Below are 115,343 nucleotides of genomic sequence, written 5' to 3'. Positions count from 1 at the left end.
CCGACAGCAGAGCAGCGGCCTGGTTCATCTCATCCATGGAAGCCAGCTGTTCTTCCAAAGCGGTCGCCACCTGCTGTGTGCCTGCAGAAGCAGTATCCGTAATTTGAGATATCACATATACCGAGGAGGCGGCCTGCTCGGTGCTGGCTGACATCTGCCGGGATGCTGCCGTCACCTCCTGAATCTGCCGGGCAACCGCATCAATCGAGCAGCGGATCTGTTCGAAGGCTGCACCTGCCGCGTTCACCGCGAGAATGCCTTCATCAACCTCCTTCGTACCTGCATTCATCAGGCTGACTGTCCTCGTAGTCTCCTGCCGGATGGCCTGGACGAGCTCTGCAATCTGCCCGGCAGATTCCTTCGACTGCTCCGCAAGCTGGCGCACCTCATGCGCAACCACGGCAAATCCCTTGCCCTGCTCCCCCACTCTTGCCGCTTCAATGGATGCATTAAGGGCAAGCAGGTTGGTTTGGGCGGCGATTTTCGATATAGCTTCAACGATTAGACCAATCTCCAGTGAACGGCCGTCCAGCCGCTGCACAGCTTCAGCCAGCCCTGTTACGGTATCGTTAATCGCCTGCATCTGCCGAATTGACATGACTACTGTACGGTTTCCGTCCTCTGCATACTCGGTTGCGAAGGCAGCTGCCTGGGACACTCGTTCTGCATTCTCAGCAATATGCCTTGCTCCCTGGGAAAGCTCTTCAAATGCCGATACACTCTCCGCTATACGTTCTGTTTGCTGGAGTGCGCCCTCGGCCACAGCATCCATAATTCTCATAATCTGATCCGCAGCATCGCGTGTCTGCTCCGTGCCCGCATTCAGCTCTTGAGAAGAAGCGGCAACCAGCTCCGTACCCATCCACACTTCTCTAATCAATCCTCGTAAATTTCGTGCCATTGTGTTAAAAGAACCTGCCAGCTCGCCGATCTCATCACGGTTCTTCACCTGAATGGCGTCCCCCGTCAAATCGCCGGCCGATATTTGAGCTGCCGCTGCAGCCATAGATGCCAAGGGTCCAGCTATCATCCGGGCGATGGCCCAGGATATCACTCCGCCTGACACAATTCCCAGCAGAGTGACCAGGTTAACGATATCCTGTCCCTTACCGGAAGCTTCAACAGAAGCATCCGCTGCTTTCTCCCCCTCTTGCTCATTCAGCTCAATCAGCTGCTCCAGCTTCCCCAGTGCTCCACTGTATGGCTCCTGCATCGCTTTTACCGCGGCACCTGCTGCTTCCAGCTCCCCCTGCTTGCCCGCTTCAAGCAAGGAAGGGAAGATAGCAGCAACCTGCTGCCGGTAGCTGTCAAACTCCATATACAGCGCCTTTTGTTCCCCTTCGCCCGCTATTGTATAGAAAGCTTCATCCAGTGCCTGCATATCTTCAATCGCTTGTTGAATTGCAGTTTCCAGTTCCTCTATTTCGGCTCCATCTGAGGCCAGAGCCACTTCCAGCCCAAGCTGCTGAATCAGCATTAAATCCACTCTTGTATCCGCAAGAATTTTCATGGCCGGCAGGTAAACCGATTCAATTGTTTCCGCCTGCTGCTGCATATTTTTCATACTTGTATTAGAGGCAGCCCCAACTGTGCCAATCAGCATCAGCATGATGAAAAAGCCTATTCGTAATTTCGTTCCCACCGAAAACTTAATTGCTTGCTTCTTACCCTTCATCACTGTAACCACACCTTATGTATTGGATTATTGTGTTACGCGGTCCGTCCCGCCGCTCTGCTCGATACCCCTACTATAAGCTGTAATTATGAAGCCTTCCTAAGTAACGACTGAATGTTGGCTGAAAGACAGGCAAGAGCCTGTCTGCTCCCGCCTGCTAATAACTGGTACGGATTCCCAGCGGTGTGTTAAAATACATTATGTCCCCATAATCGTTGAGCTTGAAGAAACAGTATCTTTATAGAAAAGGCATCTGTCCAACCGCATTATGATGCGTTGGTATCTACATTTGGAAGAGGGATAATATGGAGCAAACTGCGTATGAAGCGTTACTGAAGACGCCCCGCATGTTCAGCTTTACCCAGATAAAGAACGCGCTTGCCAATGCCAGCCGGGAATGCCTGTACCGGGTCGCGGATGACCGTATCTATAAGGCCATACCAGCCGGTCAGGGTATTTATGTGGTAGAGATTAGCGAAGCGGGACCTGAAGCTCTCAAGCTTCGTATCCTTCAGGAGACAGCAGTCACGCCCCAACCGGAAGTTATGCCAGAAATCATCCGCTATGTTACCGAGTGGTTTGATCTGGATACCGATCTTGCGCCCTTCTATGCCATGGCGGGCCAGGATACGCTGCTGAAGCAGACAATCGATACCTACAGCGGTCTGCGCCTGGCAGGAATACCTGACCTTTTTGAAGCACTATGCTGGGGAATTATCGGGCAGCAGATTAATCTCTCCTATGCGCATACTCTTAAACGGCGTATCGTAGAACGGTATGGCCGGTCTGCTGCCGCTGAGGGTGAGCAATACTGGGTATTTCCCGCCCCGGAAACAATTGCCGCTTTGAGCGTTCCTGGTCTGAAGGGGCTTGGGATGTCGGAGAGAAAATCCGAATACCTGATCGATACCGCCCGTATGCTTGCACAGGGCAAGCTCACGAGAGAGCTGCTACAGGATACCGGCGATCTCAAGAAGGCGGAGGCCATACTGGTAAGCATTCGCGGAATCGGTCCGTGGACAGCCAACTATGTGCTGATGCGCTGTCTGAAGATGCCAACAGCCTTCCCGGCAGATGATGTCGGTCTTCACAATGCCATCAAGCTGCTGACCGGAATGGACCGCAAGCCGACCCGGCAGGAGGTTCTGAAGCTTGCCGAGCCGTGGAAGGGCTGGGAATCCTACGCAACCTTCTACCTGTGGCGCACCCTATACTAGACAAACCGCTGAGGTCGACCGCAGGCATATTCTTACACCTTTCCCATGCAAATAACCGTCCGGACAGCTTCGTCCGGACGGTTATTTGCAAGCTCCTAGTATAGACCATACGCAATAAACCGGATACGTTCACAGTTTAGGGACCCGAACGTTTCGGATACGTCATATGACAACCCTGCCTCTTCATACGTTTATAGAAAAAAGGTGAGGCTATGCTGAATAAATATAACCAAAACGTTATCGTTATCTATACCATAAAAGCGTCCTCGATCCGTAACTTCCTCATTGTCGACTTGGCTGCCGGAACGGGGATCTACCTGGCTGTCAAAATGCTGTCCTCCAATGTATGGATTGCCTCGATCGGAAGCATGCTGGGTACGGAAGGAATTAAGAGACTGGTTAAGCTCGTAACCAAGCAGCTGTAACAAGAACAGAGCGGATTACGATATGTCTGCTGCAGCTTTCAACGCCAAACAAGCCGGCCCCCTTGGGTCGGCTTCTTCGTTACGCCTCTGTACAGATTGACTAAATATGGCGGGTAAGAACGTCAACAATCTGCTCCCGTTTCAGCCGCTGAGGCTCCATCATGGCATGAAGTGCGATGCCGTCAACCAATCCATATAGACTTGCTAAGATCTTTATAATACAGTTGTATCAAAAAGGAAGAGGTGTCTGGTTTGAGCTTCATTGCCTGGATTATCGTGGCTTGTGAGATCGCCTTCTGGGTCGTCATTATGTCGGGCTTGCTCGCCCGTTACGTATTCAAGCTTCATAAGATTGGCCTGTTCCTGCTTTACTTGACGCCTGTCATCGATCTGATTCTGCTCATGATTACAGGGATGGATTTGTACCGGGGAGCTGTTGCTACTACAGCTCATGCCGTGGCCGCTGTTTATATTGGGGTGTCCATTGCATATGGCAAAAGCATGATACACTGGGCTGACGTCCAGTTCAAGCATCACGTTCTGAAAGAAGGCCCCCTCCCCGCCAAGAGGTATGGAATGGACTATGCGCGCCATTACTTGAAGGGCTGGATCCGGCATGTTCTCGCTTATCTGATCGGCGCCGGACTGCTCGCCTTGCTGATCTTCACCATTCAGGCTCCCGAACGGACAGAGGCACTTGTGAACGTATGGCGTATTTGGACGGTCGTGCTCGGCATTGATCTCATTATTACCATTACATACTTTGTTTGGCCTCGGCAGGCCAAGGCCTAACGAATAAACGCAGCCGAGCTGGCTGCGTTTATCTCGATTTCACCGGTTCTAGTCAAAGGCCAAGCTTCTCAAAGCCCTTCAGTTCTTCCTCATAATACTTCTCCTCCGTACCAGCCGGACCGGTTAGGTCCAGATCACGGAAATGTCCCAGGCTTAAGCTCATCAGCCACAGCCGTCTTATGCCGACAAACGCGGGTACGGCCGCGACGTCGCACGCATTTAATGTCCGCAGCGACCGGTAGCCATCAAGAAAAGCCTGCCACCTCCGCTCTACCTGCTCGTTGCCGTCATACTGAAGCTCCAGCGTGAACCGGAAAACAGCCAGCTCATAAGCCCTCCAGCCATATCCGCACAGGTCAAAATCAAAATATGTCACTTCATCCTGGTCGATATGAGCATTCGAACCATGCAGATCACCGTGGCATATTCCCCAGTCCAAGCCGCTGAATTCCTCCACGCTGTTTCTCAGCGTGCTTGCGATTCTCTCCATCCTGCTCAGATCTGACGGCCGGTCCTGCATATGCTTACGAATCAGCTTAAGAGGCTCTTGAATCAGATAATTCACGTCAAGCTCCGGCCGCCGGTTACAAGGGTGAAAGTCTGTCGTCCGGTTGTGTAAGTCTGCGGCTTCTCTGCCAAATCTGCGGCACATTTCCTCGGTCTCCATATCCACCGCTGCGCCTTTCGCCCACGTGAACAATACACCAAAGCGGGGCCCTTCAGGCGCTTCCAGCTCATGAATGTAGTCCTTGTTTGCGGCTTCAACGGGCAGCGAAACATGAATCCCTGTCTTGTGCAAATGATTTAACAATTCGATCTCGAATGCTACCGTGTCATATTCACTGCGCCAGCCGCTCCTGTACACCCGAAATATGTAAGGCTCCTGCCCGGTTTCAATCAGATAGGTGTCGTTCATGCCTCTTAGAAGATAGTGACAGCGAGTTACAGTCCCGATCTTATAGTTAGATTGTATAAATTCTTGGATTGCCTGTGTGCCAAAGGTGGAGTAATGAACGTTCAGCTTCATCTATAGTATCCTGCTTCCTGCGCAATGCCTGATGATCCTGTTACATGCCGGCTGCCGCTATAAATTATTTCCAGCTCTTAATTCTATGGTACTCGTCCATTGTGATTGGAAGGACCGTACCGTGCTTGAAGCGGTAAGGGAAGGTAAAGCTGGCATCCGAGCGGATAAAACGGCCCGAATCAATGTCCTCCGCTATAAACGGAACATAACCCTGCCCTTCACCGACCACACCGAAGAAGTCCAGCATGAGGCACCATCTGCCATCGCTCAGCTTAAAGGCCGTAGGGGCCTCATACGCAGGGTGGCCGAGCTTGGCCATTTCCTCATCAAAGGCTTCTATTCTTGCATACTCGCCGGTGAGTGTTTTTCCCTTCTGCAGAATAATACCCTCGGGATTTTTCTCACTCTTCAGGAAACGGTAGAACGTGCCGTTCTCCTCGTAAATAGCAGAGTCAATAATCCCGCTGTCATCCTTCCTGCACAGCATCTGCGGGGTCGTAAAGCTCTTGAAATCCTTGGTCCGTGTGTAGTAGATCGCCTTATTCCCATAGTTATTAGAGGCATGGGACGAAGACCAGTGAATTACGTAATCTTCGTTCTTCTTGTCATAGATGACATCCGGCGCCCACAGACAGCCGAAATCCTCATCTCCGAGCTGTATCAGCCGCTGCTCCGACCAATTCACCAAGTCATCCGACTCCCACATAGACAGGCATTTGCTTCCCTCCCTGCCGATGTTCGCCCAGTCTCCCTTGTATTTGGTGTTGAAGCAGTTGGCAAGACTGAGATCCGTGGCGATGATGTAGAACTTGCCCTCCTTCGTCCGCACAATCGTGTGATCCCGTACGCCCTTCTCGCCTTTCTCGCTCCAAAGAACCGGCTGGCCTCCATTAACCTGCTCCCAGTTAAATCCGTCCGTGCTCAGCGCAAAATACACCTGCTCGCCATCCGGCGTCGTCTTCTCTTTAAAATGCACAAATAAATACGCTTGCATATACCTCGCTCCTTATTAGCCCGATAAATCCTGGCTCATTTGGTAACGCTGTAATAATGATACTGCCTATAAGGGTTCAGCACAATCTTTGCTTCTCTAGCCTAAGTAGAGATTACTGCGGAGCGGTATGAAACCAGCAGCCGCATGAGCCGCGATGCATAAAAAAACCGACACAGCCCTTACCGAGCCGTATCGGTCTTACTTACTTTTACTTTGCAAAGCTATGATGGCCAATCGTTATAATGACATCCATGCTGGACCAGAAGGAACCTTTGGAAAACTTAGGATTAAAGAAGTATACCGCATTCTTGACGTTATTCTTTCCGTTCAAAGCATCCTTGGCTGCCCGCAGGGCCGTTGCATGAGGCTTACTCTTATCGAGCAATCCGTTATGGGCTGGCGGGAACTGGCGGCCGGAATAAATCACATCACGTATGGTACCCGGGAATCTTGAATCCTTCACCCGGTTCAAAATCACGTTCGCTATAGCCAGCTGGCCTTCATAGCTCTCATAACCTGCTTCCACCATCGTGATCTTCGCCAGCAGTGTAAGCTCAGCTTCGGTATACGGATCGGCCGGATTGCCGATGAATGAGGGAACTAATATCTTAAGCTTGGCACCTGGCTTAATGGTTGACTTGCTATCAAGCCCATTGCGCTTCAGCAGCTCAGCCTTGCTAATACCCGCTTCCTTACTAATCTCGGTAAGGCCGTATTTATCGGCCACCACGGCTCGGTCCACCTGCTTCAACTCAATCAGATCGCCCTCTGATTTCACTGTCATTTCGGCGTGCAGGAGCTCTGCAAGATGGATAAGCGGCATGTAGAGCCTTCCGTCCTTGAACATTGGAAACGCATCCATCACGTAACGTGCTCCATTGAAATATACGACTGGAACTCCGTTGCCAAGAACTGCCTTATCATTGAATGCCGTATGTATGATGATCTCTTCTTGTTCCTTATCCCAGCTCGAGGTCGCACCGAGCTTCTGGGCTATTTGTGCCGCTGGTACATATAATCTGCCTTGGGACACGAAGGCGGGATCGTCCAGTTTAACCGTATTCCCGTTCACCTTAATTGTTACATCATCCGCTGCGGCAGCGGTTTCCGTCGCCAGAAGGAAGAAAGGTCCCATGCAAGCGAGCATTAACCCTAATATTATGCCGGTAATGAACCTGCGGCCCGGCTTGCTTACTCTGTTCATAAATTACCTCCCAGTTCAGCAAGTGGATCTAAATAACTAACTTTTTCTTACCGGGCCATTATAACATAGTAAATTTGACCTGTTAGATTAACATTTTCACAGAATTATTAGAGACATGCCGTTATTTCGTCTAGTTAACCATATAAAAACAGCCGGTTTCGACTGTTTTTATAAGGAAGTATGAATTATAAGAAACATTTAATGTTCACGAAATACTTTTGGCCGGCAGCGCGATCTGTCCCTTGATCTATGATAAAGTTCGTACCCGCCGTAATCTGCTGCCGATTGCTCTGTAAACGGCAATGACTAGAATTATTATAACAACAATTCCGAACAGTAAAGGTAATACATCTCCAATCATCTTGTACACCGTGTCTTGTCTCTCAGGCAGAGGCAGCGGAAGTTCAGTGGAGAGAATAGAACCATGCTCGCTTTCCCAATCGCTTATGCCGGCAACCAGGCTGCCCTGCGAATCAAATACCGCACTCATCCCGGCATGGGTGACACGCAGAACCGACATCCGATTTTCGATTGCCCGAAAAGCGCTCATTTCCGTATGATACGGTGTAATTCCTTTCCAGTCGCTTGAGGGGAGAACTAGAATATCCGGATTCTCTAATCCTGCTTCCCGTACTCGATCCGGGAAATCCGCATCGAAACAAATGGCCGCCGCAATTCTCCCTGCAGCAGTGTCCACAACCGGTACTTTCTCCAGGCCTTTATTGAAATAGCGCTCTTCTCCGGGCACCAGCGAAAATTTGGAATATCGTGATTTAATCGTGCCATCTGCATCAATGATAACTAAATGGTTATCCATCTTCGATCCAGCTTGTTCATTGACCCTCACATATCCTGCGACCAGAACTGCTTCATAGGTCTCGGAGAGGGACTGCAAACGCTGCAAAAAACCATCTTCCTCGTGTTCCATTACAATAGCAGCACCCTCCGACCAGCCGATCAATCGGCTCCCTGACTCGAGCTCTTGCTTTGTCCTATTGATCATACCTTCATTGAGCCGCTGAATCTGTTCAGTGAATGAAGCATCGCCACTGCGCTGATCATGAAGTCCTGTTGTTTCCCACTTCTCAAACAATGTCTCTATCGTCTCGTCCCATAAGATACGATCCGGGGTAATTCCTGCCACCTTAATCGTTAAAGATTGATCCCGCTCAGAATTTATCACGGCACCTAATCCAACAAGCACGATTATCAAGGTTAGAGCACTTATAATGATCCGCTTATTTTGCCTAGCATCGGTACCAGACTTGAATACATATGCCAGTAAAGAGGCGGCCAAATATTGAATAAACACAATCCCCCAAATGCCAAACATGGAAGCTAACGCAGCAACGGGTCCTATTTCCAGTTGACTGTAGGCGGAAGAATTGAATGTCCCGAATACGTTCCCGTAGCTTGTGAAATATTCAAATGACGTCAGCAGCATTGGGAGAAACAAGACGGATGTAACCTTCCCCGTTCGGGCAACCACCCATTTGTTAACAACAAGCAGCGCGATCAGCATAATCGTAGAAGTCACTACTGTAATGGAAACGGCCCCCCACCCACCAGGAATAACATCCTGGTAGGCTATGATTATTACACAACTAAGGCATACCGTTGCAAGGGGGAAGGCTAGTTTCACCTTCTCATTATATATGTAGATCAACAGCAGTGCAGGGGCAACCCATGCCGTTACCGCATAGAGCCCCGATGTAATAGGTACCACATAGAATAAACAAGCAAGAGCTAATAACCAGAGATTAGGTCTGAACCGCACATGACCCACTTCCTTTCGTTCGATTGCATTAACTGTAGCAGAGAGTCTCACGTAAATATTGACGTTTATTGCTCTCTTCTACAGCAATCGCTATTCAACTGAAAGGTAGATTTCCACTTTTGCATCATCAGCATATGGGCTAACAAATGTGGGCTCGTATTTCTCAAGCAACAATTCACTGGTCAATATTGCATTGGAAGCGGGAATCCTGTATTGGTATAGAAAATGGTAGGTCGAGAGAATATCGTCTTTTTGTTCGGAAAACAGTTTGCCTATATGAACAAATTTGATCATATTGAGTCCGTCTACCACAAAAGGCTTCATACCTGACGGGACGTTTACCAGCTCCTCTACCTCAACTGCTACCATTTCCTTAAAATGGGCTGTTTCACCAACAAAGGTAATATCATAGCAGAGACGATATAGATGATCCGATTTTCGATTAGGAATCTGCTCCGCCTGTTGAAGGAATACGTGGACAAAGGGATCAATTGTTTTTATGTTCTCATCACAAGACGGCCTTTCGATCCCTATCAACTTCAGCCCCTCGATCTTTTCAAAGAAGTCTGAAACGATCACATTGCCATGCTTTGCTCTGATTTCCAGCCAGATGGACTCGATGTCGAGCTTCGAAACAGTATCCTCCGCCAAACGGTCTTCGCCCGTATAGCATGAACGATATTTGGCTGGAGAAGTATGATATAACTTTTTGAAGTTGCGGCTAAAAACCTCTTGCGAGCCAAAACCATACTTAATCGCAATGTCTAGTACGCTATGCTGAGTCTTTCGCAAATCATCAGCAGCTCGGATCAGCTTCCTCTTACGTATATAATCGTAAACCGATATGCCGACCACGGCCTTAAACAATCGATAAAAGTGGAACTTAGAAACATACGTTAATTCAATCAACCTATCAATATGGATTGAGCTTTCTAATTGGTCCTCCACTTCATCGGCGAATCGTTGGATAGCTTTCAGATAATCCATCACCAAGCCTGCTCCTTGCTTCCAAACGCACAAAGCAATGCACGTGCTTCGCTTGTTGATTTGGCGTTCATCAAGCTGTTTCTGAGTTCGCTTGCCCCACGAAACCCACGGACATAGATTTTGAAAAAGCGGGTAAGAGCGCTAAACGAGCGTGGTACCACTGCTGCGTATTCATCATGGAGATCCAAATGCAACCGCAGCAAATCAAGTAATTCCGCACTGCTGTGTTCCTTCGGCACTTTTTCAAAAGCAAATGGATTTTGAAAAATACCACGCCCGATCATAACACCGTCTACACCGTACTGCTCAGCAAGCTGCAAGCCGGTCTGACGGTCAGGAATATCCCCGTTAATGGTCAGAAGCGTATCGGGCGCCACCTCATCACGTAGATTTTTGATCTCCGGGATCAGTTCCCAATGTGCTTTTACCTTGCTCATTTCCTCTCGTGTTCGCAGATGGATGGACAAATTTACGATGTCTTGCTTTAAAATATGGGTTAACCACTCACGCCATTCGTTTACTTCGCTAAAACCGAGCCTTGTTTTTACGCTGACAGGCAGTCCCCCGGCTTTGGCGGCCTGGATGATATCCGCTGCGGTATCAGGACGGCAGATCAGTCCGCTGCCCTTCCCATTCTCTGCTACATTCGCCACGGGACAACCCATATTAATATCGATGCCTTTGAACCCTTCTTTCGCCATACCGATGCTCATTTCCCGGAAAAATTCCGGCTTATCTCCCCAGATATGTGCGACAATAGGCTGTTCATCTGGGGTAAAAGTCAAGCGCCCACGCACACTTTTGTTCCCCTCCGGATGACAATAACTCTCCGTATTCGCAAACTCCGTAAAAAACACATCCGGTCTGCCTGCCTCGCTTACGACATGGCGAAAAACAACATCCGTCACATCTTCCATGGGTGCCAGTACAAAAAAAGGGCGCGGCAAATCACGCCAAAAGTTTTCTATCATCATTTAAAACTCCTCTATACCTGCCAGAACAATCGTTGTCCCGGGAATAAGTAAAATACGCTCTGTAAGTGTAATATCCGTTTAAGCAGTAATATTGTGAAAGCAACCATACCGAAGTAAAAATACAAAAAACCCTTGATATTCAAGGGTTTGCGGGTTCTAAGTTATGGTGGAGCCTAGGGGGATCGAACCCCTGACCTCATCGCTGCCAGCGATGCGCTCTCCCAGCTGAGCTAAGGCCCCGAATTTCCCTCAATAGAAGGAAAATATACTGCCGTCATCTCTTCTGGACTGCAATAGCAGGCTATTCAACGTGACGACAAGATAGATAATAGCACGTTTGTTATAAACGTGTCAACTGTTATTTTCACCGCCTGGGAAGGTATGCTTGGACAGCAAATTGTTGAGCTCTTTCATGAACATATTGATATCTTTGAATTGGCGGTATACGCTTGCAAACCGCACATACGCCACTTCATCCACCGGGTACAGCTGCTCCATAACAATCTCGCCGATATCGCGGCTTTCGACTTCTGCTTGAGCTGTCGTGCGGAGCTCCTTCTCAACTTCGGACACAATAACCTCAAGCTGTTCAATGGATACAGGGCGCTTCTCGCATGCACGGATCAGCCCGCGAAGAATCTTGTCACGGCTGAATTCCTCCCGGCTCCCGTCCTTCTTAATAATGATCAATGGTGTTTCCTCAACCATCTCAAAGGTGGTAAAGCGTCTGCTGCACTGTTCACATTCTCGTCTTCTTCGTATTGACTTATTCTCGTTAGCCGGTCTTGAATCAAGAACCTTCGTGCCGGCGTAATCACAGTAGGGGCATTTCATGGTTTACAGAGCCTCCATCTTGGTATCCGGTAAGGTTTTACGGGCGCATGGTAACAATTGCCCTTAAATTTAGTGTAATGAGATTCGGAAATACGCACATAATACAGTTACCAACCGCAAGGAGGTGAAACGCAATGGCATCTAACCGTAACAGCAACCAGTTGGTAGTACCGCAAGCTACAGCTGCTCTGGACCAAATGAAATTTGAGGTCGCTCAAGAGCTGGGTATTTCGATCCCGCAAGACGGTTACTACGGTAACATGGCTACACGTGATGCAGGTTCCCTCGGGGGTTACATCACACGTAAGCTGGTCCAAATCGCCGAGCAATCGCTGGCTGGTCAATTTAAATAATTCAGGCTTAATACAGGAAAGCTTCGGCGCATGCCGTCCCGCACGGACGGCTGCGCTGAGGCTTTTTCTAAGAGCATCTAAAGTACAGGATAAAGCTCCTTGTACTTATTATAATAATAAATAACCTTCTGTACATAGTGTCTTGTCTCGCCGAATGGAATCTGGCTGCTTGACTCATGAGTGCCGTCCCAAACTCCTTCACGCAGCCAGCTCCGGACATTGCCCGGTCCTGCGTTATAAGCGGCAACAACTGCTACAGAATTATTCTCAAATTGTTCATGCAGAGAGCGCAGGTACCAGGTGCCAAGCTCAATTCCAATGTCTGCCCTATCGCGCAGCTCCTCCATAGAAACTTCAGTAAACTCAGCCTTCTCCACAATCCACTTAGCGGTATCGGGCATAATCTGCATAATGCCAAGTGCGCCCTTCTTCGATTCCTTGCCAGTCTTATAATTGGATTCTGCTCGTATAATGGCTGCTACCAAGTAAGGATCAACGCCATAATTTTGGGCACTTGCCGTTATGTCGCTCTTATAATAAATAGGATACAGTACCCTGCCCATCCAGCTGGAATTGACGAACAGCAGAACCAGCAGGCCGATAAAGAGCAGCAGCATGACACGTTTTTTCAGGAGCCATCTCATCGCAGCCCCCATTCTGTCCAAAGCGCATTAACCTGCTGCTCCGTTTGGTCCAGTGTTCCGCTGTTGTCAATAACCCAGTCTGCCAGTTCCTTCTTTTGGCCGATGTCCATTTGTGCATCAATACGCTGTCTGGCCTGCTCCTCCGCCAAATCAGGGTTCCTCTGCAGCAGACGCTTCAGCTGCAGCTCTCTCGGAATATACACCACGAGAATACCGTCATAAAGATGCTGCTGGCCTGTCTCATACAGCAAGGGTATATCAGCTGCGATTAAACGTCCCGGATTATCCTGCTCCGCTGCGTCTATAATGGTCCACATACGTTTGCGGATAGCCGGATGCAGGATCCCCTCTAGCTGACGAAGCTTGTCCTTATCCGCAAAAACGATTTCACCTAACTTGGCTCGGTTCAACGAGCCGTCCGGATTTATGACAGCTTGTCCAAACACAGCGGTCACCTCTGAGAGCGCAGGCTCACCAGGGAGAACAACTTCCCTGGCGACCTGGTCCGCATCGACAAGCATAGCGCCACGCTGCTTCAGCATGGCCGCAACCGTGCTTTTGCCGCAGGCGATTCCGCCAGTCAACCCGATCTTCATTGCCTTCACCTCATAACAGTCTAGTAATACCCAGTACAATCAAAATCAATCCCGGCATGACCGCCAGTGTACGAATTCTGTCCCAATGTGCAAATCGGAAGCCGACATGCAGTCCCATCAGCAGGAACAGTCCGCTGGAAAAAGCGATCAAAACGGAAGTAAACAAAGGCGAGAAGCCAAGCATCGCGGCTCCCAGTCCCGCGCCGAACGCATCCAGTGACAAGGCTGCACCGAGCAGGACGGCTTCATACGACGATATCGTACCTGAGCGGTCCATGTCAGCCGCCTGGGGGGAGCGCAGGATTTGAATAACCAGTCCCCAGCGCTTGATTTCGATCTTAATCAGCGTGACCGCCGAAACAGGCTCCCCTTGTTCGGTCTTCGTCCTGTCGTTCCAATGGGCCTCCGCCCGACTTGCTCCAACGTCAGCCTGCCCTTTTGAGCACGGGTCGTCAGAAGCTTCATCGGATAGCGCAAGATGCTGGCGCCAAAACTGAAACAGCGCCCAGCTCCCAATAGCAATCAAGATGCCTGCCCCTATATAGTTGGCAAAAGCGGGTGACAGCAGTCCCGTCAACCAGCCGCCTGCCAGCATGGAGACCCAGATGACAAGCCCCGAGCAGATCACAATAATGACAACCGAGAAAACGGGTATCCGTATCTGCCTAAGCCCGTAAGTAATCCCGACCCCAAAGCCGTCCAGGCTGACAGCCAGCGCCAGCAGCAGCAGCGATAGCAAATGCAACAGCAACTGATGTACCTCCCCGGGACCGGCGCTTCATGCTCATCCGTCGCTTCAGAAGCACCGGGCACTCCGAACCGGATAAGCTGCGCGCCTAAGCCCACATGTTTGGTAACATCATATGCGGGGAGAGCATGGTGGTGAATCGTCACCATGCGGACTTAGATAACCGGTTTTACAGATTCCCAAAATGCTTCCTAACCGGGTTGGCCGTCTGCTTACCCTTCCGGCCTTCCTCGCGGACAGCCGGCAGGACACCGCTTGAAGCCTTTCGGGCTGCCGTACTGCGTGATTTCCCCAGCGGCTGACACTGGATACAGACATGTGTCCCCCGTCCGCCAACCACACTCTTGCTGATAACTGACCCGCATCGCCGGCATGGCTCTTGTTCACGACCGTATACCTGCAGGCTATACTGGAAGAGGCCCATCTCACCCTGTCCGTTCACATAGGATTTAATCGATGATCCGCCTGCCTCAACAGCCCGTCCGAGCGTTTCCACAATAGCCGTATGCAGACGAATCCACTCATCCTTCTTGAGGGTATCGGCTGTCCGCTCCGGATGAATCCCGGCTGCAAACAAGGCTTCATCGACATAGATATTGCCAAGCCCAACGATATATTGCTGATTAAGCAGCAGCGGCTTGATCTTCGTTGTGCGGCGGCCAAGCGCGCTGCGTAGCGACTCAGGCGTGAACACCCCGTCCAGCGGTTCTATACCCAGTTTATTCAGCGGAGGATACTGGAATTCCTCACCTGGCAAAAAGATATGCATCGTGCCAAACTGCCGCACATCCTTATATCTCAGCTCTGTTCCATCCGTAAAATGAAAAATGACATGCGTATGCTTTTCCACCGGCTCATCGGACTTGTATAGACCATACCGCCCCTCCATCCGCAGATGGGAGACAAGCACAAGCTCATCCAGCACTATGCGTAAAAACTTCCCCCGGCGTTCCACCGTCTCGATTCTGCGTCCAGCCAGCATGTCTGCAAACTGCTCCGGCTCCGCCGGTCGCTGTATAATTCGGGGCAGCGTAACTGTCACCCGTTCAATGGTTCGTCCAGCAACTAATTCTATAAGGGTCCTTCGGACCGTTTCAACCTCCGGCAATTCCGGCATTCTAATCACCTCATGACTATTATACCGGAAACCCGCTTCTCCCGCTTCCTTCAGCCGAAAGAGACATTATTTTGCCTCATACCAATTGACGCCATAGTTCACATCCGCCTTCAGCGGGACATCGAGCTCAAGGGCCGACTCCATTACTTCCGGAACCAGCGTCTTCATCAGCTCCAGCTCATCCTCCGGTACCTCGAAGACAAGTTCGTCATGCACCTGCAGCAGCATCCGGCTCTTCAGCCCGCGTTCTCTCAGCGTCTGGTCCATCTTCACCATCGCCAGCTTAATAATGTCCGCGGCAGTCCCCTGGATTGGCGTGTTCATGGCCGTACGCTCTGCAAAGGAGCGCAGATTAAAGTTCGAGGCCTTAATCTCCGGCAGATAGCGGCGGCGTTCCAGCAAGGTGGTGACATAACCGTCCTGGCGTGCCTTCATCACAATATCATCCATATACTGGCGAACGCCCTTGAAGGCGGCAAAATATTGCTCAATGAAGGCAGCCGCTTCCTTGCGGGTGATGTTCAAGTTCTGGGACAAGCCAAAATCACTGATTCCATAGACGATCCCAAAGTTTACCGCCTTGGCCTGCCGGCGCATATTGCCGTCCACGGCGTCGGCCGACACGCCGAATACGTCCATCGCTGTCTTGGTATGGATATCCATATCGGTGAGGAAGGCCTCCTTCAGCCCTTCGTCACCCGAAATATGGGCTAGCACACGGAGTTCAATCTGCGAGTAGTCGGCCGCAAGAATATACCAGCCCGGCTCAGACGGTACGAAAGCCTTGCGGATTTTGCGGCCTTCCTCCAGCCGGATCGGAATATTCTGCAGGTTGGGAAACTGGCTGCTGAGACGTCCCGTTGCGGCAATGGTCTGGCGGTAGTAGGTATGCACCTTGCCGGTCTCCTTGCGGATTTCCTTCAGCAGCCCTTCCACGTAGGTGGATTGGAGCTTCGCCAGCTGCCGGTAATCGAGAATAAGCCGTACTATCTCATGGTATGGTTCCAGCTTCTCCAGTACATCGGCATCGGTCGAATAGCCGGTCTTTGTCTTCTTCATGACCGGCAGTCCGAGCTTGTCGAACAGCACCTCACCCAGCTGCTTAGGAGAATTTATATTGAATTTGTCGCCGGCATGCTCATAGATCGCTTCCATTAAGCGTGTGATTTGGGTGCTCAGCTCACTTCCCAGAGCCTCCAGTTCACCTGCGTTGACGGTAATCCCCTGCTTTTCCATCCCGCACAGCACATCCGACAGCGGCTGCTCAAGCTCGTGGTAAAGGCGGTTCATGCCGTTCTTCTCCAGTTCCTCTTCCTGATGCCTGGCGATCCGGCGCACTGAATCAGCCTTGCGCGACAGATGCAGGGCAAGCTGTTCCAGCGGCGGAACTTTGAATTTTGCTCCCTTGCCGTATACCTCTTCATCCGCCGGAACGGCAGGAAGGCCGTACCGTAGCGCAAGTGCATTCAGGGATTGGCCGCTGTCCGTCGGATCAAGCAGGTAAGCCGCGAGCAGTACGTCAAAAGCGGCACCGGCCAGTGTAATGCCCTTCCATGACAAGGCAAGTGCCGCCTTGTGCAGGTCATAGCCTCTCTTCTTCACTTCTGCATCGGCTAGCCATCCCTGCAGCTTCGCGGCTGCTTCGGAAACCATTACATCATAGGGAACGACATAGACCTTCCCTTCGGCCGCTAGAGCAATCCCCAGAACCTCGGCATGATGCGGATTTTCTCCCGCTGCCTCCACATAGATACTCTCAATCGACGCAAGCTCCTCATTCTTCAGCTGACTCATATCACCCTCTGATAGCAGGACAATATCCAGTTCTGCTGACTGCACCGCAGCCCCGCTTTCCCCGGATTCACCATCCACACCGCCTGTCAAATCAAGCCGCTCCAGCAGAGACTTGAATTCGAGCTTGCGGAATGCCCCGGACAATACAGCTTTATCGTAGCCCTTGTAAGCCATCTCGTCTTCACTGCTCTCAAGCGGCACCTCACGGAAAATCGTGGCCAGCTTTTTGCTCATAACCGCATCTTCCTTATGTGTCTCAACCTTCTCCTTCATCTTGCCCTTCAGCTTGTCCGTATTGGCCAGCACTTCTTCCACTGAGCCGAACTCATGCAGCATCTTCAGGGCTGTCTTCTCACCAACTCCGGGAATGCCGGGAATATTATCGGAAGCATCACCCATAAGGCCCTTCAGATCCACAATCTGGGCAGGTGTCAGGCCATATTTCTCGCCTATGGCTTCCGGCGTGAACCGGTCCACCTCGCTGATTCCTTTGCGAGTAATTGCGATCGTAACATGCTCAGAGGCAAGCTGGAGCATATCCTTATCGCCTGTCACGACCAGTGTTTCGCGCCCCGACTCATCCGCCATGCGGGTAAGGGTTCCAATAATATCGTCCGCCTCATAGCCCGAAAGCTCAAATTGAGCGATGCCAAAGGCATTAAGAAGATCCTTCAGAACAGGAAACTGCTCGGACAGCTCGGGAGGAGTCTTGGCCCGTCCTCCCTTATATTCTTCGTAGCCTTCGTGGCGGAACGTGATTTTCCCCGCATCGAAAGCAACCAGGATATGGGTTGGCTTTTCTTCCTCAATCAATCTTAAGAGCATCGTCGTAAATCCATAAACGGCATTTGTATGTAAACCCGCGGAATTGGTAAGCGGCGGCATCGCATAAAAAGCCCTGTTAGCAATGCTGTTTCCGTCGATAAGCATCCATTTTTCCATCCTGGCACCTCACCTTAATCTTCTCCTTTTATCATAACATACAACGCGGATGGGCTGCGAACCGTCAGCTGTACTTCTATTCGGCTATTTCAGCTTTCTTGCAGCAGCCAAACAGGGCTGCTGCCGGCTGGACACATCATGTCCTCATACCGGCAGCAGCCCTGTTATATCTATATTAAACGGGTTCATTCAAGCGGTAGCAGGGTCTTCAGCAAACGACCGGGGGCGGCCGAGCAGATACCCCTGAGCATAGCCCACTCCCATTGCCTTGACCTTGTCGAGCTCTTCCTGCTGTTCAATCCCTTCCGCTACAACGGAGATTCCCATTCTGCCCGAAAATTCTACAAACGTACTCATTATTTGCTCCTTCATCTCATCCTGATGGATATTCTGGACGAGCGAGCGGTCAATCTTGATATAATCTGGACGCAGTTCAACAATGGATTGCAAAGAGGAATATCCGGCACCTACATCATCGATGGCAATCTGATACCCTTGATTGCGATAATGCGAGAGCACTCTCTTGGCCGTTCCAAAATCCTCAATTGATGTCCGTTCCGTAATTTCGAACACGACATTGGAAGGCGAAAGACCTTTGCTGCTAAGCAGCTGCAGTGTCTGACCGGCTGTAAACCTGGGATCATCCATAATATGGGCCGTCAGGTTGATGAATATCTTCTGCTTCCCGGGAGCCATGAATCCTTGAATCGCCTTCTCTCTAGCCAAGGTATCGAGGCAGTACACCGCACCCTCTTCTCCAGCAAATTTAAACAGCGGCAGCGGTCCGTCAAACCAGCTTTTGTCAACCAGCCTTGTGAGGGCCTCGTAGCCGAAGCAGCTTCCATCCTGAACCGAGATGATGGGCTGATAAACCGGGTAAAGGCCATCCTGCCCGAGAATGTTCTTCAATGCCAGCTTTCGCAGACTCTGTTCAATAGCCATGGGATGCTGACCGTGGACCAGTGCACGTTTCATCCCGTTATGGCGAAGCTGAATATCTTCCTCTGTGTTCCAGGAAGCGCGATATGCTGAAATACCGGCGTGAAGCACGGCTGAATCACTATAGGATAGCGAGCTTGCACACTCTGCCTTCCAGCCTTCAGCCCATTCCGAGCGGATCGTGCGGGACAGCTCCAACAGCCACTCCCAGAATCCTTCCTCAGGATGGCCCGGTCTCTGGAGCAGGACAAACAGATCATCCCCGATCCATCTGACAGCCTGGATGACAACATCCTGCCGGGGGATATTTTTTAGCGCCCCATCCGCAAATTGCCTCCAACCGGGGATCGACTTTATGCTGTATACCGGCTCCTGGAATTCTTCCCCTGTCTTTAACCCCAAATAAATAACCCCGACCATACCATCATTATGCTGTTCCGATTGCTGGCTTTCAGTCGCTTTGCGAAATGGTTTATACATGCCCGTTCAACTCCATGCTGCTATCGCTGATTTTTTCCATTACGTATACACTGCCTTTGGTGCGCTTGGCCTGCTTCTTCAGGCGTGCCGACAGCTCCGAGAACATTTCGGGCGTAACCGGCTGATAGCCGTCCCACTGCATAACAGACAGCGATAAGGTAACCCCTTCGCAATCCACAGTATTCCCGCTCCGGTCTACAACGCACGATACTTCCATACCGCCATAGAACGACTGTACCCCTCCGTCAAACCGCCAGATCAAATGACTGCAAAGTGCTTCAGGGTCCTCCGCTTCCGTAACTACGATATAGTCATCCCCGCCGATATGTCCGATGAAGTCGCCGGGTGAACCCAGCAGAGCCACGACCTGCTGCAGAGAATCCGCTGTATAGCGGATCAGCTCGTCCCCTTTGCGGAATCCGAAACAGTCATTAAACCACTTGAAGTAATCCAAATCCGCATAGATGACAGAGAAGGGCTTGCCCGCATCTATGCGGTGCATGATCTCCTGTTGAATGCGCTGCCCGCCGGGCAATCCGGTTAGCGGATTCGCAGTCATAGCTGCCTCTGTGCGAAGCTTGGTAATGTACTCCAGAATGGAACGAATCGTAGCCGCGCCAGCCATCTCTCCGTCTCTTGTAATTGTCACCACATCATACAGCTTGGTAAAATGTCTGCTCATGGCCAGTGTAGACACCTGTTCAACCGGTGTGCTGTATTCCACTATCAGCGGGTCGGCATCCATAACCTTCTCCACGGACCGGTTCCAGTAAAGGGGCAGTCCGAACTGGCCTGCCAGCAGCTGATGCAGCTTTTCTTTCATAATAAGCCCAACCGGGCGCTTGCCATCTACCACAACAGCACCAAGCACAGTGGGATCGTTCTCAAATAAACGGGCTGCATCCGCCACTCTCGTGTGGAGAGGGAAAACAGGGATAATTGTTGCCAGCTCGCCTATTTGGGAAGCATAATGCTCAACCCCAGTCCCCTTTTGTCCCGGCATTTCACGGCGTGGTGAAGCGTTGGGTTCCGAATGTCCGCTTAACGAGCCTGCTTCACTCCACGCTTCCTTCACCGCATTGTATATGAGAGTTTCTGCAGAACGACCGGTGTGGGTAGGGACGATTTTGCTCATGCCAATATACATATCATTCACAACGTCTCCAGCCTCACAGCCTATCCGGTCGCGAAGCTCCTGAACCGTACTATGAAGCAAAGCTTCCAGCCGTTCTCCACCAAGCTTACGGTTCAAAAAAAAGAAGTACTCCCTGTTCATCCGACAGTGCCAGAAAATACGCCTCTCTTCCTGTGCCCAGGCTCCAAGAGAATGCAGAACGGTCTCCGTTGCATCCTGAAGCTGTACATATAAGACACCTACTCCACCCTCATGCCATCTCTCTGTAATCCGTCGAACCATTTCCCGGTCAAGCAACCCAAATCCGATTTCGCCCACTGTCGATCTCCTCGCGGATATTGTCAACATACGACTTTAATATACGAATATTTTACCAGTCAAGTGTGAAATTCGAATCATTGAAGTGTTAAGTTTATGTAAAAGTTATGAGAAATAAGACCTATAAACTGCCAACGTATGGATAGGAAAAGCCGCTGGCCCATCGGCCAGCGGCTCTTATATCGATCTCTTCTTGTAAGCTGATGATGCTGCTACACGTTCAGATCCGGACGTTTACCGGTAACAAGGTAGACAACATTTTCCCCGATGTTAGTCGCATAATCGCCGATTCGCTCGATGTAACGGCCTACAAAGCTCAGAAGCATTGCCTGGCTGGCAGTCTTCGGATTCTCCACCATCAGCGAGAAGAGTTCTCTGAGAATCTGGCTGTACAGTGCATCCACCGTATCGTCATCCTTAGCCATCTTGTAAGCTAAATCCACATTCTCGTTAATGAACGACTGGATCGATTCATATGTCATCACCTGTACAATTTCGGCCATCCGCGGGAGGTCAATGAGTGGCTTTATTAAATCCTCGCCTTCCAGACGGAGTACAACCTTAGCAATATCAACGGCTAGATCCGCCATACGCTCGAGATCGTTGGAGATTTTGAAGGCAACCAGAATGCGGCGAAGATCCTTGGCTACCGGCTGCTGCGTAGCGATCAGCATGGTGCCCATCTCTGTAATCCGCTCTTCCATCTGGTTTATTTCCGCATCGTCACGAACGATCGATTTGGCCAATACCACATCCACTTCCTGCAAAGCGCGCATTGAACCGGCAATTGCCTGTTCTACCTGCGTACCCATCTGAATGAGAAGCTTTTGCATCGCATCTAGCTGTTGATCAAATTCAGTTCTTCTTGTCATGAGTGCTTTGCCCCCTTCACTTCCGCTGTTAGCCGAATCGGCCGCTGATGTAATCTTCGGTGCGCTGATCCGTCGGATTGGAGAAGAGCTTCTCGGTATCCGCATATTCAATCACTTCACCGTTAAGGAAGAACACCGTCTGATTGGAGACACGAGCAGCCTGATGCATATTATGCGTCACCATCACAATTGTATAACGGTCTTTCAGCTCTTGTGCAAGTTCTTCAATTTTAAGGGTTGAAATCGGGTCAAGAGCGGATGTAGCTTCATCCATCAAGAGCACATCCGGGTTAACGGCAAGAGCGCGTGCAATACAGAGACGCTGCTGCTGGCCGCCTGATATACTAAGCGCCGAACGCTTCAGATGGTCCTTGACCTCGTCCCACAGCGCGGCAGAACGCAGGCTCTTCTCTACAATTTCATCAAGCTCATGCTTCTTGGTAATGCCATGCAGCCTTGGACCGTAGGCCACATTATCATAGATGGATTTAGGGAACGGATTAGGCTGCTGGAATACCATGCCTACCTTCTTGCGCAGGGTTTCCACGTCGACATCCGAACCGTAAATATCCGTGTCTCCAACTCTGATGGAGCCTTCAATCCTAGTGCCCGGTATCATATCGTTCATCCGGTTCAGCGTCCTGAGCAGTGTTGACTTACCACAGCCTGATGGCCCGATAAACGCTGTAATGGCTTTCTCGGGAATACTCATCGATACCTTCTTCAAGGCATGAAATTCTCCGTAATATAAATCTAAGTTCTTAATGTCGATTAGTACCTGCATCCGCGTTTCTCCTCCGGCTTCAATTCATCTTGACCGCTCCCGCAATAGGGTAGCGTCCATTCAGCGCATTGAGTATATCAGGCGATTATCTGCTCAAAGACAGGATTAAGCTAAGTTTTTGTAAAAGATAGCCCCTCTTACCCGAACCGACCCGATATGTAATCACTTGTCTGCTGATTCGCCGGGTTAGTAAACATCTTGTCGGTCTTATCGAACTCCACAAGCTCGCCCATCAAAAAGAAAGCGGTGCGGTCGGAGACCCTTGCTGCCTGATGCATATTATGCGTCACAATTATAATACAGTACTCCTGCTTTAGCTCAGCGATCAGTTCTTCGATCTTCGCTGTCGAGACCGGATCCAGGGCTGATGCCGGCTCGTCCATCAGAATGATGTCCGGCTTAACCGCAATCGACCGGGCGATACATAGACGCTGCTGTTGGCCGCCAGAGAGAGCAAGCGCCGACTTATGCAGCCGGTCCTTGGTTTCCTCCCATAACGCTGCCTTGCGCAGCGATTGCTCGACAAGCTCGTCCAGCTTCCTCTTATCCCGTATCCCGTGATAACGGGGGCCAAAGGCAATATTCTCGTAGATCGATTTATGAAACGGATTCGGCCGCTGCCATACCATGCCAATCTTTTGTCTCAGCAGCACCACATCAGTCTTGGGATTCAGAATGTTCTGGTCCCCAATCCATACCTCACCCGTAATTTTCGCGCCAGGTATCAGATCGTTCATCCGGTTCAGGCTTCGGAGGAACGTCGATTTGCCGCATCCCGAAGGACCGATCAGAGCAGTCACCTGCCGGGCGGCGAAATCCAGGGAAATATCCTTTACTGCCTGCTTTTCCCCATAAAAGACACTTAGATTTTTGGATTTAAGCCCAATGTCCTGCATGTTGTTCCTCCCACTACCTGGATGATGTGAATTTACGGTAAACCAATCGGCCAAGCCATCTTGCAATCAGGTTGAAAGCCAGCACCGTCATAACAAGAACAGCTGAGGCTCCGGCGGCAATATCTCTGGCATCGGGAGCAATTCCTTCCGAATTGATTTTCCAGATGTGAACGGCGAGTGTCTCGGCAGGCCGGAACGGATTCAGCGGTGATGTCGGGTCTAGCGGATTCCAGTTGCCAAAATCGAGACGCGGCGAGCTCATGCCTGCCGTGAACAACAGCGCAGCCGCTTCACCAAACACACGGCCTGAAGCCAGAATGGTACCCGTAAGGATTACCGGAACGGCCATTGGCAGCATGACAGAAGTAATCGTCTTCCACTTGGAAATACCGAGGGCAAGACTTGCTTCCTTCTGCTCCCGCGGTACACTTCTGAGGCCCTGTTCCGTGATTCTCACCATGAGCGGCAAATTGAACACGGTCAAGGCCAGTGCGCCTGAAAAAAGCGAAAAGCCGAAACCAAATACATTAACAAACACGAGCAGGCCGAACAAGCCTACTACAATCGATGGAAAGGACGAAAGAACCTCTACCGTCAGGCGGATGAAGTCCGTCAAACGGCCTGGTTTAGCATATTCGCTCATATAAATACCTGCCCCAAGACCAAGAGGAATTGTAATCATCATGGTCAATACCAACAGGAACAAGGAGTTGAACAGCTGCGGCCCGATACCGCCGCCCTCCCGGAATGTCTGCGGCGGAGAAGTCAGGAAGTCGTAGCTGATATGGCCGAAGCCTCTCACAATAATATAGGCTAAGAACCCTGCCAGCAGAAGGATAATGAAGCCGGCCACGGCCATGATGATTCCTGTTGCAATTTTGTCGACTGTTCTTGCCTTCATACCTTCGATCTCCTTTCCAGCCACCGGACAATAAATACGAACACGAAGGTCATGGTCAGCAAAATAAGCGCCAGTGTCCACAGCGCGTTGTTATGCGCGGTTCCCATAATGGTATTCCCCATACTTAGCGTGATCGCACTTGTCAGCGTGGAAGCCGATTCAAACAAGGATGTAGGTATGTGAGGCGCGTTACCTATGACCATCTGTACGGCGAGCGCTTCCCCAAACGCCCTCGCGATGCCCAGTACTATTCCTGTCAACAGGGCTGGAAGGGTGGTGGGAAGTACAATTCTGTATATGGTCTGCCAGCGGGTTGAGCCTAGCGCATAGGAGCCTTCCTTTAGCCCTGCCGGAAGAGCTGCAAGCGCATCAGTTGCAATAGTGGTAATTGTCGGCAGAATCATGATGGAGAGCACCACGCCGCCAGCCGCCAAGCCAAGGCCTTGTCCTGGGAAGATATCCCGGAAGAACGGGACAATAACACTGAGTCCGACGAATCCGTATACGACGGAAGGAATGCCTGCGAGCAGTTCAATAACCGGCTGCAGTACCTTCCTGCCGAATTTGGGCATAAGCTCAACGATGAATACTGCCGCACAAAAACCAAGCGGCGCAGCGATTAGTGCCGCAAGAATGGACGTACTGAACGAGCCAACTATGAAAGGAAGTGCGCCAAATAATGGCGGCTCACCCTCAGGGGCCCATTTGACACCCGTAAACAGATCGATGGGATTTACACCATCTTTAAAAAATGTACTCAGACCTTTGGATGCCACGAAGTAAACCATAGAGAAGATCGTTAATACCAGGAGCCCAACGCAGATCAGCGTATATACACGGCCTACCCACTCTTCCGTCAGATGTTTACTTCTTTTCTCTCTTTCGACTGACCGAGCCATATACCTCTCCTTTAGACGCCCAACAAGAGGCGGATAGAGTCCGCCTCTTGTTGATCGTAAATGATCGAGCTTTTATTTTTGAGTTACGTTACCATCGATGTCACGAACGATCTGCATTTTGCTTACTGGGATGTAGCCGAGCTCCACAACGACACCGTTTTGAACCTCGTCGCTTACCATGTAGTCAAGGAATGCCTGGAGAGCTGCATCAGGCTCGCCCTTCGTGTACATATGCTCGTAAGCCCATACCGGATAAGTACCGTTAGCAACGTTCTCTTCTGTAGCTTCCACACCCTCATACTTCACTGTTTTTACAGTGTCATCAAGGTAGGACAGAGCAAGGTAACCGATAGCGCCCGGTGTTTCGCCAACCAGCTTCTTAACTGTACCCGAGGAATCTTCCTGAATCATACCCTGCAGGTCTTCTGCCTTTGTGCCAAGAGCATACTTCTCGAATGTTGCGCGAGTACCGGAGCTTGCCGGACGGTTTACGATAACGATCTTCTGATCAGCGCCGCCAACCTCGCTCCAGTTCGTGATTTTGCCAGTGAAGATATCAACCAGCTGCTGCTTTGTCAGGTTGTCAACCGTTATTTCTGGGTTAACAACTGCTGCCATTGCCACAACCGCTACCTGATGATCCTTTAGCTCTGCTGCTTTATCAGCATCCAGCTTCTCTTCTGCGAATACGTCGGAGTTACCAATGTTAGCTTGTCCTTCGGAAACCTGTGCAAGGCCCGTACCGCTGCCTCCGCCTTGAACTTGAATCGTTACACCGCTGTTCTTCTCCATGAACATTTGAGCAGCTTGGTCAACCAGCGGCTGAAGCGCGGAAGAACCAGTTGCCAGGTATGAACCGCTCAGTTCAGTTCCCGCGTCTGTTCCTTCATTACCAGTGCCAGTGTTTGTACCTGCTCCCTCGTTCGTGCCAGCTGCACCTTTATTCGTGCTATTATTTCCTCCTGCAGTGCCGCTGTTATTGTTGCCTCCGCATGCAGCAAGTGTGAATACCAATACAATAGACATAACGAACATCAAAGACTTCTTCATTTTTAAATGTTTCCCCTTCCTTATCCCTATTTGTGTTTGTTTACAATGTTTATTGTAGAAGCTTGTCATTTGCGGACTATTAACGTAATGTTAACTGAATGCAAAATAAATATACAATATTTATATATGAGCGGGTATAATATAGATGAACTCAATACATAATGAAACATTCGTTAAGGAGAAGATAAATGTCTTTACTCAAGCTAAAAATACTGCGGCTGATTGGCCGCTATAAGCAGGTGACAGCTGTAGCGAATGCACTCGGAATGAAACAGCCCACTGTCAGCTTTCACATGAAGAAAATGGAGAATGAGTGGGGAGTCAAGCTGTTCCAGGTAAGGAACGGCCGAGTGCTGCTTACGGATGCAGGCAGGCTTCTTCTCCCTTATGCTAAACAAATCGATACACTTTATACAGAAGCACTGGAACGGATGGAGGAAATAAGGAACGGATGCCGGAATTACCGAATTGGCTGCTCAAGCATTATGGCAGCTGCTCTGGGGGTTACGGATAAGTTAACGCTCTGGATGGAGGAGTCAGGAAGTACGGTTTCGGTTACGACAGGAAATGAACATACTCTACAGGAATATCTTACTGAGGGGCTAATTGATGTGCTCTTTACAGGCAGGATTGGAAAAGATCCGGGAGGCAGTGAGGTCATGGAAATCATACAATCACCGGTCTGTCTGTTAGCATCAGCATCCCATCCGCTGGCTGCAGCCCAGAATGCTGTCGAAGGAAGTAAATTAAGCGGTTATGAGTTTGTTTTGCATACCTCTCTGACCGAGCAGCTGCTTACCTGGGCAGCCGCCAATCATCTGACTATTAACTCGCCTGCTTTCTCGGATTCTGTCGATTTCATTGTTAATACCGTAACGGGGGGGCGTTTTTTAACCCTGCTGCCTGAAGCTGTGCTAGGAGAATGGAACAGGGGCCGATTAATCCGCCTCGATCTGAATGAAGTCGATCTGCCTGTATGGCACCAATACGCCATATGGCCGGATCAGCATGTGAATACGGAGTCCATAAGGACGCTGCTCACCTATCTTATGGACCCCGGACATTAGATACGCGTGTTACAGCCGATCCGTCTCGATCTGATTCGCAAGGCGGCTGATCCCCTCCTGTGCATCAGATGTCTGCGCGCAGGCGAGACGTGTAAGCTCCAGCATCTGCTTTACACTTCTACTGCTGTCCTCTGCCGCCGCAAGCAGCTGGTCGAATACGGCAACGGTGCGAACCACCGAATTCTCGGCTGTCAGAGATTCTTCTCTGGTCACTCTCACCAGGTCAGCTGCCTGAACAACAGCTTCAAAGATGGCATCGATCATACCCGATATCCGTTCAGCAGAGCTCTTCGTCTGAGCAGCCAGCTTACCGACTTCATCAGCCACTACCGCAAAACCTCTTCCGTGCTCACCGGCCCTGGCCGCCTCGATCGCAGCATTAATCGCCAGGAGCCCGCACTGCTCGGCCAGCTCACGTATGAAATGCGAAACCTCCCCAACGGATCTGGCGCGCAGCTGCAGCTCGCCTATTTGTTCTTCCTGGCGGAGTGTCCGTTCAGATAGCCCCTGGAAAGCCTGGGAAACTCCGTTCAGTTCCTTCTGGCCGGTAACGGTCATAACTGTCATTCTCTCCGATAAGGCATCAACAGCTGTGCTCGCTTCATTAACCTGCAGAACGGCGGACTCAATCTCCTCTATCAGCTTGCCCGTCCGGTGAATGGTCTGCACCTGCTGGGTAACTGCCTGCTTCTGAAGCGTATTCGAGAGACCCAGCAAATCCGCCATGGTCAAAACGCCCGCATACCTGCTATCCTTCACAATAACTACGCAGTCATACAATCTGTCCTCTGTGCGGCCAAGTGCCTGCTTAAGAAGCTGCTGAGGCGGCAGATCGGCATCCACGACGAAAGGCTGATGGTCCATGAGCACAGCAATAGGCTTCTCGTAATACAGTGCCGCTCCAAAGCGCTGACTCAGCTGCCGAAAAAACTTGTCCCGCATCACAAGTCCCGCTGGTCGCTTTTGTTCATCACAAACGACAACGCACTCTGCGTCTTTATGCCTCCCAAATATTCTTGCCACTTCCTCACAAGTATGTTCCTGGGTCGCAATTGCAGTATTCCGTATAAAATCCGCTGCTGTGCTGGTCAGCCTTTCCTGACCCTTATCATGGAATGAGACATTCGTATCCGAATGAACTGAAGCCGGTGCGCCCGTTTCTTTTACTAATACCTCCATACTACAACCTCTCCTATCTAGCTGGATCGTCAGACGTGTACCTGATAAGGACCTAAGACTCCTATATGCCCTAATCGTAGGTATATTAGATCAATTGCAGTCAAGAGAATTGTAAACGGAGTGTTAAATTTCGACATATACATCCATTTTTTTGCTTTTTCTATGAGTTATAGATTCATTAGCCGCAGGCAAAACAGAGAGACCAGCCGGAATAACGGCTGGTCTCTGCAAATTGTTCACTCTCCCGCTTCTGCTTGCACAGCATGCAGATGATTCACATATTCTTCTCTGAGCAGGCTCATCACAATGATGTCGCAATACCTGCCTCCGTTGAAGTAAGCCTGACGGAGACGCCCTTCCTCCTTAAAGCCGACCTTACGGTAGCAGGCATAGGCTTGCTCGTTATAGTCATAAACCTCAAGCTGCAGCCGGTTGAAGTTTATGCGGTTAAAGACGAAATCCTGCAGCAGCTGCAGTGCTTCCGATCCATAGCCCTTACCCTGAAGCTCTTTGGCGCCAATGACGATGCCTAGCTCAGCTCTGCGGTTCTTCCAGTCGATCCGGAACAGATCAATCTGGCCGATATAGGCTTCCGTTTGACTGTCTGCAATTACGAAGCCTTTGTGGTCAGAGCCGCCTTCAATCTGTCCTTTCAGGAAGGACTCTGTGGAAGACTCCGTATGCGGATATAGGAAGATGTCTGACAGCTGGTTGACGATCTCCGGATCATTCACCCACCTGCGCATCGCCGCAAAGTCATCTGCGCGGTACTCCCTCAGCATCACCCGGCCGCCGATCAGTCTGGGCATTCCGGTTAGCCTTTAATGTAGAGACGCGCACGCTCTTCCCAAATTTCGCCGGGAGCGAGGCTGAACAAGCCAATCTCTTCCGCAGGCAGATCAACATTCGGCGCATTCACGAGGTTGATCTGCGGCTCAGGGCAGAAGAAGCCTTCCGTCGCACCATTGTTCCAGATCATCCACTGCTTGTACGAGGTACCGACATCATAGACAAGCGTGATACCTTCTTTGGTATCGGTCAGCTCCATCAGGTTCCGTCCGTTCTGCGGCTTTACCGTATAATGGTTGTCCAGCGCTTCGAAGAAAGGATAGATTCCCTCGCCCTGTATCTGCTTCTCTTGATCAGAAAGAGGCTGGAATTTGCCAGTCGGAAGCATCCGCTCGTTTAGCTCCCAGCGTTCGCCAATCGTCGCTTTGAAGCGGTAGTCCTTGGCGGAGCCATTAGGTGTGAACGGTGCGTTAATGGCTGTGTGGAATGCAAGCAGGCATGGCATAGCTTCCTTACCGTCATTACGGACGAAGATGTGCTGGAACAAGCCGTCTTCACTCAGCACGTACTTAATCCGGATGGTAAAGCGAAACGGCAGGTACTGATAGATTGAATGCTCCTCATCGACAGTAAGCGCTGCCTCGACAAAGCTCTCGCGGTTCGATCCGCCGAACTGCAGCACCTTCCAGACAGCTGTATGAGCAAAGCCGTGCAGATGGTTGCCCGTCGCTTCTTCATTCACTGGCAGCTGGTAAACGCGTCCATTCCACGGGAACTTGCCGTCCTCGTAGCGGTTAGGCGGGAACAGCACAGGAATGCCGTGGATGCCGGGATTGGCCTTGAATGCTGGCATTTCATTCTCAGCAGGCTCATGGAGAAAGCGGCTTCCGCTCGTTGTGTCGCGGAACGCGATCAGATTGGCGCCAACACCAGGCAGGAAAGCTGCCTCATAACGGCCAGCCTTCAGCCAGATCGCCTTCTCGCCTTGATAGATTCCTTCAAACGCAGTGCATGAACTCATTCGTGTTCACTCTCCCTTGGCTATGTACGTGTATAGCATACCATAATTCGGGATGCCGTTTAAACCTGACAGCTTGGAACGGCGGCTTGCCACTAGCTTTCCTGGCACGGCTAACAGCCATCCTGCAATACCCTTCGGATGGCTGTTTCCTCTATATTACACCGTCCCCTCAGCCCCTGAAAGCTGCAAGGCGGCTATTAAGCTCCTGCGTGCTGCTGTAGACATCGCGATAGATGCTGAACAGCTTCTTATACGTCTCCACTGTATCTGGATTTGGCGTGTAGGCGGCTGCATGCTTGACGAACTTGCCCGCGCATTCCTCCAGGCTCGCAAACCAGCCCGCGCCATACGCCGCCAGCATAGCCGCTCCGAGACCTGGTCCCTGCTCATTCTCCAGCGCAACTACCCTGGCATCGAATATATCCGCCTGCATCTGCAGCCATACCGGGTTCTGCGCGCCTCCGCCGATCGATACAATCGTATCCACCGTCTTGCCCGCCTCACGGAAAATCACAACCGATTCATGGAGCGAGAACGTAATGCCCTCCATAACCGCTCTTGCAAAATGGTCACGCTTGTGCGAACCATCCATTCCTATGAAGCTGCCGCGGATTTGGGCGTCAGCATGCGGAGTTCGCTCACCGACGATATACGGCGTGAAGAGCAGTCCGCCGGAGCCCGGCTTGACATCGCCAATTCCCTTCAATAGTTCATTAAAAGATTCACCGGAGGCGAACGTCTGCTTGAACCAGCTGAGCGAGTAACCCGCCGCAAGGGTCACGCCCATGGCATAATAGGCATCTTCCTTACCGTGGTTGAAGAAATGGACCCTGCCGCCGTAATCGGAGTCTTTGTTGTTCTCATAGGTCAGAATTACACCGGAGGTCCCGATACTGCAGAGAGTCAAGCCTTCAGTAAGAATGCCCGCGCCGATGGCGCCGCAGGCATTATCCGCTCCGCCGGCATATACATTCGTCGCTGGCGACAGCCCGCACTGCTCAGCGATGCTTGGAAGCAGAGTGCCCGCAAAGCCATGCGATTCGATAAGCGCAGGACAGAAGCTTTCCGGCAGATCAAACGCCTCCAGCACCCTCCTGCTCCAAACTTTATCCGCCACATCCAGCAGTAAGGTGCCGGCCGCGTCGGAGTAGTCCATATGCAGCTCGCCAGTCAGCCGGTAACGGACATAATCCTTCGGCAGCAGGAACAGGCTTGCGCGGCTGAACGCTTCCTTCTCATGCTCACGCACCCACAGTATCTTGGGCAGCGTGAAGCCCTCCAGCGCCGGATTACGGACAATGTTAAGCAGGTCAGCGCCAAGCGTTCGTTCAATTTCCCGGCACTGCTCGGTTGTCCGTGTATCATTCCAGAGAATCGCATTGCGTACGGGCTTGCGGTCAGCATCCAGAAGCACAAGTCCATGCATCTGCCCGGAGAAGCTGATTCCCTCTACCTGAGACGGCTCAACGCCAGCAGCTGTAACCGCGTCTCGAATCGCCTGGAGCGTACCCTTAACCCAATCCTCCGGTCTCTGCTCGCTCCATCCGGTCTGCTCATGAAAGAGCGGGTAGCCTACCGAAGCTTCTCCGCGGATCTTCCCTTCGCGGTCAACGAGAAGCGCCTTGACTGCACTCGTACCCAAATCTATCCCGATAACATAACTCATGTGAAGACATCCTCCCGCCAATGTTAAAATAAGGCATGAACAGCCGGCCTTGCGACCGGCTGTTCCTATACGGCTGCCAGCAGAACTGTTGATTCCTGCTTAGCCCTGCCGTTATTGTTTATACACTGTAAATGATCTCGTTGATCATCAGCTTGATGCGCTCTTGACGGCCTGATTCATTCTTGATCGGGTTGTTTTGAAGAGCATACTGCTCCAGGCTGGCAAGTGTCGCCTTGCCGGATACAATATCAGCCCCAATGCCTTCACGGAAGCTGCGGTAGCGCTCTTCTACAATGCTGTCCAGCACACGCTCTTCAATCAGCTTGGCTGCAGCCTTTAGGCCCCATGCATAGGTATCCATGCCTGCGATGTGAGCCAGGAACAGATCGTCCTGCTCGAACGAGCCGCGGCGTACCTTTGCATCGAAGTTAATGCCGCCGCGTCCGATGCCGCCGGCTTTGATGACTTCGAACATGGTCAGTGTAGTGGAGTACAGGTCAGTCGGGAATTCATCCGTATCCCAGCCCAGCAGCAGGTCGCCCTGGTTCGCGTCCAGCGAGCCCAGCATACCATTAATTGCAGCCACGCGGATTTCGTGCTCGAAGGTATGTCCGGCAAGCGTGGCATGGTTTGCTTCCAGGTTCAGCTTGAACTTATCAGCCAGACCGTACTTTTGCAGGAATGCGATAGTGGTTGCTGCGTCGAAGTCATACTGATGCTTCGTCGGCTCCTTCGGCTTCGGCTCGATCAGGAACTGGGCGTCAAAGCCGATTTCCTTCGCGTAAGCGATCGCCATCTGGAAGAAGCGGGCCAGGTTATCAAGCTCCAGGGCCATATCCGTGTTGAGCAGCGTTTCGTAGCCTTCACGCCCACCCCAGAACACGTAGTTCTCGGCGCCAAGCTCTTTACCAACTTCAAGGCCTTTCTTCACCTGCGCTGCAGCGTAAGCATATACATCCGCATTCACAGCCGTTGCTGCGCCGAACACAAACCGCGGATTCGTGAACATATTTGCCGTATTCCAGAGCAGCTTCTTCCCGGAGGAGGCCATGTTGTCCTTCAGCATGCTGACAATAACATCGAGATTCTTGTTCGTCTCCTGCAGGGTTGCACCTTCCGGCGCAATGTCACGGTCATGGAAGCAGTAATAAGGAACGTTAATCTTGTCGAGGAATTCGAAGTTAGCTTCCACTCGGGCTTTGGCCAGATCCATGCCGCTGTAACGGTCCCAGTTGCGGACAGCCGTGCCAACGCCGAACGGATCGGAGCCTTCACCTGTAAAGGTATGCCAGTATGCAACTGCGAACCGGAGATGCTCTTCCATCGTCTTGCCGAGAACGACCTCCTGCGGATTGTAATGCTTGAACGCAAAAGGATTATCGGAGCCTTTTCCTTCGAACTGAATCTTGCCCACATTATCAAAGTATGCCATAAGTTTGACACGCCTCCCGGATTTGAAATGATCGTCATATACGTTTTGAAAACGTTTCACCCGTATTGTAGCATCATCAAACTTAGTTTGTCTACTAAACAAACTAAGTTTTTTTGTGTTATAATTGTTACAGGCCCGCCTTCAAATCAGCTGATGCCCGCGCCTCAAAATACACTGGTTGCTGCATAGCTGTCATGCTACACTATTAAGATGGCCTTTTATCTGAATATTAGCCCTACCTTACCTAACTGGAGGTCGACGTCATTCCATGCAGAAGTCAACAGGAGACGCAGCACTCATAAAGAAGATTAATACCGCTATCGTACTGGAATGCGTACTCACCCACGCCCCGCTGTCCAGAGCTCAAATTTCCGAGAAAACTGGTCTGAACAAAGCAACGGTATCCAGCCTTGTCCAGGATCTGATTGCAAGCCATCTTGTGCTTGAGATCGGCATGGGCGAATCAAGCGGCGGCCGCAAGCCGGTCATGCTGCTGTTTAACAGTCAGGCAGGATATGCCGTTGGCATAGATCTCGGCGTCAATTATATCCGTGGTGTCCTGACAGACCTTCGCGGGGAAATCATTCAGGAAACGCGTGTCAAGCTTCCAGGCAAAAGCCAGGCAGAGGTGCTGCCCCTCCTCTATGAGGGCATCCGTTCTTTAATCAGCAGCGCTCCAGCAAGCCCGTATGGTGTGGTAGGAATTGGCATCGGCGTACCGGGGATCGTGGATGAGTCAGGCACGATTCTTTTCGCGCCCAATCTTGAATGGGAGCTCACGCCGCTCAGCCGGCTGGTGGAGGAAGAGTTCAATCTGCCGGTTACCATTGACAACGAAGCGAATGCAGGCGCCCAAGGGGAACAGAAATACGGAGCGGGCCGCGGAATCGCCCATCAGATTTACGTCAGTGTAGGAATCGGAATCGGGACAGGCATTATCATCAATAAAGAGCTGTACAAAGGAGCTTCCGGCTTATCCGGTGAGCTCGGCCATCTGTCTATATCCCTTGACGGCAAGCAGTGCCGGTGCGGCAACAAAGGATGCTGGGAGCTGTATGCCTCCGAGAACGCGCTGCTCGAGCTCGCTGCCCCGATTGGCTTCTCATCAATGGAAGCGGTGCTTGCCGAAGCTGAAGCGGGTAACCCGGAGGTTCTCAAGCTGCTCGGCCAAACAGGCGAATACCTGGGAGTCGGCATCGCCAATATCGTCAATGTATTTAACCCGGACGCAGTCATTATCGGGAATACTATGAGTCTGGCCGGCAGCTGGATTGGAGACGCAGTCCGTCAGTCCGTTGCCCGGCGGACACTCCCCTATCACCGTAGCGGCATGCAAATTCTGTTTGCCGAGCAGCAGGAACGCTCTGCTGTGCGGGGCGCAGCCTACTATGCCATAAGCGGCTTCTTCGAGCGTGTGAAGAGCGGGCTTGAAGGGCAAGACTGAATTCCGGAAAAGGAACTCATAACAATCGGGAGGGAGCGTTGTCCGAAGACTGTCGTTAGCGCTCCCCCAATTCTGCCACCAACAGACCGTCGAGAACCTCCACCTTATAGGAAGCGAGCGCGGCAGACCGCACGTTCAAACATTGTCCACTCTCCATATCGAAGGTCCATCCATGAAGCGGGCAGAACAGCTCCCCACCTTCCACTTCGACGGTATAGCCCGAATGTGGACACTTTCGTGATAACAGCACGTATTCTCCCTCATGCCGGATCAAATAGTATTCGCGCCCCTCTACTTTTACCTCCGCTGGAAAACGTTCAAAGCTCTCCGGCTTGCCAAGTGTCACCTGCTGCATCCTGCAACCCCTCCTGCTTCATTCTTTTGCCATACCATAACATATTCCTGTTCCTTCGTGTGCTCGTCAATCCCCTCTTCTGCGATTACAAATCCGCCGCGCTTGTAAAACTGCAGGGCCATATCGTTTTGCTGATAGACCTTTAACTGAATGCGATCATACAGCTGCTTGACGTGGCGGATCAGCTCTCTTCCATTCCCTTGATGCTGATGCTCCGAAGCTACGAACAATGCTGCGAGATAATCGTCAACCATAGACACAAACCCTGCCGCTGCTCCATCATGTTCGATTATATAAGTGCTTGCCATTGGGAGATACTTTGTTCTCATATCTTCCGCCATAGACCTCCAGTATGACGGGTCGACGAAGTGGTGAGCATCGATTGACCCCTCCAGCCAAATCTGCACAAGCTCATCGTAATCTGCTTCAACAGCTTTCCTTATTAGCATTTCTGCTCCTCCTTTCCTGTGGGGCAATTACAACTATTACAATTCCCACCCAGTATTCACCATAACTTCCTGCTATGTTATATTCAACTTATAACCGGGTTCATCCGGCATGTTATCTTAATAAGGGGGATAAAGCCATGCTTATTACAGTCCTGAGCCTGTTCTTTGTCGCAGCTGTGACTTATTGCTCAAGCGGTTCGGCTGCGTAAGCCCTTACTCCAAAGGTCTGACACTTACAGCAGCATTATCTATCATCGCGCTGATCGGTCTTGGCCAGAATTATACACAGAGCTTGGTCAATCGGGGAGAAGACGGTATTGCCGTCTCGAATCAGGCAGCCTACTGGATACTCGGCGAGGATCGCTGGTCTGTAGAGCGGTTCAGACTAGCCTATGAAACATCGTTATACCTGACTATATTCTTGTTGGTCTTGTACCCGGTTGTGCTTCTGCTCGAGCTGAAGAGTATTTCCATGAGGAAGTCTTCAAGGGCGTAGGCCTTTTTTTGTGAAAATCAATCTTCCGGCAGCACAGCTGATTACCGTTTAGAGGCCGTCCAGCATATCAGGCAAATACGCAATATTCTCGGCCAGCCACCGCATCTCTCTGGCAAAACGCGCAGGCGGAACGCTGTGGCTGTCCATATCTCCTGTGATCCACCATGTGCTTTCCATATACCACAGCAGCTGCAGACCATTGGTTAAGTACCCTTCCGCAGTCTGCCTCTCCTCCGCGTAGCCTTCCATAAATGCAGAAGCCAGGCGCATATCCAGCTCCTGTTCGTTCCAGGCGCAGGACATGACCGCCCGGGCGGCATCCGCCTGCGGATAGTCATAATCCAGCCTGTCAAAATCCAATATCGCCGACAGCCTGTCTCCTGCAAACAACAAATTATCCGCCCATAGGTCGCGGTGCGCCCAACCAGACTGAAGGCACGTTAACAAATCCATGCTAAAGGCTTCGGTCGCTTTTCTCTGCAGCTCAAATTCATCTGCGAGATGGCTTATTTTGTCTGCTGGCAGTTCTCTGAACAAGGTATTCCAGTGATCAATCCGCGCCTGCTTCCGTGGAGGTTCAAATACCGGTAAAGCAATGTTAAGGGCTCCATCGTTCAAGAGACGATGCATTCTGCCTGTGGACTTACCCAGCTCAAACAGCTGGGGGGCATTCAATTGACCTGCCGGAACCACCTCCCCGCTGCAATGCTCCATGACGATGAATAAGTCACCCTGCTCTGATGCAAACATAATCGTCTGGTTTTCTGTCAGCAGCCGCGGGCAGGCCAGACCTGCCGCATGCAGCCTTACCTGCTCATTCAGCGCAAGCATTAATTTGTCCTGTTTATACAGCCTGTACCTCTCGGGATTATACTGTTTGATCAAGAAGGTGCCTGAGTCCGTCACGACCTTCCACTTCAAATTCAACCAGCCGCGCTTAACCGGCTTAACATCCTGCTGCCTGCCAATAAGATGCTGACAAGCTGCCAGTATATCCTCCTGAATCTGTTCCTCTGTCCGGATCACATCCACACTCTCCTCTTCCCTATTCAAACTCCCACCCTGCCCTGCTACAGCCTTGACTTCAGCAGGCTAGCTTGGCTTAACCCGTCTTAACTCTACCTACTGCCAGTAAAACATACCTGCAGCTTCCAGGGAAAGTCTTGACATTTTCACCCCCAGCAATGTAATCTATATCTGCCTAATGTAAATTATATATTACGTATGAAAGGTTTAGTTTACTTACAAGGAGGCTTCGTAAATGTGCCTATCAACAAAGTAAAGCTTGCGCGTCTGGAGAAAGGGATCACCCAAATTGAGCTTGCACGTAAAGTAAATGTCACTAGACAGACAATCAGTTTGATTGAGTCAGGCAGCTACAATCCTACCTTAAAGCTGTGTATTGATTTGGCGGAGGCACTGGATAAGACGTTGGATGATTTATTTTGGGAGGGGAAGAAACATGAAAGATAGTATGAGAAAATGGATGAAAATAACGGTGCATGATGATGAACGGGTGCAGGCGCTGGAGTACAGATCCTATGCGGAGGCGGGCTTCCTGGTAGCCGTCATCAGCTTCCTCGACATGGTCATACGAGGCGTGTTCCTTGACAGACCGCTGTCGGAATGGGCTTTTAGCGCCGCTGTCTTTGGGGTCTTCATCCTGTACGTCTTTATTCGAAATATTACCTTCAGGATTCGTGACGAAGACCTGCTCGAAGCGGATGAGTTGAAGGAGAAGCGAACCGAAGAAGTCACGTTTTTCATTGCGTTCGCCCTCTACGTAGGCTGGAGAAAAGTTTACAGAGGTATGGAGGTACTGCCGTCCGGCTGGGTTGATTGGGCCCAGAGCCTTCTGGCTATGATCGTTATCTATGTCGTCATCTACGGCTTCCTTTATCTCGCAAAACGGGCCGCACGACTGTTCAAGAAGTCTTCCGGCAACAGCTAGCCGCTGATGCAGTCCTGTTCCCTCTGCCTGGCCGAATGCAGCAAGGGCGAATCAAAAAGTAGTCACCGTATTAAGGGGGTGCCCCAGGTCATGTGGATGACTTATGGGACACTCCCTCATTCTGGCTCATGTCATCGGGCCAATGCTCACACCTGCTCTTCTGCGATAACACCCTTCTTCAAAATCAGATTCGCATACAGGGCACTCTCGCTAGTTGCCACAATAGCGTAAGCCTTCCTCGCCCGCTCATAGAACGCAAACCGTTCCACCTCTTCAAAAGGAGTCTGCAGCCCGGTCCGGCCCGCGATAATACGCCCGTACTCCTCCCAAATCGGCGTCTTCGCCGTATCTCCCGGGACAATCTGCATCAGGCATACGGGTTTATCCACATACTGATCCAGCGGGAACAGCTGCAATATCGCGTCGAGCAGCTCCGGCACCCGGTGACCGTCACAGCGGATCAGGCGTGCAGCATGGCTTGCAGCGGGAAAATTGCCGTCCGCCAGGACAATTTCGTCGCTGTGCCCCATTTCCATAAGAACCTTCAACAGCTCTGGTGAAATTACCTTCGGTATCCCATGCAGCATATCATCGACTCCCTCTCATAATAGTAGAGGTACATATACCTGCAAATGTGCAGCTTATTCTGGGCTCCCAGAGCTTACTCGGTGAAATACCTGCGAATGCCTTCGCTTGCCGATCGCATCGCCATGTGACGCCGTGCACCGCGCTCTGGGAACTTCGCCTGCTTGCTCCTCTGGCTGACCCTGTCTTGTGACGTCGAGCAGCGTGCTCTGGGAGCTTTGCCTGCCTGCCCAGCAGCCTGAACATCGCATGCCTAATCAGAACCTTCGCTTGCTGCCCCTGCAGCCTGGAGAATCGAATGCCAACGGTATCTTCGCTTGCCGCTCCGGCAGCCAGAAGCAGCGCATACCAACAGTGCCTACAATTGCTGCTCCGGCAGCCCAAGGCATGCCTATCAAGCGCCGGCTTAGCTGTAATCTACAGTCTGCTATACGACTCGTACGCCCGCTCCCAGCTCTCCGTCTCCTCTAGCTCATAGGTCCGAATAACGAAGGAGTCTGCAACCAGCTGTCTCGCCTCCCGCAGCGATGCACAGTGCCCGCCAGCCATCAGCTGCACCAGCATGTTGCCGATGGAGCTGGCCTCCACCGGTCCGGCCCATACCGGCCTGCCCAGCGCCCCAGCCGTGAAACGGCACAGCAGCTCATTCTGAATGCCGCCGCCCACCATATGCAGCCCGCCGAACCGGCGTCCTGTCAGCTGTTCGGTCTGCTCCAGCGCTTCCCGATAGCGAAAGGCCAGGCTCTCCAGAATGCAGCGGACAATCTGTCCCCGCGTCTCCAGCTCCGGCTGCCCGGTCTCGCGTATATAGGCATTTAACTCAGCAAGCATATCAGCGGGTGCATAGAACCGGCTGTCATCTGGTCTGATCAGGCTGCGGAACGGAGCGGCAGAGTCGGCTTCGGCAATCAGCTGAGGGTATTCCGCCGATTCGCCGAGCTCCTCCCACTGCCGCTTGCATTCCTGCAAAATCCATAGGCCCATAATGTTCTTCAGCAGCTGATACGTGTTCCCCACGCCGCCCTCATTGGAAAAATCAAGCGCACGCGCCTCCGGTGTCACATTCGGCTGCGCCAACTCCGTACCGAGCAGTGACCAGGTGCCGCACACCAGGTAGGCAAAAGGCTCACCGCTCACAGCGGGAACCGCTGCAATCGCCGATTCCGTATCATGGGAGCCAACCGCCACCACCGTTACCTGTTGCACACCAAGCTCTTCCCGTACCTCTTCGGTCAGAGGGCCGATGTGTTCCCCCGGCTTAACGGGCTCAAGGAACATGCCGGACGGGATGCCCAGCCGGTCCATAAGCGCTCTGTTCCAGCTCTGTTCCAGCGGATCATACAGCCCTGTTGTAGTCGCCATTGTAAACTCGCACACCTTCCTGCCGGTCAGATAATACGCCAGCAGGTCAGGAGTCAGCAGCAGGGTATCCGCCGCGTCCAGCTTGGGTGATGCTGCCTTGCGCATGGCATAGAGCTGGTAGATGGTATTGAACGGCATGAACTGTACGCCGCTATGCGCGTACAGCTCTTCCTCTCCAACCAGATTTCCAACTTCCTCAACCAGTCCATCTGTCTGCGGGTCGCGGTAGTGATAAGGGTTGCCAAGCAGCTCGCCGTTCCTATCCAGCAGCCCAAAATCAACCCCCCATGTATCAATGCCCAGCGTCCCGGGTTCGTACCCGGCCTGGCATGCTTTCCGAATTCCGGTCTTCACCTCATGCAGCAGCCGCAAAAAATCCCAATGCAGATGGCTGCCTGTCGTTACCGCCTGATTCGGGAAGCGGTGAATCTCCGTCACCTCAAGCCGCCGCCCGCCTGTCCCGTTCTCTCTCAGCTCGCCAATCAGAGCCCGGCCGCTGCCAGCACCCAGATCAAAGGCGAGAACGGCTGCTGTGTCGCTCATCGTTCCTCATCCCCTTCAGCTGGTCTGACTGAAGCCTCACTTCATCTTCTGAAGCAGCTCAATCCGGTAAGCCTCACTCTCGAGCGATGCAATCTCCTCGTATTCTTCCTTTGTCAGCACCTTCGGCTCGCGGATCGCACTGGCGATCAGATAGATCTTCGTGCTTTCCTCTACCACCTCGGTACGGTAATACGCCTCACGCAGATTGCGGCCGGTCGTTACAAGTCCATGGTTGCCCAGCAGAATAGAACTGGCTTCGTTAATTTTATCCACAACGGCATCCGCCAGCTTATCGGTTGTCGGCAGTACGTACGGGACATAGACTGTCCGGCCGACGAGCGCCGCCTGATCCGGGAACATAACCGGAAGCTCCTGCTCCACCAGCGTGAATGCAATACAATACGGCGGGTGAGTATGGACAATCGCACCGATATCCGGGTTAGCCCGGTACGCGTACAGATGCATAAGCACCTCGGATGAAGGCCGCAGGCCGATGTCCTTTATGGCTCCCGTCTCGATATTCACCTCTACCCACTGCTCCGGTTCAATCTCATCCAGCGCAAAGCCGCTTGGCGACAAATACATATAGCCTTCATGTCTCGCACTAAGGTTGCCGCCGGGACCGACCACTAGCTTGTTGGCGACCGTCTTGCGCGCATATTTGCACAGCTCCTCACGAATGCTGCTGCTGTTCCCTGCCATCCTCATCCACTCCTCTCCGGCTAACTTATTTATACAAGGGGCCAAAACTGCTGCACGCCCGGTAGTCCGCGCCTTCTGGATCAGCCGTTCCAAACAGTGACCAGGCGCGCGGACGGAAAATCCTCTCTTCTGCCACATTGTGCATGTTAACGGGAATCCGCAGCATGGAAGCCAGCGTGATCAGATCGGCGCCAATATGGCCATAGCTGATAGAGCCGTGATTCGCCCCCCAGTTATTCATCACGTCATAAACACTTTTGAACGCGCCCTCTCCCGTCAGTGACGGGGCAAACCAGGTCGTCGGCCAAGTGGGGTCTGTGCGTTTATCCAATACATCGTGCACGTCTTCAGGCAGATCCACCGAGTAACCTTCGGCGATCTGCAGCACAGGTCCAATCCCCTTCACCAGGTTGATACGGGACATGGTCATCGGCATTCCGCCCTTGGTGAGATAATCGGATGAATAACCGCCGCCGCGGAAATATTCCAATGTTGCCGCACGCCACTGCGTGGCATCCAGGCAAGCCTGCGCTTCCTGCTCCGAAATCTCCCAGAACGGCTTCATTGCCGGCTTGCCGTCCCTGGTCATCTGGCCCGTTCCATCCAGCGCAGCCGGCCCCGAGTTAATCAGATGAAGCAGACCGTTCGAAGCCGCACCCTCCAGCTTATGTCCGGTCACCCGCTCAACCGAATCCGGACTCCAATATGTCCGCACATCGGCAAATATCTGTGCCGTATTCGTCAGCAGGTAGCCCATCAGCATCACTGCCGCGTTCAGGCTGTCATTCTCTGTTGCCACAATATACGGCGCCCGGATTCCGTTCCAGTCGAATGACGAGCTGAGCATCGCTTCCATGAAATCACCATTGGGAAAATGATCCGTCCACTGGCGCTGCCCCTGGAAGCCAGCCGCGATCGCGTGATGGCCGAGTGCTTCTTCACCGAAGCCAAGCTCAGCCAGCCGCGGATTGCCAACCATCAGATCGCGAGCGATCATCGTCATCTTCACAACAGTCTCCCAGTCCCGATCCTTAAGCTCACGTGACGACTGCCGTTCCCCCGGGTTGTTATCGGGGCCTTCCTTGCAATTCTCCTTCACCCATGACAACGCTTTCGAGAATTCGTCGCGATCATATATGCCTTCCTCTATCCTTCTGACGAATTCCGTCATGTCAATGTATTCGGTCCGCATACCCAGGTATTCCTGGAAGAAGCTGTCGCTTACAATCGAGCCTGCGATCCCCATGGATACAGAGCCCATCGATAGATACGACTTGCCGCGCATATAGGCTGCTGCAAGACCGGCCCGCGCAAATCCGAGCAGCTTATCCTTCACATCCTCCGGCACCTCTTCTGCATCCGCCTCCTGCACCTCTTCACCATATATGCCGAAAACAGGGAGTCCTTTTTGAGCGTATCCAGCGAGCACCGCTGCCAAATAGACCGCACCCGGACGTTCGGTGCCGTTAAAGCCCCATACCGCCTTGGGGATTGAGGGATCCATATCCATCGTCTCGGTGCCATAGCACCAGCATGGCGTGACAGTTATCGATACCCCCACACCCGACCTAGCAAATTTGTCCGCGCAGGCAGCTGCTTCCGCAACGCCGCCGATCGTCGTATCAGCGATAACGCATTCCACCGGCTCGCCATTGGGATAACGAAGATGCTCCGACAGCAGTGCCGCGGTCGCCTTCGCCATCCGCATCGTCTGATCCTCCAGTGATTCACGAACCCCATTGCGCCTGCCGTCGATTGTCGGGCGGATGCCTATTCTAGGGAAACCGCCCAGCCAGCGTGACTCTTGAGCTTTGCTCATTTACAAATCCCTCCCGTATGTCTAATGTATGACAGGATGCCTATAAGCCCTGTTGTAACGCAATTAAAATGTTATCGATAACATTACCATAACAACACCATCTCTTGATGTCAACGCTTACTTTTCGGTATGATAGACATAAGCAGCAGCAGACAAGGAGAGCTAAACATGGTTACCATCTATGATATAGCGGCCAAAGCAAATGTATCTGCCATGACCGTATCAAGAGTTATCAATAACACCGGGAAAATCAGTGACAAAACACGGGCCAAAGTCCGTAAAGTGATGGAAGAGCTGAATTACGTTCCGAACCATAATGCCCGGAGCCTGGTCCTTCAGCAGACCCGCAGCATCTTCCTGCTGATCACGGACATCACCAACCCGTTCTATACCACACTCGCCAGGGGAGCAGAGGATGCAGCCCGCAAGAGCGGCTATCGGCTGCTGTTCGGCAACAGCGACGAGAATCTGGCCAAGGAAGTAGATTATATCCAGACGATTCTGACGACCCGTGTGGATGGCGTGCTTATTGCTCCGGCAGGCGACCCTTCTCTTCCTCACCTGGATACGCTGAAGAAGCACAACGTGCCGTTCGTACTGCTGGACCGCGAGGTGCCCGGCATTGAATGTGACATTGTGCTCGGAGACAGCAAGGACGGGGCCCGGCGTCTTGTTGAGCATCTGATAAGCCAGGGTCATAAACGCATCGCCCTTGTTAACGGCTCCTCCTCCGTATCGAGCGCCAGACTGCGGCTTCAAGGATATCAGGAGGCCCTTAAGCTAGGCGGGGTTGAATGCCGTGACGAATACCTGTTTGAAGCAGGGTTCGGACCTTCCCATGACCCCCACGGAATCAAATGCTGGTTCGATGGCCTCTCCGAGCAGCCAACCGCCATCATGGCCGGCAACAACGTTCTGGCATTAGCTATCATCCGGCTGCTGCACGAGCGCGGGCTCAAGGTGCCGGACGACCTGTCTGTCGTCTGCTTCGACGACTTGGGTCCATTCGCAGAGATTGATCCCTTCCTCACGGTAGCCGCCCAGCAGGCCTATCAATTCGGCTATCTCGGCATCCAGCTGCTGATCGGCCGACTGGCCGAAAGGGAGACGGCATCCCCCTGGAATAAAATCGTACTGCCCGCAGACCTGCTCATCCGCCGTTCGGTCAAGCGTCTGACGCCTGCAGATTGACATTCTCTACTCTATGAAAGGAAAAAGCAGCTTCTGGTTCTCCTCCGTATACATGTTCGCTCTAGTAATCACGACTGAGCCTGTGTCGATCACAGGCTCCACCCGTTCGCCTGCTGCTGCCGCAGCAGCTGTCCGCACGGCGAGGTATCCCATATTGAATGGACGCTGGACAACAGTGGCATCGAGCACGCCACGCTCCATATAAGCGATCTCATCCATCGAGCTGTCAAACCCGACTAGTCGTACCGTCCCGGCCAGTCCCGCCTCCTCAATTGCCTTGGCTGACCCGACGACGGTCATCTCGTTAAGAGCCGCGATGGCCTTAAGATCAGGCTCTTCCTCAAGAAGTTCTCTGGTCAACTCATAAGCCTGCTCAACCGAAGAGTCACTGTAGCGCGTCTGCAGCAGCCGCAGACCACTGATGCCAGTCATGCTGTCACGTACGCCTGCCTCCCGTTCAATTGCGGTGGTAGATCCCCTGACAAAGCTAATAATCACCGCCGTGTCACCTAGCATCAGCCCGCTGCCAAGCGCCCTGCCCGCCTTGCGTCCCGCAGCATAGTTATCCGTCGCAATCAAGCTTGCCGCCTGCTCTTCGCTGACACCTGAATCAACCGTGACAAGCGTTATGCCCGCTTCTCTAACCTTGCTGGCCGCTGGTACCAGGCGGTTGTAGTCCGTAGCGGCCAGTATAACGGCCCGCGGCTTCTCCCGCACCGCCTGCTCCAGCAGTGCGATCTGGCCTTCCACATCTGCTTCTTCAGCGGTACCTGCCACATGAATTTCCGCTCCCACCTCTGCAGCAGCTGTGTGAACGCCCTGCAGCATCACCTGCCAGAACTCCGTTCCCGGCGCTGTTGTCTTTGGCATAAACCAGATGACCGACGCCTGCTGCTGCTTCCAGTTCTGGACTGTCACCAAGACAATAGATGCTGCCGCTATAGCGAGCAGAGCCGCCACGGCCAGTATTCTGCCTGCTCCCATAATCTGCATCTACTCCTCCCGCCTCTGAAGGGGAATCCGGACATAGACGGTTGTTCCTTCATCCCAGTCACTCTCGAACCTTAACCCATAACCTTCGCCATAATTTAGCCGCAGCCTGTGGCTGACATTATGCAGTCCTACACCCCCGCCGCCCCCCTTACTGACGCCTTGGCCTCCGCCTATATCCGGACCGCTGACTTCAGCCTGCCGCGCAAGCATCTGGTTCAAATTATCCGCATTGGTACCAGTGCCGTTATCCTCCACGAGGAGCATAATATCGTCTCCCTCCGCGTAACCCCTGATCCGGATATGTCCCGGGTCAGCCATATTCTTAATACCGTGATAGATGGCATTTTCGACAAGCGGCTGCAGCACCAGCTTGAGAATCAGGCAGTCAAGTATGTCCGGATCAACCTCCATCTCGTAAGTGAATTTATCCCGGTAACGGATGCACTGGATGGTCAGATAATGCTCGATATGATCCAGTTCCCGGCGGATCGGAACCCTCTCCTCCCCTTTGCTGATGCTTGTGCGCAGCAGCTTGGACAGGGCAGAGGTCATCCGGACCACCTCATTCATTTTCCCCGTTTCGGCCATCCAGATGATAGAGTCCAGCGTGTTATATAGAAAATGCGGATGAATCTGAGCCTGCAAGGCCTTAAGCTCGCTGAGCCGCTTATCCTCCTGCTCCTGCACAACCTGTTCCATCAGTTCTTTGATCTTGGCTGTCATGAGGTTGAAGGTTCGCGCCAGGCGGCCAAACTCGTTGGGGCTGTCGAAGTCGGTACGGGTATCGAAATATCCTTTTTCCACCAGCTTCATATTGCTGTTCAGCGCCTTTACCGGTTTCATGAGCCGTCTGGACAGCATAACCGAGATTCCCAGAGCCACAACCAGGCACAGAATACCCCAGAGAGCTGCCACCCGCTGCATATGCCCCTTACTGCCGACAAGCTCGTCCGGATCATTCACGCCGACTGTCTTCCAGCCATACCCGGATGAATGAACGGTATATAATTTGCGAACGCCGCCTGCTTCGAACTTAAATGTCCGGTCAGCGGACGACAGAATGGCATCCACGGCCTCTGACTTCAAGCCGGAGTAGACTAGCTGCTGCTGCGGGTGATAAACCAGGCTGCCCTCGGGATCCAGCAGGAAGATATACCCCCGGCTGCCCATATGAATACGGCTGCATAGGTCATTGATGACGCTGAAATTCAGATCAACGAGCAGCACACCGCCCGGATTCCCTTCCTCTCTCCCCGGTAAAGTGCAGCTTAGCGATACGACCCAGCGGTACTCCTGCTCGAACAGATGCTGCACCCTGGAGGATGAAATAACCAGCTGCCCGCCAGCTTCTATGGCCTGCGTGTACCAATCCTGGAGGCTCAGCTCACGGTAAGGCTTCGGCACTGCGTCTCCCCTGCTGCTTACGATCACCCCGTTCGTTCCCGCAAACATGATGGCCGCAATATCACTGCGCGAGGATACAATTGACTGGAAGAGCTTCTCCGTCTCCTCTCTAATGCGCTGCGTCTCGGCCCCGTCACTATCCTCCAGCATGCTGAGCCTCCGCAGCGGTTCCTGCCTGGCCGCAAGCTCGGAGATACTCTCCATATTGGCTATGTACGTATTGATGTTCCGGCTGACCTGCTCCACCAGCTGTGCTGTATACTGCAGGGAGTTATCAGTTACAGCCTCCGAAGACACCCGGTAAGTGTTGTAGCTGAGCACCAGCGTGGTACAGATGATCAGCACGGAAAAGGCGATTGCTATGCTGGTGTGTATGCTCTTGAACTGAAGCCAGCGCAGCCGCTTCATAAGCGGACGCTTCCCCTGCGGGACGCACGGAATGCCTTAGGCGTCTCGCCCGTATGCCGTTTGAACAGCACACTGAAATACTGCGGATCGTTATATCCCACCTTGCCCGCAATTTCATAGGTTTTCAATGCGGAAAATTCCAGCAGCTCCTTTGCTTTCCCGATTCGAAGCCGGGTCAGCCGCTCCACAAATGTTTCACCAGTTGCCTGCTTAAAGAGACTGCTGAAATAGCTGACGCTCAAGTACAAGTGGCCGCACAGCTCCTGAAGCGAGAATGCAGGGTCCGTATACCGCTCTTCTATATAGGCGAGCGCAGCTGCAATCTGCCCGGTATGGACACACGAGCGCTTCTCCATCACATGATTCATCACAAGCCGGCAGGTCTGCGCCAGCCACTCCCCAGCCTCGTCAAGCGTTTGCAGCTTGCGGATTTGGCCAAACGGATCGTTCCCAAGCACCGACTGCTCATCAAATCCGGCTTCATTCACCCAGTTCATTAAAGCAACGAGAATTTTATAAAGCCCTTGCATACAGGCAGATACCTGCGTTCCCGTATGCCCCTGCTCTTCGGCCCATTGGCTGATGACATCCGTAACCTGCATGAGCTTACCGCTCTTAACGGCGGCAATCAGCCTGGCTTCCCATTGCCCGCCGGTGCGACCGCTTCGTCTGCCAAACTCGAGGTCTCCTATGGAGATAATGGCCCCGCGTCCCATCAAAAATCGGTATTCCAGCGCTGCCGCTGCCTCCCGGAAGGAGTCGGACAGCAGACACGGAGACTCGCACAGGCCGCCGATGCCTACTGTAACTGACAATTTCAGATATTTGGCCACACTGTTTCTGGCATGCTCCGCCAGGGCGCCGACCTCTGCTTCAAGCCGTCCCGGCACTCCCCCTGCGAAGACCGCTATCCGGTCCTCCCTAGTCTGGAATACAATGCCTCCATATTCCCCTTCGAACCATTCCTTAAAGATGTTTGCAGCGGCGAAGCGCAGCAGCTCTCCATCCACTGCTTCCCTCCCCATCTCTGTTTCACTTCCTCTGCCTGAGGGCTCATCCAGCTCGGCAACAAGCGCTATATAAGAAGGCCCCGACAAAGACAAATGAAAGTAGGCAAACTTGCGCGCCACTTCATCTGCGGACAGCCTTATAATAGAAAGGCGGTCAAGAAACCGCTCCCGCAGCAGCGGGAAGCTCTCATTCAGCTTGCGTCGCAAGGCACTGAGATCCTCGCGGTGAGCCCTCTCGGCATCCAGTTCCTGCTTTATTCCAGACAGAAATGCAGTGAACTCTGCCAGATTCAGAGGCTTTAGCAGATAATCCTTCACATTCAGCTTGATCGCCTGCTTCGCGTATTCAAAATCCTCATAGCCGGTCACAATAACCAGCTTCACATCCTTTGACTTCGCCATTATGTGCCGCGACAGCTCCAGCCCATCCATAAAGGGCATACAGATATCCGTGATTACGACATCCGGCTTAAGCGCTTCATACCCGTCAAGCGCATCTACGCCGTTGGCAAAGTCGCCCACCAGCCGGAACCCGGCACCCTCCCAGTCCGTCTTCAGCTTCATGCCTTCCCTGACTTCATCCTCATCATCTACCAGCATAATCGTGTACAATCACCGTACACCTCCTGCAGTCATCCCTGTGCGGGCTAGGTATGGCCACCTGCTGACAAGCATTGACCAAAATTTAATGTAACCGTTTACATTTCGGTCTGCACAAACCTGCCTGATCCGTGCCGGCATCCATGTATCCGGCCGGCTTACATGCCACGACCAATGACAGAGTGCGAGAAGCAGGCGACAGGACAGGTTTATGTAATACCATTCAGAGCAAATATAAAATAAAGCGTGGCTGTTTACTTATCCTCCCGGATCATTTCCAGCAGCGCAGTCGGAATTGTGAACTGCTGATTGTCAATAACGATGCGTTCCATCAGATTAAGGTCAGATGCAGACTGCTCTTCCCTCATGACGCTGATCTCCTTGTGCAGGCGTTCCATCTGCAGATCCAATGAGGCGGATGATTCGGCGGCCGCCTTCAGCTCATCCAGCAGCCGGTCAGGGACGGATTGATTATATTTATAGAATATCTTATGCTCCAGGCTCGCCCAGAAATCCATTGCAATCGTCCGGATCTGAACCTCCATACAGACATGCTCCTGCCGGTCGGACATGTAAACCGGGACCTCCAGAATCAGATGCAGGCTCCGGTAGCCGTTCGGTTTCGGATTCTTAATATAATCCTTTACTTCCAGAATATTGAGGTCGTGCTGTCTTCCCAGCATCTCGCTGATCCTGTAGATGTCGGAGACGAAGGAACAGGTAATCCGCATGCCGGCGATATCCTGAATATTGCGCTTAATGCTCGGCAGCGACATTTCGCAGCCCTTCCTCACCAGCTTTTCAATAATACTTTCCGGTGATTTAATGCGGGTCTTCGTATGCTCAATCGGATTATAATCATGCAGAAGGTGAAATTCCTCATTCAGAATCTTCACTTTCGTTTCCATTTCATCGAGCGCAAATTTGTATACCATCATGAACCGTGTGATGCTTTCCTTGAACTTCTTGAACTGCTCAATCGGATAATGTAAGCTCATGTCCTGCTCTCCTCCCAGATGCCTATCTACTCTATATTGATCGGCATCCCATTAAGAGCATATTACAGAACAGAAGGAGAACGCAAATCAAGGAAGCCCTCCTCATTCCTCATTCATACAGCAGCGGCTTAATCTCTTCCGAATCCATATTGGCTGCATCATACCAGTGGAAGCCGGTGTCGATCATTTTCTCAACCGTTTCCCCGTTCAGCGCCTGTACCGCTGCCTTGACCGACCAATAGCCTATGCCGATCGGGTCCTGTGTCACAGCGCCTGCCATCGTACCGCTGCGGATCGCTTCCAACTGCTGCTTGCCCGAGTCAAAGCCAACAATAGTGACTTCGCCGGTTTTGCCCGCCTCAGTGACTGCATTAATCGTTCCGATCGCCGAGCCTTCATTGGCAGCAAAAAAGCCCTTGAGATCAGGATGCGCCTGCATGATCGCCTTCGCAAGGTCAGTGGACTTCAGCTGGTCGCCTCCGCCATACTGGATATCCACGATCTTGATGTCCGGGTATTGGGACTCGATGCGTTCCTTGAAGCCGTCCCTGCGGTCCACACCTGTCCTGCTCGTCTGGTCATGCACGATTAGGGCTATTTCACCAGAGCCGCCGATTAGCTCCGCCATCTTGTCAGCCGCCAGTGCGGCCGCCGCCTTATTGTCCGTCGCAGCCGTTGTTACCGGAATATCGCTGTCCACACCAGAGTCAAATCCGACTACCGGGATGCCGGCTTCCTGAGCGCGCTGCAGCAGCGGAAGCGAGGCTTGGCTGTCCAGCGCAGCGAAGGCAAGCGCGCTCGGCTTCTTATCAAGAGCAGCCTGCAGCATTTCGATCTGCTTGTCGACCTGAGATTCCGTCTCCGGCCCTTCGAAGGTGATGGACACATCCAGCTCCTGTGCCGCCTTCTCAGCCCCCTGCTTGACCGCTTGCCAGAATTGATGCTGGAAGCCCTTGGAGATGACCGGAATATACGGCTTGCCCTGGGCTGTGCCGGCCTTGCTGCCAGCAGCCGCTGTACTGCCGTTACCCGTAGAACTATCGCTGCCATTCCCACAGGCTGTGAGCAGCACTACAGCAAACACAATCAGCAGCTTAAATCCTATCCGCTTCTTCATTCCAATCTCCCCTTATCGTATAGTAGATACCTGTTATTTCTTACGGCGGCGCAGAATATCTGCATACACAGCGAGCACAACCACCAGACCGACGAGCACTATCTGCCACTCCTGCGGTACCGAAAGGATCCGCAGACCGTTCGTCATCACACTCATGATCAGCGCACCGATAACGGTCCCCAGAATCGAGCCTCTTCCACCGCTTAATGAAGTGCCGCCTATGACAACAGCTGCAATGGCTTCCAATTCATAGCCCGCGCCCAGAGCCGGCTGGGCGGAATTGAGCCGAGAAGCCATCAGAATACCGGCAATCCCGCTGAAGATACCAGTCATCGCATAGATGGCGATTTTCCACCTGCGGACATTGATCCCTGACAAACGCGTTGCTTCTTCATTGCTGCCAAGTGCAAAATTGTAACGTCCGATAATCGTCTTATTCAGCACAATGCCTGCGGCGATTGCGAGCCCGAAGAAGACAAAGACCGCATAGGGGATACCGAGTATCGTGCCCATTGCGAGCTTGGAGAAGCTCGGTGTCTCGTTAAAGTAGATGGGCCTTGTTCCCGATACAACCAGCGACAGCCCCTTAGTCACCATCATCATGCCAAGTGTCGCAATAAAGGGCGGGATCTGCATGCGCGCAACGAACCAGCCGCTGACAAAGCCGCACAGCATGCCCGTCAAAATTCCCCCCGCTATCCCGAATGGAACCGGCAGTCCCCAGAATGAGATAACGACACCTGTCATGACCGCTGAAAAGGTCATCACGGTACCGACAGACAAGTCAATGCCGCCGGTTATGATGACAAATGTTGAACCCAGCGCCAGCACGCCGATTACGGCAGTGGACAGCATAATGCCGATCAGATTATCAAACCGGAAGAAGTTTTCTGAAGCCAGAGAGAAGAACAGCACCAGCAGAATCAAGCTTGCAAAAGCGAGCAGCTTCTGTGTGGCCCCGCCGCGTAGTGAAATCGCTCGGGCCGGCTTGGCCGCTTGGGCCGTTTCGGTTACAGCACTCATCGCTTACCCTCCTGTTCTAATTGACGATATGGTCAGCCGCCTGTTCATCAAGCATTGCTCGAGCCTGTCACGCATGCTTAGTGTCAGCCTCCGTAATCCGCATGGTGGCATACCTCATGATCAGCTCCTGGGTAGCTTCCTCGCCATTCAGTTCTCCCGTGAGCCGGCCTTCGCACATGACCAGAACCCGGTGGCTCATCCGCAAAATCTCCGGCAGCTCGGACGAAATCATAATAATTCCTTTGCCCTGTGCAGCAAGCTCATCAAGAAGCTTGTAAATTTCCGCCTTGGCTCCGACGTCGATTCCTCTTGTCGGCTCATCGAAGATCAGGATGTCGCAGTCCCGCGTCAGCCACTTGCTGATGACCACCTTCTGCTGGTTGCCTCCGGACAGAAACTTGACAATCTGGCGGACGCCAGGGGTCTTGATCTGAAGCGATTCAACATATCTCTGCGCATTCTCATCCATGCTGGCATCCTGCATCCAGCCGGCTGCTGTACGGAAACGGCGGTAAGAGGAAACCGCAATATTCGTCCGTACATCCATATCCGTCATCAGCCCGTAACGCTTGCGATCCTCGCTCAAGTATCCGATCCCGTGCCGGACAGCGTCATGCGGTCCCCGGATCGTAAGCTTGCGTCCATGAATGAAGATTTCACCCGCATCCGGCCGGTCTGCACCGAAGATTAGCCTGGCCGTCTCAGTCCTCCCTGCACCCATCAGTCCTGCAATGCCGAGAATTTCGCCCTTCTTCAAAGTAAAGCTGACATCCCGGACAGCCCTGCCGCGGGACAACCCCTTAACCTCCAGCACCGTCTCAGCATTTGGCGGGGGAGCAGACTGCTTGGCGCTGATATACAGCTCTCTGCCCACCATCATGGAAATAATCCGGTCAATGGAAGTCTCCGCCGTCTTAACCGTATCGATGTAGCTGCCGTCACGCATGACCGTCATCCGGTCTGTCATGCGCTTCAGCTCTTCCATCCGGTGCGAAATATAGACGATGCCCACGCCCTGCTCCCGAAGCTGTCCCATCATCCGGAAGAGCTCCTCAATTTCCGAGCTTGTCAGCGCAGCCGTCGGCTCATCCATAATCAGCACTTTCGAGTTGTAAGACAGGGCTTTGGCGATTTCGACCATCTGCTGCTTTGCAACCGTTAAATCTCCAACCTTCGTGTCGGGGCTGAAATTCAGGTTTAGCTGACGGAACAGCTTCCCGGCATCCTTGTACAGCCTTCTATCATCCAGCAGCAGCCCGCACAGCCTGCGGGGCTCGCGTCCGATGAACAAATTTTGCGCCGCTGTCAGATCAGGCATCAGGTTCAGCTCCTGGTGAATAATTCCGATGCCAAGCTGCTGTGCCGACTTCGTATCCGGTATCTCAACCTCCTTGCCCATATACCTGATGGTGCCCGCATCCTTGCGGTAAACACCAGTCAACACCTTCATCAGTGTAGACTTGCCCGCACCGTTCTCACCTACAAGAGCATGAATCTCCCCGGCCCGGAGCTCGAATCGGCACTGCTTCAGTGCGTGCACACCGGGAAATGATTTCTCAATCCCTTCCATTATGACGAGCGGTACGTCCATATAAGACCACCTCGTTATGCTGTATTTGCCTGTCGTTTCCTTGAGCTGTATTTAGATATACTCAGATTGTAAGCGCTATCTAATTGTTGCGACATCGATAATCTTCCTGAAAAACATGGAATAATTTACGGTCCTGGAAGAGGAAAAGCAAGATCACTGCAGAAAAAGTACATCTGCATAACATCGGATAACGACAGGAGAGCTTGATATGGATACAACCCATGAACCGACCAATGAACGGCAGATGGCGGCAGCTGGTAATCAGTCCTCCCGCCCTCAACTCATCCTTGATGTCGGCGGCGTACTTGCGGCTAATCTGACTGATTTCTGGAGATATGCGGCCTCAGCAGCCGGGTTGTCCTACAGCGTGCTGCGAGGGAGATACAAGGAACAGCTGCGAACCAGCCTATGGACAGGCGAGCTCAGCGAAGCGGCCTTCTGGGGGTGGCTTGCGGAAGCTTGTCCGCTACTAAAAACCGAACAAGCGCAGGCAGCGCTTCAGAGCTGTCTGAAGCCGCTGCCTGCGCTTGCGTTACTTCCGCGCTGGCATCATATAGCGGATATTCATATCTTGAGCAACCATCGTGCGGAATGGCTTCGTCCCTGGCTTGCCCCATACCGCAACTATCTGACTTCTCTAACCATCTCAAGTGAAGCAGGCTGCTGCAAGCCTGACCCTGCCTTGTACCGGCTAGCCGCGGTTAATCTGCTGCCCGGCCGGAACACGCTCTACGTCGATGACGCGGAACACAATCTGGTCCCTGCAGCCGCACTCGGCTGGCATACCCTTCTGGCCGACCCAGAGGGATACTGGGTAAACCAGGTGGAAGACCTGCTGGCCTGCAGCACCTAAATCCCCCGCGAACCAAAGTCCCCGTTAGGTAAGCGGGTTCAGCTGCACCGCGGCCTGCTTGCCGCTGACCTGGATGCCCGTTGCCGGCGTGCCGGACGTCTTCAGTTCACGGCGCAGCTCCTCCAGCAGCTCCTTCGCCCGTGCTCCTTCCTTACCCTGCACCTTGACGACAAGCAGCACGGCGTCACCACTCTGCAGAATGCGTTCTGCCTGCAGCTTCTTCGTCTCATAATCATGCTCCTCGATGCCCGTCGTCAGGCGGATCTCCTTCACCTTCGGCGCCTTCTCGCGTTTGCGGGCCTGCTGCGCCTCTTCCTTGGCGACGCCTGCACGGACCAGGCGGCATGGCGGCGGACTGCTCATCATCGATGTGCAGACGAGATCAACCTTCAGCTCCTTCGCCATCGCAAGGGCATCCTTAGTTGACACCACACCCAGGTCCTCCCCATCCACGCCTGTCAGCTGCACCTCTTTGGCTTTTATTTTCTCATTCTTCAGCATCTGCTCCACTCCCCTAATCCGTCCGGCCTGTCTACCGAAAATATCCTTTATCTTACCTTCAACCCGCACATCGGGCAAGCAGGAAATCTCTTTCCCTTTAGGGTGAAATTTTTGGATGCGGAAATGGAACTTCTAGCGCGGCTTCACTGTCTAATCTGTTGGAGGTGAGAATGTGGAGCATTCCTATTATTCATACCTGACCGAGTTAGACCCGGAGAGCTTTCGCAATCTGATGAACGAATATGGCCAGGATGTATGGAACCTTGCCTTCGTGCTGACACGCCGGCATGAACTGGCAGATGATATCACCCAGGATGTATTCCTGAATGTATACCAGAATATTACCAGCTTCAGAGGACAGTCCTCCATGAAGACATGGCTGCTGAGCATTACGCGCAACCGTTCAATCAACGTGCTGCGCACCGCTTTTATGCGTAAGGTAACGCTCATGGATATCGTGGCTCCCAAAACCTCGGTTCCATCAGCCGAGCATTCGGCTTTGGAGCATACGCTGTCCGAGGAAATATGGGCGGCTGTGCTCAAGCTTCCTCTTAAGCTTAGGGAAGTGCTTATCTTGCATGCGAAATACGAGCTCTCCACCAAAGAAATCAGCGAGCTGCTTAAGCTGCCGGAAGGCACGGTAAAATCCCGTCTTTCACGGGCCCGCGTTAAAATGAACACCGGGTGGAAGGAGGCGAATCATGTTGAAGGAACCTAATCCGCATTGGTACACAAGGCTGAAGGGAAGTCCGCATGCCCGCAAGACGTTTACACCCGATAAAATCAGACAAATCGAGCTGCTTGCGGCCTCTGGAGGCAAGAAAACGATGAGCAGAAAATCACTGATTATTTGGCCTGCCGCTGCATTGTTAAGCGCTGCAGTCTTCTTTATCTTTATATCTCCCCTCTTAGAGCAGCAGGGCAATCAGCCGCCCGGTGGCAATAGACCGGCTGTCAACCAGCCAGAGGACATTGAGACGCCTGTCATAGACCAGCCCGCCGGCAGTTTACTCGAAATTGAATTTCCGGAGGGAGAGCCAGAGGGAACTCTTGGCGTGCTGCTGCCTTTCAAGAGTGAAGACGTTACAGGACTGGAATGGATCCATTCGGCGGAGTCCGTTGCGACTCCAATACCCGAAGAACGCATCTACACAGTTATTAACAACCTTTATTGGGTGGATCTTAACAAAGCCATGGCAAAGATAGAATCCTCGGGAAAACCGCAAACGATGTTTCGTATCCATACAGCCGAAGGCAAAAGCTGGGATGTTCCATACGACATTGAGACCAATACGTATGCCATCTCCGGACAGCGATTCTATGCTAATGATGCGGTCCTGATGATGATGCATAACGTGCTCGGTCTCGAATCTCCGCTGGCAGCATGGGACAAGGTCAAGGAGAAGGCCCGGCTGGAGCAGGAGTCGAACGAGGGAGGCTCGGTAGATGAGTCCTTCCAATATGATTCTGACCGGCTGACCGTAGGTGGCAAGGATTACGACAGGTGGTCTGAAGATTTGGCCGAGTCCGCAGATACTACAGATTGGACGATCTCTTACTATGATGATCTGCTCGCAGAGGTTCAGCAGATCCGGTTTGTTTCGGGGATCCTCACCCTGTCCCTTGAAGTCGTCTTCACATCTGAGACATACCGCACACCCGATGGCATTGGCGTCGGTACAACCCGTGAAGAAGTAACCGAGCTGCTCGGTCCCGCCAACCTGGCGACGGAAACCAGGTGGAGCTACAAGGTTGGAGATTTTCTGAAATTCCATCTTTACTTTGTGGAAGATAAGGTTGCTTATCTGTCCCTGACACAACCGTTGTAACTTCAGCATAAACGAACAGGAAGACCCAGATCATTAATATAGGTCTTAGGATGTGTAAGTCTGTGAATTCCTTAAGATTATGCAATAAATATCATGTCGTAATATCTATTATTTTGTCGAATACTGTAGTACCATATACCTATACCAGACGAGTGACAAAGGCAAACCCGTTGAAAGGCGGGGACGCAAAGCTGACAGGCCTACTGACAGGTTCCAGCTGTCTAGGGCGGCTGAGCTGCCAAATCGCTGTGGACCCTGTTCCATCTAGCGGTTACGATTTCTCATCATAGAACAGGAGGCAATACACATGAAGGAACGTTTTTATACTACTGTAGAGTACACAGACCGGTACGGAAGAACAATTAAAGAATTTACAGTCTACGCAGAATCCGGTAAGAAGCCGACCATAGGTGACTTTACTGAAGCCTTCCATAAGGCGGGATTGGATGTTGACATCAGTGATTTTATCAGCATGACCTTCAAGCCAAGACAGCCGCAGAATACGCCTCTTAAGTCATTACGGGTTATCCGGACTCTTCATGACTATACTTACAACTCGAACAAGACGAATACCGCTATTATATAACGATATTGGCAAGCAAAACAGGCTTGAACGGTACTGTACCGTTCAAGCCTCTTCAGTTTAGATAAGCCTTGTTACTTCCGGGTATTCAATTTCCTTCCGCTGCAGCGCTCACTTCCTGCACGGTCTGCCTGCCGGGGCGTGACGGAGTTCCTTCACGGACACCTGGTGTCTGCTTGCCTGCCGTCAGCCCTTTGATCATTCCTTCCACATCAATCCCTGATACGTTCTTCAGCATCTCCGGCGCGGTTGCCATCAGGGAAGTTACATAATTGCTGACTCGGGCTGCACCTTCACCATGACCCGTATCTACAACCGTAAGCTTGCCAATGCCCTTCATCGGTTCTGCTACCTTGCCTGCCAGCTCAGGCAGCATCTTCACAATGATATCAAGCACCGCCGCCTCGCCAAACTTCTCGAATGCTTCAGCCAGCTTCTCCTTCGCTTCGGCTTCGGCCAGACCGCGCAGCCGGATGACCTCGGCTTCTGCCGTACCCTTGGCCCGCTCGGCGTCTGCTGTGGCCAAGCCTTCCAGGCGCTTCTGCTCCGCCTGTGCTTTCGCCTCTGCTTCGATGCGGTATTGCAGCGCATCGGCCTCTCTTAGTCGCTTCTCCTTATCCGCCTCCGCAGCCTGAACGACTGCATACCGGTCGGCATCCGCCTTCTTCTTCACTTCTGCGTCATACTGCTTCTCACGGCGCAAAATTTCCTTCCCTTCCAGGTCAATCTCCCGCTCCTTGCGGACGAGCTCTACCTTCATCTGCTCCTCAACCACACTTTGCTTCGCCCGCGCTTCCTGGATCGAATACGCCTGATCCGCTTCGGCCTTCGCCATATCCTGATCTTTCTTGAAGGATGCCACCTTGAGCTCCTTCTCCTTCGTTGCTTCGGCTATGTTCGTATCACGAAGCAGCTCGGCCTTTTGACCCTCCTCCTCGGCTCTCGCCTTCTGGATACGCGCATCCCGGATCGCTTCGGCCTCTGCAATATCCGCATCCCTCTTCACGACCGCGATCCGCGGTTTGCCAAGCGCTTCAAGATAACCGTGCTTGTCACGAACATCCTTGATCGTGAAGGATACGATCTGCAGCCCCATCTTCTTCAGGTCCTTTGCCGCGACTCCCTGTACCTCCTGCGCAAACTTATCGCGGTTGCGGTACACTTCCTCCACTGTCATAGAGCCCAGTATAGCCCTGAGATGCCCCTCCAGAACCTCTTGGGCCTCACCCTTGAGGGCTTCAATCGGCTTGCCCATGAACTGCTCGGCCGCTGTTGCCACATCTTCGACCGACCCGCCGATTTTAATAATCGCCACACCGTCAGCAAGCACCGGAACGCCTTGCTCCGTATAGACCTCCGGCGTTGATACATCAAGCTTATGGGATAACAGCGACAAGAACTCCGCCTTCTGAAAGATAGGAAGAATAAATGCGCCGCCGCCTCTGACAATCTTGATCCTGCGTCCTGTTTCGTCTACCAGCGCGTTGCGCGTGCCCAAAAATGAACCGGTAATAATCATTGCTTCATCCGGGCTGACTGTCTTGTAGCGCGCCCAGAATGCCAGGCCAAGCAGCACGATAACACCGATTACGATAACGGGGACAACCATAAACTCTGGCATAACAATTCCTCCCTCTTCTTCATTCTCCTAAATCAACAGCCGCCACATACAGAGTGCCTTCCTTCACCTCTACAACCACTACCTTGCTGCCTTCGGCAATCGGCTGGCCGTCATAGCTGGCCGCAATCTGGCTTGTTACCCCAGCTGGCCCGACCTTGACAACAACTTCTCCATAACCTGTGGAGGGGATCGGAACCCAAACCTCGCCTAGCTTACCCGACAGCTCCTGAAGTGAGAATCCACTGGTGTTCTCGCTGTTCTTCATTGGACGGACATACAGGAAATACACACCGATGCTGGCCGCGATTGCTATCAGTGCAGACAAGCCAAGAACAAGGCTTTGACCTAAGGTCGAGTATTCCTGCAGGACAATACCTGCACCGCCAAATACCGTGAGTCCGCCCACAAGTATCATCGGCTGCAGCCAGTCTATGCCGTCCAGTGACAAGAAATCCAGCATTCCATCGAACGCCTGCCCGACAAGGTCTCCCAGTAGTACCGCTACAAGCGCGTACAGGACACCACCGGAAAAGCAGGCCCAAAACAAGGTCTCCATTCCTTCCCCCCTCCCAAATAATATCCAGATATAAACAGTAATACGACAATTCTACAGTTTCCGTTTCATTCGAATAGTCAGATAAGCTCTTCCTTACAGCTCCCGCTATCAAAAAAAAGGACGGCCGGACCCATAGTCCAGCCGTACCTTCGATCTGTGAATAAGAATAGCTCTGATATGTTAAGCCCCAGTCACAATTGTCGCAATTCTTGTTTTCCCGTTCCAGCGGATTTCATTGCCGAATGCTTCACCGACAAAACGAAGCGGTACTACAGTCACACCGCGTATAGCCTGCGCAGGCACTGTCAACGCAACCTTCTCTATCTGCTGCCCGGTCTCGATAGTGGCCTGCTTGCTTCCAAGCGACATGGTCACTGTCCGTTCACCCTTGACTGCCCGGATGGTCTTCGTAGAAGACTGGTACGTAACCGACGCGCCAAGCGCTTCAAAAATATCCCGCACCGGAAGCATGGTCGTGTTCGAGATAACTAACGGATCCTGCGAGAGCTCTAGCTTCTGCTCGTCCAGCCATACCTGTACAGGCGGAAGCTCTCCTGTCATTACCTGCAGCATGAATGATTTCGGTTTATCCGTTCCTAGCGGATAAGTATGCCCTGTGAGCAGGTATTCGCCCCTTCCATCAGCAGCGGCAGCTCCTGTGAACCAGGAGTTATTCGAGTAGAAGGTCTGCTCCCATTCCTTGGCGCCTGCAGCGCTAAGCTTCAGCATATAAGCAATCTGTGTGCTTGAGCCGCTAAGATCACCCGCAACCAAGGCGCCCCCGTCCAGTGTCGAAATAATCTTATAGCCATTTATTTTATAATAGGATTTTGGTTTAGGAGATGAAAAACCCTTCTCCCAGTATATCGTGCCCTTCTGAGCGTCCAGACGGTAAACCAATAGAGAGCCCTGGGTGCCCCGCATGGACAGAAGAACGTCGCCATTGCCCGCTGCTGCACCATCCAGAATGCTGCCCTTCAAATCCTTGGCCCACTGCTTGGTATAGTCCGCATTCAGCTTTACAATCCGCGTGCCGTAGATGATTCCGTTACCGGACAGCAGCTTGTCATTACCGCCGGTAACAATAAAACCGCCATCCTCCGTCTTGATAACGGCTGGACTATAGCCTTCACTCTTCTTGAAATAGGGAGACAAATCCAGCTGTTTCAGTACAGTCCCTTCCTTGTCTGTGACCAGCAGAATCCTCTTATTCTCATTCATCAATGTACCATCGAGCAGATAGCCTTCCGGAACTTCAACTACCGAGCTGATCTTGTCAAAGCCTTTGCCGCCATACATCTGCTCCCATTCCATCATGCCTTCTTGATCCAATTTGACCATATAGGCCTGTACGCCTTCTTCATCTGATAGAAAACGAGTCTGACCCGCCGCCAGAAAACCCCCGTCTTCCGTCTCCATTATGGAGAAGCCTGCAAGCCCGTTATATAAGTACTGTTCCCACTCGACACGGCCCTTCCCGTCAACCTTCTTGACGTGCATAACTCTATCTTTGCTGCCTGCCATCACCCATCCGCCATCCGATGTTTGAGCGACAGCATGTCCTGTGCTTGCATACTCCGGATTATCCACTGCACTCCAGCCGCTTGCGGCGCCTGCCGCGCCATAAGCCGGCGCGGAGTAACCAAATAGAAATGCAAGCACCGTTACTAGAATTCCGTAAAGCCAACCTCTGCTTTCCATATCTGTCCTGCCTCCTGCTGTAGAATTTGCTATGTATCTAGGCCTGTAGACCTACCTTCCTGAATATACCACAGCAGAATAATTGAAGACAGCAAAGAAATGGCAGAGACGGCATATGATTAAACCTGTGGTTCTTATTTAGTTCAATGCTCAGGAGACTTTGCTACAATCAGCGGGAAAGTGTAATCTGTAATCTGAGGACTGATACCTATCTGAAGGTTGAGAAGGAGTGGATAAAGATGCTGAATCATATTCACCATACGGCCATTATCTGCAGTAATTATGAACGTTCCAGGCATTTTTATGTGGAGCTGCTCGAGCTGCCCGTCATACATGAATCATACCGGGCTGAGCGGAATTCGTACAAGCTGGATCTGCAGATTGGAGAGAGCCAGATTGAGCTGTTCTCGTTCCCGAACCCGCCCGCACGCACGAACGCGCCGGAGGCCGCAGGACTCCGGCATCTTGCATTTGGCGTGGAAGACGTTGATGCCGCCGTTCTCTGGCTTCAGGGCAAGGGAATAGAAGTGGAGCCCGTCCGAATTGATCCGGTAACCGGCAGGAAGTATACCTTCTTTAAAGATCCGGACGGATTGCCGCTTGAGCTGTATGGTCAAAGCACCTAGCGGCTGCTCTTATTTAGTTTCAGCCTGTTGATCCTGGCCAACATCCACCGTTTCCATTGTTTTGGAAGCGGTGGAATTCGCCAGGTTCAAGCAGATCACGCCAACTATGATGATGGCAATTGACAGAATCTTGAACGGTGTCACATGCTCTTGAAACCACATGAAGCCGACAATGCTGATCAATAGCGTCCCAAGACCTGACCACACTGCATAAGCTATACTTACGTCAATTGTCTTGACTGCAAGATTCAAGGCGCTGAAGCTCAGCAAATATAAGACGAACATCAGAATGGAAGGAAGCAGCCGGCTGAAGCCGTCCGAATATTTTAAGGCTACGGTACCCGATAGCTCGAGCACGATGGCAGCGAGCAGAAGCAGCCAGCCTTTCATAACCGCCTCATCCATTCTCTTGGCCCCCTCCGCTGATCTGGAGCGAGTCATAGGACAGTATGTGTGCATCCGCTCTGCCGCTGTCAGCTCCGCCGATCATAATTCCCGCCTGCATCCCTGCCTCGGCAGCCATCTGGATATCAGCCTTTGTGTCCCCGATCATGACCGTTTCCTCCGGCTGCAATCCCAGCTCCAGGCAAGCCAGCACCGCCATATCGGGATGCGGCTTGCCCCGCTTAACCCGGTCAGCGCCTATCACCGCTTCAAAGTAATGCCGAATCCCAAGCCATCCGAGATGCTGCTCGGCCATGGCCGTATCGTCAGAGGTGGCGACTGCCATCTTGACGCCTGCTGCCTTACAGCGTTCGAGAAAGAGCAGCAGACCCGGCATCGGCTGAACGGGCCGCAGCTCCTCCAGTTCCCGGTTTGTCTCCATTACCGCCTCCGACACATAGCTCAACGCCCGATTCCACGGTAAGCCCCCACGGTACAGATGCCAGGCGAGAATGGCGATTGTCTGCTCATTGGAGGCCATAGCCAGCGGCCCATCCGGATCATGGACTACGGTATCCCCGGTAACCGTTATGCCTAATGCAGCATGCCAATCCGGCGTCCCTCCGCAGGCCTTGAGTTTCTCCAGCAGTATTAGGGTCCACCTGCCCCACATATACTGAAAGTCCAGCAGGGTTCCATCCTTGTCAAAAATAATGCCGCGGACCGGCCAGCTGGCCGATCCGCTATTTAAGTTCACCATTATTATGCAATCCCTTTCCGTATCCTTCCCCAGGTTACCGCCGGATCAGCTGTATTCGGCCAGGCGAAAACCGGGTTAACAAAAGCGACCAGCTCGCCATCCGGACGGCGAAGCTCCATGCGCAGCCAGCGGTATTCACCCTGCGGCCAGCTGCATGTGAACCTGGCTTCCTGCAAGCTTCCCTGTACCGCCACCCCCGCTACACCGGTCCTGTCGGGCTGTTCCCATTGCGCCTCAAGTGCATCACAGGCTGCCAGGTGCTGCCGCCCTGTCTCTTGGCCGTTCTCGATCCATACCGCGATAAGCGGACTGTCTTCCTGTGCGGTGCGGACGATATAATCCAATGTTATATACCGTTCATTACGATCGGCAGCCCCTTGAAGCTCATCGCCAGGCAGGTACGAAACCCCGCCGCTGCGGATATCCAGCTGCAGGCGGACTCCTCTTGTGACATAGCAGCGGCGGCGGCGTACGCCATCCAGCAGCTTCATGGGGCTAAGCCCGTTACACCAGACCAATGTCGCCGGGTCGCCCACAATAGACGGAGGACCGCCTTCCGTATAGCTCTCATCCGGCAGCATATGGGTATCGCTTCCCCCTATGCCCGCCAGCCGGATACCGTGCGCCCAGCATTGATCCCAGGCTGCCAGGGCCTTCTCTGCCGCTTCCGCATTACCATCATATGTCGGATCATTCCAGATTTCAATGGCATCAAACAGCGCCATCCTTGTGTCCTCAAACTGCCAGTGCCAGGGCACCAGGAATGGATGGTTCAAGCTGCATACCGCTCCCTGACTGCGAGCTTCCTCCAGGATAGCCATCATCCCGCTGTCATCCTCCAGAGTCAGCGCTCCCGATTCCGGGTCATACAGTTCAATGCTGCGGCGCAGTCCGAGGAGATTGCAATGTCCGTGAAAGGCCGTCACCTCTACTCCCGGCACGACGAGCAGCTCCTTACCATGCGGCCAGGCCGCATGCACTGCATTATGCTCGGTTACTACAATATAATCAAGCCCCCGGGAGGCAGCCAGATCATGCAGCTGTCCCGGCGTCTGTTTACCGTCGGACAGCAGCGTATGCATATGAAAGTCTCCCTTGTAGAACCTCGCGCCCTCATCTGAAACCTGCTGCCAAGCGTATAGGGTCTCCGGCTCATCGAGCGTGCCAGCTTCCCCGGCTGCCATCCACAGAGTCCCATCCAGCATAGGCTCTGTTGACAAGGGGGGTTCGCCGGGGCCATACAACCAGTCCAGCTCGATCATGAGTCTGCCGTCCCTGGAGTAGGACACCAGCTCCACCTGCCACGAGCCTGCGGTAAGCGGTCCCGGCACCGAACCGATGGAGCAGTGCTCCGGCTTCAGACCAAGCGCAACACGAGCTGACCGTTTCTTGCCGATGACCTGCATCCTTACCCGTCCATGCGGATCTCGCACCAGTATCTGCAGCCATAGCGCGTGCTCATAGCGCACCTCTAACTGAAGCCACTGCGCATCATCATTTACCTCAAAGGGATAAAATACGGCTTTGGGTTCGGGAAGAACCAGCTCTTCCCGAACTGAAGCCTTAATTAAGTTGGTCTGCATACTCATCAGTTACGCTCCTGTAACCTTATCAAGCTCTTTTTGCGCCTTTTCCTTCGCTTCCTTCAGTGCCTTCTCGGCCGGAACATTCTCGATTTGCACCTTATCAGCTGCAATTTTTAATGCGTCGTTGATCTTGCCGCCAGTAGGATCAATATAAGGGCTTGAAGCGGTTTGCGCTTGCTCCAGCGGCACCCTGATCTGCGGATTTTGTTCAGCAAATGCCTTGAACTCAGGATCTTCAAGCGCAGACTTACGGACAGCAATGTACCCCGTATTAATCGACCACTTGGCTGTGTTGGACGTATTCGAGAAGAAGGTCAGCCACTTATAGGCTGCTTCCTGCTGCTCGGCAGGAGCGGCAGCCAGTACGGCAGCTGTTAGTGATGAAGCAACCGGCGCCGCCGGATGACCTTCCCAGCCCGGCTGCGGATGAGCGGCGACGATTGAGAAGTCGAGATCCCCCTGGTCGCCGCTCGATCCGGTATAGCCCGCCGCACGGCCTTGGATCACATCATCGATCGTCTTATACCAGTACTCCCAGCCTTGGCCTCCTGAATGGATGGCCATAATTTTATCTTCATGAATCCATTTGCGGAACTGCTCCCATGTTTCAATCCATTCCGGGCTGTCAATAAGCAGTGTCTTGCCGTCCTCACTAACCATCTTGCCGCCGCGGCTTAATACAGCGTCAATCATATTTTCCCTGCCCCACATAGGCATCCAGCCATACACGGACGGCTTGCCGCTCTCTGTCACCGTCATGGCTTTGGCAGCATCCGCCAGACTCTCCCACGTGTTCAGCGCATCGGGTGTCAGACCTGCCTTCTCCAGCATGTCCTTCCGGTAGTAGAGCACTTGTGTAGTCCCGTACAGCGGCAGGAAATACTGCTTGCCTTCCACGACACCCTGTTCCAGAAATGCCGGAATGAAGTCTTCCTTGTCAAATGCGGCATCAGCCGCGATGAAATCGTCAAGCGGAGCAAAATAGCCTTTGCTAGCCCAGGAATTTTCCTGAATCAGTGCTGCCGCAGGCACTTTCTTCGAGGCGATCGCCGCCTGCAGCGCCTGCTGGGTCTCCGTGTAGTTGCCTTGAACGACGCCCTTCACAACCACTTCATCCTGCGACTCGTTAAAAGCCTTAATTGTGGCCTCCATCTGTTCGCCAAGCTTGCCGCCCAGCCCGTACCAGAACTCAATGTGCACCGGTTCCTTCGCTGCTTCTCCGCTGTTGGCGCCTGCTGTGTTAACAGCGCCGCCTCCATTCGTATTCCCGCTGCCTTGGTTACCGTTAGTACCAGATGAACAAGCCGTTACCAGCATGGCGGATAGCATAATGATCATTACGAGCGGTTTGCGTACCCCATTCATTTGCATATTCCTCTCCCTTGTTTCGTTATTTTCGCTATTAATCTACCGGTATTGCGCTTAAAAACTGCAGCTCTCTTGAACGCATTGCTGTACCTCTTGAACGGCCGCTACTTATTGACACCGAATGAGAGGCTCACCCCCTTCATCAGCAGCCGCTGGGCAAACAGGAACAGGATCAGCAGCGGTAATATCGTTATCGTGCTGCCCGCCATAATAAGCGGCCAATTCATCCCGTATGCCCCTCCCTCTACGAAGAAGCTTCGCAGTCCGGCAGAGACAAGATAAAGATCCGGGTCCTTGGTTATCAGCGAAGGCCAGAAATAGTTGTTATACATACCGATAAAGGTGATCAGGCCCATGACCACAAAGGTCGAGCGGGTCAGCGGCACCATAATCGTCCACAGAATCCGCCAATGCGGCGCGCCGTCAATCTTAGCGGCTTCTGCGAGCTCCTTCGGGAGCTGCAGGAAGGCTTGTCTCACCAGGAAGATCGCAAACACACTGACGGCATTGGAGATGATTAATCCCGTGTATGTATCAATTAGGTTCAGCTCCGACAAGATCACATAAGCGGGAAGGTAAGTCGCCGAAGCAGGCAGCATATAGGTAACGATAATAATGGCGAACAGCGCCTTGCGAAGCGGAAAATGCATATGTGTCAGGGCGTAGGCCATCATGGCAGAATTGATCATCTGGAGCAGGACAATAACCGCTGCCACCATGATGCTGTTCAACAGATATTGACCGAACGGTGCTGCCTGCCATGCCTCCAGAAAGGTTCCCCATAGCGGCTTGTCCGGCCACAGCACGGGCGGCACGCTCCAGATCTCTTCATTGGTCTTGAGCGAGCTGGTTATCATCCAGAAGAACGGGAAGGCGATTAAGCCGCACAGCGCGATCAGGAACAGATGCCGCAGCGGTTGGAACCATAGAGTGGTTTCTCTCATAGCAATCTCTCTCCTAATTCGTATAATGGACGAACCGCCTGCTGACCCACCCGGACAGCAGGGAGAACGCAGCAGACAGGAGCACAAGCACCAATGCCACAGCGGATGCTTCCCCTACATCGAACCGCTCGAAGGCTGATTGATAGTACAGGTACAGCAGTGTCCGTGTTGATCCTGCAGGGCCGCCCTGTGTCATGATACTGATCTGGTCATAAGCCTGGAATGATTGAATCCACAGAATGATGAACAGGAAGAATGACGTTGGAGATATGAGCGGAATCGTCACATTCCAGAAGGTTCTCAGTCTGCCGGCTCCGTCGATAGCCGCCGCCTCCTTCAAATCCTGAGGCACCTGCTGCAGCGCAGCCAGATAGAAGACCATGGCCCATCCTATGCTCTGCCATACGCTCACGATGATAACGGCAGGGAGAGCCCACACCGAGCTCTGCAGCCATTCCACGCCTTCTAGACCCAATAGTCTTAGTACCTCGTTAGCCAGCCCGGCACGCGGCTCGAATATCCAGGACCAGACGATAGAAACCGCAACAGTCGTTGTAATCCAAGGCGAGAAGACAATAGCCTGGTAAATTCCTTTGCCCCTGAGCTTGCCCTGCAGCAGGGAAGCCAGTGCCAGCCCCCCCGCCATTACGGGAACCACAGTCCCGAGACCGAATAGCAGAGTCACACGCAGTGACTTATAGAAATCCTCATTCTGCAGCAGCTCCGTATAATTATCAAGACCCACCCAGGTTTTGTCGGGACTCATAAAGTCCCAATCCGTAAATCCCAGATATACAACGTACAGCATCGGCGCGATCCAGAATAAGGTCAGCGGGATCAGAGCCGGCAGCAGATAGCCATATGCAGCGGGTTCACCGAGCTTCTTGCGCCATTTCAAACTAACTCCTCCTAAATGTTCAATAATTATTGAACGAGTTTGCTTTTTTGCGATATTTGTCAGTAATATTAACTATAGTATTGAACTGTTCAAAAAATATTGTACATTCATGTCGAAATCGAAGGGTCAACGCTGTGTTAACGCCATATGATGATTTCTTTAAGAACAACTCTGACAGCAAGCAAAAAAACAGCCTGCTATTCTATCAAACCGCGCCGTTAACCTGTATACTATTACCTGAGATTTATTACCGGGAGAGGAAATAATGACGATGACTGACATCCCGAGCAGTGAGGTTAAGCTTGAGCGGCTGAAGCGCTCCGTGATTGAAGCGATATCCGTCACGATGGATTTATATGGGGCCACGCCTTCCGTCGGGGAATTGTATGGCATTATGTTCTTCGAGGACCGTCCGATGACTTTGGAGGAAATGAAGGACACGATGGGGATGAGCAAGTCGAGCATGAGCTATGCCGTCCGTTCCTTGATCGAATCACGGATGGTACACAAGCTTGATGAAAAGCTCGAACGCAAGGAGCTTTATAAGGCAGAGACTGACTTCTATCAAGCTTTTCAATCTTTCTTCACAAAAAAGCTGCAGCGCGAGGTAGACGTCATGCGCTCAGCAGCTGATAAGGCCCTTCCCGAAGTGCAGGCTATCATTCTGGATGCATCCACCAGTGACGAGCTGCGGAAAGAGGCGCTTGCTGTCTACCACAAGCTGGTACACGCACTAGAATATTACGAATGGCTGCAGCGCTTCATCCATCTTCTTCAGCAGGGCAAGCTGTTTAACGACAATCTGAACAAGCTGAACCTGTAACGGTCCGGTTCTGCTCATAACCCGGCTTAATCGTGGAGACGATATAGCTGCAGTCATTATTATCAAGGGGAGCTGATATGCCGATGAGTTCATCCAAGAACCGCAGGGAGAATGCATGGAAGATCCGGAAACAGGACCAGAAGCCGCACGGTAAAATCAAATCGCTTCACCAGCTGTCAGAGGAAGCGGAAGGAAACTCCAAGTAGCTTGTTAATAAATGTTATCCGCTGCAATACTTTAAGACACCGGCCTGCTCTGCATTCCGCAGATGAGCCGGTGTCTTTTTTTGTCAGGGCCGTAAGACCGTTGTATAGTAACGAATTAATGTGCAAATGATATAAAAAAATAATCATGTCTGGAGGATGCAGCCTTGTCATACACCGAGCAAAACATACGCCTGACATCTGCCGAAATCGCCCAGTTGTGGAGCAACTATATGGGGGATAGCATGGCGATCCGCATCCTCGATTATTTCTTGCGGAAGGTCGAGGACACCGAGATCAGAGAGATCCTGGAGTTTTCACGCAGTATCAGCGAGAAGCATCTTAAGCTCATCCCCCAGCTGTTCAAAAGTGATAACTTCCCTGTTCCGCACGGCTTTACCGATGAAGATGTGAACCTTGACGCTGCGCGTATGTATTCAGATACCGCCTTTCTCATTTACCTCAAAAATGCAGCCAAGCATGGACTGACCCTGTACTCGATTGCCCTGGCAAGCTCTGCCCGCGAGGACGTTAGGGAATTCTTTACCAAAGGCCTAACATCCACCGCGGAGCTGTATAACAAAGCGGCTGAAATTCTTTTGCAGAAAGGGTTATTCATTCGCGCACCTTATATACCGACACCTGAAACGGCCGAATACGTGCATAAGGAAAGCTTCCTGAGCGGGCTGATGGGGGACAGACGTCCGCTGAATGCGGCTGAAATCAATCATTTGTACAACAATATACAGACTAACGCCTTCGGCAAAGCATTCATTGCCGGATTCGCACAATGCGCCCAGTCAGAGGAAATCCGCGGATATTTCCTGCGCGGCAAGGATATTGCGCACAAGCAGATCGAAGTGTTCTCTTCGTACCTGCGAGATGAAGACCTGCCTGCTCCCATGACCTGGGATTCCGATGTGATGGCCTCTACGGAAGCCCCATTCTCGGATAAGCTGATGCTCTTCCATATCACAGGGCTAAATGCGGCCGCCCTTACGAATTATGGAGCCGCTATGTCCGTCTCCATGCGAAGGGATATCTCGGCTTCCTATACACGGCTTGCAGCCGAGATTGCCGCCTACTCCAACGATGGAGCGGAGCTGTTAATTAAATATGGCTGGATGGAGAAGCTTCCGGGAAATGTTGACCGCAGGGTACTCGCTAATAAGCAATAGGTCAGAGATAGTCAAGCAGGACACCTCCAGCCGCGGCAGCGAGCACGATTATCCAAGGCGGCAGCTTCCAGTATACCAGCAACACAAACAGCATCAGTGCCAAGGCGAAGTCCAAGGGTCCAAGGATGGCCGACGTCCATAAGGGATCATATAAAGCAGCCAGCAAGATCCCGACAACAGCCGCATTAATGCCCATTAGTGCCCCCTGTACCCTCTGGTTCCCTTTAAGACCGTTCCAAAACGGCAGTGCACCCACAATAAGCAGGAATGCCGGCAGGAAGATTGCGATTATCCCAATTACCGCGCCTGCTATACCGGATGCCATAGCGCCCAGATAACCGGCGAAGGTGAAGAGCGGCCCAGGGATTGCCTGAGTGGCACCATAGCCGGCCAGAAAATCCTGCTGGCTGACCCAGCCAGCGGGCACTACCTCCCGTTCGAGAAGCGGCAGCATAACATGTCCCCCGCCAAACACAAGAGAGCCGGAACGGTAGAAGCTGTCAAACATGGCGAGCCACTGCGCTTCACTCCACTGCCTAAGCAGCGGAAGACCAAGCAGCAGTGTACCGAACAATACCAGGCAGGTTACAGCGGTTAGCCAGCTTACAGCAATCGGCAGCATCGGACTGGGTTCAACCAGCTTGCGCCGATAGATCCACAGCCCTGCCGCTCCCGCTGCCACAATAGTCAATACCTGACTGTAAGCCGTCTGCCAGAATAAGGTTACAATTGCCGCCATAACCGCCACTGTCATCCGCTCACGATCCGGCGCCAGCTTTTGCCCCATCCCCATAACTGCATGTGCGACAATAACGACAGCTGCAATTTTTAACCCATGAATCCAGCCAGCGCTTCCGATATCAAAGCCCTGCAGCAGGTAGGCGAATGCAACCAGCGCGATAACAGATGGAAGCGTAAAGCCGAGCCAAGCAATAAGACCGCCAAGCAAGCCGGCTCTCACAATCCCGATCCCGATTCCAACCTGGCTTGAGGCGGGTCCCGGGAGAAACTGGCATAGCGCAGTCAGATCAGCGTAGCTCCGTTCATCCATCCATTTGCGTTTACGTATATACTCACCGTGGAAATAACCAAGATGAGCAATCGGGCCTCCGAAGGAAGTAAGACCCAGCTTCGTTGAAACGGCCAGCACTTCTAATAATGCGGCGAGCTTTCCCTTCTGCCCATTCTGTGGGTTTCCTCTACTGGTTGCTTTCATAACCTATGCTCCTTATCCCTATCAGCCTTGTACTCTATTAAGAGTGTAAAGGCTGATGCTGCACAGATACAAGCTGTTTCATTCAAAATTTACAAACGGGCGCTCGAGCAGAAGGGATTTATCGTCGGAGAACAGCGTCCTCCTTCAGGGGGATGAGGGCTTGCATCAGCACGAGCGTATACTCCGCAGTCTGCTGTACGGCATTACGAGGCGTTGATTAGCTGCAGCCCTTCCGCCCCGTCCGTATGGATGGGAACCCGGATCGGTCCCTCTGTCTCCCCGGACAGAAGACCCGGCAGCGTGAGAGACTTCACTTGATCCGCTGAATCGCGATACAATAGCCGCAGCTCTCCTCCCTGCTCTAGATCGGGGATTACCGTTACCCTGATGTCTTCCCCGGCAGCAATTGGCGTAAGGGCAAGCAGTCCGCCGGGGTACTGGAGCGACAGCCCTGCTAGCAGCCTCCCCGAATGGTTATTCAGCTCAACTACGAGCCCCTCGGCCGTCTCCTGTGGTGTCATCTTATCCTGGCCTTCCGTCTGGCCCTCGATTGAATCTACAGGCTCTTGATTCGTTCTGTCCGGCTGGCATGCTGTCAAGGCGGCTAACAGGATGACAGCGGCAAGCAGAGGCAAGTACCCGCCACTTCCAACCTCTCTCTTGTTCATTCTGGTCCTTAGATTCCACATATCCGTTCCCTCCTTGCGCTGCAATCCATCAAAAATTGTGTTCAGACTTGATTCTTACCAGGCACTCACAATAGAATAAAGTATAGGTAAGTGTCTAACTATATTGAAACGGCATTGATGGTGAATGTTATGCAATGTTGTCATAGTGAGGAGTGCACGAGTGGAAGCTTACAACGAGAAAGTCGATTTTGAAAACCCTCTCTTGTCATTGCGGATCTTCCGGAGCATCCGCGAGGATGATCTGTTCATCAGCTGGCACTATCATCGTGAAATCGAACTGCTGCTGATCGATCAAGGGGAGCTGGATGTCTATATTGAGGATGAATACCATCATCTCACCCCGGGAGATATCGTCGTGATCGGTTCCTCTCAGCTCCATCGTGACAAGAGCACCTCCGGTCCCCTGGATTATTATGTGCTCCAATTCGACATTGACCAGTTCTTCGACCACAGTACGATGCAGTATATCCGTTTTTTTACCGAAACCAAGAATCCGCTAAGCCGAATCAATTATATCTTTAAAGAACGGCCTCACGTAAAAGAGAAGATCGCCGGCTTTATCCGGGAGATCTTCGAGGAAGCGGCAGCCAAACCGCCCGGATACGAAATGGCCGTCAGCATCCTGATTAAGAATATTCTGCTGCTGCTTCTCCGCAATGACCCCGAGCGGGCCTTGGAGGAAGGCGAGGATTTCGACCGGATACGTCTCAAGCCCGTGTTCGATTATGTCGAAGCGAATCTTACCAGCCGAATTCATGTCGATCATGTGTGTAAGCTGGCAAATATGAGCTATTACTATTTCGTCAAATTTTTCAAGAAGGCCGTAGGCTTGTCCTTCACCGAATACGTAAACTACCGGAAGATCAAGTGGGCCGAGCGTATTCTGCTTACTGAGGACCGGAGCATATCCGAGATCGGTGAAAAAATCGGTATCCCCAATATGGCGCATTTCTACAAGATGTTCAAGAAATATAATGATTGCTCCCCCAAGGAATATCAGAAGAAGATGCTCGCCTGGAACCGCAAATAAAACAAGCTCGGCTCACCTTTATTTAGGTGCTCCGAGCTTTTTTGGCATAACGAGCTTATATCCGACCCCTCGGATTGATTCTATCTGAACAGATTGCTGGCTGAGCTCCAGCTTCTTGCGCAGAGAGCTAACATGCACATCGACCGTTCTCTGGCCGCCTATGTAGTCAAACCCCCACACAACGTTCATCAGATCGTCTCTTGTGATAACCATTCCCGGCCGCTGTACCAGATACAGCAGTACTTCAAATTCCTTCGGCCGAAGCGGCACGGTTTCTCCGCCAATTACCACTTCATACTTCTCCGGGTAAATCGCAAGTTCACCTACTGCAATCACTTTCTCCGTCACATCTGCCGCTCTTACGTCTTCATTATGGGTACGCCGCAGAACAGCCGACACCCTGGCGAGAAGCTCGGCTACGCCGAACGGCTTCGTAATGTAGTCATCTGCCCCGTGCTTAAGCCCCTGAACCACTTCTTCCTCCGCATTGCGCGCCGTCAAGATGATGATTGGCGTCCTGACGCCATTCTGCCGAACCTTCGTCAAAATTTCAAACCCGTTCATTCCCGGCAGCATAATGTCGAGAATAATCAGATCGAAGTGACGCTGCAGTGCGATCTGGAGTCCTTCAGCGCCATGGTCGGCAACCGTCGTTTCATAGCCTTCCTGTGTCAGGTTGTAGGACAAAAGACGTGCTAATGTCGGTTCATCCTCTATAACCAGTATCTTATGAGACATGAAAACCCCCGAGGATTTGCGGACCACCCTGGCCGCATATTCATTTATAATACGTTCATCATAGCATGTTTTTGTTAGAGAAGGGTAAACGTATTGTAAAAAAAGTCGAATTCTAAACAAAATCTTAATATTTGGGCAGCCGGAAAGGCACCTCCAGCCCGTGTCCGGGACCGGAAGTGCACACCGTACTACTGCTGGATAACCGGCAGCTCAATCATGAATGTCGAACCTACACCAACGGTGCTTTCCACTGTAATCGTGCCCTTATGAAGATCGACTAGATGCTTTACAATGGACAACCCGAGGCCTGTGCCGCCTGAGCCTCGCGATCTGGCCTTGTCCACCCGGTAGAAGCGTTCGAAGATGCGCGGAAGGTCCTTCTTTGGTATGCCAATGCCCGTATCTGTAATCCAGATCCTCACATGATCGTAGTCACTCTCAACACCATCAGAGACCGGCGCTGATTTGCCCAGGGACACCGCCTCAACCTTCATCGTCACCTTGCCGCCCTCCGGCGTGTAATTAATACCGTTAGCGAGAAGGTTCATCACAATCTGTCGGAGCCTGTCCTCATCCGCCTCCAGGTATAAGTCATTCTCAACTTCAGTCTCGAGCGTAATTCCCTTGCTCGCAGCCTGTGCGGAGAGAAGCTCCACGGTCTTCGCCGTAAAGCTCGACAGCTCAACCGGCGAGAACTGAAGCGGTACGCGTCTGGATTCCACCTTGGACAGCTCCAGAATATCGCCGATCAGCCGGTTCAACCGCTCACTCTCATCGTAGATGATTTGCAGGAAGGACTTTGCGACCTCCGGATCATTAACTGCTCCGCCTAGCAGCGTCTCAGCAAATCCCTTGACAGCCGCTATTGGTGTCTTCAGCTCATGGGATACATTAGCGACAAACTCACTGCGCATTCGCTCCAGCCTGCGGATCGCTGACACATCCTGCAGCACAAGCAGCACGCCGCCAAACTCCTCCACTGAATGAAAGACAGGTACCAGATTAATCTCAAGCAGCCGCTCTTCCGGGAAGTAGAATGTAATCTCATCATGAAGGTGCTGCCTCTTGACGAGTCCCTCCTGGATTATCTGTGCGAGCTCATACTGCTGCTTCGCTTCCGCATAATGCCTGCCGACAAGCTCGCGCGCCGAGAAGCCAAGCACTTCCTCCGCCATCCGGTTAAGCAGAAGAATCTTGCCTTTGCGGTCAATCATGACGATGCCGTTAATCATATTGTCGAGTACGCTTTCGAGCTGACCTTCCTTCTGCCTGATCTGCTTCATATGCTCCTGGAGACTTTCAGCCATTGCATTAATAGCGGTTCCCAGCTCTCCTATCTCATCCTGCTTCCTCACGGTAACCCTTGCCTGGTATTCGGAATTACGGATGCGCTTCGCCACTCTGGTAATTTGTTCAAGTGGACGGGTCAGTCCGAGAGCAACCCGGTAGCTGACCACGGCGGAGATGATGAACAGGACCAGCAGCCCCATGATGAGGAAGAACCACAGCTCCCGGATGCTGTTTTCGACATCTTCAATACTCATAGCCATTCGGATGATATCGGAATTTTCCGAGCCCGGCTCGAGCGCAAGAGCAACATACATCATATTCTGGCCAACAGACTCGCTCTTCCTGATATCCCGGCCGATTCCATCCCTCTTGGCCTCTACCACTTCAGGGCGGCTGGCATGATTAAGCAGCTTCCTCGGGTCCTCATCGGACTCGCCCAGTACCGTTCCGTCTCCCCGTATGAACGTTACCCGGGAGCCGGTAATATTCTTAATACGGTTCGCTTCCTTAGTGTAATAATAAAACAGTTCCTCGGGCTGTCCCTGCTTCCACTCCATTGCGTCCAGGACGAGCCGCATTTCCCTAATCATATTGTCCTGCTTGGAAGTTAAATAATTGCGCTCCACCGACTTGGCCATGAACAGACCGGATAAGAAGACGGCCAGTCCAACCGTTACGATCATAATGATTGCAAGTCTTGCACGAAAGCTGTTCATTCTTTGTTTACCTGCCTTCTTCTAGTTACACTGCCTTCGTTCTATCGTACCTGCCGGGGTACAGTTTCGCCAGATTTCGCTTTATGAAGTTTTTGTAAAGCGTAATGGTGAAGTGTAGCCACCGGCTGCTGTATCAGAATGGCCAGTACGACAGGAACAGCTGCCAGCGGGCTGAAATAGCCAAGCGCCAGCACGATACCAAGAGATATATTACGCATGCCTGTCGCATAGGAAACCGTCGCTTCCAGCTCCCGGCTGCCGAGCGGCTTGATCCCGAAGAATCCCGCTGCATAGCAGATTCCTACCAGCAGAACGACTACGGGGACAAGCTTCGGCATGTCCGACTGAAGAGCGGACACATGAGGCTCAATTGCTGCAGCATTAAGCGCCACCACAGCGACAAAGCACAGCTTCGAGACCGGAGCTGTAACCGGCTTCACAGCCGGCGTGATACGCCCGCCCGTCAGCTGGTTCAGCAGCACACCCGCGGCAGTCGGAAGCACAATAATGAGCAGCAGATCCATCATCATCTGAGACGTATGTACATCGACTGCAGTACCGAAGAACAAGCGGATGCCTGCCGGTACGACCAGCGGACTTAACAGGGAATCAATAACAACGAGACTCAGAATCATCGGCACACTGCCTCCTGACATCCCCACCCAGATTACAGACGAGACACCAAGTGGGATTAGGGCAAAAAGTACGAGGCCAACGACATACGGCGAGTCCGCTCCATACAGCATGCTGCCGAGTCCATATGCAGCGAGCGGAAGGGCCAGATGTGCGATCAGCAGCGTCCATGCCATCGGCAGCGGCCTCCGGAACACATGCGCCAGCTCTTTGAAGCCGCAGCCAAGGCCCATCGTGAAGGTGACGAAGGCAAACAGATAGGGAACGGTTCCCACAAACCTCAGCAGATGCCCGGCAAAAAGAAATCCCAGGAGCAAAGTTCCAGGGATCAACAGAAACATCCATTGTTCAAATATACGGTTGAAGGCCAGCCCGAACCGTCTCATGCAATCACTACTTTCTCTACGGCAGATTCCATACGGCTCAAGATGTGAAGACCGGTTCCTTGAACTGTGCCAGCTTGTTAAAGGAATCCTTCTCGACATCGGCATGCAGGCTGTTGCCATGAGCATCCATCGTCACGATGGCCGCGAAGCCTTCGGTTTGCAGATGCCACATCGCCTCCGGAATGCCGAATTCCATGAAATCAACGCCGTTGACCTGCTTGAAGCATTCCGCATAATACTGTGCTGCACCGCCTATTGCATTCAAGTAGACGGCTCCATGCTCCTGAAGCGCAGCCAGTGTCTTAGCTCCCATACCGCCCTTGCCAATCACGGCGCGGATGCCGAATTTCTTGATGATATCGCCTTGGTAAGGCTCCTCGCGGATACTGGTCGTCGGTCCGGCCGCCTTCACCTGCCAGCCCTGTTCGTCCTTCAGCATAACCGGTCCACAATGATAAATAACGGCGCCGTTCAGGTCAACCGGCGAGTCATGGTCCATCAGATACTTGTGCAGCGCATCCCGGCCTGTGTGCATTTCGCCATCTAGAATCACGATGTCACCTACACGCAGTGACCGGACCTCTTCTTCGCTAAGCGGCATCTTCAATCGGACTTCACGGCGTTCTGCTGTGCTTGGAGCTGCTGTATCTGCCGCCTTGCTCACCGCCGGCTCATCCTTCATCGGGAGCTCACTGCCCTGCGGGTACACCCATTCAATGATATCTCCGGTCTCCGCGTCAAGCAGCACACCCTGTCTGCGGAACGCCCAGCAATTGTAGGCTACAGACACGAAGAAGCTTGCGGGCAGGCGGTTCATGACGCCTACCTTGCAGCCGAGCAAAGTCACCTGTCCGCCGAAGCCCATAGTGCCAATTCCCAGCTGGTTAGCATGCTCCATTACGTAATCTTCAAGCTTCTGCAGCTCTGGGATCGGGTTCGTATCATCCGTCCGGCGGAACAACTGCTGCTTAGCCAGCTCGTAGCCGGTCGTCCGATCACCGCCAATGCCGACACCAATAAATCCAGCGCTGCATCCCTGGCCCTGGGCCTGATATACGGCATGCATAATACACTTGCGGATTCCGTCCAGATCTCTTCCTGCCTTACCGAGCCCTTCAAGCTCTGCCGGAAGGCTGTATTGAATATTCTTGTTTTCACAACCTCCGCCTTTCAGAATCAGACGGACATCTATTGTATCCTTCTCCCACTGCTCAAAATGGATCACCGGAGTACCGGGACCCAGGTTGTCCCCGGTGTTGGCACCGGTAAGCGAATCAACGGAATTGGTACGCAGCTTGCCGTCCTTCGTTGCCTGTGCAATCGCGTTCCGGATTTGCTGCTTCATGATAAGCTGGTTCGCCCCGACCGGGGTGTGCACGACAAACGTGGGCATGCCGGTATCCTGACAGATCGGAGAAATATTAGTCTCAGCCATTTCGATATTAGAGGCTATGGTGGACAGGGACAGCCCCGACCTGGTTGCCCGGTCTTCTGCCTCCTGTGCCCGTTTGATCGCCTGACGGACATCGCCCGGCAGGTTTGTGGACGTCTCTACAATGAGCTTGTAAACGCTTTGTTCAAAATTTTGCATCACGTTACGATTGGCTCCTCTCTGGTAGCATCCATTCATTAGCTATATAATAGCATAGAAAGCGGTTTATCCGCATTACTGTTTCCCTTCCTGGAAGGGTCCCGCAAGAAGGAGCGATAACTTGGAAAGCCATTTTTATGCTTACATGTACAGACTGCGCTACATTGAACGCTGGAGTCTCATGCGCAATACTACCCGAGAATCGGTGGCCGAGCATTCCTATCATGTCGGTCTTCTGGCCCACATGCTATGTGAGATCGGCAACCGCGTATTCGGCAAGCAGCTGAACGCTGACCGCGTAGTGACGATGGCACTGTTCCATGATGCAACCGAGGTGTTCACAGGGGACATTCCCACCCCGGTCAAGCATCATAACCCCAAGATGCTGACAAGCTTCAGGGAAATTGAAGCACTCGCCGCCGAGAGGCTGCTCGCCATGGTACCGGAGCCGCTGCAGCCGGCATACTCCCCTCTACTCTGTGCCAAGCAGCTTGAGGCTGAGGGACGGTACGACAAGGAGATGCAGGAGCTGTCTGTTTATCTGAAGGCCGCCGACCTGCTGGATGCCTATTTAAAATGCATGTCCGAGCTGTCAGCGGGCAACCGTGAGTTTGCCGTAGCCAAGGGTCAGACTGAGCTGGCCCTGCAAAATTTGGATATGCCCGAAATAGAATGGTTTTTAACTCATATGGCACCAAGCTTCGGCCGAACGCTGGACGAGTTATCTGAGTCATAAGGCCGGAGGATTACGTATGGTTGATATAAGCTTACAAATCATTGTGATGATCTTTCTGCTAGGGTTTTTAGCTGCTTTTTTTGATTCGGTGGTTGGGGGCGGCGGATTAATTTCCGTACCCGCGCTGCTGTTAACCGGCCTGCCGGTACCGGTAGTGCTTGGTACGAACAAGCTGGCCTCCACAATGTCTTCCCTAACAAGCACAATTACGTTTGCGCGTTCAGGCAAAATCGATTACAGCGTCGTGAAGTATCTCATTCCGTTCTCATTAACAGGAGCTGTGCTGGGCACTTATACGGTCCGGCATGTTCCGGTGTCCCTGCTGAAGCCCGCTGTCATTGTGCTGCTGATTGGGGTTACCCTTTATACCCTGCTGAAGAAAGACTGGGGAAGTATATCGACATATGCAGGCTTGACGAACAAGACCCGTGCGCTGAGTATCCTAGCTGCGTTTGCTATCGGCTTTTATGACGGCTTTTTTGGACCTGGTACCGGTTCATTCCTGATTTTCGCATTTCTTTTCCTGGGTTTTGATTTTGTAACGGCAGCTGGAAATGCAAAGGTGTTGAACTTCACCAGCAATGCGGCAAGCCTGATGACCTTTATCCTAATGGGCTCGGTCAATTATATGATTGGTATCATCATGGGGGTTGCCATGATCGCAGGTGCCTTAGTCGGTTCCCGGCTCGCAATCCGCAAAGGCTCTTCCTATATCCGTCCCTTGTTCATCATGGTTACCATCCTGCTAATTGGCAAACAAGCCTGGGATAGCTTTCATTAAAACTAATAACGGCAGATCGGGACATCGTTACGATGAACAGATCTGCCGTTCTAATGTTAACTGCCTACTCACGAAGCCGGTCCATACCCCTGCGGATCGCTGCAAACAGCTTCTGCCAGTCCTCACTTGCTCCGGTTCCCCCGGCTGGCTTATTCGTTTTTTCCTCGGCCGGGTCCGCTTCAGCTCCGCTTTCTTCCTTAATCCTGCTGCTCAACCGGTCAGGGATTTGCCGGCCCTCCGATTGTGTAAATCCGCCGCTATCCTCATCCTTCATCACAACGGCACCTCGCTTTCCCTGTCCTTAACCGTCGAACCATGTTTTGCGCAGTGTGAACAATGCCTTCAGTTCATCCTTATCAAGCTCCGTTATCCAGCCCTCCGACTGCCCGACCACCTGATCGTTCATCGATTGCTTCCGGGTCAGCATGTCGTCAATGCGCTCTTCAAGCGTACCGATAGTAACGAATTTGTGAACCTGTACATCCTTCGTTTGTCCGATCCGGAATGCACGGTCTGTCGCCTGGTTTTCAACTGCAGGGTTCCACCATCTGTCAAAATGAAAGACATGGTTGGCTGCTGTCAAATTCAGCCCCGTTCCTCCAGCCTTCAAGGAAAGCACGAAAGCACAGCCCGGCTTGGAAGTGTCTTGGAAGGTTTCAATCATAGCATCACGATCTTTCTTCGCTACCCCGCCATGAAGATAGGGAACAGGCATGCCCAGCTTCTCTTCCAGCTTGGCTTTGATCATGGATCCCATATCAATAAATTGGGTGAAAATCAGACAGCGGTCTTCCTCGGCCGCCAGCTCTTCCACCATCTCCAAGAGCCGGACCACCTTGCCCGAGCGGCCTGCCTCCCAGGAGGCCGGGCCTCCCGGCATATCTCCCAGCAGCAGAGAGGGATGATTGCATATCTGTTTCAGCCTGGTCAAGGTTGCCAGAATCAGGCCCCGGCGCTTCATAGGTGACAGATCATCCAGGCCTTCAAGCAGCTCATTGACCGTATTCTCATACAGGACACCCTGCTCGGCCGTCAGTGATACAAAGGTCTTTGCCTCGTTCTTATCCGGCAGAGACAGCTGTATAGCCGGGTCCTTCTTCAGACGCCGCAGCATAAAGGGCTTTACCCACTGCTGCAGCTGGCGGATCAGGGATTCATCGCGTGAACGCTCAATTGGCTGTACGACCTGGCTGCGGAATTCTCCCAGGCTGCCGAGATATCCGGGATTCATAAAATCATGGATCGACCACAGCTCCGTCAGCCGGTTCTCCATCGGCGTCCCCGTCAAGGCGATCCGGTGCCGGGCAGGCAACCTGCGGATTGCCGATGACTGCTTTGTATAGACATTCTTAATATTTTGGGCTTCATCCAGACAGAGGGCATCCCATTCGACCATCTTGAGCTCTTCTTCATCTAAGGGAGCAAGCGCATAAGAGGTCAGAACAAGATCCACACCGCTTACCGCTTCCCGGAAGGCCTCTCCCTTCAACCTCCGAGGCCCATAATGTACATATACAGAGAGATCAGGCGCAAACCGCTCCAGCTCCTTCTCCCAGTTGCCGATAACCGAGGTAGGACAAATAAGGAGAGCGGGTTCTGATTCCGTAACCCCCCCCGCTTCAGCAAGCTGCTCCTTGACATGGAGTAAATAAGCGGTGAATTGGACCGTTTTGCCTAGCCCCATATCATCTGCGAGGCAGCCCCCAAGGCCGAACCTTCGGAGAAAGGCAAGCCATGATACACCCTCAAGCTGATACGGCCGGAGTTCGCCGACAAAGGATCGCGGCTTATTCACAGGCGGCAGACCGGCAGCGTGCTGCAGCTGATCAATCCAGGCAGCCAGATGCTCATTAAGCTCGATGACAGCTGTTGCCATACCGTTATCTTCCGTGCCTTCTCCCTCTTCAATCGGGTGTTCCCCCCGCAGATGCCATTCGAGCACATCTCGGAAGGTCATGCCTTTCGATTTCCCGGCTTTCTTAATCCAGGACTTAACAAGCTGGATATCCTTAGGATCAAGATGTACCCATTCTCCGCCGATCTTGAGCAGCCTGCGGTTTTCCGCCGCAAGCCTGCTGAAATCCTCTTCCGTCAAATCCAGATGGCCTACAGCAAGCTTCCAGTCAAACTGTACAATTTGATTCAACCCGAACATAGGCTGTGCGCCGGAGCCGACGGATGATTTGACCTTCGCCTTAAGCCGGATTCGCCGGGTACGCACCGATTCCCACCAGGACGGCAGCATGACTGCACATCCGGCCTGAAGGAGCTTCAGGCTTCCGTGCTGGAGAAACTCCCAAGCCTCCTGCTCTGTAACAGTGAGCCGGATCATGCCGGGGTGAGCAGGATTACCCAGCTCGGGCAGCACGGCCAGCCACTTGTCCTCTTCCTTTTCCAGCCGTTGTGATAACCATGGCTTCCAAGATGACGGGCAAGCCTCAAGACCCGGCCAGCTGTCCGGACCAGATGCTCCGCTCACAGCAGAAGTCCGCTCACGAAGAATAAATGACCGCTCCGTATGCTCCCTGTCCTGCAGATGCACAGCCAGCCGCCACTGTTCTTCCTCATCCGGCTCAAGCAGCTGGAGGGCGATCCGAAACGGGGTCTCGTCAGATTTCCAGCCGATGGCGACCAGCCAGTCATCTTCGTCCGCCGCCGACCTTCCCGAAAGCTCCGCGCCTGTTCTTACCAAGAGGCTTCGAAGCGCATCACCGGCTTCTTCATCGGCAGCAAACAGCTCCTCCAGCGCTTCGCTGAGCCAATTGCTTATGCCTTCAAGCTGAAGCGGCTCTGCCCGTTGCAGAATCCTTTGCCATTGTTCAGCTGCAGCAGGATTGTCCTCGGGAGGTGCGGGTTTCCAAGCTCTGTCTCCCTGCGACCAATGCTGAAGGTCCGGAGCAATCCAGCCATTCATCATGGCACTGCGAATCCAAACTGCGGCATCCCTTAGAACCGTCAGCCTTTCGCTCCATTCCACCTCGAGCAGGTGAACCGGCTTCGGATCTGACAAATAATCAACCGCCATTAAGGGGCTAAGCAGAAGGCCTTCGGTATGCAAATTAATCTTTTTGGTTATCTGCTCGCCAAACCAAGAGCCGCTGTGCCAGCCAAACAGGGCCTTCCTCAGCCGTTCAACTGTCCCATGCCAGTCATCTGCAGTGAGCCATACTCCCTCTCCCGTCAGCCACAATCCATCCAGGCTGCATGCCCGGATACTCGTCGTCCCGCTCATGGCACCAGCTTCCCTTTCTTCAATTCTTCCTGCAGGGCCCGAAGCCTGGAATGCTTCGTATGCAGATAAGTGATATACCGTTTCCACACATGGCTTCGATCACTTGAATTGTATAGTTTCTCAAGTCGTTTAAGCAGCTTAACTGCTGTCTTATACCCCTGACGGTTACGTGTCTGAATAGAGTCATCAACCGCCTGGTGATAGAGCGGGAGCAGGGTGGACGGTGCCGACTTGGCCACCTCCCTGATATCCTGCACATCCAGCTCATCCGGCCGGACGGTCAGCAGAAGCTGAAGGTCAGCCCATTCCTCATATTTGCCCCGCTCCAACAGATGGGACGACAGTTCAGCATACGAATATGGCAGATGCTGTGTCATCATATCCAGCCAGCGTCCCGAGTCCGGCCAGCTCTGATCTGCCTCGCGGCAAAGCCTCATAAAAGGCCTCAGCATCGTGGAATTACGGCAGTCAGCCAGCTTGCTTCCGATAAAATCAAGCCAGCGGATCAATCCTTCCTTGTGTCGGGCCTTAAGCCGCTGCTCCGCAAATTCGTAAATAAAGAGTGAGGTGCGTTCAAATGGCGTGTCCTCCAGCAGCTTAATGGCCCCCACATCATCACCATCCCGGTAGCTGAGCTGTGCTTTAGCCGCCTGCAGCACCGACCGCTGCCTCTCATCCCAGCCTTTGTCTGCCAGCAGCTTGTCGAGCGATACACGCTCTGCAGCAGCGAGCTCCGGGTTCCCGGCAAGGTGCTTCCATAATACATGCAGCATGTAATCCCATCTAAGAAGGGTAAAAGAAGCATTGAGTGCATTCCGGCGCAATAAATTATTCAGGCTGTCGATCCATTCCCGTTCCTCCACAGTCATTTCGACTGGTTTCAGCTCCGTGACGAGCTCATTAAAGTGAGCGATCCAGGGATCCACGGAACGGCTGAACGACATCTCGTAATAGTAGCGGTTATAAGCATCTGTTGAAGCATAGGCCAACTCAACCTGCTCCAGCACAAAGGTTATAACATGCAGCCAGTGTACCCGTCGGAGCGGTTCGGACCACAGCTTGGATTTACCCTTAAGCTCCTGCAGCACCGGCTGGAGCGGATGAAGGGAGTGCCGGCAATGGCGCCATATCTCCCCGTAGTCCTTTTGAAAATAGTCGCGCCAGGCAGACGGTCCCGACTCTTGGTCCGGTGCATCCTCTATCTTGGAGGCAGCTGCTTCCAGAACTGCATTCCCTTTGAGGCCGGCTGGCATTTTCTTGCCGGAATATTCCATGTACCAGGCATCCGGATTCCCGCCCGTTGTTTCGTAATAATGGAAGAAGACAGCAGCCATATGCTTGCAATAGCCCTTATAAGGGCAAGTACAAGTACTGTAAGCAAAATCATCGGCGTCCAGCATGACACCGTACACAGATTCCCCGCTGACAGCACCGTACACCGCATTCCCTTCCACAACCTCTGTAACCATTACCTTCCGCTTGCGGTAGTAGTCCCACCCTCGTTCCATTATGTTGGGAACAATCAGCGTGGCAATCGCGCTCTGCAAAAAATCCACTTGCTCATCCGCCAGTCGGTTCATTGCGCAGCCTACCCCCACCCCGTACGTTATGTCATTCATACAGTATAACAAAAAAACGACTCTCCTGCCGAAGGAAAAACGGCAGAAGAGCCTGACAGAGATGGTTTAAAAACAATCAAGTACTTTATTAGTTCGGAATTTCTATTACAAACGAAACCCGGTCATCGCGAGAAGCCTGAACTGTAATACTCCCCTTGTAATTCTCAACGATAGATTTCACTATCGAGAGGCCCAAGCCTTGATGCCCTCCATCATTCTTGGTCGTATAGCCAGAGGCAAAGAGCGGCATTTCGCTAAGCGCCTTGGCATCCTTGGCCGTGTTGGTAATCGTGAATACCAGACGCCCGCCTTCCAGAGCCCCGTGCAGTTCAACAAAACGCTCGTCCTCAGGGTACTTCAGCACCTCATCGAAAGCATTATCGGTCAAGTTACCAATCAGCCGGGTTAAATCCAGTGATTTCATCCCCAAATCCAGCTTCTCCAGGCCGCTGAAACGGCATTCAAACGTGATTTTGTTGGATTCGGCTTGTGACAGCTTGGAGCGAACCAGTGCTGCGATCGCCGGATTCCCGATATTGATAATATCGTTAGTCAGACGTATCTCGCCAATCAGCTCCTGTGCATACCGTTTCAGCGCGTCCGTTTTATTTAACTAAACCAGCGAATGGATCGTTTGTACATGGTTTAGAAAATCATGCCGCTGAGCACGGATCATATTGAACATTTGATTGATCTCTTCCACATAAGTACGCTGCGCTTCAGCCGCCACACGTTCTCTCGAACGCTGCAGCAAACGCATGCTGATCCACACGATTGCAATACTAAGCAGCGTCAGACCCCCGATGACGAGACCGATACCGGTAAACTGACGATCCAGCTTGGACTGAATAACCTGGTAGTCGGACACTATGGTTAGCACGTAGCGGTTTATAGGCTGCCCCTTGTCATCAAGTATGCTTGTGACCTTGTCGATATCGACAGGAATGAAGGATTTCATAACATGCACACCATTTACCCGGCCGTCCACCGTCACACTTGTTCCTGTTTCATACGCTTTCTTGATCGCCTTGCGGTCCTTGGCTGTCTTGTAATTGTAGGTACCAAAAATAATTGGTTTCTGTGTCTCATGATCCAGCGTCTCACCTGAGAACGTAATCGTCTGAATAGCACCTGTCTCATAGATAACAGGATTAATCCCCGTTATTTCAAGCAGGGAAGTGTTTTCCTCAAGCGTTTTTCGGATCAGCCTCTCAACACCGGTATTTTCCTCATAATCCTGTAATGCTTCATAGCTTACATATGGATCAATGATATAGTTGGTTGAACCGTCGTAATAATACCCCCATTTACGCAGTTTGCTAGTGTCAGATGTAGCATAATCATATGGTCCGGTCCAGAAGTTCGGCAGTGTCTGTCCCCAGTCTATGGATACATTGTGCTCTTCAAACAGCTGCCTGAAGGCTTGATGCCATGGTCGCCACGTGCCTGTCTTAATCCCGATCTCCCGGGGATCGGAGGAACGGTACAGCACAATGTTGTCTTCTGTCTGCTTAAGCAGGGTGATATGAAGGACATCGAGCTTCCGAGCCAGCTCCATCAATTGTTCATTGGTTACCAGCTCTACATCAGGATCCAGCGCGTACTGCGCGGCAATGGCTGCCGCCCGAAGCTCCCGTCCGATCTGCTCTTCGAAGCGTTCCGCTCCCAACCGGGACTGCTCGACGGACAGCTCAATTTGCTTGGCAACGGACAACAGCTCATGACTCAAGCTATCTTCCAGTGACTTCTTCGTATAAAAATAGTAAACCGTATTGTTGATTCCCAGCAGTAGAAGCAGCAAAACGGCGGCGATTAGCCAAATGTTTTTATTCATCGCCAGCCCCCGACATCGTTACTAATATTTTCGACAGTTTCTGTCAGTTATTTCAATTATCATCGATTTACAGGATTTATACAATGGGTATAATTGTACAAACTTTGCTCATTTCCGATAAAAAGAAGACCGGTTCCGGCAAGCCGGAACCGGTCTTCTTTTGTAACTACAGCCTAATAAACCTTCTAGCCAAGCAGTATTCTGCTGATTAAGCTGCGGACCGCCCATACACGCTCCTGCCGTTTTTTATACTTCGGAAGACTCCTGTATATGTCCTGCGCTTCACGAAATGCATGCTTAGCTTCATCCTTCCGGTCCATCTGCTTGTATATTACGCCAAGCCGATAGTATGCCTCGCAGGAAGAAGAATGCAGCTCACGGAAAGCATTCAAATAGGCCAGCGCCTTACCTGTATCTAGCTTCGCCGAGGCAGCGGCCAGTCTTAAATACGGCTGCCCGTATTTAACACGCGGGTTAATGGAGAGTGCGCGCAGCACTGCTTCCTCACCCTTTTCCAGTTCACCGGTGTGAAGGTATACATTACCCAAGTCGTCCCAATACTCGGCCGAATGCTCCATCGCATCGCCAAGCTCCGCGAGAACCTTGCCAGCTTTGTGATAAGCACGCTTCTCAATAAGAAGATGAGCAAGCTCCATACGGGACGACCTGTCATTTGGGTTAAGAAGCAGCTGCTGCTTCAGCTTTGCAATCCGGCTGCGCCGTTTAAGCGGCTTTACCAGGCTCGGTGACAACCCTATGAACCGGCGGTCGAGCAGATAAAGAATGACCAGCAGCACCAGAATGGCAACAAACGGATTACCGAACAAGTACCACAGAAAACCAAATGAAAACAATTTAAACATAATCCTACCGCCATCCTGTTCATTAAATCATAATGATGATTGTACCATAAACAGGAAAAGCCAGGCTATATACTGTTAAACTCTCCGGTTATGTTAGTCTTTCAGCAGCTCAGCAGCGCGTGCATTGGATTCAACCTGCTCCGGATTCTTGCAGCCTGGTATAACGCAGCTTACAACCGGATTTTGAAGACACCACGCCAGTGCCCATTCTGCCATAGGAACACCAGCAGGCACTTCTGTCCGCGCAATGTTCTCTGCTTCCTCCAGCAGGCGTTCACGCTCCGCCGTTCCGGCAGCACGGGAGCGAACATCATTGCTTGGGAAGACCGAGGATTTATTATATTTGCCGCTCAGGAAACCGCTGGCCAGAGGTACACGTGCAAGAACACCAAGATTTTGACGTTCACAGGAAGGGAATACTTCCTTCTCCGGCTTGCGGTCCAGACGGTTATAGACAACTTGAATCACATCCGCACCCACTTCAGTGGCCTTGTCTGTCTGATGAATATTTTCGTTTGATCCAATTGAGATGCCCAGATGGCAGATCTTGCCGGCCTGCTTCTGCTTATCCAGCATTGTCCACAAATCATCGTTATCAAAAGCCTCGTTAGGCAATGAATGGAACTGATAGAGATCAATATAATCCGTACCCAGCGCAGTAAGGGAGTCCTCAAGCTGCTTGAGCACGTCCTCTGTAGAAGCGCGGTCATCACGGGTAAAGTTAGCGTGGAAATGGTGTCCAAACTTAGTGGCAAGAATCCAGTCTTCACGCTTATCTTCCTTCAGGTAGCCGCCAATCAGACGCTCGGACAGATGATCACCGTAGCATTCAGCTGTGTCAATCAGATTGATGCCCAGCTCCTTGCCTCTGCGGAGGACAGCGCTTGCCTCTTCTTGAGAGTAGTTAATTCCCCACTCGCCTCCAAACTGCCAAGTACCAATCCCGATAACCGAAACATTCAAGCCCGTTTTCCCGAGAAGCCTGTACTTCATTCCGATTCCCTCCCACTTTTCTCCGTATGTACTATGCCATTTTAACATGCTGTGTCAGGCATATCAAAGACAGTCCCTCTCCAGGCTCCAAGATGATTGTTTTCTAATGCGGACGTGCATGAAACTTGTTTTTCGATACCAGAATAGGGGTAAACCTAAACTAGGTTCTAAGCTGACGCTTATGAAGCTGGTTATCACAAACTGAAACTAATTCAGGAGGGATTAACTATGGCTACAGGCACAAGCACGAAAGAACAAAATTTTCCACCGCAGCATCAGGAGAAGCAGCCAGGACTCGAAACGAAGATGAATCCGGAACCGGAGATAGAATCTCCAAATTACAAAGCTGCAGGCAAGCTTAATGGTAAATCAGCCATTATCACCGGTGGTGACAGCGGTATAGGCCATGCAGCAGCCATTGCCTATGCCAAGGAAGGCGCAGACGTTGCGATTGTATACCTGAACGAAGAAAAGGATGCTCAGGCGACCAAAAAGCGGATTGAAGAACTCGGCAAGCGCTGTCTGCTGATATCCGGCGATCTCGGTGATGAAGCCTTCTGTAAGAAGGTCATCGACCAAGTCATCAAGGAATTCGGCAAGCTGGATATCCTTGTCAACAATGCAGCCGAGCAGCATGTGCAGCAGAACTTTGAAGATATAACGGCCGAACAGCTGGAGAGAACGTTCCGCACAAATATCTTCTCCATGTTCTATCTGACGCGTGCTGCCATGCCTCATCTGAAAGAGGGTGCCTCCATCATCAATACAACATCGATCACAGCTTACGAGGGCAACCCGATGCTGATCGATTACTCGTCGACCAAAGGTGCCATTCTCTCATTTACGCGGGCATTATCAAATAGCATTGTCAAGAAAGGCATCCGCGTAAACGCGGTAGCCCCAGGTCCAATCTGGACACCGCTTATCCCAGCTTCCTTTGATGAGGAACAGGTTGCCAAATTCGGAGCCAATACACCGATGAAACGCGCCGGACAGCCTTCCGAGCTTGCAGCAGCCTATGTTTACCTGGCAAGCGACGACTCATCCTACATGTCGGGTCAAACCCTGCATCTCAATGGCGGTACCGTCGTAAACGGCTAACCTGTTAGCCGCTAAGCTTATCTCGCCGAAGCCCAAGGTTATCGAATTTGCCGTTAGTTCGCAAACGGCGGTTCTATAAAAGAAGTACGGAGACAGTCGGGGCAGCCTGCTTGAGGCGAGCCGGCTGTTTCTCTTTTCCTCACTCCTCAAGCACCTGCTTCCATCGGTTGTAGTAAGATTGAACCATCTGACGTACCATACTCAACAATGCTTCTTAGTTATTCTTTTGACACCCATTATTTCCTAAATGCTATATGCTGTATGTCTAAAATTTGCTTCTGAGTTAAATGCCTATCCGTTTGCTTTACCGGATATACCACTAGATGAATCGGGAACTGTTGATACTGCTGCTAATTTACATAACGAGTTAATTTGCTGATGGAGTGAGCGAATTAACCAAAGTATTTTCACAATAAATTATGGTCCTGCTTAGTAACTGTGCTCTATTACTAGTGGTGATATTTTCGATGATGGAGCTTGGTGGGCTTATGTATTTAGCTCAGAAGCCTGTTCTGGGGAAGAGAGTTTTCGACTTGGCTGTGATCTGGGGAGGGTCATCTAAAAGTTGACCGATCTGAAATCAGAGGAATCTGTATTGCCCATTGAAACAGGAACATATGTTTGATATAATGTAAACCGAACACATGGTCCCCTTTTGATTACAGTTAGTCAATGTTGTGAGTATTTAGGGAGGCAGGCACTATGATACCTTTTACCGTGTTTATGAAGGAGTATGGCGAGGAGAGTAATTGCCGCAGATTGATTGAACGCTTACGCTGGCCTGAGGGCTTTTGCTGTCCCCGGTGCGACTACGCTTATTATTATTATATCGGGACGCGCGGGCTGTACCAGTGCCTGGAATGCGGGGCCCAAACCTCCGTCACCTCGGGTACAATGATGCACAGAACAAGGCTGCCTCTCTCCTATTGGCTGTATGTAGTGTACAACATTGCTGCCGACCACGTAATCACCGCCTCAGAGCTGTCAAAGGTTCTTGCGGTTCAGTATAGAAGCGCCTACCGTCTGCTTCATACCGCCAGAATTATGATGAGTAAGCTTAACGGAATCAAATCTTTGCAATACATAACGACTCAGAGAATATTGGAAGTAATCATGCCAGACAGGCTAACTATAAACCTAGATATAGAACCATCCTATGATCATATAATCTCAATCTCAGGGAAGGAATTCCAAGAGGAAGAGGGGGCTCATACGAAGCACACAGCTACCGGGATGGCAGACGGCCAGCTGCACATCGACAATACAGCTACCGGGACAGCAGACGGTCAACTGCACATCGACAATACAGCTACCGGGATGGCAGACGACCAGCTACACATCGACAATACAGCCATTGGGACGGCAGATGATCAGCTGCATGCCGAGAGGAGGGCTGCCGGCTCGTATGGTCAGTTGGGCAGGGAAGGGAAACCCGACATCCGATACAAGACTGGGGATGTGAGAAGCAGGCAGCCTGCTGTCTCTATTCCTGATTGGAAGCATGCTGCATCATTGGCTGAGACCGAACCTGCTGTTCAGAGGGCCCGCAACCGCTTTATCAGACAGGCATATCAGTTTATTAAAGGATCTTATGGGCATAAGGTCACAATGCGCTATCTCCCTCTCTATTGCCAGGAATACTACTTCCGGGTTATGCGAAGGACTTCCTTCCAGATTCGCTGGAACCTACTGCTTGCCAAGCTGGTTGGAATTAGGCCTGCTTATTAGATGTCCCCTGCTGCGAGAGCACCCGCGGGACTATTCATGAGAATTCTTACTTTTGAGGGTAACCTCACTGCTTGTCAGGCGATGCAGCAAGGCCCAGAGGAACAATTCCCCCTGGACCTCAGCAACAGCTTTTAGAACCGAAGCGACGGCAATTTCCTGCCTACAAAATCAAACATCGTAAGATTGGACCAGTTATTCTCATGGCCGACAGACCACTCCTGTTTGGATGGAATCCAGCTTGGTTCCCACCAATAGAAGCCTACTCCCAAGTCACCGGCTGCCTCTTTTACTATTGCAATGAAGTCCCTCAGATACTTGGCCTGGCCTTCTGGAGTAGCCGGATAGCCTTCATGAAGCAGCTCCTCCTTCTCTATTACAAAGGTATGGCCAGCTGACTTGTCAAGGGTCCAAGGGTATGCCGTTTCTACGACTATAATTTCCTTGCCGTACCGCTCAGCCAGATCCTTAAGGTTGTGCTTCAGGTCGTCCAGCGTACCATGCCACCAGGAATAAAAGGACAGGCCGATCGTATCGAACCGAACTCCTAACTGTTCGAACCTGTCGTAGAATGCAACGCTTGAAGCGTTGTCTCCTCCCCGGTCAATATGAATCATAACATTGATAGCTGAGTCTACCTCCTTACAAGCAGCAATACCGGATTTCACAAGCCCGCTGAAGCGCTCCCACTGGGCATCATGATTAAACTCTTCCCCATCCACCTTGCCGTCATCCCACAGCATCCCGGGCGTAATCTCATTTCCGACCTGCACCATATCCGGCAGTGTGCCTTGAGCTTGCAGTGCCTCCAGTACGTCCCGTGTATATAGATAGACCGCCGACTTAAGCTCTTCGTACCCGAGCTTGGCCCAGGCAGCAGGCTTCGACTGCTGGCCCGGATCAGCCCATTTGTCGGAGTAGTGGAAATCAAGCAGGAAATGCAGGCCGAGCTCCTTGATCCTTTTGGCCATAACGAGCGTGCGCTCCAGATTACAATAGCCCCCAGCAGGCTCGTTCCAAATTCTTAGGCGTATGGAGTTTACTCCGTTATTCTTCATGATCTGAAGACAGTCTTCTTGGATGCCTGCATCGGAGTAGGTACCGCCGCTCTGTTCAATTTCATCCAAAAAGGAAACATCCATTCCGTTAATAAATGCTGGTGTAATACGGGCTTGTACTGCTGCTTCTTCATTCTTTCTCATACTGATTACTCCTTCCGCCTGTCTAAATTATAGGTAATGAGAACGCTAGACAAAGGCACGCCCCCATCTAAGCATGAGGCGCGTGCCATAAGTGATTTTCGCTATTCTTTAACAGAGCCAAGAACGAGACCTTTAACAAAATACTTCTGCAGGAACGGATATACAACCAGAATTGGAAGTGCACCGATAAAGATTTGGGCTGCATTAACCGTCTTCTGTGATAAAAGCTCCATTTCCTTCGGACTCATGCTCATTGTGCTCATGTCCCGCTGAATGACGACCGTCTGAAGGAAAGTTGCAAGCGGCTGGCTCTTCGCGTCATGAAGATAGAGCAGCCCATCAAACCAAGAGTTCCAGTGGAAGACCATGCTGAACAGTGCCAGTGTTGCGATCGCCGGCAGAGAGACCGGCAGGAAGATCGTAAACAGGGTCCGGAAATGGCCAGCTCCATCGATTAATGCCGCTTCCTCAAGCTCCTTCGGTATACCTCTGAAGAAGTTCAGCATCAGAATAGTCAGGTATACATTGACCGCGCCTGGAAGCACAAGCACCCAGAAGCTGTTCATCAGATGCAATTTCTGAATCACGATGTAGAAGGGCACCAGACCGCCATTAAAGACCATGGTAAAGACGAAGATCCAGGCATAGATCGTTCTTGCCTTGAACACGGTGCTTTCCTTCGAAAGCGGATAAGCCGCCAGGAAAGCGAGCACCAGCGTGATTGCCGTTCCGATTATCGTCCGTTTGATCGATACAAGGATCGATCCGAGGAACACCGGGTTATTAATCGTCTTCTTGTATGCTTCTGTCGTAAAATCAACAGGCCACAAGCCGACAAGGTTAGCATCAGCTGCCGATTTGGCACTGAAGGAAATGGCAAGCACATGCCAGAGCGGTATGATACAAACGATAGCTAGCAAGATTAGGCCGCTCGTATTGAGCGTATTAAAGATTCGATATGATAACGTCTTATGATACATTTACGCTCACCCCGTAGTTTAGAATATCCGATAGCCTGCAAGCTTGTAGGCCAGACGGTACGATATGACGATCAGAATCATGCCGATAACGGATTTGAAAAGCCCGATTGCCGTACCGAAGCCCATCTGTCCATTCAGAATGGCTGCGCGGTAAACGAACGTATCAATAATATCGCCCTTATCATACACAAGCGGGTTATACAGGTTGAAGATCTGGTCGAATCCGGCATTCAGAATGTTGCCGAGAGCCAGTGTTCCCACGACGATTGTGATTGGAATCATCGATGGTATTGTAATGTGCATGGTCTGCTTAAACCGGCTTGCGCCGTCCACTTCTGCAGCTTCATACAAGGACGGGTTAACATTAGCCAGTGCTGCAAGGAATACAACCGTACCAAAACCAAACTCTTTCCACATATCGGTAACGACTACCGTAATCCGGAACCATGTGCCATCTCCGAGGAAGAAGATCGGTTCTATACCGAACAAGTTCGTAATGATCCGGTTCACGAATCCGCCGTCCGTTGACAAGATATCTACCAGAATTCCGCCAAGAATAACCCAGGAGAGGAAGTGCGGCAGGTAAACTAACGTTTGAACAAATCTCTTCACGAACATCTTGCGAAGCTCATTGAGGAAAATAGCAAATGTAAACGGTGCAATCAGGTTAGCCACCATCTTAAGTACGGCAATGACCAAGGTGTTAAGAATAACTTGAACACTGTCCTCCCGTTCAAACAGGTAACGGAAGTTGTCCAGTCCGATCCATTCCGATCCGCTGATACCCAGTCTTGGTTTAAAATCCTGAAATGCCATGACAATCCATGCCATGGGCACATAACTGAACACAATCAAAAAAATCAGCGATGGTAAAATCATCAGATGAAACGGCCAGTTACGTTTTAGAAGCTTCATTATTTGTCCCCCTATTACCAGTTACAATCTCTAAAGCGATTATAGCAACATGTCGAAACAGCAAGTAGCCAACAAAAGCAATATAAATGGCACTATTGCAACCTCTTTAAATGCTTGCAGCAACCAAATGTAACCACTTACATCGGGAGCCGCAACCTGCGTTCATTGTGGGCATAAAAAAAGCGGCTGCATAAGCAGCCGCCAGATTGTTTCCTATTATTATTTAACCGTATTGTACCAATCATTAACTTCTTTCGTAATGTCAGCCCCGCCGGAAGACTTCCAAGTCTCTACAAACTTATCGAATGCATCAACTGGTTTCTTACCATAGATAATCTCATTGAAGGTTTGAAGCTCAAGCTTGTTCAGGTAGTCCAGCTTCATCTTCATTGTTGGAGTCGTAGGACCTGTAAACATATTCTTCATCGAGATATCTTCTTGAGACAAGAGCACTTTAGCTGCTGCTGGTGTGTCAGGACCATAATTAACTGCTACGTCCTTCTCAAGACGGGTCTCTGGCTCCTTGCCATCAGCCAGTGCAAGCAGAGCATTCATCTGTGCATCAGGGATACGGGCGCCATCACGTACCAGGAAGTAGCGTGCTGGGGCGATAATCTGACCGCCAGGAATATCATCGCCAAACACCGGGTTGCCATTCTCGTCGATATCATAGTCGTAGCCTTTGAACAGACCGAGATCAAACTCGCTGCCTGGAGCCGGGTTCGCATAGTTATCAAACAGATAGTTCTGATAAGTGAAGAGTGCTTCAGGATGCTTCATATCATTGTTGATTAGAATAACACCGTTCGTGAAATGCGTGCCGTGACGGCCTGCTTTTCCATCCGGGCCTGTTGGAATCGGATAAGGCTTCCATACTGCACCTTCCACATTCTTCGCCGTATCAAGCAGCGGCCAGCCGCTCATCCAGTAAGGTCCCGGAATAATGCCGGCAGTACCTGCTACGGCAGGCTCAGCCGTCTTGTTCTCATCCCACAGAGCCGCTTCTCTAGGAATATAGCCCTTGTTATACCATTCGTTCAATTTAACAAGACCAGGCTTCATTGCCTCGTTAATCGAACCATACTCCAGCGTTCCATCAGCCGCCAGATTCCACTGCTCAGGCATTGTACCGTATGCACCGAAGATCCAGGACGGATCGCCCATCCACGTATTAAGCGAGTTCTTGAAGCCAATGCTAAGCGGAGTTACTTGGTCCGGCTTCAGACCTTGCGGATTGTTGTTCTTGAATGCATCAAGAACCGCTTCCAGCTCGTCAAGCGTCTTAGGAGCTTGCAAGTTCAGCTTGTCCAGCCAGTCCTGACGGATCCACAGCAGGTAATCATGGTTGTATGCGTAGTCGAGAAGCGGAATACCCATACGAACACCATCACGGATGTAAGGATTCCAAACGTTGGTATCAAGCTCCATTGCAGCTTTCCAAGTGTCATTCGCGTATTTGTCGAACAATGCACCAGCATCCTGGAAGGCACCCGAATCAATCAAGTCCTGTGCAAGCTGCGGATCATCGTTACCTACAACAACAATATCAGGAAGGTCTTGACCAGAGGTCAACGACAGACGAAGCTTAGTTGCGTATGCACCGTTCGTATCGGTAACGGACCACAGCGACTTGATGTCGATGCCGAACTTATCCAGCGCCCACTTCGTTGCTACGTTGTTCTCAATCGATTCGCCATTCTTGAACTTAAGGGCGGGATCAACACCCCATACGGTACTAATAGTCACCGGCGGATCATATTTTTCTTTGTACACGCTTTCGGAATTGCCAGTAACAGTTGATGTTCCGGCATTACCGCTGTTCGTATTGCTGCTGTTACTGCAAGCGGCCAGTAGTGACAGGATGACCGTAAGAGTAAGCATGGTCAACCATGTTTTTGAAGCCTTGGTCTTCATGTTGTTCCCCCTCGATAAAAGCTTGTTGTATATCTTACTCCCATTATAGGCTTACAGGAAAATTGATCATATGACACAAATCGAACATTTCTGCACCTTTTACAACTTCATCAACAATTACTGGTCACGAAATTCATTCGGTGTCAGCCCATAATGCTTCTTGAACATTTTGCTAAAATACTGGGGATTCTGATAACCCAGCTCTGCTGTTATTTCGTAAATCTTCTTGTTCGTATGCTTCAGCAGGTACAGCGCCCGTTCCATACGCATCCGGATAATATAGTCGCCAAGACTTTCGCCCGTCTCCGCTTTATAAATCTTGGACAGGTAAACCGGGTGAAGGAATACCTTGTCCGCAATGGTCTTAACTGAAGTTTCCTGACCAAGCTCATTGGAGACAATCTCATGCACCTGCTTGATAATATAACTCTTCGTATGTTCATCATTTTCCGACAACTCGGAACGCAGCTTGTCCATCATGCTGGATGCCCATTGCTCAAGCCGTTCTACAGATAAGATCACACTGGGATCTGTCAACAGGTCGAATCCCGACTGGTCAATCTGGTACATGTACACCCCTTGCTTATGGGCCATGTACATAAAAGCATTCGTAATGACCAGATAGACTTCATAGATATGCTCGCGCGAGAACCGTGCCTGCTTGAAATCAGCGAACACATGGTCCAGCTTCTCCTTCGCCGCTTCCCACTGCTTGGACTCCAGGAGATGAATGAGCGTGGGCGGCTTATATAGGATCTCCAGCGATTTAACCGCCGTACCATATACCTGCAGCTTGTCTTCCAGGAACACAACAGGACTGCCTTCGTTCTGTTCAGTCATGAAGAACGAGCTAAGGCCGGACCGGTAAGCAAGCGGTATGTCATCCGGGAACGTGAACCACTCGGTAATAACAATCGATACATCGCCCTTCAAATAATTGCTTACATTCATACGCAGGGAGCGGGCCGTCTGGTCAAGCAATTCTCTCCGCATGGCATCAGTCTTACGGGATAATTCCAGCTGCTCCTTCATTTCAGGGTTCAGAGAAACGATCAACAGCAGGCAATCATGGGGGGCTTTGGCATGCCAAACAGAGAAGTGCTCCCCGAACACTTCTTCCGCGATATTCCCAACCGCATACTCCATAAGAGACAAAGTATGGTGATCGGCAGCCGAGAACGGCCTTCCCAGCTGGACCAGCAGCATAACAGCCTGTTCCTCTACAGGTATCGGAATGTCGTAATCACCCAGCTTCTGTTTGATCAGACGGTGAGAGAGCTTACGGCCAAGCACCAGATCGTGCATCAGGTTTGAACGCAGCACCCCTATATCGGCATGCCGGTTATGTACCAGCTTGTCGTACTTCTCGGACTGCTCCCATTCATCCTTAAGGGATTCAATCGCATTCGTAATGGTGAGGATAAATTCATCATCATTAACGGGCTTCAGCAGATAGTCGAACACCTGCAGCTGGATCGCTTTCTTCGCATATTCAAAATCAGCGTGGCCGGTCAGCAAAATGCAGCGGATATGAGGCCAGCGCTCCGTTATTTCTCCAATAAACCGCAAACCGTCCATCTCCGGCATCCGGATATCCGAAACGACAATATCAACAGATTGCTCCTCTAATACTTCAATCGCCTTTTTGGCAGACGATGCCTGATGAACACTGGATACGCCAAGACTCTGCCAAGGAATCGTCTTCGCAAGGCTTTCAGTGACGTAGGACTCATCGTCGACAAGCAATATTTCAATCATTGAACTGAATGTCCTCCTATGATGTCATGTTTGACCTGGTAAGGTCCATTGCAGGGTAACCTTCAAGCCCCCAAGCTGCGAGTGCTCGAAACGGATCCCCGCCTCTGTGCCGAACCCAAGCTGGAGCCTCTGGTGCACATTCCATAATCCGCAGCCCATTTCTTCATCCATTGGTTTATCCATCTTATACTGCAGGGCCATCCTGTCCTCTACGGCCATCCCCTTACCGTTATCCTCAACCGCAATCCGTATATGAGGTCCGTCAGCATCGCAACGAATCCGGATCTCTCCTGCATCGGCATTTGGCTCAATGCCATGGAGAACCGCATTCTCCACCAGCGGCTGGATGACCAGCGGCGGTATCTCAATACGCCTCAAGCGGGCTGAAACAAGGATTTCAAAATGCAGTCGGTTCATCCGCATCTTCTGAATCACAAGATAATTGTCTACAAAATCCAGTTCTTCCCCTAGAGACACCAGGTCCCTTTCCTGCCTGGTAGTATATCGGTAATATTTGGACAGACTTTGAGACATGGCCACAACGGCATGATGATTTTCCAGTTTAGCCATGCTGGATATGAAGGAGAAGCAGTTGTAGAAAAAATGCGGGTTAATCTGCGACTGCAGCTGTTTTAGCCTCGCTTCCTTGACATGCAATTGCTCTTTATACACATGCTGGAACAGCTCCTCTATCTGCTCTACCATCATATTAAATCTCTCGTAGAGAAAGCTGAATTCCGTGTGCCCCTTAGGCTTGAGCCTGACGGTATAATCGGCATTCTTCAGTCGCTGAAAGGCTATGACCAGCTGGCGCAGCGGAACCTGAACCTGTGCATAAAGCAGATATGCGGCCAGACAACTCATCACCAGCAGCGAGCCTGCTGATATATAAAAGAGCTCATTGGACTTATGAATGGGCCGCAAAATATCTGAAAAAGGCATGTAGTCAATCAAATACCAGCCGGTTGACCGGGACATTACACTGTTTACTAAGTATTTTTCCCCGTCAATATCCACCGTAAGGCTTCCATTAACCACACCATTCTCCTCTTCAAGCTGTTCGATGATCCGTTCCGTCTGTACCTTGTCAGCCGTCCGGTTGTAGATAATTCCGGTGTCCTTCTTGTAGTAGATCGGATCACGCCGTCCGTCGTTCTTGAACTGGTCAAGCATATCTACAATATTGCCGCTGTCAAAACGGACTTCAATAATCATATCCGCTTCATCCGGCCGGTCAAACATTGATAACGGGGTCACGGTGACCAGTGAGAAAACAAACTGTTCTTCTCCTCCACTTGTTTCTTGCCGTACCTGCCATCTCGAGTGAACCCGCGCCTTCAGGTCCTCGCGGTCATAGGGCTTCGCATCATTGATGGAAACAACCCGGTTCATGGAAGGCGAATAGATGAATAAATCGCTGTCCCAGTTAGAAGAACCCTCTTGTATACCCAGCTTAGTCTGCACACGCTTAATCATCGATATCTGTTCAATACCTAGGTCGGGCTGATTGAGCTGCACTTCCTTAAACGCAGCAATATCCGGGTCATGCACGAGCAGTGTCGGCCAAATCGTCAGCTGATCCACCTGGTTATCCACCTGCGTCTGAAAAAATGACAGCTGATCCACATTGGATTTATTCAGCTCACTGGCCAAAACATCGGTGCTGACTTTATTGGAATATAAGTAAAGGACTATTATAGGGACGACCATAAGCACAATCAGCGTGATCATCTTGGTGAATAAATTTAACTTGGGCATACAGGAAACCGCCTTTGTCGAATTCTGTCGTCTATCAATTGTATTCTACTATCGCTCTGTTGTACATCTACCTTTCCAGTTCTCATTAATGGTGGCATTGTTTGTAAGACCCCAACAAGGAGACAGATACAACATTTATGCACTTTTCAAAGCCACTCCAACGACAAAAAAGCCGAACCAGCGGTATTACCGCAGGATCGGCTTATAAATACAGTAATTAATAGGTCCCGCTAACATCCAGTGTCCTTGTGCTGCTGCTGTCTTTGCGGCTTGTAGAATTGTTAACCTGCTCCTGCAGCTTCGCGTAGAACAAATCTTCGTCAAACGGCAGTGTAACCCAATTATCCGTCCATGAAGACAACAGCATGGCATTGGAGAGCATAAGGCCTTTAATTCCTTCCTCCCCTGGCGCTAGAAGGGGGCTTCCGTTCCGGATGGCCTCCGTCCAGTTGCGGATAATTCCCGGATGATCAGAGGCTGCACCTGTGACCGGCACATCAATCGTCCAGCATTCCGGCTGTCCGAAGCCGCCGGTATACGTGCGGTTGAACTCCGGTTCACTAAGCCGGAGACGGTGGAAGGTGAGCTTTCCGTCCTCGACAACCAACTTTCCCTTCTCGCCGGACAATTCAAGCCTGTTCGTTCCGGGCGTCTCAAAGGTGGAAGTTATGAACACCGCTGTGGCCCCGTTCGGATATTCGGCATAGGCCGTAACATCATTCTCGACTTCAATATCACGATGCTTGCCGAAACCGCAAAAGGCCCGGATCCGTGAAGGCATCATGCCCGTGATCCACTGCCATAAATCCAGCTGGTGAGGATCCTGGTTAAGCAGGACGCCTCCTCCCTCACCTTCCCAGGTAGCCCTCCAGCCTCCTGAATCATAATAACTCTGAGAACGGTACCAATTCGTAATAATCCAATTAATACGTCTGATCTCGCCCAATTCTCCCGCCTGGACCAGCTCTCTGAGCTTGGCGTACAGGGGATTGGTCCGCTGGTTATACATAATTCCGAATACATGCCCGCTGGCCGCTGCCGCCTCATTCATTTCCCGTACCTGCTTGGTGTAGACGCCTGCCGGCTTTTCCACTAATACATGAAGGCCGGCAGCAAAGGCTTCGATCGCCAGCGGCGGATGGCTGTAATGCGGCGTACAGATAATTACCGCATCAACCGTTCCCGAGGTGAACATGTCCGCTGGCTGTTCATAGCAACCGACACCGCTGCCTAAACATTCTGCGGCCCACGCAAGCCTGTCCTTGCGCAGATCGGCTACCGCACTTAGTACGGCACCTCTGACCTGACCCTCAGCGAGCAGTACTGCATGTGCTGAACCCATATTGCCAATTCCGACTATGCCGACTCTTATATCCCTCACACAAGCCCGCCCCTTCCAGAGAGTTCTACTTGACTGCATCGTTTACACCTTTATTGTAGACCGGCAGCAGGGCAGCAGGCTTTTCCCTAAACGAGTTCTTTCCCCTTACCAGTTAACCGATATTGGCATCCCCCTTTCCTTACGCATGATCTTTACCGCCTATGCAAATACTCTATAGTATCCTGATAATTGGAGGCATTGGAGCATGCGGGAGCAGAATGATATTCTTGAGCATCTCAGACAAGGCTACAAAAGCTATTCCATCGAGCTGCTTAACTATTGGATGGATTATTCCCATCTAGGCACGTGGCAGTTCTGGCTCTCTGCTGCATTTATGCTTATCCCCCTTGTTGTTGTGTACCTGTATATCGATCGCAGCAAAGTTTTCCATATTGGCTTCTTCGGGTACAACGTACATACGTGGTTTTCCCATGTCGACACATTTGGCGTTATTCACGGTTTATGGGAGTATCCTTATCAGGTTATTCCTTTTGCACCAGTCAGTTTTATGCTTGATGTCTCCCTCGTGCCTGTCACCTACATGCTTGTCTATCAGTGGGCCATCAACCACGGCAAGAGCCGCTACCTGTGCCTGACCCTCCTAAGTGCGGGCTTCGCCTTTATTTTCAAGCCAATTATGACCTCAATCGGGCTGTTCCGGCTCCACGAGTGGATGAATTACTTCCTGCTGTTCTGCGGCTATTTAATTATTATGATCGTTTCCCTCTTGATAACTACGTTCTTCCTGCGTCTTCAGACAACCAAACCACCGAGGCTTATTAGAAGGTAAAGCGCGACCATGCGCGTCCCATCCAAAAAAACCTTCTCGCCGGCTTTCTTGCGAAAGCGGCCAGAAGGTTTTGAAGTGCCGGATGGCGAACGCCGGTCAAATTTTCAATTCACCAAGCTTGATCAGCTCGACAACCGCTTGCGAACGACCTTTAACGTTCAGTTTTTGCATGACATTGGAGATATGGTTGCGTACTGTTTTCTCGCTGATGAACAATTGCTGTGCAATATCTCGTGTTGTTTTGTCCTGTACCAGCAGCTCAAAAACCTCGCGTTCACGATGAGTCAGTAAAAACTTGCTCTTGTGGTCGTCTCCCTTCAAGATGTCACCCCTCCTTGCCGGGTTTTATGGTGTTTACAAGGTTCAGGGATACAGTCAACATATAGTATGACCCGGGACATCCGGTGGTGCGGTACACACAGAAAATGGGCGTTCCCGGCTAACGGACGCCCAGTTTGCGTTTAAACACGAAGAAGGGGAAGACAAGCAGGGGAATGAGCACCTCGAAGAGCAAAGCAATTGTGGTCCAGGTTCTATTGAAATTCAGCATCTGAATCAAGCTCTCATAAAACCAGAATGAAAAGGCAAATGCGAGAAAACCGACTGGCGCCGTCATCATCCGTCCCGATATCTTCGGTGAGAGCTCCTTGAGCCCCATGCATACGATGACGAGACTGTAACCAATCTTAATGATCAGTGATGGCATATAAATCCCTACCATAGGAAGATCCATACGGTCCAGAAAGTCGGTCAGGTGAATATGTCTCACCAGTTCGAAGCTGGGGTAGACGACCCGGCCCAGGATGGGAGCACCCAGGACAAGCAAAGTGAGCAGCGCAATATTCAGCAGCTGGTACAACGCCACTCCCAGCGCCAAGGCCGCTGTTCGAAACTGAAAGCTGCGATAGGTCGCCAGAAAGAAAATCCCGATAATCTCGCCAGTGTAGGATATCAGGTACCAAGTACCGGTAAAGAGATCTTCCCAATTTACTTCTGTTATAGGCAGCAGGTTGATCCACTGCAGATCTCCCACGAACAGCAGCGGCAGCAGGAAGACTATGGTAAGCATCGAGAACCCGAACAACTCTGTCATACGGGCCAGCGGGACAATTCCATCCCTTGCGATCAGCACCACTGTGTATGCCATTAGAGAGCCAATTAGAATAAGCGGAGTCCTTGGAAGCAGGGCTGTATTAATAAAGTCGCTCGTCATTCTAATATCCCGAAACATAATGTAGAAGAAGAACAGGATATAGCAGACGATCAGCAGCCTTCCCAGCTTCGGGAATTTGATTTTAAAAATTTGAAACAGGTTGTTGTCCGGGTATTCCTTCATCACATGAGACAGCAGCCAGAGCACAAGCAGAATCAGCACCGCCGGTATGATCTGTGCCAGCCAGAGATGCTGTTTGACATGATATGCGCTCTGTGCCTGCACATTAATATTGGTACTGGCAAAGCTGTACATAACCCCGATGAGCAGTACTTGATGCTTCGATAAGCGTTCCATTGTTTCCTCCCCGGGTGATTATCAGGAGCTAGGTGTCAGAGGACTAAGAATCCTCATAATCCATACAGCCGGGCTTGTCAAACCCTGATGCGCGGTCATCAGATAGCATATTCCTGCAGCCGCCAACGACAGCATAACAGACAGCCACAAGTTCCATCTGCTCGTCCTGCCCCAATATGGCCCATTTACGACAGCAACAAAAAGCAGCCAGGCAAACAAAGTCATGATATACCCGCTCATTCCGACAAATCCTCCTCCTGTATCCCGAAAGGCTTCAATACCGTCCCCGTATTCTCCAAATGCATCTTCGAAACAACCTCCACCTTAATGGTCGGATAGATTATCTCCCATTTATTCTTTATTTGCCGCCACAGCTGGGGCTTGCGGTAGTATAGGGTATGGGCGAAGCCGATCGGGTCTGAGCGGTATTCCGTCTGAAGCTTCTTGATTAATCCGTTCAAACGGCCTTCCAGCTCCTTATTTAGCGCTTCCTCCAGCTCGTGCAGATGAGTCTCACTGGCCAAATCGAAGGTAGAAGCATTCTCTACGACGGCGGCATTGCCTTTCAGCGTCAAAACAAACCGGATATCGTCAGGTTCCTTCGCCCTCGGTTCCAGCTTGACGTTCGGCCGCTGTACACGAAGCACAATGATTCCCTTGCCCCGAGGAGGCTTAATAGGGACTTCAACCACCTGAGCTTCACCCATCGCAAGCAGCAGGGCTTGCGCCTCCTTACCGAATAACTGCTTAACCAGCTTGTCTTCCCTAAATACAGCCATGCCGTCCATTTTAATAGTTGTCTTATCGGAAGCGCCCTTCCCTGTTTCCTGCGACACAATCCGGGCGGTTGGTATTGCCAGATCTACTCCTTCAGAAAGCAGCTGATGAATGACCGTCTTGGCCATTACAGGTGATTTCATGTAGGCTGCCGCAAGCTCCCTAACAATCTCGGAGGGAAACCTCTCAATTTCACTGGTTACCTTCATATAAGGCAGAGCAGGCCCTTCAGTTACGACCATGAAAACAGACAGCCTGTTCTGCGGCAAGCGGCCCAGTATATCCAATATCGGTGCCAGTCCTTCTTTTGCCATGTCCTCTCCAATCAGAAAGGTCCGTCTATGGGCAAAATACAGCTGACGGGGGATACCGGCCTGCTCCATGTTATTCGCTATGCGGATAGTTTCCCCTGACTTGGAGAAGAGTGCCCATGCTTTTCCGCTTCCTCCCCCTCCTCCGCCACCCGAGCTGCTGCCGCCCAGCTGATTGGGCAGGGCCACCTGAACACTGGCTCTATACTTGTCCCCTTCCCTGTCTAATGCAGTTCCCATGACGAATGCTACATCGTTAACCTCCCTCCTGTCCCAGCAGCCGGTTGTCAAGATCATTGCCAGAGATAGCATGAGCACACCAGCATGTTTGCTTCGCATCGCTGTTCACCACCCCGGTACCCGCTTGCGCAGTTTATCGATTTGTGCAGTCGATCCCATCCGTTTACGGTTGGCGCTATTTAGAAAAGTCGGGCGCTTCTCGTGCTTCCACCAGGGTGCCCGTACAAAAATATCCTCGTTGTCCGACTTTCTGTATGGTGCAACTCCGCTGAGGTAGGGAACGCCTACTGAGCGCAGCTTGCACATATGACCTGCAATTAGTATCGCGCCGATAATAATTCCGTAAAGCCCGAGAATACCAGCCAGATACATAAGCGGAAACCGCAGCAGCCTGATGGTGATCGCAAAATTAAATCGGGGCAGACAGAAGGATGCAATGCCGGTGAGCGAGACCACGATTACCATAGGAGCGGATACAATTCCTGCCTGCACGGCTGATTGTCCGATTACAAGAGCTCCCAGAATGCTGACGGCGGAGCCAACAGCTTTGGGCAGCCTAACGCCTGCTTCCCTTAGGGCTTCGAACGATAGCTCCATAATCATTCCCTCAACAAGAGCAGGAAAAGGGATAGCTTCCCTGGATGCTGCAATACTCAAAATCAGGTTCGTCGGCAGCATGTCATGGTGGAAGGTTATAGTCGCTATATATACGGCCGGCAGAAACAAGGCGATCATCAGAAAACCAAACCGCAGCCATCTCAGGAAGGTGCCAATGATGGAGCGCTCATAGTAATCCTCGCTGGACTGCATCATCTGCCATGCCGAAACAGGGCCCATCAGAACAAAAGGCGTCCCGTCGACGAAGATCACAAAGCGCCCTTCAAGCAGCTGGGCAGCCGCAGTATCCGGACGCTCTGTGTACTGAAACTGCGGGAAAGGAGACAGCGGGTTATCCTCGATCAGCTCTTCAATGTAACCGGATTCCAGCACACCGTCCATATCAACAGAGGCTACGCGCCGTTTGATCTCCTTGATCATATCCGGCTCGGCAAGATGCTCCAAATACCCGATAACTACGTTCGTCTTCGTCAGACTGCCTACCGAAAAGGATGTCGTCTTGAAGGCTGTTGTCTTCAGCTTATTGCGAACCAGAGACACATTAACGTTCAGGCTTTCTGTAAAGCCTTCCCTCGGACCGCGTACGACCGTCTCGGAGGTTGGCTCCTGGACACTTCTCTTCTCTCCGCCCTTTGTGTTCAATAAGGAAGCTTCCCCCAGGCCGTCAGTCAGCATCAGTGTCTTGCCGGAAAGAATGGCAATGACGGCGGGCCGTAGCTCTGTAACCGGTTCAATAATCGGGATACCGGTAAAGATACCATAAGATTGCTGCTGTTCAGCGAGCTTGCGGTCAAGCTTTTGAAGCGGCTCGATGATGTGCTTGGCAATCAGCTCTGTGTTCACATTGGTGCTGATGAAGACGAGCACAGCCCTGCGAACGCCGCCGATCGTGAGCTCGCGGTAAATAACCTCGGAGATTCCATCGAGAGATTGCCTTACCGTTTCCCTATCTGTATCAAGATCCCCGGTAAAGCGTCTCGGCTGTTTCGAATCTGCGCTCACAGCATCCACCCCTCCGATCCTAATAGCTATTAAAATGTCTCCACTTCAGATAAATTATTCCTGAAGCAGCATTCCTTTCAGCTTAATATGTGGCTCATTATGTTCATTTGGTTTCCCGCTCGCAATAAGTGGTAATTATGGATTATGAGAACAGCTTGTCATTTGAAAGGAGCGATACGACCATGAACCATGAGCATGAACCGAATCCGTTAAAGCCGCTTCTGCCTGAGCATTCCGTATCCTACTGGCGGGATTCCACCACCCAGCCGGACTTCCCGCCGCTCTCGGAAAGCATTCGTGCAGAAGTGGCTGTAATTGGAGCCGGTATCGCCGGTTTGACCACAGCCTACCTGCTTGCCAAGGACGGCGTGGATGTTGTGCTGATTGAGGCAGCAGACATCCTGAGCGGGACGACCGGCTATACAACAGCCAAAATCACTTCCCAGCATAACCTCATCTACGATGAGCTGATCGGCACCTTCGGGGAGGAGAAGGCGAAGCAGTATTACCTGGCGAATGAAGAGGCACTGTCCTTCATGCGGAACTTCGTAACCCAGTATGAAGTCGAATGTGACTGGCATGAGGAAGATAATGTGGTCTATGCAACGACTGACGAATATACCCGCAAGATTGAGAAGGAAATGAAAGCTTATGACAAGCTTGGCATCAACGGCTCTCTTCTTCAGGAGCTACCACTGCAGCTTGGAGCGAAATCGGCCATCAAGATGAGCGGACAAGCCCGCTTTCATCCGCTGCAGTATCTGAACAAGCTGCTGGACGAAGCCGTTCGGCTTGGGGCGCGGGTGTTCACCCATACCAAAGCGGTCGATATTGATACAGACGACGAGGACAAGCCGAAGGTCAAGACGGCCCAAGGTCATACGGTAACCTGCGGCAATGTCGTCGTTGCTACGCACTACCCCTTCTGCGACAACCTTGGCATGCATTTCTCCCGGCTGCATACGGAGCGTTCCTATGTGCTGGGCGTCACGACAGAAACCCCTTATCCTGGAGGGATGTATATCAGCGCAGACCAGCCGTCGCGTTCGCTGCGGAGCACGGCTTATCAGGGTCACCAGCTGATCATTATAGGCGGCGAAGGACATAAGACCGGTCATGAGACGGATACGCTGAAGATGTATGGCGCTCTGGAGCAATTCGCGAAGGAGCAATTCGTCGATATCTCCATTCCGTACCGCTGGTCGGCACAGGACGTGATTACGCTGGACAGAGTGCCTTACATCGGACCGATTACGAACAAGCATCCTCATGTCCATATCGCCACAGGCTTCCACAAGTGGGGAATGTCGAACGGAACCCTCTCGGCACTATTGCTCCGCGACCTGATTGCCGGCAGGGATAACTCGTACGCTGAGCTGTTCACCCCTTCACGGTTCCATGCCGGGTCTGACATCAAGACATTCGTCGTTCAGAATGCGGATGTCGCCAAAAATTATGTAAAGGGCAAGATGGAGTCCATTAACCGAGACCCCGGCGAGCTGCAAAAATGCGAGGGCGCTGTGGTGACCATGAACGGCAAACGGGCTGGTGCCTACAAGGATGAGAACGGTAACTATCATGTTGTAGATACGACCTGTACCCACATGGGATGCGAGCTCGAGTGGAATAACGGCGAAAGAAGCTGGGACTGCCCTTGCCACGGCTCGCGTTTTTCCTACACCGGAGACGTCATTGAAGGACCTGCCACCAAGGCATTGTCCAAGATGGAGTGGCCGGAGGATTTTGAAGAAATTGAGATTGTTTCGAGGGACAAACCAATCCGCTAAAAATTAAAATAACCCCATGCATGCCGAACAGCGGCTGTTTGGGGTTATTTTTGTACGGCATTATATGATCAACGGTGGATCCAGCTGTCGGCGCGCTCGCTAATCCTCAGCCCCGAGTCAATCGGGAACATCCGCTCCACCATGGCATTAAACTCGGCGATATAGCCCTGTATCGGCCTGCCGCCTTCTCCCTCGCTTCTGTAGCGGTCCATTCTGCCCAGAAAATCGGGACTGGACGATACATACACCCGTTCAATTTGCGGGGCCATCTGCTTGATTTCAGCGGCCACCTGCTGTTTGATTGCCTCGCTTAACTCCGTGTTTCCCGCTTCACCACCACCAGGATAATCTAAGCCCCCCGGCTCCTCGATCGGTGTCCGCAGGCCGTTCGCATCGCGCGTATCGGTGCGTGTGCTCTTCAAGCCCATGCCATGCCGCAGGGGATCGCTGTCCCTTCCCGGGTTTGTTGACCCGTACATGTAGGGATATCCTTGAGGCTCCATGCGCTCGCTCCTTCTGGAGCTTCCATCTGCATTCATTCCGGAAGGATCGCCTGGTGTTTCAGCTGTCTCTATCCCAACATAAGCGTTGGCATTGGACAGAATTACTGTTGCCGACTCAACACCCGCTATGCCCTTGAGCCTTTCGGCAACATCCTGGCTGAGCTCGATGCGATAATTTTGATGATTGCCGATAAGATTATTGCTGTTCAGATGCCGGCCATACACGCGGTTCATTTCATTCATCTGGTCATTGGCAAAGCGCTTGTCAATCACCCGATTGCCATTAGCATCAAAGCGGACGCTGTTCGGACGAATGTTCCGGTTACCAACATCCCCCATCCGCTCCATGGAGCAGCCTGTCAGCATTGATCCGCCAATGAGGATGGCCGCAAGACCAAGTGTTGTTCGTCTCATCACATAAGTACCTCCGTTTCGACTAGAAAATCACCTGCAACTAATCTGCACTGATGCTTGCGATTAGCATCCGCCTGCAGGCTGACTCCTATTCGGCAGCGGGGCTGGCAATGCCGGGGAAAAATCTTAACGGGGCACGGTAAGAGACGACTCAAATTGAATGATTATGCGGAATAAGGGTAGACTACTCATCAACTGACACCTTCTTATCCCTGTGCAGTTTAATACTTCGAGTGAAAAGCTCATAATGAGATTTCCGTATATGCAGCTGGCTCAGCATAACGGATGGCAGCCAGCAGCTTGTCTGCTGCCGTACCCGGATCAGCAAGCGCTCCTTGCTCTTTAGCCTGGATAAAATAGGGGGTTACAGGTGTATTTGAACGCCGGGCTTCCTCCTGAAGCGACGTGTCCATCATACCGGGATCAACCACCATGATTTGAACCGGGTCCTCCTCTCCTTCCTGCTCTGCTGCCACGCACTGCGAGAACATATTTAACGCCGACTTGCTGCAGCAGTAGACACTCATGCCCGGAGCCGGATACTTGGCTGAGCCTGAGGAGATATTAATGATCTTCCTCCGGCCGTTCCAACCATGAGTCAACCCTATGAACCTTGCCGCAAGCTTAACCGGTGCCATAATGTTTAGATGGATGCTCGCTGTAATTTCCTCCGGCTCACATAATTCAATTACATTCAGAGGCTTTACGGCCGCGGCATTGTTAACAAGCAGGATATCCCCGCCTGATTCCGCTTCTATCCCAGCCGATACTTCCGCTGCAAGAGCATTCATGACCGTTTCCATGATAGAGTCCAGTTGATCAGGGTCAGACAAATCCACAGGATAGTAGGTATAAATACCGCCCCTCTCCTTCGCCCATTGCCGCAACTCCTCGCTATCGCTCCTGGATAAACCAATGACGCGGCTTCCTTCGTTTATCAACTGTTTGGCCAGTTCGAATCCGAGACCACTGGATACTCCTGTAATGATATAAGTTTGACTCATCCGCGTTATCCTCCAATCTATTAAAAGCGTAAACGAAGAAATACAGGATAGATATTACTTATTATCCTCTTCCTAATATATCACTCCTTGGCCTCTACTTAAAAAACTTAATGCTGCGCGAGGAACGAAAGTGACAGGCGTTAACCTAGGGATACATAAAGTGGATGCTTATCTGGCAGATATTCAGACAAAATAAATGGCGGAGACAGGGGTTACCTGTACCGCCATTAAGCCCTTCTATTCACCTGTTATTCTATATTGATAGCTGCAGACCGCGAGAAACCCGAGCCCGCTTCGCTCATCTTAATCACCAGTTTGTTTCCTTCTACGTTCACAGATGGCATGCATTCCCATTCTGAATGCCATCTGCTGCTGTCCAGCTCTCCGTATACAGCTGTGACAATCCAATGTACGCCCGGCTCCATCGAACTCCGCACCGTCGGAATGACCGTGCGCGGGTTCAGCAGATTCGTGTTCGACTGGGGATAGATCAGCTCAGCCCGGCCGCTCCCATGCAGTAGGCTGATACCGCTCGCGCCTCCAAAGCCTGCCGCCCGGGCCCAGCCGCGTTCATCTCGGGCCGCTGTGTACCCGTCATCCGCCTGCCCATCAAACCTTTCGAGTCCAAGGGCAAAACCTCCTTCGGCCGCGTCGAGTTTCCTGCCGGTCTTGATGCGGTGCACACGAACATGCCACGGCAGGCCGGGCAGAATCCAGGTCTTAACCAGCACATCCGGCCAAGGCTTCCACTCAGTGAGCAGCTGGTTACCCCCCAGCCGGGAAGATTCACTCCTGCGCTTTACACGGAACAGATTATCCCCTTCGCTTAGAGCCAGCATCGAGTCATAGGCTCCCTGACCGAGCCCCCATTCCGCTCGTGGCACACTGAAGCCAAAATGATTCGAATAAACGAACTTCTCGTACTTGGCAGAGGTATGGGTGTGCTCGTTGGAGGCCGGATGTCCGCTGTTAAAAGCCAGCACATGTCCGCTCTCCTCCCGCCTGAACAGCACGAGGTGCGGCTCCGGCTGTACACAGAGCTTCTCGAGCACAGGCAGCGGCTGCTCCTTTTCCTGCCAGAACGGATGATCTTCTCCAAGAACGAGAGGCAGGAACGTCTTCAGCGCCCAGTAAGGGGAAGCCGGTGAGTTATAGCCTTCCGACATGATCATATTCGGATAGCTGTAGCCAACCGACAGTAGGCCGTCCGACTGGAAGATCGGCTGCGCTAACCACCACCGCAAATTTCGCAATACCAATCCTTTCAGCATACCCATCGGATAGACCTCCACCCCCGCGTAAGCCAACGCGCTCCAAAAGGCGGATTGGGCGAACCGGTACGTTAAGCTGCGTCCATAAGGAATCGCTGAGCCGTCTGGGGCAAACCAGTGGATAAACTTCTCCGCGAACCGGGCTGCACGCTCCTTGTACTGCTGTGACCGAGCCGGGTCTTCCTCTTCCATGGCCGCTGCATAGATCAGCCCATAGTAATGAAAGGCAAAGGGCACATAATAATCGCTGTGACCCCCTGCACCATCTGCATACCACCCATCCGATAGATAGAACGCTTCAATTCGCTCTAGATTACGTTCCATAACCTCCTGATCATATGGCGCTCCCGCCTTCTTGAGGCCGATATTCACCAGCACAGCGAAGAACAGCCAGTTGCAGTCATAGGCCTGACAGCCGTTAATCTGACTCAGCCATTCCACCAGACGGCTGCGTTCCTGCTCACTTAGGCGGCCCCACGTCATCTCCGGCGCAAGCAGCAGCGTGTAGCCGAAAGCTGCCATCTCTACAATAGTCTGATTGTAATTGCCTATCTGGCCCCAGTATTCCTCGTGCCCCGGGTTGGTGCCATTGCGAATACCCCGGAGGGCGATCTCCCACAGTTCGGAGCTGCCACCGCCGGCGACGAGGGGCGCAAGACCCCACAGGACGCGTGAGAAGCCTTCAAGCTCAGCAATCCGGTATCCATAGGCGGCGGTATGATTACCTAAGTGCAGTCTGGCGCTGCCCTCGCTGTAATACGGCAATAACGGCTCTGTCAGCTGCCGCACGGCCAGCTGCAAATCTGCCTTTGTCCGCAGCGGGTTCATACTGACCGGCTGACCACCGCTCTTAAGCTTGTGCATTCTCTCCCCTCCCATCTACCAAAACAGCAGCTGGCGCCCGTTAAGGCGCGAGATTCCTTCCGCAAAATAATAATCTCCATATATGAGCGGAACATCAACATTCGTCCCGTTCGGATAGTGGCTTGTGCCGTGGAGCACAAGACCTTCTTCTTCACTGTCCCATGCTCCGTAATTTACATATAGCGAATGCAGGATTTCCGCAGCCCCATATGTATAAAGCGGCGCCTCCGAACCACTCACCTGCTCAGACAGAAGCAGCATGCCGCAGGCGGCACAAGCGCCGGCAGACGAATCCCGGTAAGCTGTAACATCTTCCGGCAGGCGAAAATCCCAATGTGGCACCCGGTCCTCCGGCAGGTTGGCCAGGAAGAAATGCGCGGCACGCTTCGCCGCATCCAGATACCGCTCATCGCCGGTATACCGGTAGCTGAGCGCCATGCCATAGATTGCCCACGCCGTTCCTCTTGACCATCCCGATTCCGCCGCATAGCCCTGCCCGCTCTCCACGCCGGTCTTCTCCCCGGTCTCCGGATCGAATACAACGATGTGGTAGACCGAGCCGTCGGGACGCAGGAAATGTTCCAGCACGGTATCTGCATGCCGAACCGCAATATGCTTGAAGCGTGGATCGCCTGTCTCGCCGGCTGCCCAGTACAGCAGCGGAAGATTCATCATGCAGTCAATGATCGCCCAGCCCCTGTTATCCTCGTCTTCCCTCCAGGGATTCCATGCCCGTATGTATCCGCCCTGCACGTTGAATCGGGCTGCCAGCAGATTAGCTGCCAGAAGCGCCCGCCGCTTCGAATCCTCTGCGCTTAATAGCTTATACCGCGCCACGCTGGTAAGTATCCACATGAAGCCGATATCATGGTCCAGACGGTAGTAGTCCAGTATCACCTGATCCAGCTGGCGTTCACAGGACTCCGCATAGCCGCGAAGCTCCTCATCCTTTGTGTCATTGTAAATCAGCCACAGCAGCCCCGGCCAGAAGCCTGCCGTCCACCAGGATGCCAGCTCTAGCTTATATACCCCCTCCACGCTTGCATGCGGAAAGCCATCCTTAATCCTTGCACTCGTCCGCTTTACCTTGTTCGTAATCTTCTTCCAGGCTTCGCCAGCCCATTCCGTCTGTAAGGTCATGTACCTAACCCCCTAGTAGCGCGTAATAGAAAAGCTAAATTCCAGCTCCATATCAAGCTTCAGGCAGGACTCTTTCACTGTAAAATCTATGGCATAAAAGGTCTGCTCTTCACCGTAATGCCCCTTGTGGATAATCGTCTCCGTCTGCCAATCCAGGTGATCCTCCCGGAATGTCAGAATCAGCGGTTCTCCAGCCTGCATCATCAGCCGTCCCGCCCCGTCAGCCATCGGAGGAGACGCCGAGATGAACCGTTCAACAATGGACTCGGGCCGCTGACTGAACTTGTAGCTGTCCCGCAGGTGCAAGACGGCCTCCTCCCGGTTCCACAGGAAGGACCTTGTCAGCTGCTCCAGCTCCGGCACATGATAAGCGGATGCCAGCTGGATGCTGAACCGATCCTGCTGATCAGAGGACACCGCTTCCTGAACGACAGCCTGCGCATGGCGGCCAGACTGTTGATGCTGGCCATTAACTACCGGAACCGAGTGCCCCTGGGACCCGTTGCATAAGATGTCATACCGGCCGGGCCCAAAATACGCCTTCGTGTACTGGCCGCTGCCAAGATCGCACAGCAGCTGCTCCCCGTTAACGCTTAATATGAAGTGACCAAGATCATTATGATTGTGCGGCTCATCATTATGTCCCCCCTTGGCAGCGAAGGTATAAGCGCTTCCTCCCCCCCGGCTTCGCACAATGAACCACTGGGCATCTGCCAGGTAATAAGAGCCATCCTGCCAGCGCGCCCCTTCCGACTCACCCCGGACCCACAGCAAATTCCGTATCGCTGGCGCCCATCTGCCGCAATGATCATCCAGAATACCGGCATATAGCGAAGCTTCCGGTATATGCACGTCCTCGTATAGGGAACTTAAGTAATGGGTCAAGCCCGGCAGCACACCATATTCCGCGGGCGAATCCGAGAAGTTGACGACCTTGCGACCATAGAGGAAGCAGCTCTGCTGAAACAATGCCACTGCCCGGACCTTATCGGATGCAAACAAATCCACAGCGCCAGCGGTTCGCTGCTTTAGCAGATCAGCCGCATAAACGTAGAAGCCGAACCCGTATTGCCAGTACGAGTATCCTTCCGTGCAGGCGCCATCCCCGGCAAAGCCTGCCAGGAAGGCGTCCAGCGCCGGAAGCACCCGCTCCCATACGGCTGTCAGACGGTCAGCCTCCGCTTCTCCATCCAGCATATAGATGGCCGCCGCCCCAACCGAACCGGCACATACGGCCGCCCAGTTATTAGGCAGACGCTCCCAGCCAAACGGTCCATGTTCAAGAAAAGGGGACAGCACGCGCCGCTGCACCTCATCCCTCAGCCTAAGCTTCACAAGCGAGGGCAGAAGCTCTGCATTCATCATCATAATCTCGCTTAAGGCAAATGCGGTCTCCGCCGCAAACAGATCGATCGTGTACCGGTCACCTAGATCTACCCTGCTGCCCTGCTCCGAATCCGGCCGCTGCGGCAGATGGGCAGGCAGGCACCAGGTGTACTCCTCGCATACCGACCAGATGATATCCGTCAGGGCTTCGCGGTATATGGGGTTATCGGGCTCCAGCCAAGCAAGTATGCCAAATAGGGTCAACCTCTTCCGTTTATTGAAATATACGGCTTCATATTCGCTGCGTGATCCTGTTTCCCCATATAAACGAAACAGAGAATAAGGAAGCGCCGGCACCTGCTCTCCCAGCATCTCTTCCGCCCCTGCCTTCAGCTCCTGAATCATAGAGCGGCAGGCTTCCTCCTTATGTAGCCGCTCACGCTCTTCCTCCCATGACCGGCCGCGGGCCAGCAGCCTCGGCACCTCCGGCAGTACAGAACGCAAGCTTCCCAATTCACCGGCTGCAGCCTTCACCTTCACACCCCCAGCATCAGAATGAGCCGAATGAAACAGCGTGTTTCCCGGCCAGAACTACCCTGCCGGGAAACACGCTGTCCGCATCCATTAGCGGTCATATTCCTTGCGAACTACTGAGCCTCGGCGAATTCCTCCTGCTGCTGCTTGTAGATCTCGTAGAAATCATCCCACCGCAGCAGATTATC

The 115,343-nt window shown here is 52.0% G+C and carries 107 protein-coding genes, 1 tRNA gene and 1 riboswitch (2 of these 109 cut by a window edge); of the genes, 25 read left to right on the top strand and 83 right to left on the bottom strand.

Annotation, left to right across the window (positions count from 1 at the left end; all coding sequences use genetic code 11):
* Nucleotides 1-1,642 carry the 5' portion of a methyl-accepting chemotaxis protein gene (locus L1N82_RS05895; RefSeq protein ID WP_235286447.1) on the bottom strand. 47 nt of this gene lie to the left of the window's left edge, so only the first 1,642 of its 1,689 coding nucleotides appear in the window; the start codon lies at nt 1,640-1,642; its stop codon lies off the left edge, out of view.
* A gap of 314 nt (nt 1,643-1,956) precedes the next feature.
* On the opposite strand from L1N82_RS05895, the gene L1N82_RS23425 reads away from it, so the two are divergent.
* Both L1N82_RS23425 and L1N82_RS05885 read left to right on the top strand, forming a co-directional pair.
* Nucleotides 1,957-2,892, top strand: coding sequence for a DNA-3-methyladenine glycosylase family protein (locus L1N82_RS23425; protein ID WP_328284445.1), 936 nt, complete (start codon nt 1,957-1,959; stop codon nt 2,890-2,892).
* Between the two features lie 212 nt (nt 2,893-3,104).
* A complete protein-coding gene (locus L1N82_RS05885) occupies nt 3,105-3,317 on the top strand; it encodes a hypothetical protein (RefSeq protein ID WP_235286445.1) in 213 nt (70 codons plus the stop codon).
* A 100-nt stretch (nt 3,318-3,417) separates the two neighbouring features.
* On the opposite strand, the gene L1N82_RS23420 is transcribed toward L1N82_RS05885, so the two are convergent.
* Complete coding sequence (locus L1N82_RS23420) at nt 3,418-3,528, bottom strand: TetR family transcriptional regulator C-terminal domain-containing protein (RefSeq protein WP_328284444.1); 111 nt, start codon at nt 3,526-3,528, stop codon at nt 3,418-3,420.
* Between the two features lie 41 nt (nt 3,529-3,569).
* On the opposite strand from L1N82_RS23420, the gene L1N82_RS05880 reads away from it, so the two are divergent.
* A complete protein-coding gene (locus L1N82_RS05880; protein ID WP_235286444.1) occupies nt 3,570-4,109 on the top strand; it encodes a hypothetical protein in 540 nt (179 codons plus the stop codon).
* Nucleotides 4,110-4,161: 52 nt separating this feature from the next.
* Here L1N82_RS05880 and L1N82_RS05875 read toward each other — a convergent pair whose 3' ends face one another.
* The 8 genes from L1N82_RS05875 to nrdR form a co-directional block, all read right to left on the bottom strand.
* Nucleotides 4,162-5,136 carry a phosphotransferase enzyme family protein gene (locus L1N82_RS05875; protein WP_235286443.1) on the bottom strand — a complete coding sequence of 325 codons (975 nt, stop codon included), beginning with the start codon at nt 5,134-5,136 and terminating at the stop codon, nt 4,162-4,164.
* Nucleotides 5,137-5,200: 64 nt separating this feature from the next.
* Nucleotides 5,201-6,130: a glycoside hydrolase family 43 protein gene (locus L1N82_RS05870; RefSeq protein ID WP_235286442.1), complete on the bottom strand. Its 930-nt coding sequence runs from the start codon at nt 6,128-6,130 to the stop codon at nt 5,201-5,203.
* A gap of 208 nt (nt 6,131-6,338) precedes the next feature.
* Nucleotides 6,339-7,334, bottom strand: a complete 996-nt coding sequence (locus L1N82_RS05865) for a cell wall hydrolase (protein ID WP_235286441.1) — start codon at nt 7,332-7,334, stop codon at nt 6,339-6,341.
* 247 nt (nt 7,335-7,581) lie between these two features.
* Complete coding sequence (locus tag L1N82_RS23415; RefSeq protein WP_235286440.1) at nt 7,582-9,111, bottom strand: nitrilase-related carbon-nitrogen hydrolase; 1,530 nt, start codon at nt 9,109-9,111, stop codon at nt 7,582-7,584.
* Nucleotides 9,112-9,201: 90 nt separating this feature from the next.
* A complete protein-coding gene (locus L1N82_RS05855) occupies nt 9,202-10,098 on the bottom strand; it encodes an AraC family transcriptional regulator (RefSeq protein WP_235286439.1) in 897 nt (298 codons plus the stop codon).
* Nucleotides 10,098-11,069 carry a tRNA dihydrouridine synthase gene (locus L1N82_RS05850; protein WP_235286594.1) on the bottom strand — a complete coding sequence of 324 codons (972 nt, stop codon included), beginning with the start codon at nt 11,067-11,069 and terminating at the stop codon, nt 10,098-10,100. Before L1N82_RS05850 ends, L1N82_RS05855 begins: the two co-directional genes overlap by 1 nt.
* A 167-nt stretch (nt 11,070-11,236) precedes the next feature.
* Nucleotides 11,237-11,312, bottom strand: a tRNA-Ala gene (locus L1N82_RS05845).
* 111 nt (nt 11,313-11,423) lie between these two features.
* Nucleotides 11,424-11,906, bottom strand: a complete 483-nt coding sequence (gene nrdR / locus L1N82_RS05840) for a transcriptional regulator NrdR (protein WP_111146590.1) — start codon at nt 11,904-11,906, stop codon at nt 11,424-11,426.
* Between the two features lie 134 nt (nt 11,907-12,040).
* On the opposite strand from nrdR, the gene L1N82_RS05835 reads away from it, so the two are divergent.
* The gene (locus L1N82_RS05835) at nt 12,041-12,259 is read left to right on the top strand and encodes an alpha/beta-type small acid-soluble spore protein (protein WP_111146589.1); all 219 of its coding nucleotides are present in this window, start codon (nt 12,041-12,043) and stop codon (nt 12,257-12,259) included.
* 77 nt (nt 12,260-12,336) lie between these two features.
* Here the strand turns inward: L1N82_RS05835 and L1N82_RS05830 are convergent, their stop codons facing one another.
* The 13 genes from L1N82_RS05830 to L1N82_RS05770 form a co-directional block, all read right to left on the bottom strand.
* Nucleotides 12,337-12,903 carry a lytic transglycosylase domain-containing protein gene (locus L1N82_RS05830; protein ID WP_235286593.1) on the bottom strand — a complete coding sequence of 189 codons (567 nt, stop codon included), beginning with the start codon at nt 12,901-12,903 and terminating at the stop codon, nt 12,337-12,339.
* A complete protein-coding gene (gene coaE / locus L1N82_RS05825; RefSeq protein WP_235286438.1) occupies nt 12,900-13,499 on the bottom strand; it encodes a dephospho-CoA kinase in 600 nt (199 codons plus the stop codon). Before coaE ends, L1N82_RS05830 begins: the two co-directional genes overlap by 4 nt.
* Nucleotides 13,500-13,509: 10 nt before the next feature.
* Nucleotides 13,510-14,247, bottom strand: coding sequence for an MntP/YtaF family protein (locus L1N82_RS05820; RefSeq protein WP_235286592.1), 738 nt, complete (start codon nt 14,245-14,247; stop codon nt 13,510-13,512).
* A gap of 169 nt (nt 14,248-14,416) precedes the next feature.
* Complete coding sequence (mutM, locus tag L1N82_RS05815; protein WP_235286437.1) at nt 14,417-15,364, bottom strand: DNA-formamidopyrimidine glycosylase; 948 nt, start codon at nt 15,362-15,364, stop codon at nt 14,417-14,419.
* Nucleotides 15,365-15,430: 66 nt separating this feature from the next.
* On the bottom strand, nt 15,431-18,100 hold the full coding sequence (gene polA / locus L1N82_RS05810) for a DNA polymerase I (protein WP_235286436.1): 2,670 nt from the start codon (nt 18,098-18,100) through the stop codon (nt 15,431-15,433).
* A gap of 189 nt (nt 18,101-18,289) precedes the next feature.
* Nucleotides 18,290-19,519: an EAL domain-containing protein gene (locus tag L1N82_RS05805; RefSeq protein ID WP_235286435.1), complete on the bottom strand. Its 1,230-nt coding sequence runs from the start codon at nt 19,517-19,519 to the stop codon at nt 18,290-18,292.
* Nucleotides 19,512-20,972 (bottom strand): GGDEF domain-containing protein, encoded by a 1,461-nt coding sequence (locus L1N82_RS23410; RefSeq protein ID WP_235286434.1) that lies wholly within the window; start codon nt 20,970-20,972, stop codon nt 19,512-19,514. The genes L1N82_RS05805 and L1N82_RS23410 overlap by 8 nt, the downstream gene beginning before the upstream one ends.
* A 212-nt stretch (nt 20,973-21,184) precedes the next feature.
* Complete coding sequence (gene phoU, locus L1N82_RS05795) at nt 21,185-21,844, bottom strand: phosphate signaling complex protein PhoU (RefSeq protein WP_235286433.1); 660 nt, start codon at nt 21,842-21,844, stop codon at nt 21,185-21,187.
* 28 nt (nt 21,845-21,872) lie between these two features.
* Complete coding sequence (gene pstB / locus L1N82_RS05790) at nt 21,873-22,628, bottom strand: phosphate ABC transporter ATP-binding protein PstB (RefSeq protein ID WP_235286432.1); 756 nt, start codon at nt 22,626-22,628, stop codon at nt 21,873-21,875.
* Between the two features lie 137 nt (nt 22,629-22,765).
* Entirely contained in the window at nt 22,766-23,524 is a 759-nt protein-coding gene (pstB, locus tag L1N82_RS05785) for a phosphate ABC transporter ATP-binding protein PstB (protein WP_235286431.1), read from the bottom strand.
* A 13-nt stretch (nt 23,525-23,537) separates the two neighbouring features.
* Nucleotides 23,538-24,425 carry a phosphate ABC transporter permease PstA gene (gene pstA / locus L1N82_RS05780; protein WP_235286430.1) on the bottom strand — a complete coding sequence of 296 codons (888 nt, stop codon included), beginning with the start codon at nt 24,423-24,425 and terminating at the stop codon, nt 23,538-23,540.
* Nucleotides 24,422-25,324, bottom strand: a complete 903-nt coding sequence (gene pstC / locus L1N82_RS05775) for a phosphate ABC transporter permease subunit PstC (protein ID WP_235286429.1) — start codon at nt 25,322-25,324, stop codon at nt 24,422-24,424. The genes pstA and pstC overlap by 4 nt, the downstream gene beginning before the upstream one ends.
* Nucleotides 25,325-25,396: 72 nt before the next feature.
* Complete coding sequence (locus L1N82_RS05770) at nt 25,397-26,374, bottom strand: phosphate ABC transporter substrate-binding protein (RefSeq protein WP_235286428.1); 978 nt, start codon at nt 26,372-26,374, stop codon at nt 25,397-25,399.
* Between the two features lie 188 nt (nt 26,375-26,562).
* On the opposite strand from L1N82_RS05770, the gene L1N82_RS05765 reads away from it, so the two are divergent.
* On the top strand, nt 26,563-27,441 hold the full coding sequence (locus L1N82_RS05765) for a LysR family transcriptional regulator (RefSeq protein WP_235286427.1): 879 nt from the start codon (nt 26,563-26,565) through the stop codon (nt 27,439-27,441).
* A gap of 9 nt (nt 27,442-27,450) precedes the next feature.
* Here the strand turns inward: L1N82_RS05765 and L1N82_RS05760 are convergent, their stop codons facing one another.
* The 5 genes from L1N82_RS05760 to xylA form a co-directional block, all read right to left on the bottom strand.
* Nucleotides 27,451-28,620, bottom strand: a complete 1,170-nt coding sequence (locus tag L1N82_RS05760; protein WP_235286426.1) for a methyl-accepting chemotaxis protein — start codon at nt 28,618-28,620, stop codon at nt 27,451-27,453.
* 236 nt (nt 28,621-28,856) lie between these two features.
* Nucleotides 28,857-29,429 carry a GNAT family N-acetyltransferase gene (locus L1N82_RS05755; protein WP_235286425.1) on the bottom strand — a complete coding sequence of 191 codons (573 nt, stop codon included), beginning with the start codon at nt 29,427-29,429 and terminating at the stop codon, nt 28,857-28,859.
* A 5-nt stretch (nt 29,430-29,434) separates the two neighbouring features.
* A complete protein-coding gene (locus L1N82_RS05750) occupies nt 29,435-30,430 on the bottom strand; it encodes an aldose 1-epimerase (RefSeq protein WP_235286424.1) in 996 nt (331 codons plus the stop codon).
* 169 nt (nt 30,431-30,599) lie between these two features.
* On the bottom strand, nt 30,600-32,096 hold the full coding sequence (gene xylB, locus L1N82_RS05745) for a xylulokinase (RefSeq protein WP_235286423.1): 1,497 nt from the start codon (nt 32,094-32,096) through the stop codon (nt 30,600-30,602).
* 118 nt (nt 32,097-32,214) lie between these two features.
* On the bottom strand, nt 32,215-33,528 hold the full coding sequence (xylA, locus tag L1N82_RS05740; RefSeq protein ID WP_235286422.1) for a xylose isomerase: 1,314 nt from the start codon (nt 33,526-33,528) through the stop codon (nt 32,215-32,217).
* 268 nt (nt 33,529-33,796) lie between these two features.
* On the opposite strand from xylA, the gene L1N82_RS05735 reads away from it, so the two are divergent.
* The gene (locus L1N82_RS05735; RefSeq protein WP_235286421.1) at nt 33,797-34,972 is read left to right on the top strand and encodes an ROK family transcriptional regulator; all 1,176 of its coding nucleotides are present in this window, start codon (nt 33,797-33,799) and stop codon (nt 34,970-34,972) included.
* Nucleotides 34,973-35,027: 55 nt separating this feature from the next.
* Here the strand turns inward: L1N82_RS05735 and L1N82_RS05730 are convergent, their stop codons facing one another.
* The gene (locus L1N82_RS05730) at nt 35,028-35,327 is read right to left on the bottom strand and encodes a Rieske (2Fe-2S) protein (protein WP_235286420.1); all 300 of its coding nucleotides are present in this window, start codon (nt 35,325-35,327) and stop codon (nt 35,028-35,030) included.
* A complete protein-coding gene (locus L1N82_RS05725; RefSeq protein ID WP_235286419.1) occupies nt 35,315-35,776 on the bottom strand; it encodes an N-acetyltransferase in 462 nt (153 codons plus the stop codon). The genes L1N82_RS05730 and L1N82_RS05725 overlap by 13 nt, the downstream gene beginning before the upstream one ends.
* A gap of 184 nt (nt 35,777-35,960) precedes the next feature.
* On the opposite strand from L1N82_RS05725, the gene L1N82_RS05720 reads away from it, so the two are divergent.
* Nucleotides 35,961-36,272 carry a hypothetical protein gene (locus tag L1N82_RS05720; RefSeq protein WP_235286418.1) on the top strand — a complete coding sequence of 104 codons (312 nt, stop codon included), beginning with the start codon at nt 35,961-35,963 and terminating at the stop codon, nt 36,270-36,272.
* Between the two features lie 48 nt (nt 36,273-36,320).
* On the opposite strand, the gene L1N82_RS05715 is transcribed toward L1N82_RS05720, so the two are convergent.
* The gene (locus tag L1N82_RS05715; RefSeq protein WP_235286417.1) at nt 36,321-37,325 is read right to left on the bottom strand and encodes a phosphotransferase; all 1,005 of its coding nucleotides are present in this window, start codon (nt 37,323-37,325) and stop codon (nt 36,321-36,323) included.
* 216 nt (nt 37,326-37,541) lie between these two features.
* Here L1N82_RS05715 and L1N82_RS05710 point away from each other — a divergent pair, with 216 nt between their 5' ends.
* Nucleotides 37,542-37,745, top strand: a complete 204-nt coding sequence (locus L1N82_RS05710) for a helix-turn-helix transcriptional regulator (RefSeq protein WP_407946707.1) — start codon at nt 37,542-37,544, stop codon at nt 37,743-37,745.
* Nucleotides 37,735-38,223 carry a DUF6773 family protein gene (locus L1N82_RS05705; RefSeq protein ID WP_235286415.1) on the top strand — a complete coding sequence of 163 codons (489 nt, stop codon included), beginning with the start codon at nt 37,735-37,737 and terminating at the stop codon, nt 38,221-38,223. The genes L1N82_RS05710 and L1N82_RS05705 overlap by 11 nt, the downstream gene beginning before the upstream one ends.
* A gap of 146 nt (nt 38,224-38,369) precedes the next feature.
* Here the strand turns inward: L1N82_RS05705 and L1N82_RS05700 are convergent, their stop codons facing one another.
* The 4 genes from L1N82_RS05700 to L1N82_RS05685 form a co-directional block, all read right to left on the bottom strand.
* Entirely contained in the window at nt 38,370-38,810 is a 441-nt protein-coding gene (locus L1N82_RS05700) for an RbsD/FucU family protein (protein WP_235286414.1), read from the bottom strand.
* Nucleotides 38,811-39,225: 415 nt separating this feature from the next.
* Nucleotides 39,226-40,713 (bottom strand): rhamnulokinase, encoded by a 1,488-nt coding sequence (locus tag L1N82_RS05695; RefSeq protein ID WP_235286413.1) that lies wholly within the window; start codon nt 40,711-40,713, stop codon nt 39,226-39,228.
* A 36-nt stretch (nt 40,714-40,749) separates the two neighbouring features.
* Nucleotides 40,750-41,415, bottom strand: coding sequence for a class II aldolase/adducin family protein (locus L1N82_RS05690; protein WP_235286412.1), 666 nt, complete (start codon nt 41,413-41,415; stop codon nt 40,750-40,752).
* Between the two features lie 25 nt (nt 41,416-41,440).
* On the bottom strand, nt 41,441-43,234 hold the full coding sequence (locus L1N82_RS05685) for an L-fucose isomerase (RefSeq protein ID WP_235286411.1): 1,794 nt from the start codon (nt 43,232-43,234) through the stop codon (nt 41,441-41,443).
* A 168-nt stretch (nt 43,235-43,402) separates the two neighbouring features.
* Between L1N82_RS05685 and L1N82_RS05680 the strand changes: the two genes are divergently transcribed.
* A complete protein-coding gene (locus L1N82_RS05680; protein WP_235286410.1) occupies nt 43,403-44,425 on the top strand; it encodes a LacI family DNA-binding transcriptional regulator in 1,023 nt (340 codons plus the stop codon).
* Nucleotides 44,426-44,431: 6 nt separating this feature from the next.
* Here L1N82_RS05680 and L1N82_RS05675 read toward each other — a convergent pair whose 3' ends face one another.
* The 7 genes from L1N82_RS05675 to L1N82_RS05645 all read right to left on the bottom strand — a co-directional run bounded on the left by L1N82_RS05675 (nt 44,432) and on the right by L1N82_RS05645 (nt 53,569).
* Nucleotides 44,432-45,418, bottom strand: coding sequence for a substrate-binding domain-containing protein (locus L1N82_RS05675; RefSeq protein WP_235286409.1), 987 nt, complete (start codon nt 45,416-45,418; stop codon nt 44,432-44,434).
* Complete coding sequence (locus L1N82_RS05670) at nt 45,419-47,230, bottom strand: cache domain-containing sensor histidine kinase (RefSeq protein WP_235286408.1); 1,812 nt, start codon at nt 47,228-47,230, stop codon at nt 45,419-45,421.
* A complete protein-coding gene (locus tag L1N82_RS05665; protein ID WP_235286407.1) occupies nt 47,227-48,852 on the bottom strand; it encodes a response regulator in 1,626 nt (541 codons plus the stop codon). The genes L1N82_RS05670 and L1N82_RS05665 overlap by 4 nt, the downstream gene beginning before the upstream one ends.
* Nucleotides 48,853-49,094: 242 nt before the next feature.
* Entirely contained in the window at nt 49,095-49,838 is a 744-nt protein-coding gene (locus L1N82_RS05660; RefSeq protein ID WP_235286406.1) for a GTP pyrophosphokinase, read from the bottom strand.
* Between the two features lie 109 nt (nt 49,839-49,947).
* Nucleotides 49,948-50,955 (bottom strand): ABC transporter substrate-binding protein, encoded by a 1,008-nt coding sequence (locus L1N82_RS05655; protein WP_235286405.1) that lies wholly within the window; start codon nt 50,953-50,955, stop codon nt 49,948-49,950.
* A gap of 33 nt (nt 50,956-50,988) precedes the next feature.
* On the bottom strand, nt 50,989-51,978 hold the full coding sequence (locus L1N82_RS05650) for an ABC transporter permease (protein ID WP_235286404.1): 990 nt from the start codon (nt 51,976-51,978) through the stop codon (nt 50,989-50,991).
* Between the two features lie 67 nt (nt 51,979-52,045).
* Complete coding sequence (locus tag L1N82_RS05645; RefSeq protein ID WP_235286403.1) at nt 52,046-53,569, bottom strand: sugar ABC transporter ATP-binding protein; 1,524 nt, start codon at nt 53,567-53,569, stop codon at nt 52,046-52,048.
* A 208-nt stretch (nt 53,570-53,777) separates the two neighbouring features.
* On the opposite strand from L1N82_RS05645, the gene L1N82_RS05640 reads away from it, so the two are divergent.
* On the top strand, nt 53,778-54,422 hold the full coding sequence (locus L1N82_RS05640; protein ID WP_235286402.1) for an HAD family hydrolase: 645 nt from the start codon (nt 53,778-53,780) through the stop codon (nt 54,420-54,422).
* A 24-nt stretch (nt 54,423-54,446) separates the two neighbouring features.
* Here L1N82_RS05640 and infC read toward each other — a convergent pair whose 3' ends face one another.
* A complete protein-coding gene (infC, locus tag L1N82_RS05635) occupies nt 54,447-54,923 on the bottom strand; it encodes a translation initiation factor IF-3 (protein WP_235286591.1) in 477 nt (158 codons plus the stop codon).
* Between the two features lie 172 nt (nt 54,924-55,095).
* On the opposite strand from infC, the gene L1N82_RS05630 reads away from it, so the two are divergent.
* From L1N82_RS05630 to L1N82_RS05620, 3 genes are all read left to right on the top strand, one after another.
* Nucleotides 55,096-55,641, top strand: a complete 546-nt coding sequence (locus tag L1N82_RS05630; protein ID WP_235286401.1) for an RNA polymerase sigma factor — start codon at nt 55,096-55,098, stop codon at nt 55,639-55,641.
* A complete protein-coding gene (locus L1N82_RS05625) occupies nt 55,625-56,752 on the top strand; it encodes a hypothetical protein (RefSeq protein ID WP_235286400.1) in 1,128 nt (375 codons plus the stop codon). Before L1N82_RS05630 ends, L1N82_RS05625 begins: the two co-directional genes overlap by 17 nt.
* Before the next feature lie 150 nt (nt 56,753-56,902).
* Nucleotides 56,903-56,995, top strand: a riboswitch (cyclic di-GMP riboswitch).
* Between the two features lie 64 nt (nt 56,996-57,059).
* Nucleotides 57,060-57,338 (top strand): hypothetical protein, encoded by a 279-nt coding sequence (locus tag L1N82_RS05620; RefSeq protein ID WP_235286399.1) that lies wholly within the window; start codon nt 57,060-57,062, stop codon nt 57,336-57,338.
* Nucleotides 57,339-57,423: 85 nt separating this feature from the next.
* On the opposite strand, the gene L1N82_RS05615 is transcribed toward L1N82_RS05620, so the two are convergent.
* The 3 genes from L1N82_RS05615 to L1N82_RS05605 form a co-directional block, all read right to left on the bottom strand.
* Nucleotides 57,424-58,956, bottom strand: a complete 1,533-nt coding sequence (locus L1N82_RS05615) for a flotillin family protein (RefSeq protein ID WP_328284433.1) — start codon at nt 58,954-58,956, stop codon at nt 57,424-57,426.
* A gap of 19 nt (nt 58,957-58,975) precedes the next feature.
* Nucleotides 58,976-59,512, bottom strand: coding sequence for a protease (locus L1N82_RS05610; protein ID WP_235286398.1), 537 nt, complete (start codon nt 59,510-59,512; stop codon nt 58,976-58,978).
* Between the two features lie 180 nt (nt 59,513-59,692).
* The gene (locus L1N82_RS05605; protein ID WP_235286397.1) at nt 59,693-61,213 is read right to left on the bottom strand and encodes a copper amine oxidase N-terminal domain-containing protein; all 1,521 of its coding nucleotides are present in this window, start codon (nt 61,211-61,213) and stop codon (nt 59,693-59,695) included.
* Between the two features lie 239 nt (nt 61,214-61,452).
* Here L1N82_RS05605 and gloA2 point away from each other — a divergent pair, with 239 nt between their 5' ends.
* Nucleotides 61,453-61,839, top strand: a complete 387-nt coding sequence (gene gloA2 / locus L1N82_RS05600) for an SMU1112c/YaeR family gloxylase I-like metalloprotein (RefSeq protein ID WP_235286396.1) — start codon at nt 61,453-61,455, stop codon at nt 61,837-61,839.
* Between the two features lie 9 nt (nt 61,840-61,848).
* Here gloA2 and L1N82_RS05595 read toward each other — a convergent pair whose 3' ends face one another.
* From L1N82_RS05595 to L1N82_RS05570, 6 genes are all read right to left on the bottom strand, one after another.
* A complete protein-coding gene (locus tag L1N82_RS05595) occupies nt 61,849-62,244 on the bottom strand; it encodes a DMT family transporter (RefSeq protein ID WP_235286395.1) in 396 nt (131 codons plus the stop codon).
* Nucleotides 62,237-62,983 carry an HAD family hydrolase gene (locus L1N82_RS05590; RefSeq protein ID WP_235286394.1) on the bottom strand — a complete coding sequence of 249 codons (747 nt, stop codon included), beginning with the start codon at nt 62,981-62,983 and terminating at the stop codon, nt 62,237-62,239. Before L1N82_RS05590 ends, L1N82_RS05595 begins: the two co-directional genes overlap by 8 nt.
* Before the next feature lie 2 nt (nt 62,984-62,985).
* Nucleotides 62,986-64,572, bottom strand: a complete 1,587-nt coding sequence (locus L1N82_RS05585) for a CehA/McbA family metallohydrolase (RefSeq protein ID WP_235286393.1) — start codon at nt 64,570-64,572, stop codon at nt 62,986-62,988.
* Between the two features lie 3 nt (nt 64,573-64,575).
* Nucleotides 64,576-65,934, bottom strand: coding sequence for an ABC transporter substrate-binding protein (locus L1N82_RS05580; protein WP_235286590.1), 1,359 nt, complete (start codon nt 65,932-65,934; stop codon nt 64,576-64,578).
* Between the two features lie 107 nt (nt 65,935-66,041).
* Nucleotides 66,042-66,881 carry a carbohydrate ABC transporter permease gene (locus tag L1N82_RS05575; protein WP_235286392.1) on the bottom strand — a complete coding sequence of 280 codons (840 nt, stop codon included), beginning with the start codon at nt 66,879-66,881 and terminating at the stop codon, nt 66,042-66,044.
* Nucleotides 66,882-66,894: 13 nt separating this feature from the next.
* Complete coding sequence (locus L1N82_RS05570) at nt 66,895-67,779, bottom strand: carbohydrate ABC transporter permease (protein WP_235286391.1); 885 nt, start codon at nt 67,777-67,779, stop codon at nt 66,895-66,897.
* A gap of 265 nt (nt 67,780-68,044) precedes the next feature.
* Here L1N82_RS05570 and L1N82_RS05565 point away from each other — a divergent pair, with 265 nt between their 5' ends.
* The 3 genes from L1N82_RS05565 (at nt 68,045) to L1N82_RS05555 (ending at nt 69,983) form a co-directional block, all read left to right on the top strand.
* Nucleotides 68,045-68,602 (top strand): GbsR/MarR family transcriptional regulator, encoded by a 558-nt coding sequence (locus tag L1N82_RS05565; protein WP_235286390.1) that lies wholly within the window; start codon nt 68,045-68,047, stop codon nt 68,600-68,602.
* Nucleotides 68,603-68,685: 83 nt separating this feature from the next.
* The gene (locus tag L1N82_RS05560; RefSeq protein ID WP_220036931.1) at nt 68,686-68,808 is read left to right on the top strand and encodes a DUF6254 family protein; all 123 of its coding nucleotides are present in this window, start codon (nt 68,686-68,688) and stop codon (nt 68,806-68,808) included.
* 164 nt (nt 68,809-68,972) lie between these two features.
* Nucleotides 68,973-69,983, top strand: a complete 1,011-nt coding sequence (locus L1N82_RS05555; RefSeq protein WP_235286389.1) for a DUF3231 family protein — start codon at nt 68,973-68,975, stop codon at nt 69,981-69,983.
* 1 nt (nt 69,984) lies between these two features.
* Here L1N82_RS05555 and chrA read toward each other — a convergent pair whose 3' ends face one another.
* Both chrA and L1N82_RS05545 read right to left on the bottom strand, forming a co-directional pair.
* Nucleotides 69,985-71,199, bottom strand: a complete 1,215-nt coding sequence (gene chrA / locus L1N82_RS05550; RefSeq protein WP_235286388.1) for a chromate efflux transporter — start codon at nt 71,197-71,199, stop codon at nt 69,985-69,987.
* Between the two features lie 203 nt (nt 71,200-71,402).
* Entirely contained in the window at nt 71,403-71,888 is a 486-nt protein-coding gene (locus L1N82_RS05545; protein WP_235286387.1) for a hypothetical protein, read from the bottom strand.
* 160 nt (nt 71,889-72,048) lie between these two features.
* On the opposite strand from L1N82_RS05545, the gene L1N82_RS05540 reads away from it, so the two are divergent.
* On the top strand, nt 72,049-72,918 hold the full coding sequence (locus tag L1N82_RS05540) for a helix-turn-helix transcriptional regulator (protein WP_235286386.1): 870 nt from the start codon (nt 72,049-72,051) through the stop codon (nt 72,916-72,918).
* An 18-nt stretch (nt 72,919-72,936) separates the two neighbouring features.
* On the opposite strand, the gene L1N82_RS05535 is transcribed toward L1N82_RS05540, so the two are convergent.
* The 4 genes from L1N82_RS05535 to L1N82_RS05520 all read right to left on the bottom strand — a co-directional run bounded on the left by L1N82_RS05535 (nt 72,937) and on the right by L1N82_RS05520 (nt 78,272).
* Entirely contained in the window at nt 72,937-73,656 is a 720-nt protein-coding gene (locus L1N82_RS05535) for a response regulator transcription factor (RefSeq protein WP_235286385.1), read from the bottom strand.
* 188 nt (nt 73,657-73,844) lie between these two features.
* The gene (pnpS, locus tag L1N82_RS05530; protein WP_235286384.1) at nt 73,845-75,662 is read right to left on the bottom strand and encodes a two-component system histidine kinase PnpS; all 1,818 of its coding nucleotides are present in this window, start codon (nt 75,660-75,662) and stop codon (nt 73,845-73,847) included.
* Between the two features lie 41 nt (nt 75,663-75,703).
* Nucleotides 75,704-76,681: a bile acid:sodium symporter family protein gene (locus L1N82_RS05525; RefSeq protein ID WP_235286383.1), complete on the bottom strand. Its 978-nt coding sequence runs from the start codon at nt 76,679-76,681 to the stop codon at nt 75,704-75,706.
* Between the two features lie 37 nt (nt 76,682-76,718).
* Complete coding sequence (locus L1N82_RS05520) at nt 76,719-78,272, bottom strand: fumarate hydratase (RefSeq protein WP_235286589.1); 1,554 nt, start codon at nt 78,270-78,272, stop codon at nt 76,719-76,721.
* Nucleotides 78,273-78,393: 121 nt separating this feature from the next.
* Here L1N82_RS05520 and yfbR point away from each other — a divergent pair, with 121 nt between their 5' ends.
* Together yfbR and L1N82_RS05510 are read left to right on the top strand one after the other, a co-directional pair.
* On the top strand, nt 78,394-79,008 hold the full coding sequence (gene yfbR, locus L1N82_RS05515; protein ID WP_235286382.1) for a 5'-deoxynucleotidase: 615 nt from the start codon (nt 78,394-78,396) through the stop codon (nt 79,006-79,008).
* Nucleotides 79,009-79,024: 16 nt separating this feature from the next.
* The gene (locus L1N82_RS05510; RefSeq protein ID WP_235286381.1) at nt 79,025-79,789 is read left to right on the top strand and encodes a TSUP family transporter; all 765 of its coding nucleotides are present in this window, start codon (nt 79,025-79,027) and stop codon (nt 79,787-79,789) included.
* A 64-nt stretch (nt 79,790-79,853) separates the two neighbouring features.
* Here the strand turns inward: L1N82_RS05510 and L1N82_RS05505 are convergent, their stop codons facing one another.
* The 7 genes from L1N82_RS05505 to L1N82_RS05475 all read right to left on the bottom strand — a co-directional run bounded on the left by L1N82_RS05505 (nt 79,854) and on the right by L1N82_RS05475 (nt 88,330).
* Nucleotides 79,854-80,063 carry a hypothetical protein gene (locus L1N82_RS05505; protein WP_235286380.1) on the bottom strand — a complete coding sequence of 70 codons (210 nt, stop codon included), beginning with the start codon at nt 80,061-80,063 and terminating at the stop codon, nt 79,854-79,856.
* Nucleotides 80,064-80,090: 27 nt separating this feature from the next.
* On the bottom strand, nt 80,091-83,021 hold the full coding sequence (locus L1N82_RS05500; protein ID WP_235286379.1) for a DEAD/DEAH box helicase: 2,931 nt from the start codon (nt 83,019-83,021) through the stop codon (nt 80,091-80,093).
* Nucleotides 83,018-84,640 (bottom strand): SWIM zinc finger family protein, encoded by a 1,623-nt coding sequence (locus tag L1N82_RS05495; protein ID WP_235286378.1) that lies wholly within the window; start codon nt 84,638-84,640, stop codon nt 83,018-83,020. The genes L1N82_RS05500 and L1N82_RS05495 overlap by 4 nt, the downstream gene beginning before the upstream one ends.
* 88 nt (nt 84,641-84,728) lie before the next feature.
* Nucleotides 84,729-85,064: a sensor histidine kinase gene (locus tag L1N82_RS05490; RefSeq protein WP_235286588.1), complete on the bottom strand. Its 336-nt coding sequence runs from the start codon at nt 85,062-85,064 to the stop codon at nt 84,729-84,731.
* A gap of 189 nt (nt 85,065-85,253) precedes the next feature.
* Nucleotides 85,254-86,474, bottom strand: a complete 1,221-nt coding sequence (locus L1N82_RS05485) for a Spo0B domain-containing protein (RefSeq protein WP_235286377.1) — start codon at nt 86,472-86,474, stop codon at nt 85,254-85,256.
* 185 nt (nt 86,475-86,659) lie between these two features.
* Entirely contained in the window at nt 86,660-87,337 is a 678-nt protein-coding gene (locus tag L1N82_RS05480) for a tetratricopeptide repeat protein (protein WP_235286376.1), read from the bottom strand.
* Nucleotides 87,338-87,430: 93 nt separating this feature from the next.
* Entirely contained in the window at nt 87,431-88,330 is a 900-nt protein-coding gene (locus tag L1N82_RS05475) for an aldo/keto reductase (RefSeq protein ID WP_235286375.1), read from the bottom strand.
* Nucleotides 88,331-88,558: 228 nt separating this feature from the next.
* Here L1N82_RS05475 and L1N82_RS05470 point away from each other — a divergent pair, with 228 nt between their 5' ends.
* Together L1N82_RS05470 and L1N82_RS05465 are read left to right on the top strand one after the other, a co-directional pair.
* Complete coding sequence (locus L1N82_RS05470) at nt 88,559-89,431, top strand: SDR family oxidoreductase (RefSeq protein WP_235286374.1); 873 nt, start codon at nt 88,559-88,561, stop codon at nt 89,429-89,431.
* A 702-nt stretch (nt 89,432-90,133) separates the two neighbouring features.
* Nucleotides 90,134-91,159 (top strand): transposase, encoded by a 1,026-nt coding sequence (locus tag L1N82_RS05465; RefSeq protein ID WP_235286373.1) that lies wholly within the window; start codon nt 90,134-90,136, stop codon nt 91,157-91,159.
* Between the two features lie 131 nt (nt 91,160-91,290).
* On the opposite strand, the gene L1N82_RS05460 is transcribed toward L1N82_RS05465, so the two are convergent.
* From L1N82_RS05460 to L1N82_RS05430, 7 genes are all read right to left on the bottom strand, one after another.
* Nucleotides 91,291-92,358: a glycoside hydrolase family 53 protein gene (locus L1N82_RS05460; RefSeq protein ID WP_235286372.1), complete on the bottom strand. Its 1,068-nt coding sequence runs from the start codon at nt 92,356-92,358 to the stop codon at nt 91,291-91,293.
* A gap of 101 nt (nt 92,359-92,459) precedes the next feature.
* Nucleotides 92,460-93,338 carry a carbohydrate ABC transporter permease gene (locus tag L1N82_RS05455; protein ID WP_235286371.1) on the bottom strand — a complete coding sequence of 293 codons (879 nt, stop codon included), beginning with the start codon at nt 93,336-93,338 and terminating at the stop codon, nt 92,460-92,462.
* 18 nt (nt 93,339-93,356) lie between these two features.
* Nucleotides 93,357-94,253 (bottom strand): ABC transporter permease, encoded by an 897-nt coding sequence (locus tag L1N82_RS05450; protein ID WP_235286370.1) that lies wholly within the window; start codon nt 94,251-94,253, stop codon nt 93,357-93,359.
* A 219-nt stretch (nt 94,254-94,472) separates the two neighbouring features.
* Entirely contained in the window at nt 94,473-96,167 is a 1,695-nt protein-coding gene (locus tag L1N82_RS05445) for a type 2 periplasmic-binding domain-containing protein (RefSeq protein WP_235286369.1), read from the bottom strand.
* Between the two features lie 117 nt (nt 96,168-96,284).
* On the bottom strand, nt 96,285-97,925 hold the full coding sequence (locus tag L1N82_RS05440; RefSeq protein ID WP_235286368.1) for a response regulator: 1,641 nt from the start codon (nt 97,923-97,925) through the stop codon (nt 96,285-96,287).
* 24 nt (nt 97,926-97,949) lie between these two features.
* Complete coding sequence (locus L1N82_RS05435) at nt 97,950-99,683, bottom strand: sensor histidine kinase (protein ID WP_235286367.1); 1,734 nt, start codon at nt 99,681-99,683, stop codon at nt 97,950-97,952.
* 217 nt (nt 99,684-99,900) lie between these two features.
* Nucleotides 99,901-101,064: a Gfo/Idh/MocA family protein gene (locus tag L1N82_RS05430; RefSeq protein ID WP_235286366.1), complete on the bottom strand. Its 1,164-nt coding sequence runs from the start codon at nt 101,062-101,064 to the stop codon at nt 99,901-99,903.
* Nucleotides 101,065-101,269: 205 nt separating this feature from the next.
* Between L1N82_RS05430 and L1N82_RS05425 the strand changes: the two genes are divergently transcribed.
* The gene (locus tag L1N82_RS05425) at nt 101,270-101,854 is read left to right on the top strand and encodes a CBO0543 family protein (RefSeq protein WP_235286365.1); all 585 of its coding nucleotides are present in this window, start codon (nt 101,270-101,272) and stop codon (nt 101,852-101,854) included.
* A 96-nt stretch (nt 101,855-101,950) separates the two neighbouring features.
* Here the strand turns inward: L1N82_RS05425 and L1N82_RS05420 are convergent, their stop codons facing one another.
* From L1N82_RS05420 to L1N82_RS05400, 5 genes are all read right to left on the bottom strand, one after another.
* Nucleotides 101,951-102,175: a helix-turn-helix domain-containing protein gene (locus tag L1N82_RS05420; RefSeq protein WP_111146515.1), complete on the bottom strand. Its 225-nt coding sequence runs from the start codon at nt 102,173-102,175 to the stop codon at nt 101,951-101,953.
* A 118-nt stretch (nt 102,176-102,293) separates the two neighbouring features.
* The gene (locus tag L1N82_RS05415) at nt 102,294-103,364 is read right to left on the bottom strand and encodes a GerAB/ArcD/ProY family transporter (RefSeq protein ID WP_235286364.1); all 1,071 of its coding nucleotides are present in this window, start codon (nt 103,362-103,364) and stop codon (nt 102,294-102,296) included.
* Between the two features lie 21 nt (nt 103,365-103,385).
* On the bottom strand, nt 103,386-103,604 hold the full coding sequence (locus L1N82_RS05410) for a hypothetical protein (protein WP_235286363.1): 219 nt from the start codon (nt 103,602-103,604) through the stop codon (nt 103,386-103,388).
* Entirely contained in the window at nt 103,601-104,791 is a 1,191-nt protein-coding gene (locus tag L1N82_RS05405) for a Ger(x)C family spore germination protein (RefSeq protein WP_235286362.1), read from the bottom strand. Before L1N82_RS05405 ends, L1N82_RS05410 begins: the two co-directional genes overlap by 4 nt.
* 6 nt (nt 104,792-104,797) lie before the next feature.
* A complete protein-coding gene (locus L1N82_RS05400; RefSeq protein ID WP_235286361.1) occupies nt 104,798-106,312 on the bottom strand; it encodes a spore germination protein in 1,515 nt (504 codons plus the stop codon).
* A 182-nt stretch (nt 106,313-106,494) separates the two neighbouring features.
* Between L1N82_RS05400 and L1N82_RS05395 the strand changes: the two genes are divergently transcribed.
* Nucleotides 106,495-108,099: an FAD-dependent oxidoreductase gene (locus tag L1N82_RS05395; RefSeq protein ID WP_235286360.1), complete on the top strand. Its 1,605-nt coding sequence runs from the start codon at nt 106,495-106,497 to the stop codon at nt 108,097-108,099.
* 68 nt (nt 108,100-108,167) lie between these two features.
* On the opposite strand, the gene L1N82_RS05390 is transcribed toward L1N82_RS05395, so the two are convergent.
* From L1N82_RS05390 to L1N82_RS05365, 6 genes are all read right to left on the bottom strand, one after another.
* A complete protein-coding gene (locus L1N82_RS05390) occupies nt 108,168-109,016 on the bottom strand; it encodes a YhcN/YlaJ family sporulation lipoprotein (protein WP_235286359.1) in 849 nt (282 codons plus the stop codon).
* Between the two features lie 242 nt (nt 109,017-109,258).
* Nucleotides 109,259-110,020, bottom strand: coding sequence for an SDR family NAD(P)-dependent oxidoreductase (locus L1N82_RS05385; protein ID WP_235286358.1), 762 nt, complete (start codon nt 110,018-110,020; stop codon nt 109,259-109,261).
* A 248-nt stretch (nt 110,021-110,268) separates the two neighbouring features.
* Entirely contained in the window at nt 110,269-112,155 is a 1,887-nt protein-coding gene (locus L1N82_RS05380) for a DUF2264 domain-containing protein (RefSeq protein WP_235286357.1), read from the bottom strand.
* 15 nt (nt 112,156-112,170) lie between these two features.
* Complete coding sequence (locus L1N82_RS05375; RefSeq protein ID WP_235286356.1) at nt 112,171-113,295, bottom strand: glycoside hydrolase family 88 protein; 1,125 nt, start codon at nt 113,293-113,295, stop codon at nt 112,171-112,173.
* 12 nt (nt 113,296-113,307) lie between these two features.
* Nucleotides 113,308-115,155 carry a heparinase II/III domain-containing protein gene (locus L1N82_RS23405; protein WP_235286355.1) on the bottom strand — a complete coding sequence of 616 codons (1,848 nt, stop codon included), beginning with the start codon at nt 115,153-115,155 and terminating at the stop codon, nt 113,308-113,310.
* Nucleotides 115,156-115,268: 113 nt separating this feature from the next.
* Nucleotides 115,269-115,343, bottom strand: the 3' end of a protein-coding gene (locus L1N82_RS05365) for an extracellular solute-binding protein (protein ID WP_235286354.1). 1,611 nt of this gene lie beyond the right edge of the window; the window shows 75 of its 1,686 coding nt (coding positions 1,612-1,686); the start codon falls outside the window, past its right edge — the gene reads right to left on this strand; the stop codon is at nt 115,269-115,271.

The organism is Paenibacillus tarimensis, assembly GCF_021532315.1.
Taxonomy (GTDB): domain Bacteria; phylum Bacillota; class Bacilli; order Paenibacillales; family Paenibacillaceae; genus Paenibacillus_I; species Paenibacillus_I tarimensis.
Note: the sequence above shows the minus strand (reverse complement) of the source record. Positions and strands in the feature narration are given on the sequence as shown.

Coding starts and splice junctions, on each gene's coding strand:
- L1N82_RS05885 (WP_235286445.1), top strand. CDS start 3,105: ATGCTGAATAAATATAACCAAAACGTTATCGTTATCTATACCATAAAA.
- L1N82_RS05875 (WP_235286443.1), bottom strand. CDS start 5,136: ATGAAGCTGAACGTTCATTACTCCACCTTTGGCACACAGGCAATCCAA.
- L1N82_RS05870 (WP_235286442.1), bottom strand. CDS start 6,130: ATGCAAGCGTATTTATTTGTGCATTTTAAAGAGAAGACGACGCCGGAT.
- L1N82_RS05865 (WP_235286441.1), bottom strand. CDS start 7,334: ATGAACAGAGTAAGCAAGCCGGGCCGCAGGTTCATTACCGGCATAATA.
- L1N82_RS05855 (WP_235286439.1), bottom strand. CDS start 10,098: ATGGATTATCTGAAAGCTATCCAACGATTCGCCGATGAAGTGGAGGAC.
- L1N82_RS05850 (WP_235286594.1), bottom strand. CDS start 11,069: ATGATAGAAAACTTTTGGCGTGATTTGCCGCGCCCTTTTTTTGTACTG.
- nrdR (WP_111146590.1), bottom strand. CDS start 11,906: ATGAAATGCCCCTACTGTGATTACGCCGGCACGAAGGTTCTTGATTCA.
- L1N82_RS05835 (WP_111146589.1), top strand. CDS start 12,041: ATGGCATCTAACCGTAACAGCAACCAGTTGGTAGTACCGCAAGCTACA.
- L1N82_RS05830 (WP_235286593.1), bottom strand. CDS start 12,903: ATGAGATGGCTCCTGAAAAAACGTGTCATGCTGCTGCTCTTTATCGGC.
- coaE (WP_235286438.1), bottom strand. CDS start 13,499: ATGAAGATCGGGTTGACTGGCGGAATCGCCTGCGGCAAAAGCACGGTT.
- mutM (WP_235286437.1), bottom strand. CDS start 15,364: ATGCCGGAATTGCCGGAGGTTGAAACGGTCCGAAGGACCCTTATAGAA.
- polA (WP_235286436.1), bottom strand. CDS start 18,100: ATGGAAAAATGGATGCTTATCGACGGAAACAGCATTGCTAACAGGGCT.
- L1N82_RS05805 (WP_235286435.1), bottom strand. CDS start 19,519: ATGTATAAACCATTTCGCAAAGCGACTGAAAGCCAGCAATCGGAACAG.
- phoU (WP_235286433.1), bottom strand. CDS start 21,844: ATGACAAGAAGAACTGAATTTGATCAACAGCTAGATGCGATGCAAAAG.
- pstB (WP_235286432.1), bottom strand. CDS start 22,628: ATGCAGGTACTAATCGACATTAAGAACTTAGATTTATATTACGGAGAA.
- pstB (WP_235286431.1), bottom strand. CDS start 23,524: ATGCAGGACATTGGGCTTAAATCCAAAAATCTAAGTGTCTTTTATGGG.
- pstA (WP_235286430.1), bottom strand. CDS start 24,425: ATGAAGGCAAGAACAGTCGACAAAATTGCAACAGGAATCATCATGGCC.
- pstC (WP_235286429.1), bottom strand. CDS start 25,324: ATGGCTCGGTCAGTCGAAAGAGAGAAAAGAAGTAAACATCTGACGGAA.
- L1N82_RS05770 (WP_235286428.1), bottom strand. CDS start 26,374: ATGAAGAAGTCTTTGATGTTCGTTATGTCTATTGTATTGGTATTCACA.
- L1N82_RS05765 (WP_235286427.1), top strand. CDS start 26,563: ATGTCTTTACTCAAGCTAAAAATACTGCGGCTGATTGGCCGCTATAAG.
- L1N82_RS05760 (WP_235286426.1), bottom strand. CDS start 28,620: ATGGAGGTATTAGTAAAAGAAACGGGCGCACCGGCTTCAGTTCATTCG.
- L1N82_RS05755 (WP_235286425.1), bottom strand. CDS start 29,429: ATGCCCAGACTGATCGGCGGCCGGGTGATGCTGAGGGAGTACCGCGCA.
- L1N82_RS05750 (WP_235286424.1), bottom strand. CDS start 30,430: ATGAGTTCATGCACTGCGTTTGAAGGAATCTATCAAGGCGAGAAGGCG.
- xylB (WP_235286423.1), bottom strand. CDS start 32,096: ATGAGTTATGTTATCGGGATAGATTTGGGTACGAGTGCAGTCAAGGCG.
- xylA (WP_235286422.1), bottom strand. CDS start 33,528: ATGGCATACTTTGATAATGTGGGCAAGATTCAGTTCGAAGGAAAAGGC.
- L1N82_RS05735 (WP_235286421.1), top strand. CDS start 33,797: ATGCAGAAGTCAACAGGAGACGCAGCACTCATAAAGAAGATTAATACC.
- L1N82_RS05730 (WP_235286420.1), bottom strand. CDS start 35,327: ATGCAGCAGGTGACACTTGGCAAGCCGGAGAGCTTTGAACGTTTTCCA.
- L1N82_RS05725 (WP_235286419.1), bottom strand. CDS start 35,776: ATGCTAATAAGGAAAGCTGTTGAAGCAGATTACGATGAGCTTGTGCAG.
- L1N82_RS05705 (WP_235286415.1), top strand. CDS start 37,735: ATGAAAGATAGTATGAGAAAATGGATGAAAATAACGGTGCATGATGAT.
- L1N82_RS05700 (WP_235286414.1), bottom strand. CDS start 38,810: ATGCTGCATGGGATACCGAAGGTAATTTCACCAGAGCTGTTGAAGGTT.
- L1N82_RS05695 (WP_235286413.1), bottom strand. CDS start 40,713: ATGAGCGACACAGCAGCCGTTCTCGCCTTTGATCTGGGTGCTGGCAGC.
- L1N82_RS05690 (WP_235286412.1), bottom strand. CDS start 41,415: ATGGCAGGGAACAGCAGCAGCATTCGTGAGGAGCTGTGCAAATATGCG.
- L1N82_RS05685 (WP_235286411.1), bottom strand. CDS start 43,234: ATGAGCAAAGCTCAAGAGTCACGCTGGCTGGGCGGTTTCCCTAGAATA.
- L1N82_RS05680 (WP_235286410.1), top strand. CDS start 43,403: ATGGTTACCATCTATGATATAGCGGCCAAAGCAAATGTATCTGCCATG.
- L1N82_RS05675 (WP_235286409.1), bottom strand. CDS start 45,418: ATGCAGATTATGGGAGCAGGCAGAATACTGGCCGTGGCGGCTCTGCTC.
- L1N82_RS05670 (WP_235286408.1), bottom strand. CDS start 47,230: ATGAAGCGGCTGCGCTGGCTTCAGTTCAAGAGCATACACACCAGCATA.
- L1N82_RS05660 (WP_235286406.1), bottom strand. CDS start 49,838: ATGAGCTTACATTATCCGATTGAGCAGTTCAAGAAGTTCAAGGAAAGC.
- L1N82_RS05655 (WP_235286405.1), bottom strand. CDS start 50,955: ATGAAGAAGCGGATAGGATTTAAGCTGCTGATTGTGTTTGCTGTAGTG.
- L1N82_RS05650 (WP_235286404.1), bottom strand. CDS start 51,978: ATGAGTGCTGTAACCGAAACGGCCCAAGCGGCCAAGCCGGCCCGAGCG.
- L1N82_RS05645 (WP_235286403.1), bottom strand. CDS start 53,569: ATGGACGTACCGCTCGTCATAATGGAAGGGATTGAGAAATCATTTCCC.
- L1N82_RS05640 (WP_235286402.1), top strand. CDS start 53,778: ATGGATACAACCCATGAACCGACCAATGAACGGCAGATGGCGGCAGCT.
- infC (WP_235286591.1), bottom strand. CDS start 54,923: ATGCTGAAGAATGAGAAAATAAAAGCCAAAGAGGTGCAGCTGACAGGC.
- L1N82_RS05625 (WP_235286400.1), top strand. CDS start 55,625: ATGTTGAAGGAACCTAATCCGCATTGGTACACAAGGCTGAAGGGAAGT.
- L1N82_RS05620 (WP_235286399.1), top strand. CDS start 57,060: ATGAAGGAACGTTTTTATACTACTGTAGAGTACACAGACCGGTACGGA.
- L1N82_RS05615 (WP_328284433.1), bottom strand. CDS start 58,956: ATGCCAGAGTTTATGGTTGTCCCCGTTATCGTAATCGGTGTTATCGTG.
- L1N82_RS05610 (WP_235286398.1), bottom strand. CDS start 59,512: ATGGAGACCTTGTTTTGGGCCTGCTTTTCCGGTGGTGTCCTGTACGCG.
- L1N82_RS05605 (WP_235286397.1), bottom strand. CDS start 61,213: ATGGAAAGCAGAGGTTGGCTTTACGGAATTCTAGTAACGGTGCTTGCA.
- gloA2 (WP_235286396.1), top strand. CDS start 61,453: ATGCTGAATCATATTCACCATACGGCCATTATCTGCAGTAATTATGAA.
- L1N82_RS05595 (WP_235286395.1), bottom strand. CDS start 62,244: ATGGATGAGGCGGTTATGAAAGGCTGGCTGCTTCTGCTCGCTGCCATC.
- L1N82_RS05590 (WP_235286394.1), bottom strand. CDS start 62,983: ATGGTGAACTTAAATAGCGGATCGGCCAGCTGGCCGGTCCGCGGCATT.
- L1N82_RS05585 (WP_235286393.1), bottom strand. CDS start 64,572: ATGAGTATGCAGACCAACTTAATTAAGGCTTCAGTTCGGGAAGAGCTG.
- L1N82_RS05580 (WP_235286590.1), bottom strand. CDS start 65,934: ATGAATGGGGTACGCAAACCGCTCGTAATGATCATTATGCTATCCGCC.
- L1N82_RS05575 (WP_235286392.1), bottom strand. CDS start 66,881: ATGAGAGAAACCACTCTATGGTTCCAACCGCTGCGGCATCTGTTCCTG.
- L1N82_RS05565 (WP_235286390.1), top strand. CDS start 68,045: ATGACGATGACTGACATCCCGAGCAGTGAGGTTAAGCTTGAGCGGCTG.
- L1N82_RS05560 (WP_220036931.1), top strand. CDS start 68,686: ATGAGTTCATCCAAGAACCGCAGGGAGAATGCATGGAAGATCCGGAAA.
- chrA (WP_235286388.1), bottom strand. CDS start 71,199: ATGAAAGCAACCAGTAGAGGAAACCCACAGAATGGGCAGAAGGGAAAG.
- L1N82_RS05545 (WP_235286387.1), bottom strand. CDS start 71,888: ATGTGGAATCTAAGGACCAGAATGAACAAGAGAGAGGTTGGAAGTGGC.
- L1N82_RS05535 (WP_235286385.1), bottom strand. CDS start 73,656: ATGTCTCATAAGATACTGGTTATAGAGGATGAACCGACATTAGCACGT.
- pnpS (WP_235286384.1), bottom strand. CDS start 75,662: ATGAACAGCTTTCGTGCAAGACTTGCAATCATTATGATCGTAACGGTT.
- L1N82_RS05525 (WP_235286383.1), bottom strand. CDS start 76,681: ATGAGACGGTTCGGGCTGGCCTTCAACCGTATATTTGAACAATGGATG.
- L1N82_RS05520 (WP_235286589.1), bottom strand. CDS start 78,272: ATGCAAAATTTTGAACAAAGCGTTTACAAGCTCATTGTAGAGACGTCC.
- L1N82_RS05510 (WP_235286381.1), top strand. CDS start 79,025: ATGGTTGATATAAGCTTACAAATCATTGTGATGATCTTTCTGCTAGGG.
- L1N82_RS05505 (WP_235286380.1), bottom strand. CDS start 80,063: ATGAAGGATGAGGATAGCGGCGGATTTACACAATCGGAGGGCCGGCAA.
- L1N82_RS05500 (WP_235286379.1), bottom strand. CDS start 83,021: ATGAGCGGGACGACGAGTATCCGGGCATGCAGCCTGGATGGATTGTGG.
- L1N82_RS05495 (WP_235286378.1), bottom strand. CDS start 84,640: ATGAATGACATAACGTACGGGGTGGGGGTAGGCTGCGCAATGAACCGA.
- L1N82_RS05490 (WP_235286588.1), bottom strand. CDS start 85,064: ATGAAATCACTGGATTTAACCCGGCTGATTGGTAACTTGACCGATAAT.
- L1N82_RS05485 (WP_235286377.1), bottom strand. CDS start 86,474: ATGAATAAAAACATTTGGCTAATCGCCGCCGTTTTGCTGCTTCTACTG.
- L1N82_RS05480 (WP_235286376.1), bottom strand. CDS start 87,337: ATGTTTAAATTGTTTTCATTTGGTTTTCTGTGGTACTTGTTCGGTAAT.
- L1N82_RS05475 (WP_235286375.1), bottom strand. CDS start 88,330: ATGAAGTACAGGCTTCTCGGGAAAACGGGCTTGAATGTTTCGGTTATC.
- L1N82_RS05470 (WP_235286374.1), top strand. CDS start 88,559: ATGGCTACAGGCACAAGCACGAAAGAACAAAATTTTCCACCGCAGCAT.
- L1N82_RS05465 (WP_235286373.1), top strand. CDS start 90,134: ATGATACCTTTTACCGTGTTTATGAAGGAGTATGGCGAGGAGAGTAAT.
- L1N82_RS05460 (WP_235286372.1), bottom strand. CDS start 92,358: ATGAGAAAGAATGAAGAAGCAGCAGTACAAGCCCGTATTACACCAGCA.
- L1N82_RS05455 (WP_235286371.1), bottom strand. CDS start 93,338: ATGTATCATAAGACGTTATCATATCGAATCTTTAATACGCTCAATACG.
- L1N82_RS05450 (WP_235286370.1), bottom strand. CDS start 94,253: ATGAAGCTTCTAAAACGTAACTGGCCGTTTCATCTGATGATTTTACCA.
- L1N82_RS05445 (WP_235286369.1), bottom strand. CDS start 96,167: ATGAAGACCAAGGCTTCAAAAACATGGTTGACCATGCTTACTCTTACG.
- L1N82_RS05440 (WP_235286368.1), bottom strand. CDS start 97,925: ATGATTGAAATATTGCTTGTCGACGATGAGTCCTACGTCACTGAAAGC.
- L1N82_RS05435 (WP_235286367.1), bottom strand. CDS start 99,683: ATGCCCAAGTTAAATTTATTCACCAAGATGATCACGCTGATTGTGCTT.
- L1N82_RS05425 (WP_235286365.1), top strand. CDS start 101,270: ATGCGGGAGCAGAATGATATTCTTGAGCATCTCAGACAAGGCTACAAA.
- L1N82_RS05415 (WP_235286364.1), bottom strand. CDS start 103,364: ATGGAACGCTTATCGAAGCATCAAGTACTGCTCATCGGGGTTATGTAC.
- L1N82_RS05410 (WP_235286363.1), bottom strand. CDS start 103,604: ATGAGCGGGTATATCATGACTTTGTTTGCCTGGCTGCTTTTTGTTGCT.
- L1N82_RS05405 (WP_235286362.1), bottom strand. CDS start 104,791: ATGCGAAGCAAACATGCTGGTGTGCTCATGCTATCTCTGGCAATGATC.
- L1N82_RS05395 (WP_235286360.1), top strand. CDS start 106,495: ATGAACCATGAGCATGAACCGAATCCGTTAAAGCCGCTTCTGCCTGAG.
- L1N82_RS05390 (WP_235286359.1), bottom strand. CDS start 109,016: ATGAGACGAACAACACTTGGTCTTGCGGCCATCCTCATTGGCGGATCA.
- L1N82_RS05385 (WP_235286358.1), bottom strand. CDS start 110,020: ATGAGTCAAACTTATATCATTACAGGAGTATCCAGTGGTCTCGGATTC.
- L1N82_RS05380 (WP_235286357.1), bottom strand. CDS start 112,155: ATGCACAAGCTTAAGAGCGGTGGTCAGCCGGTCAGTATGAACCCGCTG.
- L1N82_RS05375 (WP_235286356.1), bottom strand. CDS start 113,295: ATGACCTTACAGACGGAATGGGCTGGCGAAGCCTGGAAGAAGATTACG.